We start from the raw sequence: 92,317 nt of genomic DNA, 5'->3' as shown, positions 1-92,317 counted from the left end.
TGTTGAATGAAATGAAGACCTCTGTAGCGCGAAAACGGATAGAGAGGTGTTTTGAAAAGAGGTATGAAGACTTCAGCAGCGCCAAAATGAGTAGAGAGAGGTCTTGAGGAGAGGTATGAAGACTTCTGTTAAGTGAAAATGGATAGAGAGAGGTCTTGAGAAGGGCTATGAAGACTTCAGCAGCGCCAAAATGAGTAGAGAGAGGTCTTGAGAAGAGGTATGAAGACTTCAGCAAAGCCAAAATGAGTAGAGAGAGGTCTTGAGGAGGGCTATGAAGACTTCAGCAGCGCCAAAATGAGTAGAGAGAGGTCTTGAGGAGAGGTATGAAGACTTCTGTTAAGTGAAAATGGATAGAGAGAGGTCTTGAGAAGAGGTATGAAGACTTCAGTAGCACCAAAATGAGTAGAGAGAGGTCTTGAGAAGAGGTATGAAGACTTCAGCAAAGCCAAAATGAGTAGAGAGAGGTCTTGAGAAGGGGTATGAAGACTTCAGCAGCGCCAAAATGAGTAGAGAGAGGTCTTGAGAAGAGGTATGAAGACTTCAGCGGCGCGAAAACGGATAGAGAGAGGTCTTGAGGAATGCTATGAAGACTTCAATAACGCCAAAATGGATAGAGAGAGGTCTTGAGAAGAGGTATGAAGACTTCAGCAAAGCCGAAATGAGTAGAGAGAGGTTTTGAGGAGAGGTATGAAGACCGCAGTAGCGCGAAAACGGATAGAGAGAGGTCTTGAAAAAGGGTTCCAATTATAAAAGAAGTCTAAAGCAACAATAAAAAACCACCCACAATTCACTTGCGGATGGTTCATACTTACCTTATTTTAAATTCTCCGGATTCAATCCTTCAAGCTCTGAGATGACAAACTTTCCATCTTTTCTGATCAGAACATCATCAAAGTAGATTTCTCCTCCGCCATATTCAGGACGTTGGATCATTACCATATCCCAATGAATATCGGAATTATTGCCGTTCCAAGCATCTTCATATGCCTGACCAGGAGTGAAATGGAAGCTTCCATCAATTTTTTCGTCAAATAGGATATCCTGCATCGGATGTTGGATATAAGGGTTAACACCGATTGCGAACTCTCCAATGAAACGTGCACCTTCATCTGTATCAAAGATTTTATTGATACGGTCAGAATCATTGGCTGTTGCTTCCACAATTTTTCCGTCGCGGAAAGTCAATTTCACATTTTCATATGTGAAGCCTTGGTATGGAGATGGTGTATTATACGTAATTGTACCGTTAACAGAATCCTTCACAGGAGCTGTATATACCTCGCCATCTGGAATATTCATTTCACCTGCGCATTTAATTGCAGGGATATCTTTAATAGAGAATGTAAGATCTGTACCTTCTCCGGTAATTCGTACCTTGTCTGTTTTATTCATTAATTCAACAAGAGCATCCATCGCATTGCTCATTTTTCCATAATCAAGATTACATACATCGAAATAGAAGTTCTCAAAACCTTCTGTGCTCATTTTTGCAAGCTGAGCCATGCTGGCATTTGGATAACGAAGAACGACCCATTTCGTTTTAGGAACACGGATGTCACGGTGCACTTTCTTCCCTACCGTACTGCCTTGGATTTTTTGTTTGTCATCAGGAACATCAGACAATTCTGCGATGTTGTCGCCTGAACGAAGCCCGATATAAGCATCCATGTTTTTCATGACATTTGCTTCAAAATCTGCTTTCATGCTATATTGTTCTTCACGAGCTCCCATTAGTAGGGCTCGGTCTACCTGGACATCTTTTAAAGATACGAATGGATAACCGCCAGCTTTATATGCTTCATCAACAAGTGCTACGACAAGTTCTCTTTGCAGTCCAAAGTTTTCGATTAATACCTTTTCGCCTTTTTGAAGACGAACAGAATAGTTAATTAAGTTTTTTGCAAGTGTTTGAATACGAGGATCCTTCATTGTATTGCCCCCTAAGAAAATGGTTATGTAACATCACTATTGTAACCGATTACGCGTATTTTGTTGAATTTTTTGTCTAAAAATATTAGTAATATTTTTAAAAATTCTTTAAATTTTTGAAGGGATTTTCCTTTTGTCCTAGAATAAAACAGAGTATAGAATGTTTAAACTGTAATAAGTGGGGTAAATAGTAAGTATGTATGTCAGCAGCCAGGAGGTGTCACGTTGAGTGAGTTGCTTTACATTAGCGCAATTATTGTAGCTATTGCTTTTTTAATATTGGTTATTTTTGTTTCAAAAACACTTCTTTCCGTGCAAGGCACTTTAAATCAAGTTGCCGGTACATTAGGTGGTATTGAAAAACAGATGCAAGGGATCACATCCGAGACAGAGCAGATATTACATAAAACCAATGTATTAATGGACGACATTCAAGACAAGTCGCAACAACTTAATACGGTTGTAACTGCTGTAAAGGATGTTGGAACTTCCATTCAAGGATTTAATCATTCCGTTTCACGTTTATCTAATAATGTTGCACAACAACTAGATCAAAATCAGGATAAGGTGTCGCAAGTTGTCCAGTGGTCCAATGTAGCAATGGAGCTTGTTGACAAATGGAATGAGAGAAAACAGAAAAACAAAATTAACAAAATTTGAGGAGGAATCGGAAATGGGCGAAGAGAACAAGAAAGAGATGAACACGAACACTGACGGTATTAATACGAAGGACTTTTTAATCGGTACACTTATTGGTGGAATTGTGGGAGCTACAACTGCATTGTTCCTGGCTCCTAAATCCGGTAGAGAGCTTCGTGAAGATATCACGGATCAGGCGACTCATTTAAAAGAAAGAACAGATAACTGGAAGGTTCAAGCTACTGAATATACTACTGAATTAGCTGAAACTGCCAAGGATAAGAAAAACCAGTTGACTAAGGCCATTGCTGATCAAACACAACAAGTGATGGATAAGGTAAAACAATTGCGAGATAAGAATGGGGATGTATCCATGGAGCTGCAAGAGCAGGTTCAAGATATCATCTCAGAAGCCGCTACTGCTATCGAAACAGAATCTGATGAAATGACGGATGAAGTGAAGAAGCGACTTGAAGATACAAAAGCTGCGTTAGAAGACGTAGAGAAAAAGCTATCTGCAAGCGATGAAGATAAAGAAGAAAAATAAGCAATCTCATAACTTGAGAATAAAACGGCGAAGTGGTATGATAACTTCGCCGTTTTTAATTTACATAAACATATAGAAGAGGGTGTAATAGTATGAGCAAATCAATCGTGCAATCTGTAGAACAATTCGATCAAATCGTCCAAGAAAATGAGACTTTCTTGTTTTTCAAAAACAGTACAACATGTCCAATCAGTCATGCTGCATTCGAAGAATTCGAGAACTTTGTAGCAGACCAAAATCAGGTTCCATGTTTCTATTTGAATGTCCAAGAAGCTAGACCGCTCTCCAATCACATCGCAGAAACATTTGATGTAAAGCATGAATCACCGCAAGCTTTGTTATTTAAAGATGGCAAAATTGCTTGGAATGCTTCTCACTGGAAGATAACATATTCTTCCCTTCAAGAGAATGTAAAATAAAACGAACGTGCGACTATGCACGTTCGTTTTATTTCGGACTAATAAATGCTTAAGCCTTATCTTTTATATTGGCATCTAAAACTTTGCTTTTCCACTCTATGTCTAATTCATCTCCATGATCGATAAAATCGTAGAAGGAGGCTTCTGTTCCATTTTTCTTTAACATAAAAGATCCGGCCCCTTGTGGTCTTTCGATGTCTACGAAGCGGAACATATCTTGGAAAATGAAAGGCTCCTTGCGTCTGACCATCACTTGTAAATGATCTCCTCTATTTAAGGAATCCTCTTCTAAAAGCAACTGCCCATTTCGATAAAATTCAAGCAACACCTTGCTCAAAACAATTTTTTTTCCTTTGAAAGTTACTGCTATTTCTTGTTTTGTTTCATACTGCTGAACAATCGAAAGCATTTTAACTGTAGGTATGCTTCCCTTTTCCCATACGATACTGTCATCATTAGAAAAATGGTCATTTAAAGACACTTGTTTTCCATTCTTCTTAACTTGGACAGAAAAGGGTGATAGGTTAGTTTTTTCATCATTTATGAATAGGTAAAACGGCTCTAGATCTTTCTCTGGGATTTCACAGTTTTGCACCAGGAGCTCTCCTATGGTATCCGGATAAGTGTAAGTAACCTTGTCACGATCTGCAAGTGGTTGTTCTAAAGCAGTAAGTTGACCGTTAAGGAGTATGCTGGGATTGATCGTTTTAGAATGGCCGTTCACAGTTACTGAAAGGGTAGGTAACGCTGACCCTACAACCTCCATGACAGTAAGAGAGGCTGATTTTCCATCCATTCCTTTTTCCACTAAAATAATATCCCCGTTTTCAATTGAATCGAAGCTGTGAGCAGGCTGACCGTTTCTTGAGATCTTAGGTGCCTCTCCAAAACTTCCTGGACATGTCAGGCTTTTTCCATTCACTTCTACCATTAATGCCAAGCCTGGCTTACCAACCAATTTGTTGATGCTAATCCCAGCAGCTAAAAGGCTGTCTCCAATGGTCAATTTTTTTACATCAAATAAACGAACGGGGAGCTCATTAACAGTAACAGAAACATATTCTATTGGTTTCTCCTTTGCGGCTATGGCAATCCCTACAGGAGTGATAAATTCAGGGCCTTGAACAGGAATGTCTGTTTGATCCAATTGCTGGATTGCATCTACCCCGCGAATTGCTACTCGATTTTTGGGTAAACCCAGTTTTTCTGCAATGAGAGAGGGCAAGGAAGGGGTTAGGCTTCCTCCTCCCACAAGCATGACTGCCTTGGGTGCTGTCTGGTTATTCTGCCTCTTTATTTCCTTTGTGATAGAGGATGCGAGTTTTTCAATGGATGTAAAAATCTGATGTACCATTTCCTGTTTAGATAGAGTTTGTTGAAAGCCAAGGATATCGGTAAAAGTAATTTCCTCATTATGGAGCAAGTCTCGTTTAGCCTGTTCCGCTTGTGGAAAATCCAATAAAAAAGCATCACTCAAACCTTCCGTAATTTCATCTCCCGCAACAGGGACCATTCCGTATGCAGTGACGGTACCATCCATAGAGATTGCGACATCAGATGTTCCAGCACCAATGTCTACTAAGGCAACATTCAATCTTCTCATAGAAGGAGGGATCAGAGCATTAATAGCCGCAATTGGTTCAAGTGTCAGGGCCTCAAGTTGAAGACCAGATCGTTGGAGGGCTGAAATCAATGATTCTACTACAATTTTAGGCAAGAAGGTCGAAATGATTTCAACTGATGCTTTTTCCCCTCTTTGATCAAGCAGACTGCCTATTTCTTCTTCATCTAAGTAATACCGAAGCACTGAATATCCGACACAGAAATACTGATTAGTATAGTCAATTTCACTTTCTTGGAGTAACTTCCTTTGCGCTTCTTGGACAGCAGAAAGTTCTAATAAAAATATATCATCTTCCGTAAACAAGGCCCTTCCTTTAATGTCTTGTATCGCGTAGGCTGTTTGAGTTTTTAATGCTCGTCCTGCTGCAGCGACGCATACTTTTTTTAATGGTCCATGTTTTTCTTCTAACTTTTCTTTCACATATGTAATTACTTTAGAAACTGCCAAAATATCATGTATTTGACCATCTAACATTGCCCGTTCTTCGTGCTCCTTTACTACTATATCCTTGATGCGGAACTTACTCTGATCCTGTTCTAGCAGTAGGCCAACTACTGATCTTGTTCCAATATCTAATGCGAAAATCAAAAAAGATTCACCATCCCTATGTAGCATCATATAATACTTTACCGCTTAAAAGCGTTTAATTAATAAAGAAAAAATCCGTGACAATCAGAAAGTCATCGTTTATAATAACTAATTAATAGAAATGTACCACAACTTGGTACTGTTATAAATACAGAAAGGATGAAATTATATGAGTCATAACGAATTAGACGCCTTGCGAAAACAAGTCGAAGAACTAAACTTACAACTATTAGAGGTTATCAACAAGCGCGGTGAGCTTGTCCAAGAAATAGGAAAGCTTAAAGAGGCGCAAGGTGTAAATCGATATGACCCGGTCCGTGAAAGAAAAATGTTGGACTTAATCACGGAACATAACGATGGACCTTTCGAAACTTCCACTTTACAGCATATATTCAAAGAAATATTCAAAGCAGGACTTGAACTGCAAAAAGATGATCACAGAAAAGCACTGCTCGTTTCCCGTAAGAAAAAACCGGAAGATACGGTTGTTGAAGTAAAAGGAGTAAAAATTGGCGATGGATCTCAAAACTTCATCATCGGTCCTTGCGCCGTTGAAAGTTATGAACAGGTTGCCCAAGTGGCTCAAGCCGCAAAAGCACAAGGAATAAAACTTCTTCGTGGTGGAGCATTTAAGCCAAGAACTTCTCCATACGACTTCCAAGGACTTGGATTGGAAGGCTTAAAAATATTAAAACGTGTTGGTGATGAGTTTGATATGGCTATCATAAGTGAAATCATCAACCCAGCTGATATTGAAGTCGCATGCGATTACGTAGACGTCATTCAAATCGGTGCGCGTAACATGCAAAACTTTGAACTACTGAAAGCAGCTGGTGCAGTGAATAAACCGGTCCTTCTAAAAAGAGGACTTGCAGCTACAATTGATGAGTTCATCAATGCAGCTGAGTACATTATCGCTCAAGGTAACGATCAAATCATTTTATGTGAGCGTGGAATTAGAACTTACGAGAAAGCAACACGTAATACACTAGATATCTCAGCTGTACCAATTCTGAAAAAAGAAACTCACTTACCTGTATTTGTGGATGTAACACATTCCACTGGTAGAAAAGATCTCCTATTGCCTACTGCAAAGGCAGCACTTGCAATCGGTGCAGATGGAGTGATGGCGGAAGTTCATCCTGATCCGGCAGTAGCACTTTCCGACGCGGCGCAGCAGATGGACATCGATCAGTTCAATGAGTTCATCACGGAATTGCGCAGCCACTACGCATACAAATCTTAATAAGGTTTCACCAAAGACGAGCGGGCAGAACGCTCGTCTTTGTCTGTTTTCATAAGTTTTCATAAAAAATTTACATTTAGCAAAAGATATAAGCAGGAGTATAGTAAATTCATTGCTTGTCTGCTTAGAATAACGTATGATTATTAGATAAATGCGTTATTTTGCCAAATTTATCTTATTGGCTGTGTTATGGAAGTTGTTGATGTATCCTAGCTGTTGATTGGAGCAAAAGGCGAAGAATCCGCCGGGAAGGTAGCGGCAATGTAGAGACCCCGCAGGCTTGCCGAGGAGGCTCAAGGTCGCCCTCTGGATAAGCGTAGCCATTTGCGGAAATCAAAAGCGGTTTTTTACAGAACATATTATTAAATATTGCCTTACATAGATGCATGTATATAGAAGGAGAGTGTGTGTGAATGAATGTAACAATTTATGATGTTGCCAGAGAAGCGAACGTTTCCATGGCAACGGTTTCCCGAGTAGTAAACGGAAACCCGAATGTAAAACCAACCACAAGAAAAAAAGTATTGGAAGCAATTGAACGACTTGGATATCGTCCGAATGCTGTAGCAAGAGGACTGGCAAGCAAAAAAACAACAACAGTAGGAGTAATCATCCCTGATATTTCTAACATCTTCTATGCAGAGTTAGCTCGCGGAATTGAAGATATTGCAACGATGTATAAATACAATATCATCCTAAGCAACTCTGACCAAAATGTGGACAAGGAATTGCACCTGTTAAACACGATGCTTGGCAAACAAGTAGATGGAATTGTTTTCATGAGTGGGAATATAACAGAAGAGTTGGCATCTGAATTTGAAAGATCACCAGTCCCAATTGTATTGGCTGCATCCATTGAAAAAGACAACAAGGTGCCTTCCGTAACCATTGATTATGTCCAAGCCTCTTTTGATGCTGTAACCGCATTAATTGAAAAAGGGCATAAACGAGTGGGCTACGTGTCAGGTCTTTTTGAAGAACCAATCAATGGGGAGAAAAAACTGACTGGTTATAAACGCGCACTAGAAGATGCTGGTCTTTCTTATGATGAGGAGATTGTGTTAGAAGGTGACTATTCGTACGATTCCGGTATAGAAGCAGTCGAAAAACTTATCGCATTGAAAGACCGCCCAACAGCGATTTTTGTTGGAACAGATGAAATGGCTTTAGGAGTCATCCATGGTGCTCAGGACAACGGATTGAACATCCCGGAAGACATTGAAGTAATCGGATTTGATAACACTAGACTTGCTACAATGGTCCGCCCACAACTCTCCACAGTTGTGCAACCAATGTATGACATCGGGGCAGTAGCCATGAGACTATTAACGAAATTCATGAATAAAGAGAAAGTAGAAGATCAAACTGTCGTACTTCCACATAGAATTGAATTTAGACGCTCAACAAAATAAAAAAACTGTCGATATAGATAGTAAAAGAAGAGGACAACCACCAAAACGTTTGTCCTCTTTCTTTATCTAAAAATGACAATCCATTGATTAATCACTTTCCCCAGTTGACTGGAGTGAAAGGTGAGAGACTCCAGCGGGGGAGTAACGGTAGCTTGAGACCCCACAGGCAAAGCCGAGGAGGCTCAAGCACCGTCCCGCGGAAAGCGATCACCTGAAACGAAAGGAAACTGGGAGTTAGTGAGATAAGTCAATAAAAACAAGAGCGTTTAAGGTCAGGGGAGAAAGTATGAAAAAGTTTGATATGTTAACACCAATAGGTCTCGTTCTCGGTCTAGCAATGATATTATTCGGCATCATTAACAACTCTGGTTTAAGCGGTGCAAGCAGCTTCTTGCATTTTCCCTCGTTTCTAATCGTAATTGGAGGAACACTAGGAGCGCTACTAATTACCTTTAACCTAAAAGAAATGAAAGTAATGCCAACCGTAATTAAAGCAGCATTTTCCCGACAAGAAAATGAACTGCCAAACTTAATTCAGACATTTGTCCGATTATCAGATCGAGCTAGAAGAGAGGGGCTATTAGCTCTGGAGGCGGAGCTTGAAGATGTAGAAGATGATTTTATAAAAAAAGGCGTCCTGCTTGCTGTGGATGGTGTGGAACCAGAAGTAATCCATGACATTATGAATGCTGAAATCTCAGCAATGGAAGAAAGACATATGAAGGGGAGAAGCATTCTTGAAAAAGCAGGGGATTATGCTCCTTCATGGGGGATGATTGGTACGTTGATTGGATTGGTCCTAATGTTGAAAAACTTAAACGATCCTACCACCCTTGGACCAAACATGGCCATTGCTATTCTGACAACGTTGTATGGAACACTTTTAGCAAATCTTGTATTTCTCCCAATGGCTAGTAAACTTGCAAATAAGACGGAAAAAGAAGTATTTTTAAAACAAATTATTATCGAAGGGGTTATCGGCGTTCAATCTGGACAGAACCCTAAAATTTTGGAGGAAAAACTTTCTGCTTTCCTTTCCAATCAAGATAGGAAAAGAAAAGAAGAACCAGTAGCTGAAACATTGGAGGAGAACTTTCAATGAAGCGCCGTAAAAGAAAGGTGTCTGTTGAAAGTGGTGCACCAAAGTGGATGGTCACGTTTTCCGACCTCTTTATGCTTGTTTTAGTATTTTTTATTTTATTATTTTCCATGTCACAAATAGACTTGGTAAAATTTAAAGCTGTAGCAGAGTCGTTCAAGCAAGTGAATATCTTGGATTATAATCCTTCCGCTGTTCCCTTCGAGCACCCGACAGATTTCTCTGTAAATACAGAATCGACCAATAACCAAGAAGATGTTTCGAAAAATCAAGAAGTAGCGCAGGCGAATGAAGATAGTCTGCAAGAACTGCTTGTTGAAGTACAAACATTTTTAGCTGAAAATGACCTCGAGGATGTAGTGGTAGCCAACAGGACAGAGCGTGGGATTGTCCTTGTGCTTGAGGAAAAAGTTTTATATGAGACGGCTGAAGCAAGAATCCTTCCTATTGCGCATCCTTTTCTCGATAAAGTTGGAACATTACTAACCAAAATTCCTAATTTGGTCAAGGTAGAAGGACATACCGATAACAGACCGATTTCAACAGAAAAGTTTCCTTCTAACTGGGAACTATCTGCAGCGAGGGCAAGTAGTGTCATTCGATATTTGATCGACTCTCATGACTTAGATCCTGAGCGTTTTATTGCCGTGGGTTATGGGGATACAAGGCCGATTGTAGAGAATACATCAGATGCTAACTATCAAAAGAATAGAAGGGTAGAAATTGTCATTTCCGATCCACAAAAAGAAGAAATAGTTAACTGATATCATGAAAAAACCAGCTCTTCACGCTAATTGGCGTAGTGCTGGTTTTTCTTTATCCAATCTGTGAATTATTATCAGTTCGCAGATGGCTAATGGGATATAGAGCTTTTAAAAGGAGCTGTTTATTTTTCTCCGTAATTTCCTGTTTTCGTGGAATGGGTTTATAAAGGTCCTGGGGGTCTTCCCATGTGGAAGGCAACGCAACAGGTGCCTTGTCTTTCCATTCGTTTATCCAATCTTCTGACAATGACCCATACATATTGTTCTTTTCCATCATCTCTAACCAAACATGAGACCATGCCCTTGGAACGACTCTCCAAATATCATAGCCGCCTCCTCCAACACCAATCCATCGCCCTCTGCAATATTGATGGGCAATTTTATGAGCAAGCTTCGGAATCTCCCGATACACTTTAATAGAAGTGGACAGATGGGTGAGTGGGTCAAAGTAATGAGCATCAGCACCATTTTGCGTTAAAATGACATCTGGCTTAAAGAAATTGGCCACTTCTGTAAGTGACTGTTCATAAACCTCCAAGAAAGAGTCATCCTCTGTAAAGGCGTCGATGGGAATATTGAAAGAATACCCATATCCATCCCCTTGCCCCCGTTCATTTACATTACCTGTCCCAGGGAATAAATACCGCCCCGTTTCATGGATGGAAAGGGTGCATACATTGGGATCCTCGTAAAAAGCCCACTGCACACCGTCGCCGTGATGGGCATCCGTATCTACATAGAGAACTCTTGCTCCATACTTTTCCTGAAGATACTTTATGGCCACAGCAGTGTCGTTATAAATACAAAATCCTGATGCCTTTCCCCGGAAACCATGATGCAGCCCGCCACCTAGATTTAAGGCATGTTCGGTTTTTCCTGTCATGACTTGATCGACAGCTGTTAAAGTTCCACCGACAAGCAGTGCACTGGCTTCGTGCATATCAGGAAATATAGGTGTATCTTCTGTCCCGAGCCCATAGTTGTTTGCTTTTTCTTTAGGCAGTAACCCTTTTCCAGCCAATTTAACAGCCTCAATATAGCGCGGATCATGAATAAGCGCTAATTCCTCATCAGTAGCCATTCTCGGTGGAACAATATCTTGACTAGAGAGCAGGTTGCTCTTTTGTAGCAAGTCATAAGTGAGTTTAACTCTTAGTTGATTAAAGGGATGGTTTTCACTGAACTTATAGGTCTGAAAATCATCCGAATACACAAAGACTGCTTTTTTCATGAGGTTACACCCGGCAAGTTCGGCCATAGCACTTCATAGCCTTCTTCCTGCAGGTCATGAATGACACCTGTAGGATTCATCGTCTGAACCCGGAAGACAAGAATTTTAAATTGCTCATCTTGATGAGGGTAGACAAGCACACTGAGGATATTTAGCTTTCGTTTCTTTAACATGGAGGTTACTTCTGCAAGCTTCCCGGCAATATTTTCGACTTTTACTTCGAACTGTGATGCAGGCTGATTTGCTCCTGTTAATTGTACAAATGTATAGAGCAGGTCCGTTTCTGTAACAATTCCTACGAGTTTGGATTCTTGTATGATCGGAAGGCAACCAATCTTATATTCATAAAAAGTCGCGGCAACCTCCTCAACAAAATCCAGGGGGTGTCCTGTTAATACATTTGTTTTCATTACTTTGGAAAGAGGCTGCTGTAGGTCCTCTTGGGCACTATTTTCATATAATGCTGCCTGAAGCCCGTTTCGAACATCCCTATCAGATATTATCCCAACCAACTGCCGATTATCATTTACGATAGGAATATGACGGATATTCTTTTCTTCCATAAGGTGAAGGGCTTGCTCCACCGTATCAGTGGGCAGTAATGTATGAACATCTTTCTTCATAATTCTTTCTACAATCATGGTCTTTCCTCCTTCTAAAAGAAGTTCCGTATAAACCATTATATGCTAGTACATAAAACGGTTGTGAAAGCGAAGTTGATCAAATCTCTGTACAGATTCCTGGTCAATATTTTTGCCGATTCTAGCCATTAAACAGTTGGCAGGATGGGAACTGATTTCAGGGTCGTCGGTTGCATAGTATTCCAAACCACCGGCATTCATCATTTTTTCCATTATTTTTCTATACTCCCAAACATTAAGTCCCGTTCCCTTTAAGTCCCAGTGCCAATAATATTCGGTTGTTATGACAATATAGTTTTCCATCATGTCATCCATCATTGAAACTTGAAGCAGGGATTTACCAACAGAACTCCCGCGAACTTCCGGCACTACTTCAATGGCACCAAGTTCAATAAGGTTTTCCATTTTCCCTTCTGACCATCTTTCCATCGGATCAGGGTAGAGATAGGTAACATAGCCAACTATGGTATCATGTGTTCTTGCAATGATGATTCTTCCCTCTGGAAGGCCTGCAATTTCAATCAAAGCCTTACGCTGTTGTTCCGGAGGTCTAAATGCAACAAGGTCTTTATGAAATTCATAGCTTGCCAGCTTCTCTGGTGTAACTGGTCCTTCAATGATCAAGCGGCTATTTTTCGTTCTAATTTCCTTAGCATTATACGTTTTTCTGTGTTCCATCTAACTCTCCACCTACTTTTACCTACAAGAATAATTGTAATCTTCTAATGATATTTTCTCATTTTACAAGAAAAACACAAGCGAATTAAACCGCTTTCATTTTACTCTACCTCTAGTCTACTAGAAAACACAAAATTATTCATGCAATACTATTAATTTTTAAAAAATTGAGAAAAAATTCTATCTGTACTATAATAGTATTGTAGAAATATACATAAGGGGTGTTTGTGGATGAAAGTGGAAGCGTTACCAGTAACGAAGGGGAACTACAATCTAGAAGACTATGAACAAACCTACCGAAATTTTGACTGGTCAGAGGTAGAAAAAAACTTCAGTTTTTCTGAAACGGGAAGAGTGAACGTCGCTCATGAAGCCATCGACCGTCACGCAGAATCTGCACGTAAAAATAAAGTAGCACTATATTACCGTGATCCAGAACGTGATGAAAAGTATACGTTCAAGGAAATGAAAGATATGTCCAACAAAGCAGGTAACATTTTAAAACAGACTTGCGATGTGGAAAAAGGAGATCGTGTCTTTATTTTCATGCCACGTTCCCCTGAACTATATTTTGCAGCACTTGGAGCGATCAAGCTTGGCGCGATTGTCGGTCCATTGTTTGAGGCATTTATGGAAGGCGCTGTTAAGGACCGATTAGAGGACAGTGAAGCAAAAGTAATCATCACTACACCAGAACTGCTTAATCGCATCCCGCTAGATGATCTGCCTGCACTGAAGCATGTTGTACTCGTAGGGGAAAATGTGAAAGAGGAAGGACCTTTCATCGACTTCAACTCCCGTATGAAGGAAGCAAGCAGAACGCTTCAAGTGGAATGGGTGGAAAAAACAGACGGCTTGGTGCTTCATTATACAAGCGGATCCACCGGGAAGCCAAAAGGAGTGCTTCATGTTCATAATGCCATGATTCAGCACTACCAAACAGCTAAGTGGGTATTGGATCTTAAAGAAGAAGATGTGTACTGGTGCACCGCTGATCCAGGTTGGGTAACAGGAACGGCTTATGGTATCTTCGGACCTTGGCTGGTAGGAGCATCCAATGTCATTGTTGGTGGCCGTTTCAGACCGGAAGCATGGTATGAGACAATTGAGGATTATGGCGTATCTGTATGGTATAGCGCACCAACAGCATTCCGTATGTTGATGGGAGCAGGAGACGAAGTAGTCAAAAAGTTTGATTTATCTTCTCTTCGCCATATCCTGAGTGTTGGGGAACCGTTAAACCCGGAAGTAATTCGTTGGGGTGTGAAGGTATTTAATCTCCGCGTACACGATACATGGTGGATGACAGAGACAGGTGCACAATTGATTTGTAACTATCCAGCAATGGAAATCAAGCCTGGTTCCATGGGCAAGCCGATTCCGGGAGTAGAAGCGGCAATTGTGGACGATCAAGGAAACGAACTTCCGCCATATCGCATGGGCAACCTTGCGATTAAAAAAGGCTGGCCGTCCATGATGCACACGATCTGGAACAATAAAGAAAAGTATGAGTCCTATTTCATGCCAGGTGACTGGTACGTTTCCGGTGATTCGGCTTATATGGATGAAGAAGGCTACTTCTGGTTCCAAGGCCGTATCGATGATGTTATCATGACATCCGGTGAGCGTGTTGGACCATTTGAAGTGGAAAGCAAGCTTGTGGAGCACCCTGCTGTTGCTGAAGCCGGAGTTATCGGTAAACCGGATCCTGTGCGCGGTGAAATCATTAAAGCGTTCGTTGCGCTTCGTGACGGTCATACAGCAAGTGACGAGCTCAAAGAGGAGATACGTCAATTTGTGAAACGGGGTCTTGCAGCACATGCGGCACCGCGTGAAATTGAATTCCGCGACAAGCTTCCAAAGACTCGTAGTGGAAAAATCATGCGTCGTGTGTTGAAAGCATGGGAGCTGGATTTGCCTACTGGTGATTTGTCTACGATGGAGGATTAATAGTATTTTCGGATTTTCTAAAAACAACAGCCTACCGTTTTTGCGGTGGGGTGTTGTTTTTTTATTTGGGGAATTATTAGGAGAGGTGGGCTGTGTCGAATTTTGTTAAAAGGTAGAAGGCTGCTTGAAAATTGTAGAAGGTTAACTGGAAAAGGTAGAAGATCGCGTGAAAGTAGTAGAAGGGTATCCCAACAAGGTAGAAGGTCTCACAAAAGTGGTAGAAGCTCTCTCCGAAAAAGACAGTACAAAAGAAAAATCACACTTTTCAAAATTTCGTATTGCGAAATAAACCCCTACAAGAGTACTATAGATACAGGACATATAGAGAATAGGGGAAACAGCAATGGGAAAACATAAGTTATTTTTATACACAAAGGCATTATCTGACTTCGGTTCATTTATGGATTTGATTGTATTGAATGTAGTCGTATATGCAGCAACTGGGAGTCCTGTCTGGTTGGCTGCAACGATGGCTGCTAGAACAATTGGGGGTGTTCTGGCCAGCTTAGTTAGTGGAATAGCGGCAGATAAATGGAATAGAAAGACCATCATGCTTGTGACGGACATCTTGCGGGCGGGACTGATTCTTTTATTAATCCCCTTTCCTGATCCAGTAATGATTCTGGTCGTATCCGCTTTAATCGGATTTATTAGTAGCTTCTTTATGGTCAGTTTCAGTGCGGAGGTTCCGCAAATATTCGGCCAAGATAAAATTCTTGAAACGAACTCGCTTATTGCGAGATTGACCTCCATCAGCCTTGTCACTGGATTTATCGGTGCAGGGGTAATAACGGAAGTTTTAGGATATAAGTACACCTTATTGATTGATGCAGGGACATATCTGCTATCCGGCTTTGTCCTTTGGAGAATGAAGTGGGATCCTACCACAGCTAAGAAAAACAAGGAGATTGTCAGCGGATTTAGAAATAATATTTTGTCCGTTCTCAAGGATACGAGGGAGGTGTACCGTTACCTTAAGTTAGCACCTATGCTCTTAATGATAAATGTTGTATTTCTGGTAGGAGCTTTTGCAGGTAGCTCGCATAATCTTGGGATTCCTTTATTGGCCGAACAGATTGATGGAGATCGTCAAAGCTTCTATTACGGCATGATTTGGGGTGTCTGGGGGATAGGTTCGGTTCTTGCAACTTACACGATACCAAAACTAAAAATTATTAGAAGTGAAAAAATTTATTCTGTATTTTTCTTATCGGCTATGTTCATGTCACTCGGCTTTATTATCTTCTTGTCAAATACATTCATTAGCGTCATTTTATTTTTTGCTTTTTTAACAGGGATTTTTGATGCTTGTTTTACAACTTTACATGCAAGCATTCTTCAGAAGTCGGATAATTACATAAGGGGGAGGGTTTTTGCCGTAGGGATGCTGCTGAAGTCACTAGGCTTTGCACTAGGGTTTGTCATTGCGCCAATTTTGTTAAAAGGTCTTACCATGCCACAAATGGTACTCATCCTGCATGGAACTCTCATAACGACTTCATTAATTATTTTTATAGTCGCTAGCAACTGGAGTAACAAGAAAAGACAAAACGCAGCTTTAACATAATGAACAAGGCACTTACCCATGTGGGTAAGTGCCTTTTAGGTTTATTGCCTAGAAAAATTAATCTTCTCCGTCGTCTCCACTATCATCTGGTGGAGGATCTGTAGAGTTATCGTCGCCGTTACCGCCGTCGTCATCTCCACCACCATCGTTTTCACCGCCATCGTCATTACCGCCACCACCATTGGAAGGTGGTTTAGGATCCGGTTTTGGCTTAGGCTTAGGTTTTGGTTCATCTTTTTTATCCGGATCTCCAAGCTTTGCTGAGCTGGATGGAGAAGATTCTTTACCACTGGCATTAACTGCAGTGACGTAGAAGAATCCGGATTTTTGAGAGATTTTGGTGCTCATGTTGTCATCAGCTTGCACGGAAGCAATTCTTCGTGCGGAGCTAGCGCTGTTTTCTTTATAGTAAACGTAATAACCAATAACGTCTTTTTGTGAGCTTGCTGCCCATGTTAAAGTGGAGCCGGATACGTTCACACCACCAACTTGTTTCGGTGCCGAACTGTTAGCTGGCAGAGGATCCTCAGAAAGTACCGTCAATCCATCAAAGAGAGTTTTATCCTTCATGTATTTAGCGAGTTCTTCCAAGCTATCCAGTTGAAGTTTCTTCAAGAAATCCGGTTTAATCATCGGTCCTTCCTTAACAAATTCGGAAGGTGTTGAACTTAATGGTGCATAAGCAATGTCCCCAATTTGAACATATTTCCCTGTTGTTAAACTATCATCCGTTTTCGTTGGAGCATATTTTGCGTTAAAAATGTCTTCCCCAACAAGGCCTGCTTTTTGGCAAAGATCGGATGGTAACAAACCTGACAGCTTACAATAGCTGCGGCGAACGATTCCGCCTGGCATTTGGAATTGTCCGGAAGGGCCAATTAATTCCGGATTGATGTCGTAGGCACCGTTTAGTAGTTGTGCCCATAGTATTTGGCTTCTTTGTGTAGGAGTTCTACCACTATTTGCCCTTAATACATGTCTCTCGTCATACCCCATCCATAGACCAAAGGTAATATTTGGATTAGAACCCATCATCCAAATATCATGTGTATCCTGGGTGGTACCGGTCTTTCCAGCCCAATCGGAACTGAATTGTATATGATCTCTTGCTACGTTTGCAGTACCCCTTCTAAAAGTATCACGCATAGTATCTATCATTAAATATGCAGTCTGAGGAGAATAAATCTCGACAGGCTCTACTTTATGCTCATAGATGACTTCCCCATCTTTTGTTTTAATACTTTCAATTAAGTAAGGTTCAACGTAATTCCCACCGTTTGCGAAGGTAACGTAACCTGCTGTATTTTCTTCTACGCTAACCCCGACAGATGGTGAACCAAGAACTGCAGAGATGTTTGCAGCATCCCCTTGGGTTAGTTTTGTAAAGTTTTGTTTGAATAAGTATTCCATCGGACGTTGAGGCAGAATTTCCATATATCCACGGATAGCCGCTAAGTTATGGGAAAGTGCCACGGATTGACGCACAGTTTGAAGACCGTTGAATTGATTATTCCAGTTGTTCGGTGACCACGGATCTTGTCCTGGAAGGTGCACGGTCAACGGTGTATCCGCAAGTATGCTGCCTGGTTGGAGTGTCCCCATTTCATATGCAGGTGCATATCCAAGTAACGGCTTCATGGTAGACCCATTATGACGCCAAGTGTTGGTGGCGAAGTTTAAGTCCTTGATTTTGAAATCTCTTCCTCCTACAAAACTGATTATTGCACCAGTTTTGTTGTTCATCAACAAGGCGCCAACTTGTTCTGCGTTTTTTGCTACAAGTTCTCCTGTATCAGGGTCAGTCTCTTCTTCATAAGAATACACCTTTGTTTCATTAAAGTAAGGAAACTCCTGTGTAATCTGTCTCATTTTCGAATAAATGTCTTTATCTATCGTTGTTTTGATTACATAGCCCTTTTGTCTAAGCGTTGTATCTGCCAACTGCAAATATTCTCCAAGTAATTGTTCGTTACTGTCTAGCTCTTCTTTTTCGTAGCCATCATTTAATGCCAGTTGCTCTGCAATGATTTCTTGCGCACGTTCTTCAATCTCGAATGCTACGTACGGGTATTCTTCAATGGCACTGTTAGTGGGCTCCGCTAGATCTTTTGTGATGTCATAAGCGAGTGCCTCTTCATACTGATTATCATCAATATGTCCCATTGCGTGCATACGGTGAAGTACATATCTCATTCTATCGAGACCTGGTTCCAGTCCTTCAGGAGTTTTCACTTCCGCTGAACGAGTAAAAGGAGTATAGGCAAATGGGCTTTGTGGAAGTCCAGCAATAAAGGCAGCTTGTGGAATGGACAATTCACTGATGTCAACACCAAAAATCCCCTCTGCTGCTGTCTGAGCTCCGGCAATGTTTCTACCGTTTGAATCCCTACCAAAAGGTGAAACATTTAGGTATGCTTCAAGTATCTCTTCTTTCGAGAAATAGTTCTCCAGGCGAAGGGCGAGGAGTATCTCTTTTGCTTTTCGATCAAAAGAGACATCATTTGTTAAAATTTGATTCTTGATCAACTGTTGTGTTAACGTACTTCCACCAGTTTGGTTGGCGGAATTTGTTACTTCCTGAACAAGGGCACGAACGATGGCTTTTGGTACGACCCCTTCATGTTCATAGAAGTATTCATCTTCTGTTGAGACAAGTGCGTTAATTAAATGCTCTGATACGTTATCCAGGGACACTTCTTCACGAAGTAGATCTGCACGATATTTTCCTAAATAAACGTCATTGGCAAAATACATTTCTGTAGATTCTTCGTAGTTGTAAATGTTTTTTCTCAAATCTTCGTAAGAACGAATGGGTTCTTCTTTGACGAGTGCTGCAAAATAACCCGCACCTGCACCGCCAGCAAATGACACCCCGATTACTCCGATAACGAGAAAAACAAGAATGAGATTCCACACTACTAAATATGTAATGTTGGCGCCTTTTTTCGTCTTATTATTTATGAAAAATTGAAAAAAGGTCTGTGATTTTTCTTTGAACTTGTCGTAGTTTGACATATTTTATCTACCCCCCGGCAAATCATACTAATTATAGCATATTGAGGTTTTATAGCGACAAACTTTTTGTTTTCTTCCAAAATTTTCTTTATGTTTCTGTTGACATGATACGCTTTTTTATGGTAAAAAGACTTTATATAAATTTTTGATTAGTTATAGAATGTGCTAAGAAAGGAATAAGTAGTACAAATAGGCATGCTTAAAGAGAGCTGATGGTTGGTGAGAATCAGTACACCTATTTGAATGAATTACCTCCTCGAGCATCTTTTGGGAACGGCCGCACCTTGGCTTAGTAGCAGGAGACGGTGAGAACCGTTACATTTTTGAGTGGGAAAGCGGCTTTGTCTGCTTTTCAATTAGGGTGGTACCGCGTATAAACTCGTCCCTTCTTTTATAGGAGGGATGGGTTTTTTTGTGTTCAGGTACTGCTTAACATAGCTGATGCTCTCCACAAACGGCTTCGCTTTTTGCGCCGAGCATCAGCTAAGTAATCCGCTTAATTATATATAATAAAGCAACATAAAAAGGAGATATTACAATGAGTTTATTAGAAGATTTGCAGTTTAGAGGGTTAGTGAATCAGATTACGGATGAAGATGGATTGACGAAGCTTTTATCAGAAGAAAAGGTGAAGTTGTACTCTGGTTTTGATCCAACAGGGGACAGTTTGCATATCGGACATTTGCTGCCGATTCTTACTTTGAGAAGATTTCAGCAGGCAGGTCACCATCCAATTGCGTTGGTAGGTGGAGCAACTGGATTAATTGGCGATCCTAGTGGTAAAAAAGCGGAACGTACTTTGAACACATCTGACATCGTTGTCGAGTGGTCCAACCGAATCAAAGGGCAACTATCTCAATTTTTGGATTTCACAGCTACAGAAAATCCAGCAGTGATTGCAAACAACCATGACTGGATTGGGGAAATGAATGTCATTTCTTTCCTTCGTGATGTTGGGAAGAACTTTGGTCTTAATTACATGCTTGCAAAAGATTCCGTACAATCCCGTATTGAATCTGGAATCTCTTACACAGAATTCAGTTACATGATTCTTCAATCTTTGGACTTCTTGCATTTATACAGAGGTCAAAATTGCAAGCTTCAAATTGGTGGAAGCGACCAATGGGGAAATATCACAGCAGGTATGGAGCTAATCCGTAAATCCGAAGAGAATGCTAAAGCATTTGGTCTGACGATTCCACTTGTGACAAAAGCGGATGGCACGAAATTTGGTAAAACTGAAGGGGGCGCCATTTGGTTAGACCGAGAGAAGACGTCACCTTACGAGTTCTACCAATTCTGGATCAATACAGATGACCGTGATGTTGTGAAATACTTGAAATTCTTTACGTTCTTGTCACGCGTTGAGATCTTGGAGCTTGAAAAAGAACTGCAAGAAGCACCGGAAAAGCGTTCTGCTCATAAACGTCTTGCAGAAGAAGTTACGAAGTTGGTACACGGTGAGGCTGCTTTAGAACAGGCAATCCGGATTTCAAAAGCATTGTTCAGCGGCTCCATCTCTGAACTTTCTGCTGATGAAATTAAACAAGGTTTTGCGGATGTTCCTTCTTTTACAGTGGAAAATGATGAGCAGTTAGCATTAGTGGAACTGTTGGTTGCAAGTAAGATTGCGCCTTCAAAGCGTCAAGCGCGTGAAGATATTACAAATGGGGCTATTTCCATTAATGGAGAGAAGGTTCAGGATCTTGCTTACGTGTTAGGTGAAAGCGACCGCATTGAAGGTCAATTTACTGTTGTTAGAAGAGGGAAGAAGAAATACTTCCTTATTAAATACTAATCTCTTGTGAGGACTGTCCGTTTGGGCAGTCTTTTTTTGCGTGGTAGGAAATTAGCGCAAACTTTCTTGATGAAGACCTCAGTTAAGCCGGAATGGAGTGAGAGAAGTCTTCATGAACGGTATGAAGACCTCCAGGACATGCAAATAGAGTGAGAGAGGTCTTCATGGACGGTATGAAGACGTCCGTGTCGTGAAAATGGAGTCAGAGAGGTCTTCATGGACGGTATGAAGACGTCCGTGTCGTGAAAATAGAGTGAGAGAGGTCTTCATGGACGGTATGAAGACGTCCGTGTCGTGAAAATGGAGTGAGAGAGGTCTTCATGGACGGTATGAAGACGCCCGTGTCGTGAAAATGGAGTGAGAGAGGTCTTCATGGACGGTATGAAGACGCCCGTGTCGTGAAAATGGAGTGAGAGAAGTCTTCATGAACGGTATGAAGACGTCCAGGACATGCAAATAGAGTGAGAGAGGTCTTCATGGACGGTATGAAGACGCCCGTGTCGTGAAAATGGAGTGAGAGAAGTCTTCATGAACGGTATGAAGACCTCCAGGACATGCAAATGGAGTGAGAGAAGTCTTCATGGACGGTATGAAGACGCCCGTGTCGTGAAAATGGAGTGAGAGAAGTCTTCATGAACGGTATGAAGACGTCCAGGACATGCAAATAGAGTGAGGGAAGTCTTCATAGAAGTATCAGTAATCGCTAACATGAAAAATCAGCCATTTTTTTTCACCCTCTAGCTTAATAGGTGGTAAACTTAGTTGTATGTGGAGAAACCTTTAGGAGGGATGGGTATTGTTTCAAAAAGAGGTTTATGTTTTTGATAAAGACAAGCCGGTTAAAGCTATTATCCGAAATTATCGGGAAAAGGACTTTGCTCAATTAATCCGCGTACAGCAGGAATGTTTTCCGCCACCTTTTCCATCAGAGCTGTGGTGGAATGAGGAACAGCTAAAGAATCATGTGGATTTGTTTCCGGACGGATCACTTTGTGTAGAAATTGATGGGGAAATTGCTGGCTCCATGACTGGTTTGCGTGTAAACTACACTCCCGGTGAGCCTGATCATAGTTGGGAACAAATTACGGATAACGGCTATATTCGTAACCACCAGTCTGAAGGCAACACTTTGTATGTAGTGGATATTAGCGTCAGTCCAGCTTACAGAAAGCTTGGACTTGGAAAGTGGCTCATGCAATCCATGTATGAAGTGGTCATTCAGCTGGGGATGGAACGTTTATTGGGTGGAGGAAGGATGCCGCACTATCATAAGTATAAGGACGAAATGTCAGCAGAAGGCTATCTAGAAAAAGTGGTTAACGGCGACATCAAAGACCCCGTTATTTCTTTCCTCTTGCACTGTGGACGAACCCCTGTAAAAGTGGTCAAAAACTACCTCGAAGACGAAGACTCATGCAACCATGCCACGTTGATGGAATGGAAAAATCCTTTTGGACCATAAAAAAAACAGGACGGAATTTTCCGTCCTGTTTTCTAGGTCATCACTATTAACGAGAGTAGAACTCAACGATTAGTGCTTCATTGATTTCAGCAGCTAATTCAGAGCGCTCAGGTAAACGAGTGAACGTACCTTCTAAAGCGTCAGCAGTGAAAGTTAGGTATTCTGGTACGAAGTTGTTTACTTCTACAGATTCCTTAACAGAGCTTAGGTTGCGAGATTTTTCGCGAACTGCGATTACTTGACCAGGCTTAACGCGGAAAGATGGGATATCTACGCGAGATCCATCAACCGTGATGTGACCGTGGTTAACTAATTGACGAGCTCCACGACGAGTGCGAGCAAGACCTAAACGGTAAACTAGGTTGTCTAAACGAGATTCTAAAAGAATCATGAAGTTTTCACCGTGCTTACCTTGCATTTTACCAGCAGCATCGAAAATGCTACGGAATTGACGCTCATTTACGCCGTACATGTGACGTAATTTTTGTTTTTCTTGTAATTGTAAGCCGTACTCAGAAAGCTTTTTACGTTGGTTAGGACCGTGTTGTCCTGGTGCGTAAGGACGCTTTTCTAATTCTTTACCTGTACCGCTTAATGAAATGCCTAGACGGCGAGAGAGTTTCCAACTTGGACCTGTATAACGAGCCATGAATGACTCCTCCTTCGTGTTATTATTTGTTGTAAAATAATAACAGATGTGACTCATCTACTTGACCATTTTGTTTTCATGTATCCTCGCTCTGCAGCAAAGAGTTACACGATACACCTCCGTAAAGTTGTTACGGGGAACAAAATGAATCAACATAGCATACCACATAGGCTGCAATATTTTACACAAAGGCTATTATATCGGAAAAAAGGATAAGAAGTCAAGGATAGTTTAGAAAAGGTTGGGGACTTAAAAAAAGCGGACTATTAAATAGGATAAAGTAGCAGATGTTTATGATATAATTTTTTCAGAATTATTTCAAGGTGGAATGAAGATGTATAAAGAAACAGGCAAGGAAAAATTGATCCGATTCAGCATCATTTCAGCAATTGCTGCGGTAACACTCTATTTATTTGTAAGTCAATATACTTCAACTAACGAAGAGGTTGTTGTTCAACCAGAACAACAACAGGTAAAACAATTGGCTGTCGTTCTTCAAGAAATGGATTTCCAACATCATTCTCCAATGCTAGCCATGGTAAAAGAACATGAAAATCAACCTATGCTAATTATTTATAAAGTAGACATCGAAAACAACTATCGCTTTGAAACTCAGTACGCCGTGAAATTAGAAGAGACGCCGACCGATATAAAACGGGATGAAGTCTCTGATGGGGTTTGGCTGAAGACAGACAACACCTGGACCTATTATGATTCACAGCTGAAACAAGTGAAAAGGCAAGAACAACATATTAATAATGAAGAACTGACATTTTCAGTGGATATAAATGAAGTAGATTCTAAACGGTATGAATTACAGATTCATAATGAAGATGGAACAATACTAAAAAAGGAACTTGATAAAGAACCATTGTCCGTTGTTCGACTTTCTGGACAAAAAGATCTTTGGTTTGTTTTATTTGAAAAAGACACGATTTTATTAGTTCCGTAAAATAATACTAGGAAAATGTTACCTATTACCGTTATAATATAGGTAATAAGTAATATAAAAGGTGAAAAAAATGGAATCCAATAACAAAATGCTCGAAATTAAAAGCAGAATATTTGATTTTTTCCTTTCGTCTTCAGATCTTACACAAACTACTTTTCTCACACAGTTACAGCTGTTATTGAAAGAAGAACTCCAAGCAGAACAGGCTATAGTAACGTTGAAAGGGGAGCTTCTTTCACAAAACCAATCTATTATTTGTGAGCAGGCAATCTCCTATACTATTCATTCAGGTGAAGGTAGTGATGTGGAAAATGTTATCATTCCTCTTTTTGATGAGGAACATGCTATAGGCAAAATAGACCTGCATTTTCATTCTCCTGTACCTCTTCCACTAGATAGCTTCAATCAAATGTCAAAAGAACTCTCAATTATTTTTCAACATTATAATGAATACATACATAAAAGAAATGAAGAAAAACAATATCAAGAATTGTACACCATCACTTCTAAATTTCATTCAGCTATGAAGGTAGAAGGTATACTATCTGAAGTGATTAAATTGTTACAAAGAATGTATGAGGACTTTTCTTACCTTCTTTTACTTACTTCAGATAATGATGATCTTAAGCATCTGCCCATTAAAAAATTGGATTTTGAAGATAACAATATTTGTGCCATGAATGCCTATGTGACAGGAGAGGTTCAATATGAAAATTCCATTAAAGATAGAAGGGCGAATATCTATATCCCTATAAAGGGAGGACAAGGGGTATATGGTGTCATGCAGATCATTTCGTTAGATGCTGCGACACTTCCTGAATCAGAAATAAAGTTCATTAAACTACTAGCAGACGAAACAGGTGCAGCACTCGAGAATACGCAACTTTATGAGCAATCCAAGCAGGTTATATCTGATTTGCAACTTATCAATGAAACCTCCCATCAATTGAATACAAACTTAAGGCTAACCGAAGTGACCTCCTTTATGGTGAAAAAAATTCTTCAGTCCTTTCATGCAAAAGAAGTAGCATTCGTTTTTTATCAAGAAACAGGTACGGAGATTTTGCCAGGTTCAACAAAATTCTTTCAGCAACATGACATAGAAGAATATCTTCTGCATATGAAGGAGTTTTTATATTCCGATGAGGAACCTCTTTTTATTGGAGATCTTCGTGTACATAAACGTTTATCGGACCTTCCCTTCTGTTCTTGCATGGTGATCCCCATGCTCATACCAAATGGGGGGAGAGGGGCTTGTGTAGTGACACATCCCTTGCCGTATTTTTTCAGCTTTGAACAATTTAAGCTCTTGCAGTCACTTATTCACCATTCGACTTTGGCTTTTAATAACTCCATGCTACGGGAAGAATTGGAGAAATATGTGATAACCGATTATCTGACAAAACTTTATTCCAGAAAATATTTGGATGATAAAATAGAGAAATCAATGAAAAATGACTCCTTTGGGACATTCATTCTTTTAGATATCGATGACTTTAAAATTGTAAATGACACGTTTGGCCATCAGGTAGGAGATAAAATCCTCATCCAGGTCGCCGATATTATAAAGGGAAATATCAGGGAGACCGATATCGGAGCAAGATGGGGTGGAGAAGAACTTGCCATTTATTTACCTAAAGTAGATTTGAAATTAGGGGAAAGTATAGTCCTTAGAATTATAGAAAAAATTAGGGGACAGACGAATCCGGGAGTAACGGTTTCATGTGGAATTTCATTTTGGAACAAGAATACTCAGGATTCACCGAGGGACCTCTTTCACAGAGCGGACTATGCCCTATATAAAGCGAAGGATCAAGGGAAAGACCAATTATTTATAGAAGGTTTTTCTGAAACAAGTAAAAAGGTTAAAAGCTAATGACACACTCCCTTCATCTGTTACAGATGAAGGGTTTATACATTCTGGAATAATTTTTGCGACCATTAAAGAAAACGCTTTCATTTTTCTGTCGTTTGCCATATGCTAGTAATGGATGGGAAATTGGAAGGGAGAAATTTTTATGGATAAGCAGAAAAAACAGCAGTTTGAGACGGAAGTTATTCATCATGGATATGATAGTTCCATTTATCAAGGAAGCTTGGCACCGCCAATCTTTCAAACTTCTACTTTTTCCTTTCAAACGGCACAACAAGGGGAAAACAGGTTTGCAGGAGAAGAAGAGGGCTACATTTATTCAAGACTTGGAAATCCAACAGTAAAAATGCTAGAAGAGCGGATAGCCTCCCTTGAAAACGGTGAAGCAGGTCTTGCATTCGGATCGGGTATGGCGGCAGTTTCCGCTGTATTGATTGCCTTAACGAAAAGCAACGACCACATCCTTTGTTCACAAGGGATTTATGGATGCACGTTTGGACTATTACAATTATTGAAAGATAAATATAATGTGTCACATAGCTTTTGTACGATGCAGACAGAAACGGAAATCATAGAAGCCATCCAACCAGAGACGACATGCATCTATGTGGAAACACCAATCAATCCGACCATGGCATTAATAGACTTGGAACTTATCGTTTCCATAGCTAAAGAGAAAAATATTAAGGTAGTCGTTGATAATACTTTCTGCTCTCCTTATTTGCAGAAGCCGCTAGATCTAGGCTGTGATATTGTGATTCACAGCGCGACTAAGTACATTGGCGGACATGGGGATGTGATCGCTGGTTTGATTGTCGGTTCTAAAGAGATGATTACAGAAATATCCATGACTACATTGAAAGATATTGGTGGGGTCATGTCTCCGTTTGATGCGTGGTTACTGATTCGTGGCCTGAAGACTTTGCACGTCCGCTTGGACCGCCATTGTGATAATGCCGAATACATTTTTGAACAATTAGAAGCACATCCTATTGTGGAAAAGGTTTTTTATCCAGGTGATAAGAAGAGTGAAGCATATCCAATCATGCAAAAACAGATGAAAAAAGGTGGGGGGCTTATTTCTTTTACCATTAAAGGTGGAAAAGAGGAAGCTCAAAGACTATTAAATGAATTGCAGCTGATTAAAATTGCAGTAAGTCTAGGGGATGCGGAAACCTTGATACAGCATCCGGCTACGATGACCCATGCGGTTGTACCAAAAGAAAACAGAGAACTCATGGGGATAACAGACAGTCTACTTCGCCTCTCAGTCGGCCTAGAAGGAAAAGAAGACATCTGGCAAGACCTGAAAAAAGCATTAGATAGTTTATAAGAAACATAGAAAAAGCGTCTAACCCTGAGTATTTGGGTTAGACGCTTTTTTGATGAATAAGAAAGCAAACAAGTTTGTTGATTACCGTTCCAGGCGCTCCGCTTGCCTGCGGGCGGTCCGTGAGCCTCCTCAGGCTTCGCCTTCCGGGGTCTCACCAGTCCCTTCCTCCCGCGGGCGTCTACGCGCCTTCCACTCCAATCAACAAGGTGGCTTCATGTATTGAAGGGTTTTTGAAAAGGCATTACATAGGTCTAAGTATTTTTTAGCTGTGGATTGGAGCAAATGGCGGAGACTCCAGCGGGGGAGTAACGGTAGGTTGAGACCCCTGAAGCGTTGTGAGGAGGCTCAAGCACCGTCCCGCGGAAAGCGAAGTCATTTGCGGAAAGGAACAGCTGCTATTAACTACTAACTAATGTTTTTTTACTAGGAAGGACCGGACGGTTTTTTTCTTATTTTTCTTATGCATCAGCAAGCAAGATAGATACAAATTTCTCCAGATAGACTTTATCCAGCTCATCAAAACGATCCTTGATTGGGCTATCAATATCAAGAACCCCGATAACCTTCCCATCTAGTACCATCGGAACAACAATCTCTGACTGTGAGGCTGCATCACAAGCGATATGACCCGGGAAAGCGTGCACATCAGCCACAAGTTGCGTTTGTATGGATGATGCAGCCGTTCCGCATACACCACGACCAAATGGAATTCTGACACATGCAGGCAAGCCTTGGAACGGTCCCAACACCAACATGTCTTGTTTAGACTCATCTGTTAAGTAAAAGCCAACCCAATTCACTTCCGTTAAGAATACATTCAACAATGCTGAAGCATTGGAAAGGTTGGCAATGAAATTAGGCTCATCGGCAATAAGAGCTTGCAATTGTTTTAGTACAAGTTCGTAGTTTTCTTCTCTTGTACCTTTATAGTTTTCGACTTGAAACATCATAATCCCCTCGCATTTTCATAGCTAATTGTGGAAAAACAACAACAAAAGTAGAATACCTAATGAAGTTGTCGACATTTAATAAAAGGATATACGTTCATCTTCACGAAATCAATAATTAAGAATCGAAATCACCAGAAAGGGTGAAGAAGATGGAAAAGACAAAGCAACGAATCATTGATGCAGCAATCATTCTTTTTAATACAAAAGGGTTTGATGGCACCTCTGTACGGGAGCTTGCTAAGAAAGCAAATGTAAACGTGGGGCACATCTCCTATTATTTTGATAATAAAGCAGGTCTGCAAGAACATCTATTATCTAGTTTCTTTGATCAGTACGTTTCCATCTTAGAAAAAGTTTACAAAAAGATGTCCTCTTACACTGCAAAGGAATGCCTACTGGAATGTGTAGAAAAAACCATGCAGTTTCATCGTGAAAATCGTCAATTGGCAAGGTACGTTTATCGGGAGCTTACGTTTGATACTATTCTTGTCAGGGAAATCATGTCAACGTATTTAACGAAGGAGAAGTATTACTATAAAGCAATTTTAGAGAAAGGGCATAAAAAGAAGGAGTTTCACGTTCCGTCTGTTCTGATGGCTGTCATGCAATTGAAGAGTATGATTAGTACGCCGTTTTTGCAATCTCAGTATTTGGCGGAGGTGTGGCATATTATGCCGTATGAAACGTCTGCGGTGGATCAGTATGAGAAGGTTATTGTTCAATGGTTGGAGCAGTTTATATTTGTGGAGCAAGAGCAGTTAGAGAAAATTGCATTATAATATTCCACTTACTGTTGATCTTCGCTGCAGGCGCTTCGCTTTCCGCGGGCGGTCCTGGAGCCTCCTCACAACGCTTCATGGGTCTCCCCTGTCCCTTCCTCCCGCAGGACAAGGAAGGCTTCGGAAGCGATACATCGCACGAAGAAAATGTGCTAGCATTTTCGAGGAGTCTTCGCGCCCTCCGCTCAGATCAACATGGATATTCTTATAATAACTCTTTATCAATAAATTTATATCCTTGCCCAAGTCCCTTTACTGTGTGTGCGTCGGATCCGTACACGAGGGGGATTTTTCTTTTTTTTGCTTCTTTTGCAATGGACATTGGAGGATAGGAGTCTTTACATAGTGGTTTGACAAATCCGGCGCCATTATAGTCCAGTTCATACCCTTTTAGAGAGACTGCATCCAAGATTGGATTAGTATACTCCTGGATGGCTTTATTGTGTGGAAAGCGCTTTTTGAATTTTTCTACCAAAGTAATATGGCCGATTCTTTTTGGTTTATATGGGCCTAAATCAGAGTGGATGGATGTTAAGAGAGTGGAGAAATAAGATTCATAAACTGCTGAAAGCCCTCCAAAAACCCCGATAATTCTTTCAAATTCATCCTCACTGAAGTCTAAGCAATAATACAATTCTTCTTTTTTTAAAAAATGAACAGATAATATGCTGTCATCCAAAAGAGGTCCCAGTTCTTCTAAAATTTCACGTGTTTCTTTTTCGTATCCATCAATATAATCCACTTCCAAACCTATGTTAATCTTTATGTCAGATGCATAAAAAGACTTTATTTTCTGCAATTCTTCCATATAGGCAGGGATGCTGTCCCAATCCATGGCACTATCCCTGTCAGGAGCTGGATCGGTAAATGATTCTGGTAGTGGGGCGTGTTCTGTAAAGGAAATCTCTTTGTATTTTAGGTGTAAAGCTTGTTTAATATACTTTTCTATTGTATCTGTGCTACCATGCGGACAATAGGGGGTATGGACATGTTTGTCGATAATCAAGAAAAACCCTCCGATACTAGAAGAAATATGTAAAAAAATTAAAAATATTGGTCAAAAAATGTCGTTTACATGGTATCATAAAAACATTGAAATATAAATAAAATGGGCGTGGAATATATATCAGTCCATTTAGATTTTTATACATATATGAGTTATTGATTAAGATGAATAAATGTACATAGAAGACAGGAACCACCATCCGGGTAGAAGGGGACTAGGTATGGAGTATATTATTGGGATTTTAGCACTAGTAGTTATTTTTATCAGCATTAGTTTTGTTAGAAGGAAGAAGATTTATCAAGAAGTGGACCGCTTAGAAAACTGGAAAGTGTCGATTATGAACAAACCGGTATCAGAAGAACTTTCTAAAGTGAAAGATTTAAACATGACCGGTCAGACGGAACAGCTTTTTGAGAACTGGCGTTATCAATGGGATAATATCTTATCAACAGAACTTGTAAATATTGAAGAATACCTTTTTGATGCGGAAGATTTTGTTGATAAATATCGCTTCAAAAAAGCAAAAGATGTGTTGTCGTTAGCTGACAGTAAACTTAAGGATATTGAATTAAAAATTAAAGCGATATACGATGAATTAGATGAACTGATTGGCAGCCAAGCAAAAAGTGCTGAAGAAAATGAAAAATTGGAAGCGAAATACTCTAATTTTAAAAAGCAACTGCTGAACCAACGCCATCAATATGGAAGCACAACCCCTTTATTGGAGAAAGAACTGGAACAGATTCAACAGCTTTTTGCAGAATTTCACCAATCTATATCCAATGGAGATTATCTAGTTGCAAGAGAGTTGATTGCGAAGATTGAGAAAGATCTAGAAGTTTTTGAAGCCAAACTAGAACATATACCAGGACTGTTAATTGAATGCCAGTCTGTGATTCCTAGTCAACTTGCCGAAGTGGAAACGGGCTATAAGGAAATGCTTGCAGAAGGGTACATCCTCGATCATGTAAACCTGGAAAAAAGCATTGCTAGCCTTCATGATAAACTCAAGCAGTCTACGAAGTTACTCATGGAAACTAAGGTATTGGAAGCTAATGAAGGCATCGAGGTTATTAAAACCGAAATGGATGATCTTTATGATCAGATTGAAAAAGAAGTTTTGGCAAAACACTATGTCATAAAAGAACTTCCATCTGTTGAAGGCATTTTGATCGCTTTGTCATCTGCTAGTGAAAAGACAAAGCAAGAAACCTACGTGGTGCAGGAAAGCTATCAGCTACAGCAGGAAGACATTCAAACACAACAGAAAATAGAAGAATCCATGCTTGCACTTAATGACCGCTATGAAAAGCTCAGTGGCCACCTTCTTGATCAGACCATTGCCTTCAGCATTTTAAAAGAGGAGTTGGAGGACATCTGTGAACAGATCGACTCTCTTCAGGAGATTCATCAACAATATACGGAGAGCTTGATGGCATTACGAAAAGATGAAATGGCTGCAAGAGAGCAATTGAACTCCTTAAGAAAAATGCTGTTTGAAGTAAAACGTTCGATTGAAAAAAGTAATATTCCTGGATTACCAAAAAGCATATATCAGGAGCTATCCATGGCGAATGATCAGCTGAAGGCTGTAACGGGGAAATTGGAAGAAAAACCGTTAAATATCGTGGAAGTAAATGCAGTGTTATATGAAGCAGTAACAAGTGTTGAAAAATGCCATGAGGAAGCACTCGATATCCTTGATCATGCTTACTTAGCGGAAAGTATTATCCAGTATGGCAATAGATACCGCAGCAAACATCCTACCGTGCATCAAAGCTTGGTAGAAGCAGAGCAGTTATTTAGAAATTACGAATATAAAAGCGCTTTGGAAGAAGCGGCTACTTCGCTAGAAAAGGTAGAACCAGGTGTATTGAAGAAAATAGAAAAAGTACTTGAAAAGGAAAACTAAAAGTGAAGTACGCGCAGACTTTACTTGTAGCCATCCTACTCATCTGTGGGACCTTTATATGGTACAGTTTTTATACAACCTTTCAGGAAAAGAGAGAGGAGGGTGCACAACCTGCTATTTCTTCTCCTTCACAGGAAGAAGAAACAGGTGCTCCTCCTTCAGTAGATAAAGATACGGATGAGAAAGTCACTATCCCATACAATCATCAAAATGGACTCACTCACCAAATGGTCAATGAGTGGAACCTAGAGGATGAACGGATCAGTATCGATCGCCTTCTATCTCTATTAGAAAAAAACAAACCATAAAAAAGGCTTGGATTCTCAAATCCAAGCCTTTTTTAAAAGAATAAGAAGTATAAAATCCAGTTGATTTCCGTTCCAGGGCTTCGCTTGCCTGCGGGCGATCCGTGAGCCTCCTCACAACGCTACAGAGTCTAACCTGTCCCTTCCTCCTCGGGCGTATAGGCGCCTTGAGAATAACCAAACAACTAAAAAAGAACCGGACAGTTTTGCCCGGTTCTTTTTTTGGTATTACGCAATGCTTTCATTAGACTGTTTTGTAGTTAAAGCACCAACAAGCATCCCAATTAACACACCAATCACTGCAGGAACCAACCAACCTACTCCTTCATTATAAAAAGGAAGTATGCTGAAAATGTCCTGTAAGAAAGTTAATTGGATACCAGCCATAGCCAATCCATCCACGAAACTTACAATACCAGTGAACAGCAGAGCAAACCCATACACAAACGACTCATTTCTCCAACGATAAAACGAAAGAATAATCAATACAATTGCTAATGGATAAATCATAATCAATACAGGCAACGATATTGTAATCAATTGCTCTAAGCCGACATTAGATACAACCAAACTAAAGACGGACAAGATTGCCACAAATACCTTATATGATACGGATGGCATAATTTTAGAGAAGAATTTACTTGTCGCAGAAACAAGTCCTACAGATGTCGTTAAGCATGCAAACGTAATTGCAAGCCCTAAAATAACCGCTCCGATAGAACCAAACAGATAATTAGCAGCACCAGATAATATTTGACCGCCATTTCCTGCAGCTCCTACTGCATCAAGACTAGTTGCACCAAGATAGGAAAGACCTGCATAGACGACAGTCAAGCCTATGGCAGCAATAAATCCTGCTTTTAAACATAGGGAAGTAATCGTTTTTCTATCTGTTACACCTTTATCCTTTATTGCAGAGATTACAACAATTCCGAAAACTAAAGCTGCAATGGTGTCCATAGTTAGATACCCTTCAAGGAAGCCCTTAAAGAAAGCGGAACTTTGGTATGCTTCTGTTGGAGCACCTATAGCCCCCATCGGAGTGATAATACTTTTGACAACAAGAATACCAATTACCAGCAACAATATCGGTGTTAAGACTTTCCCGATCCGATCTACAAGTTTTGCTGGATTTAAAGCAAGATAATACGTAATAGCAAAGAATACTAATGTAAATAGAAAAAGTGCCAGTCCCTGTGGGTTAACCGATTCAGGTAAGAAAGGTGTTGCAGCAATTTCAAAGGCTACAGTACCTGTACGCGGGATACCGAAGAATGGCCCGATCGCTAAGTACATAATGATAGTAAAAACAATTCCGAAAATTGGGTGTACACGATTAGCAAGTGTTTGAAGGTCGCCTCCTGTGTAAGCAATGGCCATTACTCCAAGAAGTGGCAGGCCAACTCCTGTAATCAAGAAACCTATAACTGAGATTCCTACGTTATCACCGGCTGCTTGTCCAAGTAATGGAGGGAAAATCATATTCCCGGCACCTAAAAATAAGGCAAACAGCATTAGTCCCAATACCAATATATCCTTATTTGTATATACTTTTTTTTGCATGAAAATCCTCCTGATGAGAAAATAAGATGAATACGTTTTCATCCTATCATAATTTTGAAGAAATTTGTCGAATAACATAAAAGTTCAACAATTCAATATATTAGAAAAACAATTACTAGTTTAACATGTCTATACATGTTTAGAAAGAAAAAAATAACTATTTCTAATAAATACCTTTCTCCGGGTCCTATATGGGGAGGCAATTCTTTTCCACAGATATAAAATGTGCTAACATTAATATTCGCTTAGAAGAAAATATTATCTATATTAATTTGATGATTCTAATTCCTCATCATGCTAATGGAGGATGAACATGATCTATTTAGACAATAGCGCTACTACCAGACCATATAAAGAAGTGTTGGATGCTTACCTTAAGGTGTCCACAGAATATTTTGGCAACCCATCCTCGCTTCATTCCCTTGGCGGCGATGCAGAAATGCTCCTTAACCGTTCAAGGGAGACAATTGCATCCTTGCTGCATGTCCATCATAAGGAAGTCATTTTCACTTCAGGTGGAACAGAAAGCAACAACTTGGCGATAAAAGGATGTGCCTTAAGCAAAAGAAATCTCGGTAAACATATCATCACAACCGCTATCGAGCATCCTTCCGTAACAAATGCAATGAAAGATTTGGAAAAGGAAGGCTTTGAAGTGACGATCCTTCCTGTTGATAAACAAGGAAGAATTACGAAAAAGCAAGTGGAAGATGCGTTAAAGAAAGAAACGGTGTTGGTTTCTATCATACATGTGAATAATGAAACTGGAGTAATCCAGCCTGTAGAAGAAATAGGAGAAGTTCTTATAAATTACCCCAATGTAAGCTTCCATGTTGATCATATACAAGGGATCGGGAAAGTTCCGTTAAAAATGGATGTAATTGACCTATGTTCACTTTCGGCCCACAAGTTTCACGGGCTAAAGGGAAACGGTGTACTTATTGCCAAAAAAGGAGTCAAGCTTCATCCCCTTTTTAGTGGAGGAGATCAGGAATGGACGTTACGTTCCGGAACAGAGAATGTAGCTGGAATAGTTGCCATGACCAAAGCTTTGCGACTGACCTTAGAGAATTATGAAAAATACCTATCAGATTTAACTCTTTTAAAACATTTTCTTCTTGATGAATTGGTGCAGATAAATGGATTATTTATTCATACGTCCAAAAGTCAAAGTGCTCCGCATATAGTCAATTTTTCCGTACCGGGCATTAAGTCGGAAGTACTGGTACATGCATTAGGCAATAAGGATATTTATGTATCCACCACCTCTGCCTGTTCTTCCAAGCGAAAAGCACCAAGCAAGACCTTATTGGCGATGGGTGTGACGAGAACGCAGGCGGAAAGTGCTCTTAGGATAAGCATGACCTACGGTACAACGAAAGAAGAAATACGCTTATTTTTAAAAGAACTTATAAAAGCCATAAACACAATAAAAGAAGTAACGAGGTAAAAGATATGAACTATGATCACATATTAATACGATTTGGTGAACTGTCTACAAAAGGAAGAAACCGTAAACAGTTTGTGCAGCGCCTGAGCTTCAATATTTTAGAAAAGATTAAGGACTTCCCAAACGTCACTATCGAAAAAAGCAGAGACAGAATGTTCATCAAATTAAATGGGGAGCCGCATGAACAGATTCTAGACCGACTTCAAAGCATCTTTGGCATTCACTCTTTTAGCCTAGCTGTCAAAACGAAAACTGAACTAGAAGAAATAAAAAAAGGAGCATTATTCGCTCTCGAGGCTTTACCTTACAAAGGAAAAACGTTTAAAGTGACTGCCAAGCGCGCTTACAAAAACTTTGAACTTGATACCAATGAATTGAACCATGCAATCGGATCACATTTATTACGGAATACCGAAGACTTGACAGTGAATGTAAAGCAACCAGATATTAATGTAAGAGTGGAAGTCAGAGAAGAAGCCACCTATATTACGTGTAAGGATATTTCCGGCGCAGGAGGTCTACCGGTCGGAACAAGTGGGACCGGAGTGCTTATGCTGTCTGGAGGGATAGACAGTCCGGTAGCAGGTTATTTGGCAATGAAGCGTGGCATTAGACTGGAGGTTGTCCACTTCTTCAGCCCTCCGTATACAAGTGAACGTGCGAAACAGAAAGTAGTGGAACTGACAGAAAGACTGACAGATTTCGGACACTCCATTAATTTGCATATTGTTCCGTTTACAGACATTCAAGTAGCCATACAAAAGCAAGTTCCGGAAAACTATACGATGACGTCCACCAGAAGGTTCATGTTAAAGATTGCGGACAAAATCTGTGAAAAAGAGCAAGGGCTTGCCATCATTACTGGAGAAAGCTTGGGACAAGTGGCTAGTCAGACCTTACAAAGCATGTCGACCATAAATGAGGTAACTTCCACTCCAATCATTCGCCCGCTCATTACAATGGACAAAATAGAGATCATGGATATTGCCAGACAAATTGATACGTTGGAAATTTCCAACCGACCGTATGAAGACTGTTGTACCATTTTCACTCCGTCTGCACCAAAAACAAAGCCCAAAAAAGAAAAAATTAATTTTTACGAGAGTTTCTTTGATATTGATAAAATGGTGAACGATGCAGTCGAACGTACAGAAAAGCTACTAATAACAGGGAAAAAGAAAGAAGAAGACAATATTATCAATGATTTATTTTAACGGGTGGGTACTGTGAAGAATTACCATATTTAAAATATGAATGATGCCATGTGTTTTTACACATTCTATATTCACAAGGAGGTGAAAACACATGGCAAACAACAGTTCAAACCAACTAGTTGTACCTGGTGTACAACAAGCTCTTGACCAAATGAAATACGAAATCGCTTCTGAATTCGGAGTTCAACTTGGTCCTGATGCAACTGCTCGCGCTAACGGTTCCGTTGGTGGAGAAATCACTAAACGCTTAGTTCAAATGGCTGAACAAAGCTTCAGTGGCGGTTACCAAAAATAATATATAAAATGGCTACGAGGTGGGGGAAACCCCACCTTTCTTCTATTCTGATCTTGGAGGTGCTTTTTTATGAAGGAGCAAAATCAAGTAGAAAAACAACAGAAGAAACAGGGAAGAAAACGCCGCAACGAGCCAAAGCATGCGGTAAAATCGAATGAGCAGTAAAATTTGTTTGGGCACCTTCTATTTTAGGAAGGTGTTTTTATTTTTTATATAAAATTTCCACAAAATAATTCAAATTATTTAAAAAATTATGTAATATAGAGGTAGTACTATTACAAAGGGGATGACTTCATATGAAAAGAGAAGAACTTTTAGCACCGCAAAAGTACAATCTGGTTGAAGAAGTGGAAAAGTACGTACAAGACAGCGAAAGGCTCGCACTCATTTGGGAAAGCGAACAAGGGGAGAAGCAACAAGTAACGTATCAAGAATTAATGAAAGCTGCAAATAAAATTGGAAACGCTTTACTTTCTGAAGGACTGCAAAAAGGGGATGTAGTTCTTGTCATGATGCCGAGGCTTATTGAATCGTATCAAGTATACTTAGGTGCACTTAAAGCCGGTATTGCGGTTATTCCATGCTCTGAAATGTTAAGGGAAAAAGATCTTGCATACCGAATTGAACACGGAGATGTTAAAGGGATTATTACATATCAACCATTTGTGGAACAGGCAGATAAATTAGAGGAAGTGAGCAACCTGGTAAGATTCAGTGTTGGTGGTTTAGCTGAAAAAGGTTGGACAAACATGCATGAAGCGATGGAAAAACAATCAGATCAACTTGAATTTGCTTCCACTTCAAAAGATGACATGGCTTTCCTGTCTTATACATCAGGTACAACGGGCAACCCTAAAGGCGTAGTTCATACGCATGGCTGGGCTTACGCGCATCTTCGTACCACCTCCAAGAACTGGCTTGGTATCGAAGACAATGATGTAGTATGGGCAACTGCAAGTCCTGGCTGGCAGAAATGGATTTGGAGTCCGTTCCTATCCACGCTTGGTTCTGGAGCAACAGGCTTTGTCTATCATGGAAAATTCGATCCCAATACCTATTTGAAGCTATTGGAGAAACATGAAGTGAATGTCCTTTGTTGTACACCGACAGAATATCGTCTAATGGCGAAGGTGGATAACTTGAACGCTTATCAGCTGCCACATCTTCACAGTGCAGTATCAGCAGGGGAACCATTAAACCGAGAAGTAATTGACACTTTCCGTAAACATTTCCAAATCGATGTCCGAGACGGCTATGGCCAGACGGAAAACACGCTGTTACTCGGAGTTTTAAAAGGAATGGAAATCAAATCTGGTTCAATGGGAAAACCGACACCCGGCAACCGGGTAACCATCATCAATGAGGATGCCGAAGAGTGTGCAGTGGGGGAAGTAGGGGACATCGCGGTACACGTAGAGACACCTGCCCTTTTCAAGCACTATTACAAAGATCCTGAGCGTACTTCCAGACAATTTAGAGGGGACTATTATATAACTGGAGATAAAGCAAAGAAAGATGCAGAAGGATATTTCTGGTTTGAGGGAAGAAGTGATGATATTATCATCAGCTCTGGATACACAATTGGACCATTTGAAGTGGAAGATGCATTAGTAAAGCATCCGTTGGTGCGAGAATGTGCGGTAGTAGCGAGTCCGGATGAAATCAGAGGGAATGTAGTCAAGGCGTTTGTTGTACTTCAGGATGGAGTGGAGCAAGAGGAAGTCAAACTGACTAAACTGCTTCAAGAGCATGTCAAAGAATTGACGGCCCCATATAAGTACCCTCGCAAAATCGAGTACGTTGCCGAGCTTCCGAAAACTACTTCTGGAAAAATAAGAAGAATCGAACTAAGACAGCAAGAATTGGCTCAAGCGGCACAAGCCTGATAAAGATAAATCTTCAAAGGAAAGGCAGTAAGGCTGGGGATCAGATTCCTTGACCCCACCCTTACTGTCTTTTTTAATGCGATTTTTTTGTGCCAGACCTTCACAAATGATAATCTAGATGTAATTTTACAAAAAGAAGGAGAAAGATTACCATGGGAGAAATTTGGTACGGTGGAACAATCTACACCATGAAAGCAGAATTGGAAACGGTCGAAGCTGTGTATACGGAAGATGGATTCATCAAAGACATCGGCACTCAAGAAGAGATTTTCTCTACATACCACAATGCACAAAAGCAAGATTTAAAAGGGGCAGTTATGTACCCTGGCTTTACAGACAGTCATATGCACTTGATTGGGCACGGTGAGAAATTATTACGACTAGATTTATCAAACTACACATCCCCCAAAGAGGTAAAAAAAGCATTATTGAAAAAAGTCCAAGAAACCCCTGAAGGAGAATGGATCTTCGGGGAGGGGTGGAATGAGAATAATTTTGTTGATCGGAAAATTTTCCACAGGACCGAGCTCGATGAAATCACTTCCAATCACCCCATGATTTTATCAAGGATTTGCCGCCACGCAGTTTTAGTCAACAGCAAAGCGTTGGAATTTGCCGGCATCACAAAAGAAACAGAAAATCCTCCGGGAGGCGTCATTGTAAAAGATATCGATGGGGAACCGACCGGGTACTTACTTGACCAAGCACAGGAATTAGTGAAAAAGAAGATACCAAAAGCGAGCGAAAGTTATTTATACAATGCTTTAAAAACTTCTATTGAAGATTGCTTACGCCTCGGATTGGTAGGCAGTCACAGTGAAGATTTAAGTTATTATGGCAGTTTTGCTAAAACATTTGGAGCGTTTGAAAATGTCATTGAACGGGACAAGTTAAAGTATCGTGCCCATTTGTTGGTTCACCATGAAGTAGTGGATGATATGCATGAAGAAGGTCATAAGTTTAACGAGACAACTGGCTTCATTACCCTCGGTGCCATGAAAATATTTGCAGATGGTGCACTGGGAGGCAGGACTGCTTTGTTAAGCCGTCCTTATAATGACGCTCCTGAGACATCCGGAGTTGCTATCCATACACAAGAACAACTTAATAGTCTAGTAAAAAAAGCAAGAGAATATGGAATGACCGTTGCTGTTCATACCATCGGGGATCTTGCATTTGAGTATATGTTAGATGCGATTGAAAACTATCCTGCTCCAGAGGGGGAAAGAGATAGACTTATTCATGCTCAAATCTTAACGAAGGACCTGATTGATCGTGCGAAAAAACTGCCACTCATTTTAGATATTCAACCACGTTTTGTCGCAACAGACTTTCCTTGGATTATTGAACGTTTAGGAGAGGAAAGACTCAACTATTCGTATGCCTGGAAAACACTTCTGGATGAAGGACTCATTTGTGCAGGCGGTTCTGATGCTCCAATTGAACCGGTTGACCCGATTTTGGGTATTCACGCTGCTGTTACAAGGCAAACACCCGGAGACATAGAAAGAACTGTCTATCAGCCAGAACAACGTCTTTCTATGTATGAGGCAATCGGTCTCTTTACAAAAGGTAGCGCACAAGCAATTTCAGAAGAACATAAACAAGGAATCATTGATACCGGCTATTACGCAGACTTCACAGTACTCGATACCGACCTATTCAAAGCAACAGACGATGAAATCATAAATACCACCGTAACCATGACAATTGTAGACGGCACGGTTGTGTATGAAAGAGATTAAGAATTGAATGAAGATATATAGCTGTTGATTGGAGCAAAAGGCGAAGACTCCTGAGGGAGATAGCGCTAGGTGGAGACCCCGCAGGCGTAGCCGAGGAGGCTCTCGTCAGCCCCTAGGAAAGCGAGGCCATTTGCGGAAATCAACAGCGGAGTTATAGCGTATACAAAAGGACACCGGGCTCATACGGTGTCCTTTGTTGATAATAGTGGTAAAATTTATAAGAATGTACGTTTGACCTTCTCCCAAAACGAATTATCCTTTAACTTCACAGTCTTAATTTTTTTATCAGTAAGCTGAATATCCAACCTCTCCACATGTTTAATGCTAAGTGCCTCATTATCAATGCCGATCGTAGGATAGTCATTCCCATCCTGAATTACTTTTAGAGTCAATTTCCTGGCACCTGCCATGATGAACGGCGATCCAAGGGTGCGATAGCTGTTATTGTTAATAGAAGCTAGCTCACTTACCTGAAAACAAGGGAGCATTGGGTCCACAACAGCACCATGGACTGATTTATTGTAGGCAGTGCTGCCAGTAGGGGTGGAGACAATCATCCCATCCCCACGGAACGTTTCAAAGTGGAGCTCATCTATGTAGACATCAATAGCAAAAGTCTTTATGATGGCAGAGCGGATGGAGCATTCATTTAAACATTGAAAGGAAGAAGTACCATCAATTGTTACTTCAATAGTTGGATACTTTCTAACCTCAATTTGTTCAAATGCCATGGCCTCTACCATTTTTTCTGTATCATCGATATGGAAGTCACAATAAAAACTTGAAGTTTCCTCAGTATTGATTCCAGCATAAAGGCAATCATCCTTGAAACCTGTTTTCTGAACGGCTTGAAGGAAGGTTCCGTCTCCTCCGACTGCTACAATAATGTTAGCATTGCGGTAATCGCTTAGTATTTCAAAGTTATTTTGTACGGCTAATTGTTCAAGCTTTTCAACTTTTGCAACTAGTTCTTCTTCCTTTTTATAAAAGAAAAATATTTTACGGCGTTCTGTCATTGTTTTTCCTCCTCTTCATAATAAAAAATGGAAATTAAACAAAAAATATCCAAAAAATTATCCTTTTGGAAAAAAATTTAGTACAATTCTATATTGTGATAAGTTTACCATTTTGATGAAACTTTTTGAAACGATTTAACGTATATCTACTGTACGTACAAATAGGAGGTTTAGATATGAGCGGAAAGCGTTGGGCCGCATTAGGCATTGCGGCATTATTATTTTTTGTGTCGATTATCACGAGTCTGGCAACACAACCTGCGGAAAGCACAACATCTGGTTCTTTTTCAGATATTTTCGGCGGCGAAGAAGAGTTTATTGAGGAAGTTATAGAAGACGGAAGTCCAAACCGCAAGATTCTTGTACTAGAAGTTAATGGTGTCATCCAGGATACAGGAAGCGACGTGACATCTGTATTTCAATCTCCAGGATATAACCACCGTCAATTTTTGAGAATGTTAGATCAAGCCAAAGAAGATGATACTGTTCAGGGTATCATCGTGCGCGTCAATACACCGGGTGGCGGCGTTTCAGAAAGTGCAGAGATACATAAGAAATTGGTGGAGATTAAAGAAGAAACAGAGAAGCCAATTTATATATCTATGGGCGCAATGGCAGCTTCAGGTGGATACTATATTGCTGCACCTGCCAACAAAATTTACGCTTCACCTGAGACCATTACCGGTTCGATTGGTGTTATCATGCAAGGCATTAATTATAAAGAGCTTGCCGAAAAATATGGCGTTAAATTTGATACCATCAAGAGTGGGCCATACAAAGATATTATGTCCCCGACAAAGGATATGTCTGAGGAAGAGCGTCAAATTCTGCAATCAATGGTAGACAATATGTATGATCAATTTGTAGAGGTTATTGTGGAAGGCCGAGGTATGAGTGAATCGGAAGTAAGAAGAGTTGCTGACGGAAGGATTTATGACGGCCAACAAGCGAAAGATATCAACATAGTCGATGAGCTTGGTTATTTTGAAGACGTTATTGAAGCAATGAAGGAAGACCATGATATGGGGAACGTCCAAGTTGTTCAATACACAGAAAACCTAGGCCTAGGTTCCTTGTTCGCCATGAATGCCCAAGCTCTATTAAAGCCAGAGTCTGAAATGCAGATGTTAGCAAAACTTATCAATCAACCTAATTCTCCAAGACTAATGTACTTGTATGCAGAGTAGGAGGGAGAAGAAATGAGAGATGAGCAAAATAATGAACATACAAACGAGAATGTAATACATGAAGAAGTGAACGTAGTCGAAGAAAGAACCAGCAATAATGCGATGTTGCCTGCGAAGGAAGTAACGGTCGCCGAATATCGCTATGCAGGGTTTTGGATGAGACTTTGGGCATTTCTGTTAGATTTAATAATCATTTGGAGCATTGGAGCTATCTTGATATTTCCGATTTTTAGACTACTAGGGATATCGACTAGTCAAAGCTTCATGTTCTCCCCTGCAACTATTGCAACTACTATCGTGCTATATGGATATTTCATTCTTATGACAAAGTATTTTAAACAGACGTTAGGAAAAATGGTGTTTGGTTTACGGGTGGTCGACCTAAAGGCTGATGACCTTTCATGGAGAACCATTTTCTTTAGAGAAGGTGTAGGACGTTATATCGCTTTAGTCTATGCACCTATCACCTACATCGTCTTTCTTGTGGCAGCTTTTACAAGCAAAAAGCAAGGTGTACACGACTTTATTGCAGACACGACAGTCGTTCATGAAAAATAACCAATAAACCTGAAGTCCATCGTGACTTTAGGTTTATTTTTTTTATGCTAGGAGATAATGGAAGAGGGAGGAAAGGGTGTGAAAGTGTGATTTGGGCCATAATAATCTTTGCCATCATCATTCTTCTTTTAATCATGGTTCTCGTCACTAAAATTACCATCCAATTTTACTACCATCATCAACAAGATAATGATCAGATGACAGTGAAACTAAGTGCATGGTACGGGTTGTTGCGGTACACCATTGATGTACCTTTAATCAGTGTGGATAAAGAAACAGCATCCATTCATGTCGAGGAAAAAACCAAAGTTGGAGGCGGAGATCCGTCTCAAGGAAAACAAAAAGAGAAAGATTTTTCTCCTAAAGAGATATGGCAAAGCTTTGAAGATACATATGAACTGGTGCGCCACGTTGTGGGGATGCATGAGATAGTAAGAAGATTGCTTGCTAGAGTGGAAGTGAATCACTTGGAATGGCATAGTAACGTTGGATTAGGGGATGCAGCACATACTGGAATGCTTGTAGGGGCAGGTTGGACGATTAAAGGTGGAATTGTTGGTTTTTTAAGCAATTATACAGACTTCCGAGCTCAGCCGGAACTCTCCATCACTCCTTATTTCCAATATGCTGTTTCCCAGACAATGTTTAAGTGTATGATTCGGTTTCGAATCGGGCATGCTATGTTGGCAGGAATAAGAATCGTTAAATATTGGAAGGGCGGTAGACCAAAGTTTAAAACCCGTCCTTTATCCGTGTTGTCCAAAGAGGATAATCACAAATCCATGTAACAGCAATAAGGAGGATCAATATGTCTGAACATCCAATTAAGAGTCTTATGACAACAGCGATGGAAAATTTAAAGGATATGATTGATGTTAATACCATCATCGGTGACCCGGTAGAAACGCCGGATGGAAGTGTCATTTTGACAGTTTCCAAAGTCGGATTTGGGTTCGCAGCAGGAGGAAGTGAGTTCCAAGGTGGGAGTTCTTCAGGACCTGAAAGACACGATGGCGGTGGCAATCAACAAAGCCAAGGTCACAAGCTTCCGTTTGGTGGAGGTAGTGGGGGTGGCGTTTCCATCACTCCAATCGCTTTCTTGATTGTAAATTCGCAAGGAGTGAAAATGCTTCACCTTGATGAGAGCACAAGTATCTATGAGAGACTACTGGATTTGGCTCCACAGGCAGTTGAGAAAGTGCAGCAAATGTTGAATAACAATAAACAAAACAGTGGAAATCACTCTGACCATTCCTACAACAACCATAAACAGGATTTAGACTTCTAACATTGCCGGCTGCACAGCAGTTGGCTTTTTGTTTGGTTGCTGGGGATTAGGGGATCTAGGGATTTCGGGCGGATATCAAGAAAACTGCGGTGGATTTCAAGAAAACTGCGGGGGATATCAAGAAAACTAGGGCGGATATCAAGAAATTCCAGGGGATATCAAGAAATTCCAGGGGATATCAAGAAACTGCGGAATATATCAAGAAAACTCAGGATATATCAATAAATCTACACATTTCGACAAACTTAGCCCCCTGATTAAAACCAACACTTTGCCCTCCAAACTAACAAAGATTGATTAATTGCAAAACTTAAAAAACATAGCTATTATTACAAGTGTACATACAATTTGAGGAGGGAAATAAACATGGCAAACGTAACATTTAAAGGCAACCCAATGACACTAGTCGGAAGCGAAGTGAAAGTGGGCGACCAGGCTCCAAACTTCTCCGTTCTTGCAAACGACCTATCTCCAGTAACATTGGAAAACTACAAAGGATTCAAGAAACTAATCAGCGTAGTTCCTTCCATTGATACAGGAGTATGCGACCAACAAACCCGCAAATTTAACGAAGAGGCAGCAAAGCTTGATAACGTAAAAGTCATTACAGTTAGCATGGACTTGCCTTTCGCTCAAAAACGCTGGTGTGCAGCTAGTGGGCTTGACAATGTTGAGGTAGTATCTGACCACCGTGATGCATCTTTCGGTGAAGCATACGGCGTACTAATGCAAGAGCTTCGTCTACTTGCACGCTCCACGTTTGTTGTGGACTCCAACGACAAAGTAACATATGTTGAATACGTAGGGGAAGGTACAGACCACCCTAACTATGAAGCGGCAATCGAAGCAGTAAAATCTGCTGAATAATACCCTACTCAAAACCATTGCACCAAGACGAGCAGACTGTGATAATAGCAGTCTGCTTTATTTTTGCCCATTCTCCATGTAAAATAGGAATACTGAAATTTGGATGGGATCTTTCACATGAAGTGGTCCTCCTGTTGATTGGAGTGCAAGGTGTGAGACTCCTCGAAAACTCTAACGCATTTTCTTCGTGAGATGAGTCGCTCCCGAAGCCTTCCTTGTCCTGGGGGAGATAGCGGTAGGTTGAGACCCCGCAGCGAAGCCGAGGATGCTCAAGCTCCGCCCAAAGGATAAGCGAACACCTGGAACGGAAATCAACAGAGTAAACGCAAGTTACAAGAAAAGGAGTGGCACAATGTCCATTACAAAACTAGAAAATACATTTACTTTATTCGATACAACCGCACAAATCCTACAAGAAGAACTAGACTGTACATACCTAGAAGCACTAGCAGAAACCGCAGAAAACCTCTTCCACGGAGCAGTCATCCAAGAAGAAGTATCAGAAGTGACAAAACGCAGACTTGAAAAAGAATACAGCAAACAAAACATCGCTTCCCTTCAAAAAGAAGAAATCAGAAAAGGTTTCCAACTAGCAATCCTTAAAGGAATGAAAGATGCCGTTCAAGCGAACCACCAAATGACTCCAGATGCGATCGCCATGTTCATGGGATACCTCGTCGGCAAATACACCTCACATCTGCAACAGCTGACCATGTTGGACCCTGCCATCGGTACAGGAAACCTTCTTACAGCTGTCCTTAACCATCAGCCGAACAAAAAGCTAGAGGCGTTTGGAGTGGATGTGGACGACCTGTTAGTGAAGCTTGCCTATAACAACGCCAACCTGCAAGAACAGGCAATCAGTTTATTTAACCAAGATGGCTTAAGCAACCTCTTTGTAGAACCAGTTGATGTGGTAGTGAGTGATCTTCCGGTTGGCTATTATCCTGATGATAACAATGCTGCCAACTTCAAACTAAAAGCAGAAGAAGGCCATTCCTATGCACATTATCTGTTTATCGAACAAGGCTTGCGTTACACAAAACCAGGTGGCCACCTGCTATTCTTGGTTCCTAACTCCATGTTTGAAGAAGAGGAAGCCAAAAAAGTCAACGCTCTAATAAAAGATGAAGCGTATATTCAAGGAATGCTTCAACTTCCGGAAACCATGTTCCAAAATAAAAATCATGCAAAAAGCATCCTTGTTCTACAGAAAAAAGGAATAGGCATTGAACCTCCTAAAGAAGCTTTATTAGTAAACCTGCCAAGTTTCTCCAACATGCAGGCAATGGAGAAAATCATGAGCCAAATCAACCACTGGTTTTCTGATCAAAAAAAGAATAAGTAATAATACGATAACCTAGTTGATCGTAGTGGAAGGAGCGGAGACTCCTCGAAAATGCTATCGCATTTTCTTCGTGCTATGAATCGCTGCCGAAGCCTTCCTTGTCCTGCGGGAGGAAGGGACAGGGAAGACCCCACAGGGCGCAGCCCGAGGAGGCTTCCCCGCCGCCCGCAAAAAGCGAAGCTCCTGCAACAAAGATCAACCGTAAGTGTAGATTTAACAGTCTAAAAAAACTATGCTATTCTTCAGAAAATAACGAATATATAAGGTAAGCGTTACCATATAGGGAAGCCTCTTGCAAATGCAGTATCACGGTGTTTAAATGAAAAAGGTATATATAATATCGGAACTTTGCACAAGATAGGTAGAGTGTAAAAAATCATTTAATTATCCATCCAAGTGTGACCATATAAAAGGAGTTGTACGTATCGTCATGTCAAAAGTTATTGCAATTAATGCAGGAAGCTCTTCTCTTAAATTTCAATTGTTTGAAATGCCTAGTGAAAATGTTATTACAAAAGGGCTAGTGGAACGTATCGGCTTAAACGATGCTGTTTTCACTATCTCTGTGAACGGCGAAAAAGTAACAGAAATCACAGACATTCCAGAACACGGGGTAGCTGTAAAAATCTTATTGAAAAAACTAATCGATCTTGACATCATCCAAAGCTTCGATGAAATTACAGGAATTGGCCACCGTGTCGTACATGGCGGGGAAAAATTCAATGATTCCGTCCTAATTACTGATGAAGTGTTAAGTCAATTAGAACAACTATCAGAGCTTGCACCACTTCATAACCCGGCAAACGTCGTAGGAATTAAAGCATTCAAGGAGATCCTCCCGAATGTACCGGCAGTGGCTGTTTTTGATACAGCATTCCATCAATCCATGCCGGAAAAATCTTTCCTTTACAGCTTGCCTTACGAGTACTATGAAGACTATGGCATTCGTAAATATGGTTTCCATGGTACTTCTCATAAATATGTTTCCGAGCGTGCTGCAGAATTACTTGGCAGACCGGTTGAGCAACTTCGCCTGATTTCTTGTCACCTTGGGAACGGTGCAAGTATTGCGGCAATCGAAGGCGGAAAATCCATCGATACTTCCATGGGCTTCACACCGCTTGCAGGTGTAGCAATGGGAACTCGCTCTGGTAATATTGACCCTGCTTTAATTCCATTCATCATGGAGAAAACAGGCAAAACAGCCGACGAAGTATTAGAAGTATTGAACAAACGCAGTGGTATCCTTGGGGTTTCTGGATTCTCCAGTGATCTTCGTGATATTGAATCTGCTGCTACAGAAGGTAATGAGCGTGCAGAACTTGCATTAGAAGTATTCGCAGGTCGTATTCATAAATATATTGGTTCTTATGCTGCGAGAATGTACGGAGTGGACGCGATCATCTTTACTGCAGGAATTGGTGAGAACAGTGATGTAATCCGTGCAAGAGTTCTTCAAGGACTTGAGTTCATGGGTGTTTACTGGGATCCAGCATTGAACAAGGTTCGTGGTAAAGAAGCATTTATTAACTACCCGCACTCTCCAGTTAAAGTCATCGTTATTCCTACGAATGAAGAAGTAATGATTGCTAGAGATGTAATGAAAATAGCATTATAATATTCAGTCCCCGATCGGTTTCATTCATCAGATCGGGGACTGTTTTTTTGTACAGAATTACTATGGTATAATGGAGAAAACTAGCAGTTGGAAAAGTGAGGGGAAGAACTGTGTCCAATAGAAGTCAGGAAGAACAATGGAAATATAAACTTTCACAATGGGAAGAAAAACTATATACATACGAACCATCCCAATTTTCAGATACAATGGATCATTGGGTGGACAAGGCCTTTGATCTACTGTCAGACGATAAAAAGCAGTTATTTTTTGCCCAAATCGACACATGGTTATTTCATTTACACGGCATCATTCAGCAGTCTTCCTTCCAACAGCAAGCAGAAGAACGGATTGTTAATATGGCCCGAAGCTATAGAGAAGACATTAAAAGGATTGAAGATATTCGGGAACTGCCTTTATCACAAAAAGCATTTATCGCAGAGCAGCAGATTGCCAAGCAAAAGCTTTATTCGGTGATTCAAGGTGGAATGACAGGAACGGCAAAACTGTCCACCCTTGCCATTGACATCCCAGCTTTTGCAGCACTAAATATTCGTACCACACAGCTTATTGCGATGTCTTACGGCTATAGAGCAAGTACGCCTGTTGAAATGGTAAAGTCATTACAATTATTCTATGGTGCGACCATTCCTAAAAAATATCAGCATGAGCGTTGGGAAACATTGAAAAGTGAACTTGGACAGGATGTTGATCATTATTTTGACGTGTTAACAGATAAAGATCACCCGACTGGATGGCTCCAACAACCTTTAATGCACCTAATTAAATTATTATTTGTTGCAATAATTGGACGCAAAAAAGTAAACAATGTTCCGCTCCTCGGTATGATAACCGCAGCAGGAACAAACTATTACTGGACCAAAGAAGTCTCAGAATTCTCCCATTACTACTACATGATGAGACACCTAGTAGAAAACGGAGAACTAGACGAATCAGAATGTGAGATGTTTTAATGTAATATGGATAATATAGCAATTGCTTGGAGAAAAAGACGAAGACTCCTCGAAAATGCTACGCATTTTCTTCGTGCGAAGTATCGCTGCCGAAGCATTCCTTGTCCTGCAGGGGAGTAGCGACATTGTTGAGACCCCTGAAGCGTTGTGAGGAGTCTCAAGGTCGCCCTCTGGATAAGCGAAGTCTTTTGCGGAGAGCAACTGCGTCGTCCAAGAAAAAGACGAATATCCATACCAGATATTCGTCTTTTATGAGTGTATTTTAGATGATGATACATACTGATTCATTCGATACCACAGCCACAAATCATTAATAACACTAGCATGACCTGCAATTTCCGAATTCAATTCGCAAGAGCGCTCAAAATCCCCTTCATCGTTCAATTGAGCCTGCTTGTAATTAATTTCTTCTTCTAACTCTTTGATCCGGTCCGGTATGCTCCCCCGTATCTTTTCCCACTTTAATAAGATTTCCTGCTGTGTTTCTTTGTTATATTGAGTCCATTCTAAATCCAACTGTGGCAAAGATATTCCAAGCCTTGGATCCTTTATAAAAGAAAACATCGCTACTTCCTTCCTTTTCTCCCCATTTTTACTCATTGTATAATAACTAACAAGAACATTCTATCCATTCACTCTGTAATTTTTTCCACCTTTAAATGTCTGGCACTCGATGCAAACTAGAAGGGATACTTAGTCGAAAGGTGGAAACCATTATGAAAAAAGATCCAAAAGAAGTTTTCTCTTATGATGATAATGCAGTAAATGAGGTTCACAATCAAATTACGGATGCTTACTCAAGCGGGGTAGTCGGACAGCAATACAGCTCAAACGCATATCAACCGGTAGAAGGAGAAAGCGAACACACTTCCCAAGAATAAAAAAACAGGTGCCGTCATCAGGCACCTATTTTTGTGAGATTTTTTTAACGAAGAAATAAATTACCCCTGTGAAAAGGAAAGCCAAGAATCCAGGAGATAAGCTTTCAGGCAATAGTAAATAAACGCCTATCCCAATTCCAATACAAATAAAAGCGAATTTGTTGTAGGAGGGTAATCCCTCACTAATGTTAATTTGCTGTCTCTTAATAAAAAGAAAATCAGTGATAATGACAGCGGATAACGGGATGACGAATGCTCCAATTAAAGATATATATTTCTCTGCTTCTTCCACCAATGCAGGTGACAGGGATAAAAGTATTCCCGTAGTACCAAAAAGTAAGCTACTTTTTAATCTTCCAAGCTGGGGTAAAGAATTCAATAAACTGAATCCTCCTGTGTAGGCATTGCTTAAGTTAATGGAAACCATCGATAATATGGCCGCACCTAAAATGATTGCGGTTAATAGGCCAGAGTTGGTCATTTCGCTGGTTGCAATAAACGGATTCAGGTTTCCTGTCAGACTAGCTGTGTAAGCTCCAAAAAAAGCAGTAAGAATAAAGCCTAGGGCATTTCCAGTAAATAGCCCCCAGAATCCCTGTCTGGAAGTAATGGCGTACCTCGTCACATCTGCTGAAGAGGACACACCAGATACATATTGAACAAAAGCAAGACTTGCAAAAAAGCCCATGGTCGGAAGGTTCCAGCCGCCATCCACTTTTGCAGAAGATCCCACACTCATTCCATTAGTAAGCAAAAGATATAGCATCACAAGCTGCCCGAGAATCAGCCATGGCATAAAGTATTTGGTTGCCCTTTTTACAGCATCAAATCCTACAAGTGCAAGGCCGCTCATGATGAAGGCTAAGAACATAGCAATTATGTAAAATGGTAATGAAAACTGAAAGGCCCTCTCAAGAATGAACTGTATCACCAACGTACCACCTATGGTCTGTACAGAGAACCAGTAGAGGGACGTTAGGGTGCGAATGGGGGAGGAAATATACCTTGATCCCTTTATGCCGATGATGGACCGTATGGCAAATTGAGAAGGAATCCCCCGCTCGGCACCAGGCAATGATAAATAGGAAACAAATAAAAAGGCAAGTGTTGCGCCAAATATAGTGGAGATAAAGGCTGCATAAAAGCTGAGGCCCCCTTGAATTACAGCGAGTGCCGGGACAAGGAAATTCCCCGCATTGACCGAAAATGCAACCTGTATAATTAAATATTCATACCAACGTGTTTGTCTTAATTCTTGTGGAACGGCTTCTAAACCGAAACGCTCTATTCGGCTTTGAGGAGGAAGTGCCACAGTTTGTGCTTTAGACATGAGAAGGTCATACTCCTTTCTTTCGTGTACCTAACAATCATTTTATCGTATCTTAACGGGTTATATGTTGTAAATTTAATGAATTTACAAGAAAATATAGAGGTAAGCAATTCTATTAAGGGGGAATCCAGTTTGAGACATGCCGTAATAACAGCTGGTTCCAAAGGACTTGGAAAAAAAGTGACGGAACAGCTGTTGAAAAAAGGATGTTCTGTTTCAATAAATTATAGAAATGACACAGAAGCTATTGAAAAGCTTAAACAGGAATGGAGCCACATCGGAGAAAACAGACTGCATTTTTTTCAAGGGGACGTAACGAAAAAAGAACAGATGCAGCAATTCATAGACGAAGTATACGAACGCTTCGGAAGAATTGATTATTTAATCAATAACGCAGGACCTTATATTTTTGAACGTAAAAAATTGGCTGATTACTCGGATGAGGAGTGGTATGAAATGATAGAAGGCAATCTTAGTGCCGTTTTCCATCTTTTCCGTAAAACTATCCCCCTCATGAGAGACCAGCGTTTTGGGCGCATCATCACATACGGTTTTCAGGGTGCTGAATCTTCCCCAGGGTGGATCTATCGTTCTGCTTTTGCAGCAGCGAAGGCAGGCCTTGTATCACTGACAAAATCTATTGCAATTGAAGAAGCAGAGCATGGCATCACGGCCAATATGATCTGCCCAGGTAATATTGTGGGGGAGATGAAAGAAGCGACAATTGAGCAAGCGAGAGGGTTGGAAGACTCCAAGGATACCCCAGTCGGCCGTTCTGGAACTGGTGAAGATATTGCCAGAGCCATAGATTTTTTATGTGAAGAAAACTCCGACATGATTACAGGAGCCGTGTTAGAAGTAACTGGTGGAGTAGAAGTAATCAATCGTTTCCGATAATCTAAGAGATTTTAGTCTCTAAATTTTGATAATATTGATAATTCCGCCTGTTTTAAAGCGCTTACAAAAATGCGTAAAAAACTGTTTTACATTTTCTAGTTTAATGTTATATTAGTTACGTCTTAACGCTTTGTGATTATGATGAAGGAGGTATTTGATCCATGAGAATTGGAGTACCTAGAGAGATAAAAAACAACGAAAACCGTGTTGCGATGACACCTGCAGGGGTAGTGAACCTTGTTGGCTTCGGACATGAAGTATACATAGAAAAAGAAGCTGGAATCGGATCTGGCTTTACGGATGAGCAGTATGTACAAGCTGGTGCAAAAATGGTGGAAACAGCAGAAGAAGCATGGTCCATGGACATGGTAATGAAGGTTAAAGAGCCACTTCCTTCTGAATACAGCTATTTCCGTGAGGGGTTAATCCTATTCACTTATCTTCACCTTGCTCCAGAACCTGAGCTGACAAAAGCACTCATTGACAACAAAGTAGTGGGGATTGCTTATGAAACCGTTCAACTTCCAAACGGCTCCCTGCCATTATTAACACCAATGAGTGAAGTAGCTGGTCGTATGGCTACACAAATTGGTGCTCAATTCCTTGAAAAAATCAAAGGTGGCAAAGGTATCCTACTAGGTGGTGTTCCTGGTGTCCGCCGCGGGAAGGTAACGATCATCGGTGGAGGTGTCGCTGGTACGAATGCTGCGAAGATGGCAATCGGACTTGGTGCGGATGTGACAATCCTTGACTTAAACCCAGATCGTCTTCGTCAGTTGGATGATATTTTCGGAAAAGACATCCAAACGCTTATGAGTAACCCGTTAAACCTTGAAATCGCAGTAAAAGAATCAGATCTTGTCATTGGTGCGGTACTTATTCCAGGTGCTAAAGCGCCTAAGCTTGTAACAGAGGAAATGATTCAATCCATGGGTGCAGGTTCTGTTGTGGTGGATATCGCTATCGACCAGGGCGGAATTTTTGAAACGACAGATCGCATCACCACGCATGATGACCCAACATATGTGAAGCATGAAGTCGTTCATTATGCAGTTGCGAACATGCCAGGTGCAGTTCCGCGTACATCCACTATCGCATTGACGAATGTAACGGTTCCTTATGCGGTGCAAATTGCAAACAAAGGCTACAAACAGGCATGCTTAGATAATGAAGCGTTACTAAAAGGTATCAACACGCTTGACGGATATGTAACATATGCGGCAGTGGCAGAGTCTCACGGCTTGGCATATGAGAGTGCAAGCAACTTGTTAGTGAAAAATTAATGATTATAAAAACAGGTACCCTTTTATTATAGGGTACCTGTTTTCTTATTATGGCTTGATAATTTGTAGGTCTTTCGGATAGCTCGTTAACAGTTCGATTCCGCTGTCTGTTACTAAAATATCATCCTCGATTCGTACCCCACCGACTCCTGGTTTATAGATCCCCGGCTCAATCGTAAACGCCATCCCTTTCTGCAGTTTCATTGAATTGGTTTCATTCATGGATGGATACTCGTGTACTTCAATTCCAAGTCCGTGTCCTATGCGGTGGGTGAAAAATTCTCCAAATCCACTTTCTGTAATGATGGAACGAGCTGTACGATCAATCTGCCCGATCTCCACTCCAGGTTTACAAATATCCACGGCAGCAAGCTGTGCTTTCAATACAGTTTCATAGATTTCCTGCTGCTGTTCGTTCACATCACCAAAGGCAACAGTTCTTGTAATATCTGAGCAATATCCATTTAAAACTACACCAAGGTCGAATAAAACAAGGTCGCCTTCTTTCACTTGATCCAAGCCTGGCTTTCCATGAGGAGCGGCGGTTTTTAACCCTGTCAGCGCCATGGTTGAAAAGGACATTTGGCTGATACCCTTTTTCTTTAGCTCATACTCGATGATGGCAACAAGCTCCTGCTCGGTAACACCTTTTTTAAGATGATGGACCCCAACTTCCACTCCGAAATCAGCGAGTTTAGCTGCTTCTCTCAAGATGGAAACCTCTTCTTCATCTTTTACTAGACGAAGCTGGTACATTTTCTCTTCTGCCGCGGCAAGTTTTACACCTAGGAAAATCTCCTCTAACTTATGTAAACGCCCCACAGTCATATGTTCCTTCTCAACTGCAAGCTTTTCCATGTTTAAACCTTGTAGTTTCACATACTCCTGGACCTTTTGCCAAGGATCGTCAGTGTCATTGTAACCCACAATACCGTAAGCCCAACCGGTATTTTTCACCTGCTCGACTTCCATATTCGGGCATACGATCGCAGGCTCGCTGTTTGGGAAAGCAAGTAGTCCCAATAGCCTTTCATGTGGATCCGTGTAAAAACCGCTTATGTAAAATACATTCGGGGTAGACGTTAAGAAACAACCGGATAAGTCCTCCTGTTTAAGCCATTCCACCAGTTGTTGCAGACGATGTTCCTTCAAATCAGCCACTCCTTTATCGGGTAAATTACTTCCAGTTACGAAGTTTAATACGTTTACATTAAGAGTATCAGGGAATCATACTTGTGTAAATTTTATTAGAAGGATTTTTGGTTAAAAAAGAGAAGATTATTTGGTGTGAAGAATTTAAGTTGGAGAAGGAGAGGTTGTTGGAATGAAGGTTTCCTATCATGGACATTCTGTAGTAAAAGTAGAGGCTAACGGAAAGACCTTTCTTTTTGATCCGTTTATTACGGGAAATGGCTTGACAGATTTAACAGCAGAAGACGTAAAAGTGGATGTGATTCTTTTAACACACGGCCACAATGACCATGTTGGGGATACGGTGGACCTGGCTTTGAAGAATGACGCATTAGTTGTTGCGCCGTTTGAGCTTGCTGAATATTTAGGCTGGCAAGGTGTGAGGGTTCATGAAATGCATATCGGAGGAGCGCATGAGTTTGATTTTGGAAGAGTGAAATTGACGCAAGCTTTTCATGGGTCAAGTTATACAGATTATGAAACAAAAACAATTGTCTATACAGGAATGCCTAGTGGGATCCTGTTGACCATTGATGGGAAGACGATTTTCCATGCCGGAGATACAGCATTATTTTCTGATATGAAACTAATCGGCGAATTAAATGATATAGATGTGGCATTCCTTCCAATTGGGGATAACTTCACGATGGGTCCGGATGATGCGGTGCTTGCAGCAAAGTGGTTGGATGCTTCTTCGGTGGTACCGATTCATTTTAATACGTTCCCCGTCATTGAACAAAATCCACATGAGTTTGTTTCCAAACTTCCTGAAGGCGTCGGGAGAGTGCTGGAAGTGGGAGAAGTTATGGAATTATAGTGGCTTATAAAAAGGCTCTGTTAAAGCAAACTTTTAATTTTTGCAGCAACCTAGCTGTTGATTGGAGCAAATGGCGAAGACTCCTGCGGGGGAGTAGCGACAATGTTGAGACCCCACAGGGCACAGCCCGAGGAGGCTCAAGGTCGCCCCGCGGAAAGCAAAGCCATTTGTGGAAATCAACAGCGGTGTTTAACAGAGCCTATAAAAAAGAAGCAGAGCTGCTTCTTTTTTTTGTTGTGCCGAATATACATGATACAAGCTATCGAGTTTGGAAGGAGTGTCAAATGTTGAAGAATAGACTTTTATTATCGTTATTGTGTATCGGTGCAATGCTATACGTTGCAGTACCGCGTTTGCCCGTGACGGAAGATGGTCTTGCAGGATGGTTTGGCGTTGCATGGCTGGTGCTTGCTTTAATGGCAGTTGGAGGTAATATTGCAGCAATCATGTACTTGCCAAAGCGAAACCGTGTGGTCCGAAAAGCGAAATTGGCAGAGGTCAAAAAGGTCCGATTGCGTCAATATCAGTAAACACATTGAATACAAGCTCTAACACCCGTATAATAAAAGTACAAATAACTATGTGGACGGGTGAAGAGTGTGACAAAGCATGAACAGATTCTCCAATATATAGAGGAACTTCCTATTGGAGAAAAAATATCAGTACGACAAATAGCCAAGGCGTTGACGGTGAGTGAAGGTACGGCATACAGAGCGATTAAGGATGCCGAAAATAAAGGATATGTTAGTACCATCGAACGCGTTGGTACTATTCGTATTGAGCGGAAAAAGAAAGAGAATATCGAAAAGCTTACATTTGCCGAAGTGGTCAACATTGTGGATGGACAAGTTCTTGGTGGCAGAGAAGGACTTCATAAGACATTGAACAAATTTGTCATTGGTGCGATGAAACTAGAAGCGATGATGCGCTATACGGAAGCTGGTAACTTGTTGATTGTCGGTAACCGCTACAACGCCCATAAGCTTGCCATTGAAGCTGGTGCTGCTGTGTTGATTACCGGTGGATTTGATACAGACGATGAGGTAAAGCGATTAGCGGATGAAATGAAGCTTCCAATCATCTCGAGTAGCTATGATACGTTTACTGTTGCGACATTAATTAACCGTGCCATCTATGATCAGTTGATTAAAAAGGAAATTGTATTGGTGGAGGATATTTTGACACCAATTGAGGCGACGACTTACTTAACCACAGAAGATACCATTGCGGAATGGTATAAGGTGAACGAAGAAATCAAGCATAGCCGCTTTCCAATTATTGATAAAAACTTAAAGGTTCAAGGTGTGGTTACTTCCAAGGACGTGCTTGGGAAGGATTCTTCGACGCCAATTGAAAAAGTGATGACCAAAAATCCGATCACCGTTAACGGGAAAACGTCAGTCGCGTCCGCTGCCCATATCATGGTATGGGAAGGAATCGAGATGCTGCCTGTGGTTGACCCGAACCACCGTCTTCTTGGAATCATCAGCCGTCAAGATGTATTGAAGGCGTTGCAGATGATCCAAAGGCAGCCACAGGTCGGTGAGACCCTTGATGACATTGTGACCAATCAATTTTTGGATGTCACTGAATCAAAGGGGGAAGAATCCTACCAGAGCGAAGTGACCCCTCAGATGACCAACTCGGTCGGGACGATATCTTATGGCGTGTTTACAACAATCGTGACCGAAGCTGCGAAGCGTGTGATTCGTAATGTGAAAAAGAGTGATATGGTCGTGGAGAACATCACGATTTATTTTATAAAGCCAGTCCAAATTGACAGTACGATCGAGATTCGGCCGAAAGTACTGGAAGTCGGCCGCAAGTTCGGTAAAGTGGATGTGGAAGTGTACCATGAAGGCAATGTTGTGGGCAAGGCAATGATGATGGTGCAGTTGATACAGTAGTGGATTGAGAAGGCATGCGCAATTTAGGCGTGGAACGCTCTCACCTTTTGGGGTGGGGGCGTTTTTTTGTGTGGTTTGGTGTTGGAGATGGCAAAGACTAAAGTGTGGAAGGGCTTTTGGTGGGGGTGGTGTGAGGGTGCGGAGTGGGAATAATGGATAAATTGATTTTACAATGGATATATGGGTTTTAGAATGGATATATTCGATTTACAATGGATATATCAGTTTTACAATGGATATTTTCATTTTACAATGGATATGTGAAAATTCGAGTATTCTATTTGTAGAATTTGCAGGAATTTAAATGTTCAGAGTCGAAAGTACCAAGACAAGTTATCAAAGGAGTGACTAAATGATAAAAAAACATAGAGAAAAGTCGAATAGGATGCTGATACATGAAGCCGGCTTGAGGAGACTGTTACCGTCCCACCCTCAATACCAATTGATTGAACAGGAATATGGAAAAATGAAATACGGTTACAAAGGTGAAGAGGCATTAGATTACTATTTAACCTTTCTCCCTCATGAAAACTACCACATTCTTCACGGCCTCCGTATAGAAGACCCCAAAGGTAGATATTTTCAAATGGATACGCTACTCATTACATCCACCCATTGCTTAGTAATAGATTCGAAATACGTATCTGGTAAACTAGAGTTTGATGAAGTGGGATGTCAACTCATCCGGCATAAGGCAGATGGGGAAATGGAAAGAATGGCTGATCCTCTCTCTCAAGTAGCACGTCAACGTTTTCAACTTTCACTATGGTTAGAACATCAAGGCTTCCCAAGCTTACCTATTGCAAGTTTAGTGGCTTTAACTCACAACAAGGCCCATCTGGTCAAAACTTCTCCCTCACTTATGAAAAAGGTAACTTTTCTAACTAACCTCCCAAATAGAGTGAACGAAATAAATGCACTCCATTCAACCGAGGTCCTAAATAAAAAAGATCTTAACAAGCTTACTAAAACATTAATCAAGAAACATACCCATGACAGCTTTAATTTTCTACAAACCTATAACATTAAACAGGAAGAACTCATAAAAGGTGTAATATGTATGGATTGCGGGTCGAACTTGATGAAGAAAATAAGAAAATACTGGACTTGTAAGAAATGCAATACCCAATCGCTGTCAGCGCATCTTTATGCGATAGAAGATTATAAAGTATTAATAGCTACTACCATTCAGAATAAAGATTTGAAGGATTTCCTTCTACTTAGTTCTGCGTCAGAAGCGTATAATATCTTGGCATCACTTGATTTGCCTTCGGTCGGCCACAAAAAAGGGAGGAGTTACTCGCTAGAACATTTTAAAACTTCTTTAACGCCATAAGCACAAACAAAAAAGCCGCCCCAAAAAGGAACGACTCTCCACTCAACCTCAATCCGTAACCGTCTTCTCTTTCATTTCTGCTTCCTTCACCGCTTCCGCTTCTTCAATTGCAAAAGGTAGGTAGAAACGGTAGGCTTTGTAGCCCGCCCAGATGCTTCCTAATCCTACAGCCAACAATATTATCCCGACAACAATGGCAACCGTGGATAGTGGATTAATGAGAGAATTAACGCCAAAAAAGAAAACAAAACATCCCAGAGCGATGCTGGATTTTGCGCTTAGCCATTTTTTTTCGGCTGGCAATTGGGTACGGAAGTATTTTACTTTATACATGAAGTAGAACATTAATGAAAAGATGATGAGAAAAACAAAAATAGCCAAAAGGACACACTCCTTTATATTTCAAACATGATAGTAAATATTTTACCATACGCATACAAGCTATATTGTAACGTGTTCGTGAACAAAATTCTACTTTTCCACAAAAATGATATTTCTTTGAGAACCAGGGAAACTGTGATTAAATAAAAGAAAAGAAACAGGTGAAAGAGGGTTACATACGATGAGGCAGCAGATTATCGATGAAATTAAGGCACATGATACGGTTATCATCCACCGTCATGTTAGGCCTGACCCAGATGCGTATGGGTCGCAATGTGGATTGGCTGAGTTGGTCAAGGAAAGCTATCCGGAAAAAAAGGTGTATCGCGTTGGGGAAGCGGAGGAGTCATTAAATTTCTTGAGTAAGCTTGATGAAATACCGGACTCCAGTTACGACGGAGCGCTTGTGATTGTATGTGATACTGCCAATACCGAGCGTATCTGTGATAAGCGCTACAAGCTGGCAGCTAAGTGGATAAAGATCGACCACCATCCGAATGAGGACAGATACGGGGATCTGATGTGGGTGGATACGGATTCGAGTTCGACGAGTGAAATGATATACGAACTGTATCTAGCAGGAAAAAACCAAGGATGGGTTATGACGAAGGAAGCTGCAAGACTTATATTCGCGGGAATAATTGGAGATACGGGCAGATTCCTTTTCCAAAGCACCAATACGAAGACATTCCAATATGCGAGTGAACTTTTGAGCTACGGATTCTCTATGACAGAGCTTTATGATGAGCTGTACCGAACGAAGTTGCATATAGCCAAGCTTAGCGGATTTGTGCTTGAGAACTTCTCCATGCATGAGAATGGGATTGCTTCTATGAAGATTACTCCTGATATTTTGCAACGATATAACGCCCTTCCTTCTGAAGCGTCGCAATTGGTTGGGATGCTTGGGAACATTGAAGGCATTAAGGCGTGGGCTTTCTTTATTGAAGAAGCAGATCAGATCAGGGTAAGGCTTCGTTCAAAAGGGATCATCGTCAATGAAATTGCCAAGAAGTACAACGGTGGAGGTCATCCGTTGGCGTCAGGGGCATCTATTTATAAATGGGAAGAGGCGGACCATGTTCTCGCTGACCTAATTGAAGCTTCCAGAGCACAATTGCAAGGGGAGTAGGAAAGTAAAAGAGGAAGTGGCTACAACAACATGCAGTCGCTTCCTCTCCTCATTCCATTTTCACAATCAACAAGTCCATCTCAATTGTAGTGTCTATATAAAGAAAGTCGACCTCGAAGTAGTATCTTTTGTCATCAAGTGTGTAGCTTTTGTTTTCAATGACTTTTATAAGCAATTGACGATTGTCTTTAATGCTCGCGACATCCTTTGAAACCTGGTCGTTGAGATCCTCTGTAATCCTTGCAATGATGGAGGAACGGCTGAACGAGTTGAGCATGTACTTTTCATGATTGATGATGGATATTTTAAAGTCTTCTATTTTTAATTGGTCTTTTTCCTCTTTTAATTTATCATTGTCCTCTGTCAATATATGAATTCTGTTTTTGTAGCTTCTCACTTCTTCCTTATATTTAATGAGATCGCCGATATTCTTTTCCAAAGTGACGCCGTACATAAGCATGAATATTAGCCAGCCTACGATTGCACCCAACACCACTCCGGAAAAAAAACGTTGCCACCCGGGATCGCGGTTATATGGAGGAACCCTCATGCTATAAAGTCTCCTGTGTGAGCCAGCTGATAATGAGTGCGCCGGTTTGGGCGCCACCTGTTGCTGAGATTATTAATAGCAACTGTTTTACTAAGAATTTCGTTTCGCCGTTGAACAGCCCTTTTTCCAGATTATAAAAAGTGTCAAAGGTACCTCCGATGGCGGCAACGATTGCCCATATCTTCAAACTTTTGGCCAAGCTCCACATTCTCGTCAATGGTGGATCCCCTACTAGAAAAGCGGCAATTCCACCGATGATTGCTCCTCCAAGTATTACCCCAACTGCGATGAAAAAACTGAAAATAAGGGTAGCGACGAATGGATCTTTTACGTCCATTTTCATCATCCTTTCTGTCCTTATTCATATATATGGACAGGAAGTGGTAAGTATGTGATGTTAATGGAGAAGTTTCTTCATTGTGTTTAGAACAGAATAGACCCTATAATGAATATATAAAATGGAAGCGTTAAATAAGGTGTGATGATTAATGAGTGTCGTTCATTTACATATAAAAAGCAGTTATAGTCTGTTGAACAGTTCTGTCAGATTTTCTAAGCTTGTTGCACGTGCGAACGAGCTTGGTTTAAAGTCCCTTGCGCTTACAGACGAAGATGTGATGTATGGGGCCGTGGATTTTTATAAAGCTTGTAAAGCCGCAAACATTAAGCCAATTATCGGTCTGACGCTTTCCGTCCTGTCGGATGAGAAGGACGAGGAGTCGAGGTATCCTGTCATTCTTTTGGCGAAAGATAACCAGGGATTTACGAACCTGATGAAATTATCAAGTGTGGTGCAGACCAAATCGCCACAAGGGGTTCCGAAAAGATGGTTGAAGCATTATACCAAAGGGCTGATTGTGATTTTATCTGGTTCTGAATCCGAACTTGCTCAAAAAGAAGCGCAAACTACGGAAGTCTACCTTGAAATGTTTGAGCAAGATTGTGTGTATTTGGGGATTGATCGGAATTCCACCCTAGCACATGAACGTTCTGAAGCTACAAGGAAAAGACATAGCGAGTTGCCAATCGTTGCCTTAAGCAAGGTGCATTATCTTCTCCAAGAGGAAGTCTTTGTCTATGAGTGTTTACGCAGCATCAAACAAGGCACTAAGCTTGAATCCCTGCCTAAAGAGGCTCCAGATTATCTACGGGCAACTGATGAAATGACACAGTTATTTGAAGATATCCCGGATGCATTGGAGAATACATGGAAGATTAGTAACCAATGTCACGTGGAATTGGAGTTTGGACAAGCCGCTCTCCCAAGTTATCCGGTTCCTGAGGAGGAAAGTGCAGACGAATATTTAGAAAAGATCTGCTGGGAAGGACTTCAAACAAGGATTGGGGAACCGTCTGAAGAGTATAAAGATCGCCTGACCTATGAGCTTCAAGTAATTAAAGGGATGAAGTTCAGTGATTATTTTTTAATTGTTTGGGACTTTATGTATTTTGCCAGAAATGCAGGGATCTTGACTGGACCGGGCCGTGGTTCTGCTGCTGGTTCATTGGTCGCTTATTCCCTTTTCATCACTGATGTGGATCCGATCATACATGATCTTCTTTTTGAAAGGTTTCTTAACCCTGAGCGTATCACCATGCCGGATATTGATATCGACTTTCAAGATAATAAACGGGATGAGGTTATCCGTTATGTGGCGGAAAAGTACGGAGAGCTCCATGTTGCCCAAATCATCACATTTGGTACCTTGGCTGCAAAGGCGGCATGGCGGGATGTTGCCAAGGTTTTAAACCTTTCAGGAAAAGAACTTGAGATGATATCTAAAATGATTCCATCGAGGCCTGGCATAACGCTTGATGTGGCGTATCAAGAGAATGAAAAATTGCAAAGAGCGATAAACGAAACAAAGGAAAGAAAGCGTGCCTTTCAAACAGCGCAGAAAATCGAGGGGCTTCCCCGTCATTCTTCTACACATGCAGCAGGAGTGGTCATTACCCACAAGCCTCTAACGGAATTAATCCCGATACACGCTGGTCAACAAGACATCTACCTTACTCAATACACGATGGAAACCCTTGAGGAGCTTGGGCTGCTTAAGATGGACTTTCTTGGACTGAGAAACTTAACAATGATTCAAAGCATCCGCTATCAAGTAAAAAAAGAAACAAATCATCCCATAAAGGAAATACCGCTCGATGATGCAGCAACCTTCCGCCTTTTAAGTGAAGGTGACACGTCCGGGATCTTTCAACTAGAGTCACCTGGGATGAAAAAGGTTCTTACAAAGCTTAAGCCTTCAAACCTAGAAGATATCGTGGCGGTCAACGCCCTTTACCGTCCGGGTCCAATGGAACAGATTCCTTTGTTTATTGAACGCAAGCACGGACTGAGAAAAGTGGAATATCCACATCCAGATCTGATTCCTATTTTGGAGAAAACATTTGGAGTTATTGTGTATCAAGAGCAAATCATGCAAATTGCGGCCGTAATGGCAGGATTCTCTTTAGGCGAAGCAGATTTATTAAGAAGAGCGGTAGGAAAGAAAAAGAAAGAAGTTCTGGCAAAAGAAAGAGCGCATTTTGTGAAGGGGTGCCTGAACAAAGGCTATGACGAAAAGGTTGCCAACTCTGTCTATGATCTGATTGTCCGATTTGCTGATTATGGTTTTAACCGAAGCCACGCGGTAGCCTATAGTATGATTTCTTATGAACTTGCCTATCTAAAGGCAAACTATCCAAAAATTTTCATGGCGACACTTCTTTCCAGTGTCATGGGAAGTGAGCAAAAACTCTCCCAATATATCACGGAGACAAAACGGAAAGGCATACAAGTCCTTCCCCCCTCTATCAATAAAAGTGGCATTGCATTTCAGGTGGAAGAGGCAGGCATCCGCTTTAGTTTGTTAACGATTAAAGGAGTGGGAGTGCAGGCTATCAAAGCTCTAATAGAGGAGCGGAGAAAAAAGCCTTTTAGTGATTTATTTGATTTTTGCAACAGGGCTTCTTCAAAAATCAATCGGAAGACTATAGAAATGCTCATCTTTGGAGGGAGCATGGACGAGTTTGGTGAGGACAGGGCTACGCTTCTTGCAACTTTGGATGTAGCCATGCAGCATGCAGAGCTTGTCATGCCTTCAGATGACGACCAGATTGACTTTTTCTTAGAAGAAGAATTCAATATTAAACCGAAGTATGTAAAGGTGGAACCGTTACAATTGACGGAACAATTGCAATTGGAGAAAGAGGCATTGGGCTTTTATCTATCCAAACATCCGACAGAACCGTTTGCAGCATACTTTCAGCTCGGTGGTGCGTCCCTTATTCTTGACCTTCCGTCCACTGTATCAAAAAAGGTGAGAGTCGGAAGTTTCATATCTAATGAACGGGTAATTCGAACAAAAAAGGGAGACCTCATGGCATTCCTTACTCTCTCTGATCAATCGGGTGACTTAGAAGCTGTAGCATTTCCAGAACTATATAAACGATTTTCTCATCTATTGAAAACTGGGGAAACGTTAATGGTAGAAGGAAATCTGGAAGAACGGGAAGGGAAAGTACAGCTGATCATAAAAAATATTATCGAAATTGATACACTGATAGAACAATATGCACATCTGATTGGTGATCTTTTTTTACAAATCGACGAAGAAAAACATGAACAAGAAGTGTTTCAACATCTGCAAAAAGTGCTAAGAACGCATCATGGCCCATCAACAGTTTATGTCCATTATACGCAAGCGAAAAAAACGATAAAACTCCAGCCGGCCTTATATGTAACACCTACCGATGAATGTTTGCTAAAGCTGAAAACCATCCTCGGGGATGAGAATGTAGTGTTTAAAAAATCTTTACAATGATTAATATTATGATATAGTTAACAAGGAGGTGGTCAGACCACCTTTTCCTTGTTTTTTTTAGTATAATGAAATGGTAAATATATTAAATGGAAGTCATCACAAGATCCTAATGTAATAAAGGCAATGAGGATGACAAAAATAGCAGGGGGGACATGTATCATGTCTTTAAAAGAAGAAGCTTTACATATGCACAAGATTCACCAGGGGAAATTGGAGTCAAAATCAAAAGTTCCCGTAAGAAATGCTAAGGATTTAAGTCTGGCATATTCTCCTGGAGTGGCTGAGCCGTGTAAAGCAATTTATGATGATAAAAACAAAGTCTATGATTATACGATGAAGGGCAATATGGTAGCTGTCGTTTCAGACGGGACAGCAGTATTGGGACTTGGCAACATCGGTCCTGAAGCAGCTTTACCGGTAATGGAAGGAAAAGCGGTATTGTTCAAAAGCTTTGCTGGAGTGGATGCATTCCCGATTTGCTTGAACACGACGGATGTAGATAAAATTGTAGAAACTGTGAAGCTTCTTGAGCCTACTTTCGGAGGAGTCAATCTTGAGGATATCGCTGCTCCAAACTGTTTCGTTGTGGAAGAGCGTCTGAAGAAGGAAACGAATATCCCTATTTTTCATGACGATCAACATGGAACGGCAATTGTAACGGTTGCAGGTCTTGTTAATGCCCTCAAGCTAGTGAAAAAGAATATCGGAGAAATAAAAGTGGTAGCCAATGGTGCAGGTGCTGCGGGAATTGCCATCATTAAATTATTATATCGATATGGTGTAAGGGATATTACAATGTGTGATTCAAAAGGTGCCATTTATGAAGGACGTCCATTTGGGATGAACAGTGTAAAAGCAGAAGTTGCTAGCTACACAAATCGCAGCAAAGTTGAAGGGACATTAGCAGATGTGATGAAAGACGCTGATGTGTTCATCGGAGTGTCTGTTGAAGGTGCTTTGACACAAGCGATGATTGAAAGCATGAACAAGGATGCCATTATCTTTGCCATGGCCAACCCTAACCCGGAAATCATGCCGGCAGAAGCAAAGCTTGCAGGTGCAAGTGTGGTAGGGACTGGACGTTCCGACTTCCCTAACCAAGTAAATAATGTCTTGGCTTTTCCGGGAATATTCCGCGGTGCGCTTGACGTAAGGGCCACTCATATTAACGAACAAATGAAAATCGCTGCGGTGGAAGCAATAGCAAGCTTGGTTTCTGATGATGAGCTAAGTGATGATTATGTCATACCAGCTCCTTTTGACCCACGTGTAGCTCCTGCGGTAGCAGCAGCTGTCGCAAAAGCTGCTATGGAGACCGGAGTTGCCCGTATTAAGGTGGATCCAGAAGAGGTAGCAGAGAAAACCAGACGGACCGCCATTATTGGAAAAAGTGAATAGTCTATGACTACACCTACGAAAATGTATTTAGAGATTGTCAAAAAAATTCGGGCCATCATTGTAGCAGACGGCTTGAAAGCAGGAGACAAGATTCCTTCCGAGCGTGAACTGTCCGATCGATTAAATGTCGGACGGTCCTCTGTTCGGGAAGCACTCCGGGCATTGGAGCTTTTGGGGCTCATTGAAACAAGGCGTGGGGAAGGAACATTCATCAAAGATTTTAAAGAGCACCACCTAGTGGAACTATTGGGAACGTTCATTTTGGAGCAGGACAAGACCAAAAATGATTTGTTAGAAACCAAACTGGAGATAGAAAAATCATGCATCCAGTTATTTATGCAAAAAGCTTCTGTAAAAGATTATGAGAAAATGAGAGAAATGCTTTCAGCTCCCATATCCAGAACAGATCTTTTCAAAGGGATTATGACGATAGTAGACAACAGTTTGATGCTAAGAATTTGGACACTTGTCAATAGTTATGCACAGATTATCTGTAAGGATAATATGATAGAGAGTGGTGTTTTAGAAGAGTTACTAGAGGCGATGAGAGAAAAGCAAGCGGAACAAGTGATAAAGCTATATGAAAAACATTTTACGGAAATTGTCGATAAAAAGTAGACAAGAATCTACAACATCCATCGTGGAGTTTCCGTTACATTAACAGTATGAGTATAAAGGTAAGTAAAGGAATTTGTTTATTGAAATAATGTTAACAGCCTTACTTACCTATATTTTGACCTGTTATTAGTACCAAATACCAAAACTAAGTAACAAGTTTCTGTAATTAAGGGAGGTTCTGTTGTTTTGTTGAAGGATTTGTTCACAAAGAAGAAAAAATACGCATCCATTCCATCGGAACAAGCAAATCAAGATGTACCAGAAGGAATTATGACCAAATGTCCAAGCTGTAAAAAAATAATGTATACAAAAGAGTTAATGAAAAACCTGAAGGTCTGTCTACACTGTGGCCATCATCATCCCATGAATGCAAAAGAAAGAATTCAAAGCTTATTGGATAAAGGGAGCTTTACCGCATATGATGTGGATATGGTTTCTGAAAATCCTCTTAATTTCCCAAACTATTTGGAAAAACTAGAAGGTGACAGGAAGAAAACCGGAATCAATGAGGCGGTTGTGACTGGTGAGGGTACGATTAATAGTTTCCCGATTGTCGTTGCTGTTATGGATTCTACTTTCCGCATGGGAAGCATGGGATCGGTAGTCGGTGAAAAAATCACCCGTGCCATTGAAAAGGCAAAAGAGAAGAGAGTACCATTCCTTATTTTCACTGCTTCAGGTGGTGCAAGAATGCAGGAAGGTGTTTTAAGTTTGATGCAAATGGCGAAAACTAGTAGTGCCCTAAAGCTTCATAGTGAAAGTGGCGGATTGATCATTTCGGTGATGACTCATCCAACTACGGGTGGCGTATCTGCTAGTTTCGCATCATTAGGAGATTATAACTTTGCAGAACCGAAAGCCTTGATAGGATTTGCCGGGAGACGTATCATCGAGCAAACCATTCGGGAGGATCTTCCGGAAGACTTTCAAACGGCGGAATTTTTATTGAAATGTGGTCAACTAGATGCTGTTATTCCTCGTCTTGAGCTAAAAGAAACCTTAACAAATGTATTAGATATACACCAGGGAGGAGGGGAGACGAGATGGTAGGAGAAATGGAATTCGAAAAACCGGTTGTAGAACTTCGTAAGAAAATAGGTGAATTAAAAGAGTTCACGAAAAATAGCGACATGGATCTTACTAGTGAAATTGAGAAGCTTGAAGTAAGACTAGAAAAACTAGAATCAGATATCTATGGAAACTTAAGTCCATGGGATCGCGTCCAAATAGCCAGACATCCCGAACGCCCCACCACGTTGGATTATATTGAACGTGTTTTCACGAACTTTTTAGAATTACATGGAGACCGATACTATGGCGATGATGAAGCAATAGTAGGTGGAATTGGAAAATTTGACGGCGTACCTATCACCATTATCGGTCATCAGCGTGGGAAGGATACGAAAGAAAATATTCGCAGAAATTTCGGCATGCCGCACCCGGAAGGATACCGCAAAGCATTAAGGCTGATGTATCAGGCAGAGAAATTCAACCGTCCTATCGTGTGCTTCATTGATACGAAGGGTGCTTACCCTGGGAAAGCTGCAGAAGAGCGTGGACAAAGTGAAGCCATTGCCAAAAACCTCTTTGAAATGGCAGGCTTGAAAGTTCCGGTTATTTGTATTGTCATTGGTGAAGGAGGAAGCGGCGGGGCTCTTGCACTTGGTGTCGGGAATCATGTACACATGCTTGAGAACTCTACTTATTCTGTTATTTCGCCAGAAGGAGCGGCGGCTATTCTTTGGAAAGATGCCAGTCTTGCTAAGAAAGCAGCAGAATCTATGAGGATTACTGCACCTGATCTGTACGATTTAGGAATCATTGATAAAATTATTCCAGAAGCCAAGGGCGGGGCCCACAAAAATGTAGATGTTCAAGCAAAAGGAATTAAAGAGATATTGAAAGAGTCCCTTCAAGATCTCATGCCATTGACTGCAGAGGAATTAATCGAACACCGCTATGCAAAATATAAACGAATTGGTGCATTCTCGTTTAAGGAGCAGCTTAAGCCTGAAAAGATCAACCAGTAGATGAGCGTAGATATTCCATATACAACACAAAAGAATTTTCAACAGGAGGGAATAGGTTATTTTCCTCCTGTTTTCTTTTGGATAGGAAGGAATAAGCTGGGTATCTTAATGAAGAGCTAAAAGTTTGAATACCTATAGAATTTGCAGGTATACATAATAAAATTGACCAAAATGTCAACAATGAAAAATGATAGCGCATCCAAAACTTTTCATCGACAATTTTCAGTTGTTTTCGACATACCTTCATGTTAATTTTGAATAAAGAGGCTTTACATAGTACTCATTTTTCTAATAAAATATATGTTTGGGTATACGTTTATAGGTAAATTAGCTCAAGAGGTGAAAATAGAATGAAACGAATAGGCGTTCTGACAAGTGGTGGAGATGCACCAGGTATGAATGCTGCGGTCCGTGCAGTAGTAAGAAAGGCTATTTTTCATGACATCGAGGTATTCGGAATCTATCGTGGATATGCTGGATTGATTGATGGAGATATCAAAAAGCTTGAAATAGGATCTGTTGGTGATATCATCCATCGAGGTGGAACCATGCTATATTCTGCGAGATGTGAAGAATTTAAAACAATAGAAGGTCAGCTTAAGGGAATCGAAAACCTGAAAAAGCATGGCATTGAAGCATTAGTTGTAATTGGTGGGGACGGTTCTTACCAAGGTGCTAAAAAGTTGACGGAACATGGCTATCCATGTATCGGTGTGCCAGGTACGATCGATAACGACATCCCAGGCACTGATTTTACAATTGGATTTGATACGGCGCTAAATACAGTTATCGATTCCATAGATAAAATTCGTGATACTGCCACATCCCATGAGCGTACATACGTGATTGAAGTAATGGGACGCCATGCAGGAGATATTGCACTTTGGGCAGGTCTTGCAGGCGGGGCGGAAACCATTCTTATCCCTGAAGCGAAGGATGATATGCAAGAAGTAATTGCAAGACTGAAACGCGGAACGGAGCGAGGGAAAAAGCATAGTATCATCGTCGTAGCTGAAGGAGTAGGCAGCGGAGTGGAGTTCGGAAAGAAAATCGAAGACGAGACAAATTTCGAAACGCGAGTAAGTGTACTTGGTCACATCCAACGCGGTGGATCACCAACGGCATTTGATAGAGTTTTGGCAAGTCGATTGGGTGCACGTGCAGTGGAACTACTTATGGATGGTAAAGGCGGCAGATGTGTAGGGATTCAAAGTAATGTGCTAGTTGACCATGATATCATTGAAGCACTTTCTAAAACACACACAATCGATGAGAAGATGTACGACCTTTCTAAAGAACTTTCCATTTAGTAAGATAAGCACATTGGAATCGTTTTCATTACCAGGTTACTGAGGCTATCGTTGGTGTAATGCCACTCTATTGCTTTATAATATAAAAGGACGAAATGAAAAGAACGGTATATAACTAGGAGGAAATTTTACATGAAAAAAACAAAGATTGTTTGTACGATTGGACCAGCTAGTGAAAGTGTCGAAACGTTAATCCAGCTGATGGAAGCAGGGATGAATGTTACCCGTCTGAACTTTTCACATGGTGACTATGAAGAGCATGGAGCTCGTATCCGCAATATTCGTGAAGCGGTAGAACGCACGGGGAAAAATGTAGCGATCCTCTTGGATACTAAAGGTCCGGAAATCAGAACGCATACGATGCAAGATGGTGCGATTGAATTAGTACAAGGAAATGAAATTATCATCTCTATGGAAGAAGTAATTGGAACAACGGAAAAGTTCTCCATTACTTACCCTGGACTTATGGAAGACGTACATCCAGGTTCCCGTATACTTTTGGATGACGGTCTGATCGGATTGGAAGTTCTGGAAGTAGGAAACAACGAAATCAGAACAAAGATTTTGAACTCCGGTACACTGAAAAATAAAAAAGGCGTGAATGTTCCTGGTGTAAAAGTGAACCTTCCTGGTATTACCGAAAAAGATGCGAACGACATCCGCTTTGGTATTGAGCAAGGTGTTGATTTCATTGCGGCATCTTTCGTACGTCGTGCGTCAGACGTTCTTGAAATTCGTGAGTTACTGGAAGCACATGATGCTACAGACATTCAAATCATCCCTAAAATCGAAAACCAAGAGGGTGTTGACAATATCAACGAAATCTTGGAAGTTTCCGACGGCTTGATGGTTGCTCGTGGAGACCTTGGAGTAGAAATCCCTGCTGAAGAAGTCCCTCTTGTTCAAAAAGAACTAATCAAAAAATGTAACCTTGCTGGTAAGCCTGTCATCACAGCAACTCAAATGCTTGATTCCATGCAACGCAACCCGCGCCCGACTCGCGCAGAAGCAAGTGACGTAGCGAACGCAATCTTTGATGGAACAGACGCTATCATGCTTTCAGGTGAAACAGCTGCTGGTTCATATCCAATTGAAGCTGTTCAAACGATGCACAACATCGCTTCTCGTGCGGAACAGGCGTTAGCATACGGAGAAATTCTTACAAAGCATAGCAAACAAGCTGCACTGACTGTAACGGATTCCATTGGTCAATCTGTTGCTTATACGGCAATCAGCTTGGATGTTTCTGCAATTGTGACACCGACAGAAAGTGGTCATACTGCACGCATGATTTCTAAATACCGTCCAAAAGCACCGATTGTTGCTGTTACTTCTTGTGAAGCGGTATCCCGTAAACTTGCTCTAGTATGGGGTGTTTACCCACGCATCGGTCGTCAAGCGACTTCTACAGATGAAATGTTAGAAGTAGCAGTAGAAGAATCATTGAACACAGGTATCGTTTCTCACGGAGACCTAATTGTTATTACTGCAGGTGTTCCGGTTGGCGAAAAAGGTACAACAAACTTGATGAAAATTCATGTTGTTGGCGATGTTCTTGCAAGTGGACAGGGCATCGGCAGGAAATCTGCTTACGGAAAAGTCGTTGTTGCAAAGACTGCAGAAGAAGCTGCTGATAAAATGACGCACGGAGCTATTTTCGTAACAACTGGCACTGATAAAGATATGATGCCTTCATTAGAAAAAGCATCTGCTCTTATCACAGAAGAAGGCGGCCTGACAAGTCACGCTGCAGTTGTCGGGTTAAGCCTTGGTATTCCTGTCATCGTTGGAGTAGAAGAAGCTACTTCTATCCTAAAAGACGGTCAAGAAATCACGGTTGATTCTTCCCGCGGTACGATTTATACAGGTCACGCAAACGTATTATAATATAGGACATAAACCCCTCTTTCTGGCATATGCTGGGAGAGGGGTTTGTTTATATTAGAGTAATTCTTTCACATTTGCTATAATTGATTGGTAGCTTGCTTTTACTAGAAATGGGGTTGTCCTATTATGTTCAGAATTTTATTAGCGTTGATTATAGTTGTACCAGCACTTGAAATATGGCTTCTTATTACAGCAGGAAAACTGATTGGTCCGATACCAACGATCATGTTAATTATCCTTACTGGTGTCTTAGGAGCATGGTTAGCAAAATACCAGGGAGTTTCTGCTCTTAGAAGTGCCCAACAAAAAATGAACAGCGGTCAGATGCCTGGTGATGTTATTATTGATGGTTTATGTATTTTAGTTGGTGGGGTTGTTCTTTTAACTCCAGGATTCATCACAGATGCGATCGGCTTTGCCTTACTTTTGCCACCGACAAGGAATTTGATTAAACCGTCCATTATGCGTGCAATCAGAAACAGGATGGATCGCGGACAATTTATTGTCATTAACAGAAGATAAAGAGCAATTGATCATATTAGTATGGGGGAAATGAAATGAAGCATTGGTTAAAAGTTTTGCTAGTATTGACCTTAGTTTTATCTGGCCTTACATTATCGAATGTTGTACAAGCTGCCGGCGGTGAAGATGAGGAAGAAAGCATCAATGAAAAGTTTGGCCTTCCAATTGTCGTATACGGTGGAACCTTGAATGAAGATCAAAAACAGGAAGTGCGCGAATATCTAAACGTGAAAAATCCTGAAATGGTTGAAGAAATTACGGTAACAGGAGAAGACCTTGTTACCTATATTGAAGGAGAAGACAGAAATGCTCGTATGTTTTCTTCTGCTAAAATTACGAGAAAAGAAAAAGGGGAAGGGCTTGTCATTAATAGAGCCACTCCTGAAAATATCACACAAGTAACAGATGATATGTATGCTAATGCCCTATTGACTGCTGGAATTGAGGATGCAGAGGTTATCGTTGCATCTCCAGTGAAGGTTAGCGGTCATTCCGCACTTGTAGGTATATACAAAGCTTATGAAGTAAGTGGAGAAACACTGAATAAAGACCGTATGGAAGTAGCAAACGAAGAATTGTCCATTGCAACCAAGCTTGCAGAAGAAGAGGGCATGGATAGTGAAAAAGTCAGTGAGTTGCTGACCGAAATCAAAAAGCAGATTGCAGAGCAAAATCCTGCAACAAGAGAAGATGTTGAACAAATCGTTGAAGAACAATTAGCTAAGTTGAATATCGAATTGAGTGAAGAAGATCGACAACTGTTGATTGATCTTTTTGAAAAAATGCGTGAGTTGAATATCAACTTTGATAATGTGAAAAATCAGCTAGAGCAAATTTCTACGGACATTAAGAATAAAATCGACGAAGTAGTAGGAAATGAAGGTTTCTGGCAGGGAGTTCAAGACTTTTTCCGTAACCTGTTCCAGTCCATTGCTGATCTGTTCAAATAGAAAAATATGAAAAAGGCTGCCATAACCGGGTAGCCTTTTTTGTGTTTTGGGTAAAACGCGTTAACTTCCGTTCCATGCGCTTCGCTTGCCTGCGGGCGGTCCGTGAGCCTCCTCGGCTTCGCCTACAGGGTCTCACCTCTCCCTTCCTCCCGCGGGCGTCTGCGCGCCTTCCACTCCAATCAACAAGGTGACTTATTCAACTAAGGTAAAAAATATGATAAAACCATTTAATCGTAACGGGCTAAAACCTTTTAGAAAACTATAATCTGGATTGGAAAATGTATCGTAATTTGTATTAATAAAAGCACTGCGAATTGCAGTGTTATTTATATGTAAAAACTACAAACGCTTCTTTCTAGATATTGTGGTTTTAAATTATTTTAGCAAAGGATTATGGTATTTTATGTTAATATATAGGTGAAGATGTTATTCCATTAAAAGGCAGTTTTATGGAAGATACATATGACTAGAAAAAAGTATTTTTTAAGTGAATGGGTATGGAGGCGTGTTTTATGATGAAAATTAATATAATATTTATTGCTTTGTTAATTTTTATGGTTGGATGTAGTCAACAACCTGATATTGATATTAGTAAAGCGTTAGGAAATTCTGAAGATTACTTTAGAGAAATAAAGGAAATAGAAACCACTGCATCAGCATATGACGGAAAGAAAGATATAAAATTTAGACTTATGGTTGAAGGAACTCCAACAGAAGAAGAGGCAACGGATTTGTTTAATCAAGTATTAGAAACTATTAAAGAAAACACTAAACATCAAGATATATGGGAGTATTATGATGGGTATTTTGATATTAAAAATTACGATGATGGGGTAATATATGAGGCTTCAAAAGTTAAAGGTGAAGAATTAAAAGTAGTATCCAAGTAGAACTTTATTCCGTAATCTAGGGCGATTGCAGCATAGCTTATCGCTTCTTATTTAGGAATTGGGCAGGATAATGGAAAAGCAATTATACTTTATTATTATAATTATTTCTGCGAAAAGTTTCCGAGGTGTTATATGGGAAAACAAATTACATTTTATATAGATAAAGAAATAGAAAAAGATTTAGTTCATTATATTATCACCAATGGTGGAGAAATATTATTTGAGGGCGATAATCCTAAGCCTAAAAGTATAACCTCTTTACCTGAACCCTTTTCGGTAAAAGGATGGTTCAAATTATATCTTTATCAAGCAGATTTAGGTGACTTGAAATTTATATCGCTACCTAATAACAGAAAGATAATCGATTCTACCACATCCCCCGTCATTGAGTTTTCAAGAACGGCAATAAGAGAAATAGGAAAGAATAAGGAGATTAGTGGCGGAAGGTTTTGGGTGGAAATGAAATATTGGGATGACGAAAATCAACTTGTTCAGAAATCACTAGAATTAGATGATTGGTATAAAACACTTTTAAAGTGGATTAAAAAGAATGTTCCCAAAGAAAAAGAAAGCAATTCTTATGTAAGCCCATTAATAAAAGATTTAGTATCACAGGGGTTTAAATTAATGTAGTTAGGAAAGATTGAATAAACCTATATCAAAGGGTTATTCAACAATCTAGGGCGATTGCAGCATAGTGGATCGCTCCTTACTTAAGAATTGGGCAGTTTAGTTGAGGAAGGCTCTGACTAGAAATGATACCAAGGATGTGTAATTGATGGATAGCTTAACAGAATTGAAATATCTCTTAAATAATGCCAACGAATTACCTTGGAACGAATATCTCTTTTTGCCAGATGATAAAAACTGGTCTTTAGACTCCATTTGTTCTGTAATTAATTGGGATGAACTAGATGAGGATGAACTGGAAGATGACGGGGATACTCCTAAAATTGCTTTTGATAACAAATTAATTTATGTCCTCGATATAGCTACTATCCAAGACATTGTTAACAATGCAAATCAGCAACGTCCGCAATGCTCAGCGCCGAACTTGTTTAAAGCATTTATGTATTACTATAATAATGATGCATTTATTACGTTTGAATAATAATGTATGGCTTCATCAACTAACTAGGGCGATTGTAGCATAGTGGCTCGCTCTTTACATAAGAATTGAGCAATTTAACGCAAGAGAGCTATTTCAAATTTTCTTACTAGGGGAGAAATTAAATGGTTATTAAAAAGGCATTTGAAATCATTGAGAAGCATTCGGATGAGGGAGATTTTATTGGGGAAATTCAGGAAGATTTAATTTATTCTGCTGAAGAAACGTTAAACGTCAAATTACCTAGTAGTTATAGATTATTTCTAAAAAGGTATGGTGTTGGTGACATTTTTGGGGAAGAAATATACGGCTTGGGAATTGAAGAAGGTGGAATTCCAAGTATGGTTTGGATTACGAAACACTTTAGACAAAAAGAAGGATTCCCAGAACACCTGGTTTGTTTCTATTTTGCTGGTTATGACAATGTGTATTATTGTTTAGATTGTTCTAATGTGAAGGATGAAAACGATGATAATGCCGCTGTTGTTTCATATTTAAGTGGATTACCAATAGAAGCACAAAAGTTTGAAACTGAGTTTCCAAGCTTCGGAGAATTTTTACTAAGAACATTAGAAGACTCAATAGAGAGTTGAACTTTCAGAAATTCAATCTATACTACCTCATTAACAATCAGCAATAGCGTAGTAAACAGGCTTCCTAACATATAAAGAAGGTGAATTAGATGGAATATATAAAGTCTTTACGCCAGGCAGTAGGGAATATGCCACTGATAATATGTGCAGTAGGTGTTATTGTTACGGATTCAAATAATAAAATTCTCCTGATTAAAAGAAGTGATGATGGAAACTGGTGCATACCTGGTGGAGTAATGGATGTAGGAGAAAGTATTCAAGAAACCGCAAAAAGAGAAGTATTTGAAGAAACAAATATAAATATTGAGGAAATGAAGTTGTTTAATGTATACTCTGGCGGGCAGCAACATCACATTTATCCGAATGGTGACGAAGTTTACTTTGTTAATGTAGTATTTTTTTCATCAACTTTTAGTGGGCATTTTAAAGCTGATGGAATAGAAAGTGCCGAAATTAGGTTTTATAACATAGATGAATTACCTGAAAATATTTCTCCTACTAACAAACCTTTTATTGAAGATTTTAAGAAATTCATTAGTGAAATCTAATTGTTGCTTTCCCTTAATTATGATCTTCCGTTAAATGGATCATTAGTTGAAGAAGGATCAAGTGATTCTAAGAATGAGGATATATTACAGTAATTTCGAACGGACGCTATCCCGATACAAGGATAAGCGTCTTTTTCATTTTTGGTGCAGCTTATCAAAGTTTTTATGAGGGGGAGTACTGCTAGATGATTGAAAAAAGCATAAAAAATAAAAAGGCTTGGGAATATCGAGCATATGAATTTTAGAACAAAATTAACGGTACTCCACAGGATGAACAAGCGGACTTTCATGATGTGTTTATAAGATTATATATTCTAAGTGAAAGAATATTTCATGAAGATGGCCATTTAGTGTTCTGGGTTATTAAAAGGAATATTAAAAAAATTTAAAACTTTCTAATAAATATGTTGTATAATATTAACTACAAGACAACTTTGTTATACATCAGGAATTAATTGGAGAGGAGGTTGCTTTGCAACGAACAACGATTGAGCGCTCGCTCACAATAAAATAGCTAGGAGGAATTATATGGGGGCTTATCAAAAAGAAGTATGGTTTACGATCGGAATGACTGCGCTATTTTTATTAGCTGGTAACATGGGACTAATCTTTACTATTTTCCCTGTTGAAGGTAATCTGTTTGGTTTCCCAATAATGTATATTGTTCCTGTTGTTGTAGGATGGTTTGGAGTTGTGCTGTTAACAATTGTTGCAGGTAAAATCGGCAATAAAATTGATGCGGCTATTGAAACAGAGGATAAGCAAAACCTGCAGCATAAAGCTAGTGTGGACAAGGAGGTTGGGTAAATGGACCAAACCTGGCAAATGGAAAATCCAATTATTGGGCTTATAGTTGTAGCACTTACCTTTATATTATTTTATGTAATTAGTTGGATTTCAAACAGGAGAAGTAAATCCGTTGAAGATTTATATGTGGCTGGAGGTGGAGTGGGAGCAATCACGAACGGCCTTGCAATGGCTGCTACATATATGAGTTTGGCAACTTTTCTAGGAGTTACCGGGCTAATTCTAAATTTAAAAATACCATTCATATTTTTATGGATTCAATTGATATTGGCAATCCCATTAATAACAATTATCTATGGTACAAGCCTGAGAAGAATGGGCGCTTTTTCACCTGCACACTTTGTTAAAGAAAGATATGGGAAATCCGCAGCTGTCATAGTTGCTCTATGGATGATTTTAATTTCCATCATGTATGCATTGGGGCAAATGATTGGAATAGCAAAGACATTTGAAATGCTATTTGGCATTCCTTATATGACAGGATTATTTGTCGGCGGGCTTTTGATTACAGGCTATGTAACTATCGGAGGAATGAGAGGGGCTACGAACAATGCCGCAGTTCAAATGGTCATTATTGCTCTCATGTTTGTTATACCGCTGGGTGCAATTATGAAGGCAATGGGCTCTTCTGGCTGGTTTTTCCCTCCGCTATTGTATGCAGATATGGTGCCTGCAATGTTGAAAGCGGTTCCAGACTTTTTTGATTATCAATTTGATGCGAAATGGTATTTTGCCCTCATTCCGGCAATGACTCTTGGTTCTTTAGGTTTACCTCATCTAGCCATGCGCATCTACACTGCTTCAAGCCTTAAAAGTGCTCGCCAGGCAATGGTTTGGTTTGCTTTAGTCCTTGGGTTTGTTTTCTCGGCAACTTATACAATGGGGTTTGCTGGTGTGTTCTATAATAGCTCCAACGGCAATTTGATTTCAGCTGCCGATGCTGACAAACTTACCATCATTCTTAATCTTGTTTATAATCCCGAATGGGTGACAGCTTTGGTGATTGCAGGTGCAATATCTGCCGGTGTTTCCACTTTAAGCGGTAACCTGTTAGCAATAGGAGCTCTTTTATCACAAGATATTTTTGCAACTTTATTACCGAATATTACTTCTAAAACGAAGGTGCGTTTGGGGTACGCAGCCATTGCTTTAGGAGGAATAATAAGCGTTATGCTTGCTGTAAAACCTCCTGCCTTTCTTGTAGTGAGTATTCTATGGGCTTTTGGCCTTGCAGCGGTTACGAATGCTCCGATAATTTTGATGGGAGTTTGGTGGAAGGGAGCCAATAAATATGGGGCCATTGCATCTGTAGTCATTTCAGGAACTATTTATGTTATTGTTTCTCCTTTTGTATTTCCGAGTATTGTTGTGAGCGGCCATGGTCTGACAGACAGTTTAGGTGTATCGGGAGCTATGCTATGCGTGCCAATCGCTTTCATTATTTTAGTGGTAGTTTCCATGATTACAAACAAAATGCCTTCTCTGCAAAATAAATTAACCACACGAGAAGACCACAAATTGATTGAACGTATTCACGGATGGAGCGATGTGAATCCAGCCAGATATAATAGCCTGACTGGCGCTATTATTGTGGTAATCGCTAGTGCATTGACCTTAATTTGGGCCTTGACACCTTGGCAATTCTAACATAAAGGAGAAGGATTTTTCATTCCTTCTCCTTTTCTGTCAAAGGAGGGAGATAAATGAATAAGCTATCATCTATTTTTCAAGCGATTTTTTTAGATAAGGAAGCGGCAGAAAAGCTTGCTTCCAGTGAAGCATATAACAAATGGGCATTTATTTTTACATTTGTCGTTGGCAGCTGTTATGGATCGGTAATCTACTTGAGAGTGCCGGAAGGTTATCTTACATTCGACTCTTCCATTTTGCAATCAGCTGTCTACCTATTCCTCCTTCTTTCAGGAACGGGGATGGTGTATCTAACCAGACTAGGTCTTACTCTTTTATTGTGGGCAGGAGGAAAAGCATTTGGCGGTCAGGGGTTTATGGGCATCATAAACCGGCTTACCGCGTTTGCCCTTGTTCCTTCAATTGTTGGCTTACCATCGATTGTTGCATTAAGCACCGGTGAAGAGTTATCAATTATATTGACAATCCTTCTAGTAGTCTCTTTATTATGGATGTACTTTGTTTCTGTGCGTTTTATACAAATATCCCATAAACTGAATGCATGGAGGGCGTATGGAGCTGTTTTGATTGCTTTTTTATTCTTTTCAAGTGTTTATTATTTAATCCTGCCGCCTGCTGCCTAATATGGAAATTTGTTTACAAGACCCTCACAAAATGTGGGGGTTTTTAGTATATAAATAAAAATAACCTGCTTTTTCTATATGTGCTTACAAATGTAATAGCAAAAGGTCGTTTTCAATTCTTGCGCTAACCCTGGACCAAGGATCAGCTCTCGATTTTATATTGGCTGGAGAAAATATCTTATTGTAGGTATCTTTTGATTATGAAATAATTGGAATTAATTAAACGCAGCATTCTTGTAAAGAAGTAAAGGTTTTTTTAGGGGGTATTTATGCGATTAAAAATATTAATAGCCTTGGTATTCATATTATCAGGTTGTAATCAGGAAACCTCCCAACACCCAATAACCCATAGTTTAAAGGGTATTGAAGAATTTCCATATGATTTTAAACTACCAACTTATTTACCTTATGATGTAAAGGAAGTTAGGGTATATGACTACATTCAAATTATAGAAGAGTTGCCCGAAAGATTAGCAGATGCCAAAACCAATGATTTTGCTTTATCAATTGGAATTGGTGGTTATTCCGAGGAACTGATCTTTATAGAAATGACACCAACTTTGAACAATAGAAATTCAAATCATTCAAATTTAGAACAAATAGCATTAAGTGGTGGTAGAGATGGGTATTATTCATACGTTAACAACAGACAAACTTTATCCCTAAACGATGAAGGATTAAACTATAACATCATTGTTTTTACCCATCAAGAAGGAAATGAACTGTATTCACAAGAAGAATTGATTAAGATTGCAAATTCTTTAACTTTAATAAATAGATAAATTTGGTGATAAGGCGGACATGCCTCATTAGTGTTTCGGTCTTCTAACAAAGACTAAAAATCTAAAATAACGAATTCTTTATTGAACAATCTAGGAGCGATTGCAGCATAGTGAGTCACTCCTTACATAAGAATTTGGCAGGATAGTTGAACAAGTAGATGGAAACATTAATAATTAAAGTTTAAATTGAACTACTACTCAATGGGTGGATATGACATATTATGAATGGAATTATTGTTGTTTTAATAGACGTTGTTTTACTACTTATTGGTACTTATCTTTGGAAAAAAGGAAATAAGAAAGAACCATTCTGGGAATCTCTATTTGAAGTAATCGGAAATATATTTGTGTGGGAATTGCCTGCTTTCTTTACATTAAGGGCGTGGGCAGTGTTTTTGTGGTTGATTGGAATTATTCTGCTGATAATCTATTTAATTGCTAAAATTAGTACTTGATTTTGATTCTTATTAAAGGGTTTTTACTCAACTATCGGGATCGTTGATCCAGGAGGATTAACGCTATTTTTGTGGAATTACCTTATTAAACAAACAAAGCAGGATTATTGAATAAATCATTTTAGTTCTAAGGAAACTAAATTGAGGTGAAAGATATGAAAAAATTTGCAGTTATCCTTATGGTTGGAGTGCTATTAGTAATCTCTAATACAACAGTAAATGCAAAAACAATAAATGAAGCGGATACGGAACTATGTGAAACGCTTAAATATGCACTAATAAATACACTTAGAAAACCAGTAGATAAAGCAATTGCAGAAATTTATAAAGATGATAAAGATGCACCGGGAAGTCTTACTTGGGCTTCCTATGACACAGAAATACTTAAAATTAAACAACTCTATGGAGTTGGTGGAGGATATGAGATAACTCTAAAAGTATATCCTTATTATGGTCCTCATATGAGCTATGGAATAGATGAAGTTGTTGTAGATACAAGGGGTATGTTAATAAGCTATAGGCACATAAGAACATATCCTTGAATTTCGACTTACGAGGGCATTTACGGAAGAACTTAATTAATATCTTTTAAGTTTATCTTGAAATCGAGTCTTGTGCTAAATAGGAGCGATTGCAGCATAGCTTATCGCTTCTTATTTAGGAATTGGGCAGGCCTTGGGAATGAATTTTTAGGGTATAGTTATATGAAGAAGGGGTAATTTTCATAGGATTATTAATATTTATAGGGTTTGGAACCAATTTTCTAAATCGGTTCCTGAAAGATGGAGACTTTTACTATGCTGAATTTTTCACGAGCATTATTGGTGCAATTATGATAAGCGTAGGGATGTTTTAAAAAAAGAGCTCTAATGCTCCAGATAATTCTTATTAAAATAGCTGGAAGCTATAACGGAAAAGCCACGGCGCACGTAGGAGATGATCCTGCGTTTTTTTTGCATTACCAATAAATAAATTTTCTATTTACAGCAATATTTTTTTATCAATTGGTGTTTCGAGCTACGGCCCTTTTTGTAGACTTACAGAAATCAATTTGCCTTTACAAATCTTCACAATGAAGTCAATTCAAAAAAATGACCACCAAATTCAACTACAGTTTTATGGTCAATTTCATATGCATGCTTATTTTATGACAGGTATCAGAACCTGTTCATTTGATCGGTTTATATGAAACAGCATCCTAACGTATTTCTAGCTGTGAATTGGAGCAAATGGTGAAGACTCCAGCGGGGGAATAACGGTAGATTGAGACCCCGCAGCATAGCGAGGAGGCTCAAGCACCGTCCCGCGGAAAGCGACGCCATTTGCGGAAAGGAACAGCTGCCATTAACCATACACCCAAAATGTTAAACCACTCTATTCTTCCCAACTATAAAAAGGTAGATGTCTTTAATAACTCCTGCATTCCAAAGGGTGTTAAAAATGACTACAGTGACAGGCCCAACAATGAGGCCGAGGAAGCCTATAAGTTGGAAGCCGACAAATAAACTTACTAATGTCGCCAAAGGATCAAGCCCGATACTGGATGATAATATCTTTGGTTCCATCAGCTGACGCTGCACGATGACAATTAAATAAAGGACTCCAAGTCCAATAGCTAATGGCAAATTCCCACTAATGGCCAAAAAGATAATCCACGGAACAAATATGAGCCCAGTTCCAAGATACGGAATCAAGTCTACCAATCCGATAATCAACGCAACGGTAATGGCGTATTCAACCCGTAAGATCAATAACCCTATTAATACGATGATGGTAGTGATGGAAATTAGTGTGGCCTGTGCTCGCATGAAACCGAAGAAAGCTTTCTTTAAGCTTAAAAACACTTTTGTAAGACTTCCTTGTGCCTTGATTGGAGTAATTTTCTTCATTCTTCCTTTTAGCTTGTACCAGTCCTTGCTGATGAAAAAAGTTGCCAATAAGGAAAAAATCAAGACTGTCGCAACACTTGGAATCCATGTGATGAGTTTTGGAAGATTGGTTAAAAAGGATTGGATGAACTCACCGACTGTGCTGGCAACCGTTCCTCCAATATCTTCAATATTTGTCAAGAGGGATTGTTGTTGATCCTCCTCCAAACTATGAAACATGGTACTGACCTGCTGGAACAAAGGAAGTATTTTGGTTACGACAAACTGCTCGATATAGACAACCAAGGTTTCAAAATGTCCAGGCACTACTTTTGCCAAATACTCAGTACCGGAGACAATCTCAACAATTAACAATGTAACGACACCAACAACCGTCGCAAACAAAGCCATGATGGAGAGGAAAACGGCTAAACTTCTTGGAAGTCGTCCGTTCTTTTCTAGTAAATTTACGAGCGGGTTGATTAAGAATGCTAGAACTAATGCGATGATGAAAGGATAGGCAATGGAGAAAAGATAGTAAAATGAAACAAGACCAATCGTGATGATGAGAAGTACTAGAAGTAGTCGAAAAACGATATGTACATAATTCCAATTCAATCATAACACCCCTTATGAGTACCGGAATTCCCTTACTCCATATTTTACAACCTGACTTATTGTTTTCATAGTTTTATATTTAAAAATTAGGAAAATTCTGTACGGTCTCAATTCTTTTTCTTTCGTATTTTATTATGGTAGTATGGAAAAAGGGTCTGGTTTGGAAGGATGAAACAGAATGATAAGTCAAGCTACTGTGTTTTTACTAATACTTCTATTAATTGGCTTTATTGCTAAAAATCCATCTTTGATGTTTGCTGTGGCAGTATTGCTTGTTATTAAAGTCATTGGTCTGGACAATAAAGTATTCCCTTATCTACAGTCGAAAGGAATTAATTGGGGTGTAACGATCATTACCATTGCAGTTTTAGTTCCAATTGCTACAGGAGATATAGGTTTCAAGCAATTACAGGAAGCGCTGAAGTCTTCCTATGCTTGGGTGGCGTTAGGAGCTGGCATAGCTGTGGCGCTGATTGCAAAAAGCGGGTTGACATTGCTTGCCAATGATCCCCATATTACAACAGCCTTGGTGTTTGGTACTATTCTTGCGGTTTCCTTGTTTAATGGAGTGGCTGTAGGCCCGTTGATTGGTGCAGGAATAGCTTATCTTGCAATGAAGGTAGTGGAATATTTCACATAGGGGATTTTTCACAAATTATTTTTTCGTGATAATATTTTTTGCAGGACTTTCGTTCTTTTCATTCACAAAAGTCAGATAATTGTTTATAATAGGGACAAGGACACTTCCTTCCTACTTAGCAAGAGAAACATTGTTCGCCGAAAATGCGCGCACACCCATGAACATAGTGGATATGGCGCATATTTTTATGAATGGAAATGTAAGCATTTTCTTAGTTTGCTAGATTCTGAATTAATGAATTACTCTTAATATTTATACAGATCATTAATTTTTATCATTATGGTGAGCAAGCGTTCGGGTGGACAATGGTAGATAAGGATTTGAAGAAATTTTCACATAAAGGAGAGGTTTGAAATGACAACAACTAAAGGTCTTGAAGGGATTGTAGCAACAACTTCCGCTATCAGTTCCATTATTGACGACACACTAACGTATGTTGGCTACAACATTGATGACTTAGCAAATCATGCTAGCTTCGAAGAGGTAATCTATCTTTTATGGCATCAAAAACTGCCTAACAAGGAAGAATTGGCTTCACTGAAGAAAGAATTAGCTGAAAATGCTGCACTTCCTGATGAAGTCATCAATCACTTTAAAACTTATCCAATTGATAAAGTACACCCTATGGCTGCTTTACGTACGGCAGTATCATTACTAGGTCTTTACGATGCAGAAGCAGATAACATGGATCCAGAAGTAAATTACCACAAGGCTGTTCGTCTGCAAGCTAAAATGCCGACAATTGTGACAGCGTTCTCAAGAATCCGTAAAGGGTTAGACCCGATTGCTCCAAGAACTGACCTAGGCATGGCAGCTAACTTCTTATACATGTTAACTGGTGAAGAGCCGACTGAAGTTGCAATTGAAGCTTTCAATAAAGCATTAGTTCTTCATGCTGATCATGAGTTAAATGCATCTACTTTCACTGCACGTGTATGTGTAGCGACATTATCTGATGTTTACTCTGGTGTTACTGCTGCAATCGGAGCGTTAAAAGGTCCATTGCACGGTGGAGCAAACGAAGCGGTTATGAAGATGCTTTCTGAAATTGGAGAAGTAGAAAACGCGGAAAGCTATATCCGTGAAAAGCTTGCAAATAAAGAAAAAATCATGGGATTCGGTCACCGTGTATATCGTCAAGGGGATCCTCGTGCGAAGCATTTGCGTGAAATGTCCGAGAAACTTACTCATCTGACAGGACAACCGAAATGGTATGAAATGTCCGTGAAAGTGGAAGAAATCGTGACTTCCGAGAAACCGCTTCCGCCGAACGTTGATTTCTACAGTGCGTCTGTGTATCATTCTTTAGGAATCGATCATGACTTATTCACACCAATCTTTGCTGTGAGCCGTGTATCCGGTTGGTTGGCGCATATCCTTGAGCAGTATTCCAACAACCGCCTGATCCGTCCGCGTGCAGATTATACTGGCCCTGGCAAGCAGGACTATGTTCCAATCGAAAAACGCAGCTAAATATTGCATTAAGCTGTGACGAGATACATTGATTGAATTTTTGCTATAATACAAGGGGAGGGGAAATCCCTTTCCCAAACATCTAATGTCATCATATATCTTAGGAGGTTTTTACTTTGACACAAGGAACAAAAATTACCGTTACAGATGGTGTATTAAACGTACCTAACAATCCGATTATTCCATTCATTGAGGGAGATGGAATTGGTCCTGACATTTGGGCATCTGCATCCCGTGTTTTAGAAGCAGCTGTTGAAAAAGCATATAATGGTGAAAAGGAAATTGTTTGGAAAGAAGTATTAGCTGGAGAAAAAGCATTCAACCAAACTGGTGAATGGTTGCCAAGTCAAACACTTGATGATATCCGTGAGTACATAATTGCGATCAAAGGACCTCTGACTACTCCGGTCGGTGGCGGAATCCGTTCTCTTAACGTTGCATTACGTCAAGAGTTGGACCTTTTCACATGCTTACGTCCTGTTCGTTATTTCCAAGGAGTTCCTTCTCCTATTAAACGTCCAGAAGATACTGACATGGTTATTTTCCGTGAAAATACAGAAGATATCTATGCTGGAATCGAGTATGCGAAAGGCTCTGAAGAAGTAGAAAAGCTAATCAACTTCCTTCAAACTGAAATGGGAGTTAACAAAATCCGTTTCCCTGAAACTTCCGGTATCGGTATCAAGCCGGTATCTGAAGAAGGTACTTCCCGTCTTGTTCGTGGTGCAATCAATTATGCAATCGAGCATGGCCGCAAATCTGTAACACTAGTACACAAAGGAAACATCATGAAGTTCACAGAAGGAGCTTTCAAAAACTGGGGTTACGAGCTAGCTGAAAAAGAATTCGGCGATAAAGTATTCACATGGGCACAATATGACCGTATCGCGGAAGCGGAAGGTAAAGATGCTGCGAATAAAGCTCAAGAAGCTGCAGAAGCAGAAGGCAAGATCCTAGTGAAGGATTCCATTGCTGATATCTTCTTACAACAAATTCTGACTCGTCCAAAAGAGTTCGATGTTGTTGCAACAATGAACCTAAACGGTGACTACATCTCTGATGCACTTGCTGCTCAAGTAGGTGGAATCGGAATCGCTCCTGGAGCAAACATTAACTATGAAACTGGTCACGCAATTTTCGAAGCTACACACGGTACTGCTCCGAAATATGCTGGTCTTGATAAAGTAAACCCATCTTCTGTTATCCTTTCCGGTGTATTAATGCTTGAGCACCTTGGCTGGACAGAGGCTGCTAAACTTGTAGTAGATGCTATGGAAAAATCCATCGCTTCTAAAGTAGTAACTTACGACTTTGCACGTCTAATGGACGGCGCAACAGAAGTAAAATGCTCCGAGTTTGGTGACGAACTAATCAAAAACATGTAATTGAAAAAAGCAAAAACTCGTTAAGGGTTTTTGCTTTTTGAAAATAAACCAGCACTCTAGCTGGTGATTGGAGCACAGGGCGAAGACTCCTGAGGGAGATAGCGGTAGCTTGAGACCCCCGCAGGCGAAGCCGAGGAGGCTCAAAAGCACCGCCCCTAGGAAAGCGAAGCCCAGTGCGGAAATCAACAGCGGAGTAAGAGTTGTCCATTAATAGGTTAGGGAGGAATGAACATGACAATGAGACGTAAAAAAGTATCGGTAATCGGTGGAGGCTTCACAGGTGCAACAACAGCATTCTTACTTGCACAAAAAGAACTCGCAGACGTTGTACTAGTAGATATCCCACAAATGGAAAACCCTACTAAAGGAAAAGCTTTAGACATGTTAGAAGCGGGTCCGGTCCAAGGATTTGACGCAAACATTACAGGAACATCCAACTATGAAGATACAGCCAATTCCGATATCGTTGTCATTACAGCAGGAATCGCCCGTAAACCAGGTATGAGCCGTGATGATCTGGTAACCACAAACCAAAACATCATGAAAAGTGTAACAAGAGAAGTGGTAAAACATTCTCCTGATTGCTATATCATCGTGTTGACAAACCCGGTAGATGCGATGACTTACACTGTGTTTAAAGAGTCCGGCTTCCCGAAAAACCGCGTTATCGGTCAATCAGGGGTGCTAGATACCGCTCGTTTCCGCACTTTTGTGTCACAGGAACTAAATCTTTCTGTGAAAGATGTTACTGGCTTCGTTCTTGGAGGTCATGGGGATGACATGGTGCCGCTTGTTCGCTACTCTTACGCAGGTGGAATCCCGCTTGAAACATTACTTCCTAAAGATCGCCTAGATGCGATTGTGGAAAGAACAAGAAAAGGCGGCGGGGAAATCGTTAACCTACTTGGTAATGGTAGCGCCTATTATGCTCCTGCAGCATCAATGGTGGAGATGGTGGAAGCGATACTGAAAGATCAACGCCGCATCTTACCTTCCATCGCCTATCTTGAAGGAGAATACGGACACGACGGAATCTACCTTGGCGTACCAACAATCCTTGGTGCGGGTGGCATCGAAAAAATCATCGAACTAGAGCTGACAGAAGAAGAAAAAGCCGCACTTTCCAAATCTGTTGAATCCGTTAAAAATGTCATGAATGTCCTATCTTAAATCATTAAAAGGATGTATGAAGTATTAAGAATTTCTAGCTGTTGATTGAAGCACAGGGCGAAGACTCCTGAGGGAGATAGCGGTAGCATGAGACCCCGCAACGGAGTGAGGAGGCTCAAGCACCGCCCCTAGGAAAGCGAAGCCCGGTGCGGAAATCAACAGCGGTGTATTACAGAAAAATGTAACTAATTCGGGGAATGCTTTCCCCGAATTTTTACCAAACTATTGTAAACGGTTACAATAAACAAGGGGTATTTTCCAACATCATCAGGGGGTGTATGTATGTTACTAGGCAAAAAGAGAAAACTCGGAAGAAAACTCTCAGAAATCCAAGTGGGAGAAAAGCTTGAGCTAACCGAAAAAATAGAAGACAAAGACCTATTATTATATCTTGGGTTAACGAATGATGCTAACCCACTCTATATTCAGCACGACTACGCGTCCCAAACACCATTTAAAAAGCCAATCGTACCTAGCATCATGTTAACAGGGATTATTACTTCAGCCGTATCGAAATATTTACCCGGCCCAGGAAGTCATGTCGTACACCAAGATATTTCTTTTCCAAAACCAGTCTATCACTATGGAAGTGTTCAATTTCTTTTTGAAGTGGTGGAGATCAATGAAAAAGACCATTGTATCGTAATGAGTGTTCATGGTACCAATGAAGAAAATCATACTGTTGCGAAAGGATCCATCACAGTTTGTCCTCCTCATCGTCTCGAACCGATGGAGAGCAGTGCGATGGAAAACTTCTAAAAAGAGCCTAGTTCTAGGCTCTTTTTTATTATTCAAACTAAATCTTACGTTTGACATCCTTAAAGGAAAGCTTTTCTTTATTGTGATGAATAATGAATACGTGTAAAATGGAAAAGTAATGATAGAGATAATATAGAAATGGCAATTGGATGAACAAAATGGGTTTTCCAAAACAGTTTGGTGGAGGAAAAGAATGAATAAAAAGATTCTTATTGTAGATGATGAACAATCAATCGTGACATTGTTACAGTATAATTTACAGCAAGCAGGCTACGATGTTTCCGTTGCGATGGACGGAGAAGAGGGTCTGAATAAGGCAATGGAAGAACGATTTGATATGATCGTTCTAGATCTTATGCTTCCCAAAAAAGATGGAATAGAAGTTTGTAAAGAGTTAAGACAGCATAAAATTCATACTCCAATCCTTATGCTTACTGCAAAGGATGATGAGTTCGATAAGGTGTTGGGACTAGAGTTAGGTGCTGATGATTATATGACCAAACCTTTTAGTCCAAGGGAAGTCGTAGCTAGGGTAAAGGCTATCCTCCGTAGAATGCAGCAGATGTCAGGTAACACGGAGGCGCAGAAAGTAGAAGAGGACACTTCGGAAAAAATCGTAATAGGGGATGTAAAAATACTGCCAGAGCACTATGAAGCCTATTTTCGTGATGAAAGATTAGAACTTACGCCAAAGGAATTTGAGCTTTTGGTCTACTTATCTAAAAATAAAGGAAGAGTGTTGACTCGCGATCAGCTTTTGAGCGCGGTGTGGAATTATGATTTTGCCGGAGATACTCGGATTGTGGATGTTCATATTAGTCACTTAAGGGAAAAAATAGAGACGGATACAAAAAAACCTACATATATAAAGACAATTAGAGGTCTAGGGTACAAGCTAGAGGAACAGAAATTACATGAATAGGTTCCGCTCAAGACTGCTCTTTGCACTCATCACCTTAATCATCGTGGTGCTTGTGTGCCTGGGGCTTTTGCTTGGTCAGCTTTTTAAAAGCTTTTATTTGAATACCTTTAATCAGAGGCTCATCAAAGAAACAGAACTGGTAACAATGCTGGTGGAAGAGGAGACCAGTGTGACACCTATACTTCAAAAACATCTCAATGATGTGAGTAACACTTTAGCGGCAAGGGTCAGCATCACCGATAAGGACGGCACGGTGTTATATGAGACTACTGGCCCGTCTGTTTCTGGGATAGATTCTCAAGAAGAGATTATAAAAGATGCGGTTCAAAAGAACAAGAATCGTGACAGGATCTTCTATGAACAGAATGATGAAATGTATTATTACGGAAACTCCATCACAAGAAATGGATCTAAAGATGGATATGTAATGCTAAGTACCCCAATAGATTCTCTCCAAAGAGTCAATCAACAGATTTGGGGACTCTTAATTGCAAGCCTTGGTGCAGCGTTTGTGGTTATTTTGCTTCTTGGGGTAAGGATTACATCTCAATACACCAGGCCGATTGAAGCTGCAACCAAGGTAGCAACGGAGCTTGCCAAAGGGAATTATAAAGCTAGGACATTTGAGGAACATGTTGATGAAACAGGCATGTTAAGTCAATCCATTAACATATTAGCACGAAACCTTCAGGATATGACCAAAGCGCAAGAAATGCAGCAGGATCGTCTCCGGACTCTAATTGAGAGCATGGGAAGTGGGTTAATATTGATTGATGGTCGAGGCTACGTGAATCTCATCAACCGTGCCTACAAGGACACATTTGATGCAGATCCTGCGGAATATCTTTATAGGCTATATTATGAAGCCATAGAGCAGAAAGAAGTTGTCTCGTTGATAGAAGAGATTTTTATGACCGAGGTGAGTTTGCGAAAACAAATCTTGCTTCCATTGAAGATTGAGCGCAGACACTTTGAAGTGTATGGAGCACCTATCATTGGCATCAATGATGAGTGGAAAGGGATAGTCCTTGTGTTCCATGACATTACAGAATTGAAGAAGCTTGAGCAAATGAGAAAAGATTTTGTTGCTAATGTATCTCATGAGTTAAAAACGCCAATCACATCAATCAAAGGGTTTTCCGAAACATTGTTGGATGGCGCGATGAATGATAAAGATACATTGCAGTATTTCTTATCCATTATTCTAAAAGAAAGCGACAGGCTGCAGTCCCTTATTGAAGATTTGCTGGACCTTTCTAAAATAGAGAAACAAGGTTTTAAATTAAATCCGGAGTATGTGGAAATCAACGACCTGTTGGAAGAAATCTTTGTAATATTGGAAGGAAAGGCAAAAGAAAAAGAAATAAATCTTGTTCTAACCCAACCTAAAAAAGAGTTGTATTTATTTGCGGATGCCTCCAGGATTAAACAGGTTTTCATTAATCTTATTAACAATGCCATCGCTTATACACCAGCTGGTGGAGATGTTAAGGTGAAGGTGGAAGACGTAGAGGAAGAGGTAATCATTGTTGTATCCGATACTGGTATTGGTATGGAACAGGATGAGATACCAAGGATCTTTGAACGGTTTTACAGAGTGGACAAGGCACGAAGTCGGAATTCAGGTGGAACCGGATTAGGGCTTGCGATTGTCAAGCATATCGTGGAAGCTCATCATGGCAGTATTTCTGTTACGAGTGAATTGAATAAGGGGACTGCCTTTACGGTGAAGTTGTCTAAAGAAAATGAAGATTTACAATAGCTTTACACGTCTTTCATAGGTCCTTTACAAACCTTTGTTAATATAATCTATGAAAACCCCTTCATCCAAGGAGCCAAATTTGGAAGAGGAGAGAGCCCACCCTGCTCTCTCCTTCTTTTTGTTGTTTGGGGAATTTGCGGGATGGGTATTTCTTGATCCTTGTGATGAAGACCTCAGTGACGAGAAAAAAAGAGTAGAGAAGACTTCATAGACGAGATGAAGACCTCAGTGAAGAGAAAAAAAGAGTAGAGAAGACTTCATAGACGAGATGAAGACCTCAGTGACGAGAAAAAAGTAGTAGCGAAGTCTTCATAGCCGAGATGAAGACCTCAGTGACCAGAAAAAAAGAGTAGCGAAGTCTTCATAGCCGAGATGAAGACCTCAGTGACGAGTAAAAAAGAGTAGCGAAGTCTTCATAGACGAGATGAAGACCTCAGTGACGAGAAAAAAAGAGTAGCGAAGTCTTCATAGACGAGATGAAGACCTCAGTGACGAGAAAAAAAGAGTAGAGAAGTCTTCATAGCCGAGATGAACTGCCCCCTGTCAAGTAGACACTTGAAATAATAAAACAAGACTAAGCTGTCTTAGCCCTGTATTCTAAAGGGCTAAGACCGTTTAATCGTTTTTGATAACGGTCATGATTATAAAAATGAAT

At 40.3% G+C, this 92,317-nt stretch carries 84 protein-coding genes and 1 other annotated feature; of the genes, 65 read left to right on the top strand and 19 right to left on the bottom strand.

Features of this window, described 5'->3' with window-relative positions:
• Positions 1–813: 813 nt before the first annotated feature.
• Positions 814–1,929, bottom strand: coding sequence for an aminopeptidase (locus HC179_RS15045; protein WP_168865041.1), 1,116 nt, complete (start codon positions 1,927–1,929; stop codon positions 814–816).
• Between the two features lie 225 nt (positions 1,930–2,154).
• Between HC179_RS15045 and HC179_RS15040 the strand changes: the two genes are divergently transcribed.
• The 3 genes from HC179_RS15040 (at position 2,155) to ytxJ (ending at position 3,534) form a co-directional block, all read left to right on the top strand.
• Positions 2,155–2,589 carry a DUF948 domain-containing protein gene (locus HC179_RS15040; RefSeq protein ID WP_060664737.1) on the top strand — a complete coding sequence of 145 codons (435 nt, stop codon included), beginning with the start codon at positions 2,155–2,157 and terminating at the stop codon, positions 2,587–2,589.
• A gap of 13 nt (positions 2,590–2,602) precedes the next feature.
• Positions 2,603–3,115, top strand: coding sequence for a YtxH domain-containing protein (locus tag HC179_RS15035; RefSeq protein ID WP_168865040.1), 513 nt, complete (start codon positions 2,603–2,605; stop codon positions 3,113–3,115).
• A 92-nt stretch (positions 3,116–3,207) separates the two neighbouring features.
• On the top strand, positions 3,208–3,534 hold the full coding sequence (gene ytxJ / locus HC179_RS15030; protein WP_168865039.1) for a bacillithiol system redox-active protein YtxJ: 327 nt from the start codon (positions 3,208–3,210) through the stop codon (positions 3,532–3,534).
• Between the two features lie 49 nt (positions 3,535–3,583).
• On the opposite strand, the gene HC179_RS15025 is transcribed toward ytxJ, so the two are convergent.
• On the bottom strand, positions 3,584–5,776 hold the full coding sequence (locus HC179_RS15025; protein ID WP_168865038.1) for a cell division protein FtsA: 2,193 nt from the start codon (positions 5,774–5,776) through the stop codon (positions 3,584–3,586).
• A gap of 139 nt (positions 5,777–5,915) precedes the next feature.
• On the opposite strand from HC179_RS15025, the gene HC179_RS15020 reads away from it, so the two are divergent.
• From HC179_RS15020 to motS, 4 genes are all read left to right on the top strand, one after another.
• Positions 5,916–6,992: a bifunctional 3-deoxy-7-phosphoheptulonate synthase/chorismate mutase gene (locus HC179_RS15020; RefSeq protein WP_168865037.1), complete on the top strand. Its 1,077-nt coding sequence runs from the start codon at positions 5,916–5,918 to the stop codon at positions 6,990–6,992.
• Positions 6,993–7,405: 413 nt separating this feature from the next.
• Positions 7,406–8,404 carry a catabolite control protein A gene (ccpA, locus tag HC179_RS15015; RefSeq protein ID WP_168865036.1) on the top strand — a complete coding sequence of 333 codons (999 nt, stop codon included), beginning with the start codon at positions 7,406–7,408 and terminating at the stop codon, positions 8,402–8,404.
• A gap of 286 nt (positions 8,405–8,690) precedes the next feature.
• Complete coding sequence (motP, locus tag HC179_RS15010; protein WP_168865035.1) at positions 8,691–9,506, top strand: flagellar motor protein MotP; 816 nt, start codon at positions 8,691–8,693, stop codon at positions 9,504–9,506.
• Positions 9,503–10,267 carry a flagellar motor protein MotS gene (gene motS, locus HC179_RS15005; RefSeq protein ID WP_168865034.1) on the top strand — a complete coding sequence of 255 codons (765 nt, stop codon included), beginning with the start codon at positions 9,503–9,505 and terminating at the stop codon, positions 10,265–10,267. Before motP ends, motS begins: the two co-directional genes overlap by 4 nt.
• 52 nt (positions 10,268–10,319) lie before the next feature.
• Here the strand turns inward: motS and HC179_RS15000 are convergent, their stop codons facing one another.
• From HC179_RS15000 to HC179_RS14990, 3 genes are read right to left on the bottom strand one after another with little or no spacing between them, the layout of a single operon-like run.
• The gene (locus HC179_RS15000; protein WP_240948543.1) at positions 10,320–11,498 is read right to left on the bottom strand and encodes an acetoin utilization protein AcuC; all 1,179 of its coding nucleotides are present in this window, start codon (positions 11,496–11,498) and stop codon (positions 10,320–10,322) included.
• Positions 11,495–12,139, bottom strand: a complete 645-nt coding sequence (locus HC179_RS14995; RefSeq protein ID WP_168865032.1) for an acetoin utilization AcuB family protein — start codon at positions 12,137–12,139, stop codon at positions 11,495–11,497. Before HC179_RS14995 ends, HC179_RS15000 begins: the two co-directional genes overlap by 4 nt.
• A 45-nt stretch (positions 12,140–12,184) precedes the next feature.
• Positions 12,185–12,817 (bottom strand): GNAT family N-acetyltransferase, encoded by a 633-nt coding sequence (locus HC179_RS14990; RefSeq protein WP_168865031.1) that lies wholly within the window; start codon positions 12,815–12,817, stop codon positions 12,185–12,187.
• Positions 12,818–13,048: 231 nt separating this feature from the next.
• Between HC179_RS14990 and acsA the strand changes: the two genes are divergently transcribed.
• Both acsA and HC179_RS14980 read left to right on the top strand, forming a co-directional pair.
• Positions 13,049–14,767, top strand: a complete 1,719-nt coding sequence (gene acsA / locus HC179_RS14985; protein ID WP_168865030.1) for an acetate--CoA ligase — start codon at positions 13,049–13,051, stop codon at positions 14,765–14,767.
• 343 nt (positions 14,768–15,110) lie between these two features.
• A complete protein-coding gene (locus tag HC179_RS14980) occupies positions 15,111–16,334 on the top strand; it encodes an MFS transporter (protein ID WP_168865029.1) in 1,224 nt (407 codons plus the stop codon).
• Positions 16,335–16,391: 57 nt separating this feature from the next.
• Here the strand turns inward: HC179_RS14980 and HC179_RS14975 are convergent, their stop codons facing one another.
• The gene (locus HC179_RS14975) at positions 16,392–19,349 is read right to left on the bottom strand and encodes a transglycosylase domain-containing protein (protein ID WP_168865028.1); all 2,958 of its coding nucleotides are present in this window, start codon (positions 19,347–19,349) and stop codon (positions 16,392–16,394) included.
• 158 nt (positions 19,350–19,507) lie between these two features.
• Positions 19,508–19,739 (top strand) — a binding site (T-box leader).
• A gap of 148 nt (positions 19,740–19,887) precedes the next feature.
• On the opposite strand from HC179_RS14975, the gene tyrS reads away from it, so the two are divergent.
• Together tyrS and HC179_RS14965 are read left to right on the top strand one after the other, a co-directional pair.
• Positions 19,888–21,147 (top strand): tyrosine--tRNA ligase, encoded by a 1,260-nt coding sequence (gene tyrS, locus HC179_RS14970; protein ID WP_168865027.1) that lies wholly within the window; start codon positions 19,888–19,890, stop codon positions 21,145–21,147.
• A gap of 796 nt (positions 21,148–21,943) precedes the next feature.
• Complete coding sequence (locus tag HC179_RS14965; RefSeq protein WP_168865026.1) at positions 21,944–22,609, top strand: GNAT family N-acetyltransferase; 666 nt, start codon at positions 21,944–21,946, stop codon at positions 22,607–22,609.
• A gap of 46 nt (positions 22,610–22,655) precedes the next feature.
• Here HC179_RS14965 and rpsD read toward each other — a convergent pair whose 3' ends face one another.
• Complete coding sequence (gene rpsD, locus HC179_RS14960) at positions 22,656–23,258, bottom strand: 30S ribosomal protein S4 (protein ID WP_148987911.1); 603 nt, start codon at positions 23,256–23,258, stop codon at positions 22,656–22,658.
• 334 nt (positions 23,259–23,592) lie between these two features.
• Here rpsD and HC179_RS14955 point away from each other — a divergent pair, with 334 nt between their 5' ends.
• The 3 genes from HC179_RS14955 to megL all read left to right on the top strand — a co-directional run bounded on the left by HC179_RS14955 (position 23,593) and on the right by megL (position 27,416).
• Positions 23,593–24,210, top strand: a complete 618-nt coding sequence (locus tag HC179_RS14955; RefSeq protein WP_168865025.1) for a hypothetical protein — start codon at positions 23,593–23,595, stop codon at positions 24,208–24,210.
• 70 nt (positions 24,211–24,280) lie between these two features.
• On the top strand, positions 24,281–26,086 hold the full coding sequence (locus HC179_RS14950; protein WP_168865024.1) for a sensor domain-containing diguanylate cyclase: 1,806 nt from the start codon (positions 24,281–24,283) through the stop codon (positions 26,084–26,086).
• Between the two features lie 142 nt (positions 26,087–26,228).
• Positions 26,229–27,416 (top strand): methionine gamma-lyase, encoded by a 1,188-nt coding sequence (megL, locus tag HC179_RS14945; protein ID WP_168865023.1) that lies wholly within the window; start codon positions 26,229–26,231, stop codon positions 27,414–27,416.
• Between the two features lie 458 nt (positions 27,417–27,874).
• Here megL and HC179_RS14940 read toward each other — a convergent pair whose 3' ends face one another.
• Positions 27,875–28,363 (bottom strand): GAF domain-containing protein, encoded by a 489-nt coding sequence (locus tag HC179_RS14940; protein ID WP_168865043.1) that lies wholly within the window; start codon positions 28,361–28,363, stop codon positions 27,875–27,877.
• A gap of 152 nt (positions 28,364–28,515) precedes the next feature.
• On the opposite strand from HC179_RS14940, the gene refZ reads away from it, so the two are divergent.
• The gene (gene refZ, locus HC179_RS14935) at positions 28,516–29,145 is read left to right on the top strand and encodes a forespore capture DNA-binding protein RefZ (RefSeq protein ID WP_168865022.1); all 630 of its coding nucleotides are present in this window, start codon (positions 28,516–28,518) and stop codon (positions 29,143–29,145) included.
• 205 nt (positions 29,146–29,350) lie between these two features.
• Here refZ and hisJ read toward each other — a convergent pair whose 3' ends face one another.
• Positions 29,351–30,151, bottom strand: a complete 801-nt coding sequence (gene hisJ / locus HC179_RS14930) for a histidinol-phosphatase HisJ (RefSeq protein WP_168865021.1) — start codon at positions 30,149–30,151, stop codon at positions 29,351–29,353.
• A gap of 220 nt (positions 30,152–30,371) precedes the next feature.
• On the opposite strand from hisJ, the gene ezrA reads away from it, so the two are divergent.
• Positions 30,372–32,063 (top strand): septation ring formation regulator EzrA, encoded by a 1,692-nt coding sequence (ezrA, locus tag HC179_RS14925; protein ID WP_168865020.1) that lies wholly within the window; start codon positions 30,372–30,374, stop codon positions 32,061–32,063.
• A gap of 2 nt (positions 32,064–32,065) precedes the next feature.
• Positions 32,066–32,371, top strand: a complete 306-nt coding sequence (locus HC179_RS14920; RefSeq protein ID WP_168865019.1) for a hypothetical protein — start codon at positions 32,066–32,068, stop codon at positions 32,369–32,371.
• A gap of 225 nt (positions 32,372–32,596) precedes the next feature.
• On the opposite strand, the gene brnQ is transcribed toward HC179_RS14920, so the two are convergent.
• Complete coding sequence (brnQ, locus tag HC179_RS14915) at positions 32,597–33,931, bottom strand: branched-chain amino acid transport system II carrier protein (protein WP_168865018.1); 1,335 nt, start codon at positions 33,929–33,931, stop codon at positions 32,597–32,599.
• A 313-nt stretch (positions 33,932–34,244) separates the two neighbouring features.
• On the opposite strand from brnQ, the gene HC179_RS14910 reads away from it, so the two are divergent.
• The 5 genes from HC179_RS14910 (at position 34,245) to HC179_RS14890 (ending at position 40,521) form a co-directional block, all read left to right on the top strand.
• The gene (locus HC179_RS14910; RefSeq protein WP_168865017.1) at positions 34,245–35,381 is read left to right on the top strand and encodes a cysteine desulfurase family protein; all 1,137 of its coding nucleotides are present in this window, start codon (positions 34,245–34,247) and stop codon (positions 35,379–35,381) included.
• 5 nt (positions 35,382–35,386) lie between these two features.
• A complete protein-coding gene (gene thiI, locus HC179_RS14905; protein ID WP_168865016.1) occupies positions 35,387–36,595 on the top strand; it encodes a tRNA uracil 4-sulfurtransferase ThiI in 1,209 nt (402 codons plus the stop codon).
• 91 nt (positions 36,596–36,686) lie between these two features.
• Positions 36,687–36,890: an alpha/beta-type small acid-soluble spore protein gene (locus tag HC179_RS14900; protein ID WP_010195477.1), complete on the top strand. Its 204-nt coding sequence runs from the start codon at positions 36,687–36,689 to the stop codon at positions 36,888–36,890.
• A gap of 296 nt (positions 36,891–37,186) precedes the next feature.
• Complete coding sequence (gene mbcS / locus HC179_RS14895) at positions 37,187–38,776, top strand: acyl-CoA synthetase MbcS (RefSeq protein ID WP_168865015.1); 1,590 nt, start codon at positions 37,187–37,189, stop codon at positions 38,774–38,776.
• Positions 38,777–38,928: 152 nt separating this feature from the next.
• Positions 38,929–40,521 carry an amidohydrolase gene (locus HC179_RS14890; RefSeq protein WP_168865014.1) on the top strand — a complete coding sequence of 531 codons (1,593 nt, stop codon included), beginning with the start codon at positions 38,929–38,931 and terminating at the stop codon, positions 40,519–40,521.
• Between the two features lie 215 nt (positions 40,522–40,736).
• On the opposite strand, the gene HC179_RS14885 is transcribed toward HC179_RS14890, so the two are convergent.
• Positions 40,737–41,537 (bottom strand): NAD kinase, encoded by an 801-nt coding sequence (locus HC179_RS14885; RefSeq protein ID WP_168865013.1) that lies wholly within the window; start codon positions 41,535–41,537, stop codon positions 40,737–40,739.
• Between the two features lie 176 nt (positions 41,538–41,713).
• On the opposite strand from HC179_RS14885, the gene sppA reads away from it, so the two are divergent.
• From sppA to HC179_RS14845, 8 genes are all read left to right on the top strand, one after another.
• A complete protein-coding gene (sppA, locus tag HC179_RS14880) occupies positions 41,714–42,724 on the top strand; it encodes a signal peptide peptidase SppA (protein ID WP_168865012.1) in 1,011 nt (336 codons plus the stop codon).
• Positions 42,725–42,736: 12 nt separating this feature from the next.
• On the top strand, positions 42,737–43,282 hold the full coding sequence (locus HC179_RS14875; protein ID WP_168865011.1) for an RDD family protein: 546 nt from the start codon (positions 42,737–42,739) through the stop codon (positions 43,280–43,282).
• A gap of 86 nt (positions 43,283–43,368) precedes the next feature.
• Positions 43,369–44,070: a DUF2953 domain-containing protein gene (locus HC179_RS14870; protein WP_346775149.1), complete on the top strand. Its 702-nt coding sequence runs from the start codon at positions 43,369–43,371 to the stop codon at positions 44,068–44,070.
• Positions 44,071–44,090: 20 nt separating this feature from the next.
• Positions 44,091–44,570, top strand: a complete 480-nt coding sequence (gene ytfJ / locus HC179_RS14865; protein WP_168865009.1) for a GerW family sporulation protein — start codon at positions 44,091–44,093, stop codon at positions 44,568–44,570.
• A 366-nt stretch (positions 44,571–44,936) separates the two neighbouring features.
• Positions 44,937–45,437 carry a thiol peroxidase gene (gene tpx, locus HC179_RS14860; protein WP_060664772.1) on the top strand — a complete coding sequence of 167 codons (501 nt, stop codon included), beginning with the start codon at positions 44,937–44,939 and terminating at the stop codon, positions 45,435–45,437.
• Between the two features lie 352 nt (positions 45,438–45,789).
• Entirely contained in the window at positions 45,790–46,785 is a 996-nt protein-coding gene (locus tag HC179_RS14855; RefSeq protein ID WP_168865008.1) for a class I SAM-dependent methyltransferase, read from the top strand.
• A 430-nt stretch (positions 46,786–47,215) separates the two neighbouring features.
• Positions 47,216–48,403, top strand: coding sequence for an acetate kinase (locus HC179_RS14850; RefSeq protein WP_168865007.1), 1,188 nt, complete (start codon positions 47,216–47,218; stop codon positions 48,401–48,403).
• 110 nt (positions 48,404–48,513) lie between these two features.
• Positions 48,514–49,374: an EcsC family protein gene (locus tag HC179_RS14845; protein WP_168865006.1), complete on the top strand. Its 861-nt coding sequence runs from the start codon at positions 48,514–48,516 to the stop codon at positions 49,372–49,374.
• 249 nt (positions 49,375–49,623) lie between these two features.
• Here HC179_RS14845 and HC179_RS14840 read toward each other — a convergent pair whose 3' ends face one another.
• Complete coding sequence (locus tag HC179_RS14840; RefSeq protein WP_168865005.1) at positions 49,624–49,938, bottom strand: hypothetical protein; 315 nt, start codon at positions 49,936–49,938, stop codon at positions 49,624–49,626.
• Between the two features lie 152 nt (positions 49,939–50,090).
• Between HC179_RS14840 and HC179_RS14835 the strand changes: the two genes are divergently transcribed.
• Positions 50,091–50,255 carry a hypothetical protein gene (locus tag HC179_RS14835; RefSeq protein ID WP_168864972.1) on the top strand — a complete coding sequence of 55 codons (165 nt, stop codon included), beginning with the start codon at positions 50,091–50,093 and terminating at the stop codon, positions 50,253–50,255.
• Between the two features lie 25 nt (positions 50,256–50,280).
• Here the strand turns inward: HC179_RS14835 and HC179_RS14830 are convergent, their stop codons facing one another.
• Positions 50,281–51,585 (bottom strand): purine-cytosine permease family protein, encoded by a 1,305-nt coding sequence (locus tag HC179_RS14830; RefSeq protein WP_168865004.1) that lies wholly within the window; start codon positions 51,583–51,585, stop codon positions 50,281–50,283.
• Positions 51,586–51,663: 78 nt separating this feature from the next.
• On the opposite strand from HC179_RS14830, the gene HC179_RS14825 reads away from it, so the two are divergent.
• The gene (locus HC179_RS14825; RefSeq protein ID WP_205825348.1) at positions 51,664–52,482 is read left to right on the top strand and encodes an SDR family oxidoreductase; all 819 of its coding nucleotides are present in this window, start codon (positions 51,664–51,666) and stop codon (positions 52,480–52,482) included.
• Positions 52,483–52,643: 161 nt separating this feature from the next.
• Positions 52,644–53,765: an alanine dehydrogenase gene (ald, locus tag HC179_RS14820; protein WP_168865002.1), complete on the top strand. Its 1,122-nt coding sequence runs from the start codon at positions 52,644–52,646 to the stop codon at positions 53,763–53,765.
• Positions 53,766–53,813: 48 nt separating this feature from the next.
• Here ald and HC179_RS14815 read toward each other — a convergent pair whose 3' ends face one another.
• On the bottom strand, positions 53,814–54,917 hold the full coding sequence (locus tag HC179_RS14815; RefSeq protein ID WP_168865001.1) for a M24 family metallopeptidase: 1,104 nt from the start codon (positions 54,915–54,917) through the stop codon (positions 53,814–53,816).
• A 172-nt stretch (positions 54,918–55,089) separates the two neighbouring features.
• On the opposite strand from HC179_RS14815, the gene HC179_RS14810 reads away from it, so the two are divergent.
• The 4 genes from HC179_RS14810 (at position 55,090) to HC179_RS14795 (ending at position 59,016) form a co-directional block, all read left to right on the top strand.
• A complete protein-coding gene (locus tag HC179_RS14810; RefSeq protein ID WP_168865000.1) occupies positions 55,090–55,773 on the top strand; it encodes a metal-dependent hydrolase in 684 nt (227 codons plus the stop codon).
• 284 nt (positions 55,774–56,057) lie between these two features.
• The gene (locus tag HC179_RS14805; RefSeq protein ID WP_205825347.1) at positions 56,058–56,303 is read left to right on the top strand and encodes a hypothetical protein; all 246 of its coding nucleotides are present in this window, start codon (positions 56,058–56,060) and stop codon (positions 56,301–56,303) included.
• 69 nt (positions 56,304–56,372) lie between these two features.
• Positions 56,373–57,680, top strand: a complete 1,308-nt coding sequence (locus tag HC179_RS14800) for a DRTGG domain-containing protein (RefSeq protein ID WP_168864999.1) — start codon at positions 56,373–56,375, stop codon at positions 57,678–57,680.
• A gap of 352 nt (positions 57,681–58,032) precedes the next feature.
• Complete coding sequence (locus HC179_RS14795) at positions 58,033–59,016, top strand: nuclease-related domain-containing protein (protein ID WP_168864998.1); 984 nt, start codon at positions 58,033–58,035, stop codon at positions 59,014–59,016.
• A gap of 48 nt (positions 59,017–59,064) precedes the next feature.
• On the opposite strand, the gene HC179_RS14790 is transcribed toward HC179_RS14795, so the two are convergent.
• Positions 59,065–59,397 (bottom strand): YtpI family protein, encoded by a 333-nt coding sequence (locus HC179_RS14790; RefSeq protein ID WP_168864997.1) that lies wholly within the window; start codon positions 59,395–59,397, stop codon positions 59,065–59,067.
• Positions 59,398–59,578: 181 nt separating this feature from the next.
• On the opposite strand from HC179_RS14790, the gene HC179_RS14785 reads away from it, so the two are divergent.
• Complete coding sequence (locus tag HC179_RS14785; protein ID WP_168864996.1) at positions 59,579–60,529, top strand: DHH family phosphoesterase; 951 nt, start codon at positions 59,579–59,581, stop codon at positions 60,527–60,529.
• A gap of 49 nt (positions 60,530–60,578) precedes the next feature.
• On the opposite strand, the gene ytrI is transcribed toward HC179_RS14785, so the two are convergent.
• Both ytrI and ytrH read right to left on the bottom strand, forming a co-directional pair.
• Positions 60,579–61,079: a sporulation membrane protein YtrI gene (gene ytrI / locus HC179_RS14780; protein WP_148987880.1), complete on the bottom strand. Its 501-nt coding sequence runs from the start codon at positions 61,077–61,079 to the stop codon at positions 60,579–60,581.
• Position 61,080: 1 nt separating this feature from the next.
• Entirely contained in the window at positions 61,081–61,416 is a 336-nt protein-coding gene (gene ytrH, locus HC179_RS14775) for a sporulation membrane protein YtrH (RefSeq protein ID WP_010195627.1), read from the bottom strand.
• Positions 61,417–61,567: 151 nt separating this feature from the next.
• Between ytrH and dnaE the strand changes: the two genes are divergently transcribed.
• The 20 genes from dnaE (at position 61,568) to HC179_RS14675 (ending at position 81,607) form a co-directional block, all read left to right on the top strand.
• A complete protein-coding gene (gene dnaE, locus HC179_RS14770; RefSeq protein ID WP_168864995.1) occupies positions 61,568–64,894 on the top strand; it encodes a DNA polymerase III subunit alpha in 3,327 nt (1,108 codons plus the stop codon).
• Between the two features lie 159 nt (positions 64,895–65,053).
• The gene (gene ystJ / locus HC179_RS14765) at positions 65,054–66,292 is read left to right on the top strand and encodes an NADP-dependent malic enzyme (RefSeq protein WP_168864994.1); all 1,239 of its coding nucleotides are present in this window, start codon (positions 65,054–65,056) and stop codon (positions 66,290–66,292) included.
• A gap of 3 nt (positions 66,293–66,295) precedes the next feature.
• Entirely contained in the window at positions 66,296–66,910 is a 615-nt protein-coding gene (locus HC179_RS14760) for a FadR/GntR family transcriptional regulator (protein ID WP_168864993.1), read from the top strand.
• Between the two features lie 186 nt (positions 66,911–67,096).
• Entirely contained in the window at positions 67,097–67,960 is an 864-nt protein-coding gene (gene accD, locus HC179_RS14755) for an acetyl-CoA carboxylase, carboxyltransferase subunit beta (RefSeq protein ID WP_168864992.1), read from the top strand.
• Positions 67,954–68,940 (top strand): acetyl-CoA carboxylase carboxyl transferase subunit alpha, encoded by a 987-nt coding sequence (accA, locus tag HC179_RS14750; protein WP_168864991.1) that lies wholly within the window; start codon positions 67,954–67,956, stop codon positions 68,938–68,940. Before accD ends, accA begins: the two co-directional genes overlap by 7 nt.
• Positions 68,941–69,290: 350 nt before the next feature.
• Positions 69,291–70,250, top strand: a complete 960-nt coding sequence (gene pfkA, locus HC179_RS14745; protein WP_168864990.1) for a 6-phosphofructokinase — start codon at positions 69,291–69,293, stop codon at positions 70,248–70,250.
• Between the two features lie 132 nt (positions 70,251–70,382).
• Positions 70,383–72,137, top strand: coding sequence for a pyruvate kinase (pyk, locus tag HC179_RS14740; RefSeq protein ID WP_168864989.1), 1,755 nt, complete (start codon positions 70,383–70,385; stop codon positions 72,135–72,137).
• 126 nt (positions 72,138–72,263) lie between these two features.
• Positions 72,264–72,659, top strand: coding sequence for an FxsA family protein (locus HC179_RS14735; protein ID WP_168864988.1), 396 nt, complete (start codon positions 72,264–72,266; stop codon positions 72,657–72,659).
• Positions 72,660–72,694: 35 nt separating this feature from the next.
• Positions 72,695–73,609 (top strand): DUF1002 domain-containing protein, encoded by a 915-nt coding sequence (locus HC179_RS14730; protein WP_168864987.1) that lies wholly within the window; start codon positions 72,695–72,697, stop codon positions 73,607–73,609.
• 512 nt (positions 73,610–74,121) lie between these two features.
• Positions 74,122–74,499: an IolE/MocC family protein gene (locus tag HC179_RS14725; protein ID WP_168864986.1), complete on the top strand. Its 378-nt coding sequence runs from the start codon at positions 74,122–74,124 to the stop codon at positions 74,497–74,499.
• A gap of 132 nt (positions 74,500–74,631) precedes the next feature.
• Positions 74,632–75,132: a hypothetical protein gene (locus tag HC179_RS14720; RefSeq protein WP_168864985.1), complete on the top strand. Its 501-nt coding sequence runs from the start codon at positions 74,632–74,634 to the stop codon at positions 75,130–75,132.
• A 145-nt stretch (positions 75,133–75,277) separates the two neighbouring features.
• Positions 75,278–75,610: a DUF7716 domain-containing protein gene (locus HC179_RS14715; RefSeq protein ID WP_168864984.1), complete on the top strand. Its 333-nt coding sequence runs from the start codon at positions 75,278–75,280 to the stop codon at positions 75,608–75,610.
• Positions 75,611–75,732: 122 nt separating this feature from the next.
• Entirely contained in the window at positions 75,733–76,200 is a 468-nt protein-coding gene (locus HC179_RS14710; protein ID WP_168864983.1) for an SMI1/KNR4 family protein, read from the top strand.
• Between the two features lie 89 nt (positions 76,201–76,289).
• A complete protein-coding gene (locus tag HC179_RS14705) occupies positions 76,290–76,748 on the top strand; it encodes an NUDIX hydrolase (RefSeq protein ID WP_205825346.1) in 459 nt (152 codons plus the stop codon).
• Positions 76,749–77,276: 528 nt separating this feature from the next.
• Positions 77,277–77,555 (top strand): hypothetical protein, encoded by a 279-nt coding sequence (locus tag HC179_RS14700; protein ID WP_148990004.1) that lies wholly within the window; start codon positions 77,277–77,279, stop codon positions 77,553–77,555.
• Positions 77,556–79,202, top strand: a complete 1,647-nt coding sequence (locus tag HC179_RS14695; RefSeq protein WP_168864982.1) for a sodium:solute symporter family transporter — start codon at positions 77,556–77,558, stop codon at positions 79,200–79,202.
• 56 nt (positions 79,203–79,258) lie between these two features.
• The gene (locus HC179_RS14690; RefSeq protein ID WP_168864981.1) at positions 79,259–79,828 is read left to right on the top strand and encodes a YIP1 family protein; all 570 of its coding nucleotides are present in this window, start codon (positions 79,259–79,261) and stop codon (positions 79,826–79,828) included.
• 269 nt (positions 79,829–80,097) lie between these two features.
• Entirely contained in the window at positions 80,098–80,610 is a 513-nt protein-coding gene (locus HC179_RS14685) for a hypothetical protein (RefSeq protein ID WP_168864980.1), read from the top strand.
• Positions 80,611–80,831: 221 nt separating this feature from the next.
• Positions 80,832–81,065: a hypothetical protein gene (locus tag HC179_RS14680; protein WP_168864979.1), complete on the top strand. Its 234-nt coding sequence runs from the start codon at positions 80,832–80,834 to the stop codon at positions 81,063–81,065.
• 155 nt (positions 81,066–81,220) lie between these two features.
• Positions 81,221–81,607, top strand: coding sequence for a DUF3888 domain-containing protein (locus HC179_RS14675; RefSeq protein ID WP_168864978.1), 387 nt, complete (start codon positions 81,221–81,223; stop codon positions 81,605–81,607).
• Positions 81,608–82,429: 822 nt separating this feature from the next.
• Here the strand turns inward: HC179_RS14675 and ytvI are convergent.
• Positions 82,430–83,551: a sporulation integral membrane protein YtvI gene (gene ytvI / locus HC179_RS14670; protein WP_168864977.1), complete on the bottom strand. Its 1,122-nt coding sequence runs from the start codon at positions 83,549–83,551 to the stop codon at positions 82,430–82,432.
• 178 nt (positions 83,552–83,729) lie between these two features.
• Here ytvI and HC179_RS14665 point away from each other — a divergent pair, with 178 nt between their 5' ends.
• From HC179_RS14665 to pnpS, 7 genes are all read left to right on the top strand, one after another.
• The gene (locus HC179_RS14665; RefSeq protein ID WP_060664804.1) at positions 83,730–84,191 is read left to right on the top strand and encodes a DUF441 domain-containing protein; all 462 of its coding nucleotides are present in this window, start codon (positions 83,730–83,732) and stop codon (positions 84,189–84,191) included.
• 354 nt (positions 84,192–84,545) lie between these two features.
• Positions 84,546–85,664: a citrate synthase gene (citZ, locus tag HC179_RS14660; protein WP_168864976.1), complete on the top strand. Its 1,119-nt coding sequence runs from the start codon at positions 84,546–84,548 to the stop codon at positions 85,662–85,664.
• A 116-nt stretch (positions 85,665–85,780) separates the two neighbouring features.
• Complete coding sequence (gene icd / locus HC179_RS14655) at positions 85,781–87,049, top strand: NADP-dependent isocitrate dehydrogenase (RefSeq protein ID WP_060664806.1); 1,269 nt, start codon at positions 85,781–85,783, stop codon at positions 87,047–87,049.
• A 231-nt stretch (positions 87,050–87,280) separates the two neighbouring features.
• The gene (gene mdh / locus HC179_RS14650; RefSeq protein WP_148965714.1) at positions 87,281–88,219 is read left to right on the top strand and encodes a malate dehydrogenase; all 939 of its coding nucleotides are present in this window, start codon (positions 87,281–87,283) and stop codon (positions 88,217–88,219) included.
• Between the two features lie 282 nt (positions 88,220–88,501).
• Positions 88,502–88,978 (top strand): MaoC/PaaZ C-terminal domain-containing protein, encoded by a 477-nt coding sequence (locus HC179_RS14645; RefSeq protein ID WP_168864975.1) that lies wholly within the window; start codon positions 88,502–88,504, stop codon positions 88,976–88,978.
• Positions 88,979–89,171: 193 nt separating this feature from the next.
• Entirely contained in the window at positions 89,172–89,900 is a 729-nt protein-coding gene (locus HC179_RS14640; RefSeq protein ID WP_168864974.1) for a response regulator transcription factor, read from the top strand.
• The gene (pnpS, locus tag HC179_RS14635; protein WP_168864973.1) at positions 89,893–91,662 is read left to right on the top strand and encodes a two-component system histidine kinase PnpS; all 1,770 of its coding nucleotides are present in this window, start codon (positions 89,893–89,895) and stop codon (positions 91,660–91,662) included. Before HC179_RS14640 ends, pnpS begins: the two co-directional genes overlap by 8 nt.
• Before the next feature lie 574 nt (positions 91,663–92,236).
• Here pnpS and HC179_RS21385 read toward each other — a convergent pair.
• Positions 92,237–92,317: IS3 family transposase (locus HC179_RS21385; protein ID WP_168862685.1), on the bottom strand; the 81-nt coding region annotated here is incomplete at its 5' end.

The organism is Bacillus sp. RO1 (assembly GCF_012524115.1).
Taxonomy (GTDB): Bacteria; Bacillota; Bacilli; order Bacillales; family Bacillaceae_I; genus Sutcliffiella_A.
Note: the sequence above shows the minus strand (reverse complement) of the source record. Positions and strands in the feature narration are given on the sequence as shown.

What these genes read in the sequence shown, in the direction of transcription:
- HC179_RS15045 (WP_168865041.1), bottom strand. Translation starts at nt 1,929, where the DNA reads ATGAAGGATCCTCGTATTCAAACACTTGCAAAAAACTTAATTAACTAT.
- HC179_RS15035 (WP_168865040.1), top strand. Translation starts at nt 2,603, where the DNA reads ATGGGCGAAGAGAACAAGAAAGAGATGAACACGAACACTGACGGTATT.
- ytxJ (WP_168865039.1), top strand. Translation starts at nt 3,208, where the DNA reads ATGAGCAAATCAATCGTGCAATCTGTAGAACAATTCGATCAAATCGTC.
- HC179_RS15025 (WP_168865038.1), bottom strand. Translation starts at nt 5,776, where the DNA reads ATGATGCTACATAGGGATGGTGAATCTTTTTTGATTTTCGCATTAGAT.
- HC179_RS15020 (WP_168865037.1), top strand. Translation starts at nt 5,916, where the DNA reads ATGAGTCATAACGAATTAGACGCCTTGCGAAAACAAGTCGAAGAACTA.
- ccpA (WP_168865036.1), top strand. Translation starts at nt 7,406, where the DNA reads ATGAATGTAACAATTTATGATGTTGCCAGAGAAGCGAACGTTTCCATG.
- motP (WP_168865035.1), top strand. Translation starts at nt 8,691, where the DNA reads ATGAAAAAGTTTGATATGTTAACACCAATAGGTCTCGTTCTCGGTCTA.
- motS (WP_168865034.1), top strand. Translation starts at nt 9,503, where the DNA reads ATGAAGCGCCGTAAAAGAAAGGTGTCTGTTGAAAGTGGTGCACCAAAG.
- HC179_RS15000 (WP_240948543.1), bottom strand. Translation starts at nt 11,498, where the DNA reads ATGAAAAAAGCAGTCTTTGTGTATTCGGATGATTTTCAGACCTATAAG.
- HC179_RS14995 (WP_168865032.1), bottom strand. Translation starts at nt 12,139, where the DNA reads ATGATTGTAGAAAGAATTATGAAGAAAGATGTTCATACATTACTGCCC.
- HC179_RS14990 (WP_168865031.1), bottom strand. Translation starts at nt 12,817, where the DNA reads ATGGAACACAGAAAAACGTATAATGCTAAGGAAATTAGAACGAAAAAT.
- acsA (WP_168865030.1), top strand. Translation starts at nt 13,049, where the DNA reads ATGAAAGTGGAAGCGTTACCAGTAACGAAGGGGAACTACAATCTAGAA.
- HC179_RS14980 (WP_168865029.1), top strand. Translation starts at nt 15,111, where the DNA reads ATGGGAAAACATAAGTTATTTTTATACACAAAGGCATTATCTGACTTC.
- HC179_RS14975 (WP_168865028.1), bottom strand. Translation starts at nt 19,349, where the DNA reads ATGTCAAACTACGACAAGTTCAAAGAAAAATCACAGACCTTTTTTCAA.
- tyrS (WP_168865027.1), top strand. Translation starts at nt 19,888, where the DNA reads ATGAGTTTATTAGAAGATTTGCAGTTTAGAGGGTTAGTGAATCAGATT.
- rpsD (WP_148987911.1), bottom strand. Translation starts at nt 23,258, where the DNA reads ATGGCTCGTTATACAGGTCCAAGTTGGAAACTCTCTCGCCGTCTAGGC.
- HC179_RS14955 (WP_168865025.1), top strand. Translation starts at nt 23,593, where the DNA reads ATGTATAAAGAAACAGGCAAGGAAAAATTGATCCGATTCAGCATCATT.
- HC179_RS14950 (WP_168865024.1), top strand. Translation starts at nt 24,281, where the DNA reads ATGGAATCCAATAACAAAATGCTCGAAATTAAAAGCAGAATATTTGAT.
- megL (WP_168865023.1), top strand. Translation starts at nt 26,229, where the DNA reads ATGGATAAGCAGAAAAAACAGCAGTTTGAGACGGAAGTTATTCATCAT.
- HC179_RS14940 (WP_168865043.1), bottom strand. Translation starts at nt 28,363, where the DNA reads ATGTTTCAAGTCGAAAACTATAAAGGTACAAGAGAAGAAAACTACGAA.
- refZ (WP_168865022.1), top strand. Translation starts at nt 28,516, where the DNA reads ATGGAAAAGACAAAGCAACGAATCATTGATGCAGCAATCATTCTTTTT.
- ezrA (WP_168865020.1), top strand. Translation starts at nt 30,372, where the DNA reads ATGGAGTATATTATTGGGATTTTAGCACTAGTAGTTATTTTTATCAGC.
- brnQ (WP_168865018.1), bottom strand. Translation starts at nt 33,931, where the DNA reads ATGCAAAAAAAAGTATATACAAATAAGGATATATTGGTATTGGGACTA.
- HC179_RS14910 (WP_168865017.1), top strand. Translation starts at nt 34,245, where the DNA reads ATGATCTATTTAGACAATAGCGCTACTACCAGACCATATAAAGAAGTG.
- thiI (WP_168865016.1), top strand. Translation starts at nt 35,387, where the DNA reads ATGAACTATGATCACATATTAATACGATTTGGTGAACTGTCTACAAAA.
- HC179_RS14900 (WP_010195477.1), top strand. Translation starts at nt 36,687, where the DNA reads ATGGCAAACAACAGTTCAAACCAACTAGTTGTACCTGGTGTACAACAA.
- mbcS (WP_168865015.1), top strand. Translation starts at nt 37,187, where the DNA reads ATGAAAAGAGAAGAACTTTTAGCACCGCAAAAGTACAATCTGGTTGAA.
- HC179_RS14890 (WP_168865014.1), top strand. Translation starts at nt 38,929, where the DNA reads ATGGGAGAAATTTGGTACGGTGGAACAATCTACACCATGAAAGCAGAA.
- HC179_RS14885 (WP_168865013.1), bottom strand. Translation starts at nt 41,537, where the DNA reads ATGACAGAACGCCGTAAAATATTTTTCTTTTATAAAAAGGAAGAAGAA.
- sppA (WP_168865012.1), top strand. Translation starts at nt 41,714, where the DNA reads ATGAGCGGAAAGCGTTGGGCCGCATTAGGCATTGCGGCATTATTATTT.
- HC179_RS14875 (WP_168865011.1), top strand. Translation starts at nt 42,737, where the DNA reads ATGAGAGATGAGCAAAATAATGAACATACAAACGAGAATGTAATACAT.
- ytfJ (WP_168865009.1), top strand. Translation starts at nt 44,091, where the DNA reads ATGTCTGAACATCCAATTAAGAGTCTTATGACAACAGCGATGGAAAAT.
- tpx (WP_060664772.1), top strand. Translation starts at nt 44,937, where the DNA reads ATGGCAAACGTAACATTTAAAGGCAACCCAATGACACTAGTCGGAAGC.
- HC179_RS14855 (WP_168865008.1), top strand. Translation starts at nt 45,790, where the DNA reads ATGTCCATTACAAAACTAGAAAATACATTTACTTTATTCGATACAACC.
- HC179_RS14850 (WP_168865007.1), top strand. Translation starts at nt 47,216, where the DNA reads ATGTCAAAAGTTATTGCAATTAATGCAGGAAGCTCTTCTCTTAAATTT.
- HC179_RS14840 (WP_168865005.1), bottom strand. Translation starts at nt 49,938, where the DNA reads ATGTTTTCTTTTATAAAGGATCCAAGGCTTGGAATATCTTTGCCACAG.
- HC179_RS14835 (WP_168864972.1), top strand. Translation starts at nt 50,091, where the DNA reads ATGAAAAAAGATCCAAAAGAAGTTTTCTCTTATGATGATAATGCAGTA.
- HC179_RS14830 (WP_168865004.1), bottom strand. Translation starts at nt 51,585, where the DNA reads ATGTCTAAAGCACAAACTGTGGCACTTCCTCCTCAAAGCCGAATAGAG.
- HC179_RS14825 (WP_205825348.1), top strand. Translation starts at nt 51,664, where the DNA reads ATGAATTTACAAGAAAATATAGAGGTAAGCAATTCTATTAAGGGGGAA.
- ald (WP_168865002.1), top strand. Translation starts at nt 52,644, where the DNA reads ATGAGAATTGGAGTACCTAGAGAGATAAAAAACAACGAAAACCGTGTT.
- HC179_RS14810 (WP_168865000.1), top strand. Translation starts at nt 55,090, where the DNA reads ATGAAGGTTTCCTATCATGGACATTCTGTAGTAAAAGTAGAGGCTAAC.
- HC179_RS14805 (WP_205825347.1), top strand. Translation starts at nt 56,058, where the DNA reads ATGTTGAAGAATAGACTTTTATTATCGTTATTGTGTATCGGTGCAATG.
- HC179_RS14795 (WP_168864998.1), top strand. Translation starts at nt 58,033, where the DNA reads ATGATAAAAAAACATAGAGAAAAGTCGAATAGGATGCTGATACATGAA.
- HC179_RS14785 (WP_168864996.1), top strand. Translation starts at nt 59,579, where the DNA reads ATGAGGCAGCAGATTATCGATGAAATTAAGGCACATGATACGGTTATC.
- ytrI (WP_148987880.1), bottom strand. Translation starts at nt 61,079, where the DNA reads ATGAGGGTTCCTCCATATAACCGCGATCCCGGGTGGCAACGTTTTTTT.
- ytrH (WP_010195627.1), bottom strand. Translation starts at nt 61,416, where the DNA reads ATGGACGTAAAAGATCCATTCGTCGCTACCCTTATTTTCAGTTTTTTC.
- dnaE (WP_168864995.1), top strand. Translation starts at nt 61,568, where the DNA reads ATGAGTGTCGTTCATTTACATATAAAAAGCAGTTATAGTCTGTTGAAC.
- ystJ (WP_168864994.1), top strand. Translation starts at nt 65,054, where the DNA reads ATGTCTTTAAAAGAAGAAGCTTTACATATGCACAAGATTCACCAGGGG.
- HC179_RS14760 (WP_168864993.1), top strand. Translation starts at nt 66,296, where the DNA reads ATGACTACACCTACGAAAATGTATTTAGAGATTGTCAAAAAAATTCGG.
- accA (WP_168864991.1), top strand. Translation starts at nt 67,954, where the DNA reads ATGGTAGGAGAAATGGAATTCGAAAAACCGGTTGTAGAACTTCGTAAG.
- pfkA (WP_168864990.1), top strand. Translation starts at nt 69,291, where the DNA reads ATGAAACGAATAGGCGTTCTGACAAGTGGTGGAGATGCACCAGGTATG.
- pyk (WP_168864989.1), top strand. Translation starts at nt 70,383, where the DNA reads ATGAAAAAAACAAAGATTGTTTGTACGATTGGACCAGCTAGTGAAAGT.
- HC179_RS14735 (WP_168864988.1), top strand. Translation starts at nt 72,264, where the DNA reads ATGTTCAGAATTTTATTAGCGTTGATTATAGTTGTACCAGCACTTGAA.
- HC179_RS14730 (WP_168864987.1), top strand. Translation starts at nt 72,695, where the DNA reads ATGAAGCATTGGTTAAAAGTTTTGCTAGTATTGACCTTAGTTTTATCT.
- HC179_RS14725 (WP_168864986.1), top strand. Translation starts at nt 74,122, where the DNA reads ATGATGAAAATTAATATAATATTTATTGCTTTGTTAATTTTTATGGTT.
- HC179_RS14720 (WP_168864985.1), top strand. Translation starts at nt 74,632, where the DNA reads ATGGGAAAACAAATTACATTTTATATAGATAAAGAAATAGAAAAAGAT.
- HC179_RS14715 (WP_168864984.1), top strand. Translation starts at nt 75,278, where the DNA reads ATGGATAGCTTAACAGAATTGAAATATCTCTTAAATAATGCCAACGAA.
- HC179_RS14710 (WP_168864983.1), top strand. Translation starts at nt 75,733, where the DNA reads ATGGTTATTAAAAAGGCATTTGAAATCATTGAGAAGCATTCGGATGAG.
- HC179_RS14705 (WP_205825346.1), top strand. Translation starts at nt 76,290, where the DNA reads ATGGAATATATAAAGTCTTTACGCCAGGCAGTAGGGAATATGCCACTG.
- HC179_RS14700 (WP_148990004.1), top strand. Translation starts at nt 77,277, where the DNA reads ATGGGGGCTTATCAAAAAGAAGTATGGTTTACGATCGGAATGACTGCG.
- HC179_RS14695 (WP_168864982.1), top strand. Translation starts at nt 77,556, where the DNA reads ATGGACCAAACCTGGCAAATGGAAAATCCAATTATTGGGCTTATAGTT.
- HC179_RS14690 (WP_168864981.1), top strand. Translation starts at nt 79,259, where the DNA reads ATGAATAAGCTATCATCTATTTTTCAAGCGATTTTTTTAGATAAGGAA.
- HC179_RS14685 (WP_168864980.1), top strand. Translation starts at nt 80,098, where the DNA reads ATGCGATTAAAAATATTAATAGCCTTGGTATTCATATTATCAGGTTGT.
- HC179_RS14680 (WP_168864979.1), top strand. Translation starts at nt 80,832, where the DNA reads ATGAATGGAATTATTGTTGTTTTAATAGACGTTGTTTTACTACTTATT.
- HC179_RS14675 (WP_168864978.1), top strand. Translation starts at nt 81,221, where the DNA reads ATGAAAAAATTTGCAGTTATCCTTATGGTTGGAGTGCTATTAGTAATC.
- HC179_RS14665 (WP_060664804.1), top strand. Translation starts at nt 83,730, where the DNA reads ATGATAAGTCAAGCTACTGTGTTTTTACTAATACTTCTATTAATTGGC.
- citZ (WP_168864976.1), top strand. Translation starts at nt 84,546, where the DNA reads ATGACAACAACTAAAGGTCTTGAAGGGATTGTAGCAACAACTTCCGCT.
- mdh (WP_148965714.1), top strand. Translation starts at nt 87,281, where the DNA reads ATGACAATGAGACGTAAAAAAGTATCGGTAATCGGTGGAGGCTTCACA.
- HC179_RS14645 (WP_168864975.1), top strand. Translation starts at nt 88,502, where the DNA reads ATGTTACTAGGCAAAAAGAGAAAACTCGGAAGAAAACTCTCAGAAATC.
- HC179_RS14640 (WP_168864974.1), top strand. Translation starts at nt 89,172, where the DNA reads ATGAATAAAAAGATTCTTATTGTAGATGATGAACAATCAATCGTGACA.
- pnpS (WP_168864973.1), top strand. Translation starts at nt 89,893, where the DNA reads ATGAATAGGTTCCGCTCAAGACTGCTCTTTGCACTCATCACCTTAATC.